General features: G+C 52.5%; 99 protein-coding genes (2 of these 99 only partly in view). 51 read left to right on the forward strand and 48 right to left on the reverse strand.

The window, feature by feature from the left end; translation table 11 throughout:
- The 7 genes from Q4E40_RS08225 to Q4E40_RS08255 all read left to right on the forward strand — a co-directional run.
- A protein-coding gene (locus Q4E40_RS08225) for a FecR family protein (RefSeq protein WP_303411335.1) crosses the window boundary here: on the forward strand, positions 1-939 show its 3' portion. Its footprint begins 117 nt before the window's first position; 939 of the gene's 1056 nt are visible here — the last part of the coding sequence; its start codon lies beyond the left edge, outside the window; its stop codon occupies positions 937-939.
- Positions 940-1030: 91 nt separating this feature from the next.
- Positions 1031-4153, forward strand: a complete 3123-nt coding sequence (locus Q4E40_RS08230; protein WP_303411337.1) for a SusC/RagA family TonB-linked outer membrane protein — start codon at positions 1031-1033, stop codon at positions 4151-4153.
- Positions 4154-4171: 18 nt separating this feature from the next.
- Positions 4172-5500 (forward strand): RagB/SusD family nutrient uptake outer membrane protein, encoded by a 1329-nt coding sequence (locus Q4E40_RS08235; RefSeq protein WP_303411339.1) that lies wholly within the window; start codon positions 4172-4174, stop codon positions 5498-5500.
- Between the two features lie 83 nt (positions 5501-5583).
- Positions 5584-6576 (forward strand): phosphodiester glycosidase family protein, encoded by a 993-nt coding sequence (locus Q4E40_RS08240; protein WP_303411340.1) that lies wholly within the window; start codon positions 5584-5586, stop codon positions 6574-6576.
- A 23-nt stretch (positions 6577-6599) separates the two neighbouring features.
- Positions 6600-7790, forward strand: a complete 1191-nt coding sequence (locus Q4E40_RS08245) for an Sb-PDE family phosphodiesterase (RefSeq protein WP_303411342.1) — start codon at positions 6600-6602, stop codon at positions 7788-7790.
- A gap of 36 nt (positions 7791-7826) precedes the next feature.
- Positions 7827-8771, forward strand: a complete 945-nt coding sequence (locus Q4E40_RS08250; RefSeq protein WP_303411343.1) for a sugar phosphate isomerase/epimerase family protein — start codon at positions 7827-7829, stop codon at positions 8769-8771.
- A gap of 625 nt (positions 8772-9396) precedes the next feature.
- Positions 9397-9663, forward strand: coding sequence for a hypothetical protein (locus Q4E40_RS08255; protein WP_303411344.1), 267 nt, complete (start codon positions 9397-9399; stop codon positions 9661-9663).
- 321 nt (positions 9664-9984) lie between these two features.
- Here the strand turns inward: Q4E40_RS08255 and Q4E40_RS08260 are convergent, their stop codons facing one another.
- From Q4E40_RS08260 to Q4E40_RS08270, 3 genes are read right to left on the reverse strand one after another with little or no spacing between them, the layout of a single operon-like run.
- Complete coding sequence (locus Q4E40_RS08260) at positions 9985-11382, reverse strand: GH1 family beta-glucosidase (RefSeq protein ID WP_303411345.1); 1398 nt, start codon at positions 11380-11382, stop codon at positions 9985-9987.
- A 36-nt stretch (positions 11383-11418) separates the two neighbouring features.
- Positions 11419-12426, reverse strand: a complete 1008-nt coding sequence (locus Q4E40_RS08265) for a glycosyltransferase family protein (RefSeq protein WP_303411346.1) — start codon at positions 12424-12426, stop codon at positions 11419-11421.
- On the reverse strand, positions 12423-13265 hold the full coding sequence (locus Q4E40_RS08270) for a UDP-2,3-diacylglucosamine diphosphatase (protein WP_303411347.1): 843 nt from the start codon (positions 13263-13265) through the stop codon (positions 12423-12425). Before Q4E40_RS08270 ends, Q4E40_RS08265 begins: the two co-directional genes overlap by 4 nt.
- A gap of 582 nt (positions 13266-13847) precedes the next feature.
- Here Q4E40_RS08270 and Q4E40_RS08275 point away from each other — a divergent pair.
- The 12 genes from Q4E40_RS08275 to Q4E40_RS08330 all read left to right on the forward strand — a co-directional run bounded on the left by Q4E40_RS08275 (position 13848) and on the right by Q4E40_RS08330 (position 35462).
- A complete protein-coding gene (locus tag Q4E40_RS08275) occupies positions 13848-15512 on the forward strand; it encodes a peptide MFS transporter (protein ID WP_303411348.1) in 1665 nt (554 codons plus the stop codon).
- Between the two features lie 249 nt (positions 15513-15761).
- Complete coding sequence (locus tag Q4E40_RS08280; protein ID WP_303411350.1) at positions 15762-16484, forward strand: SGNH/GDSL hydrolase family protein; 723 nt, start codon at positions 15762-15764, stop codon at positions 16482-16484.
- A 57-nt stretch (positions 16485-16541) separates the two neighbouring features.
- Positions 16542-17573 (forward strand): LacI family DNA-binding transcriptional regulator, encoded by a 1032-nt coding sequence (locus Q4E40_RS08285; RefSeq protein WP_303411351.1) that lies wholly within the window; start codon positions 16542-16544, stop codon positions 17571-17573.
- A 176-nt stretch (positions 17574-17749) separates the two neighbouring features.
- A complete protein-coding gene (locus tag Q4E40_RS08290) occupies positions 17750-20005 on the forward strand; it encodes a GH92 family glycosyl hydrolase (RefSeq protein WP_303411352.1) in 2256 nt (751 codons plus the stop codon).
- A complete protein-coding gene (locus Q4E40_RS08295) occupies positions 20002-22278 on the forward strand; it encodes a GH92 family glycosyl hydrolase (protein WP_303411353.1) in 2277 nt (758 codons plus the stop codon). The genes Q4E40_RS08290 and Q4E40_RS08295 overlap by 4 nt, the downstream gene beginning before the upstream one ends.
- Positions 22279-22379: 101 nt before the next feature.
- Positions 22380-23816, forward strand: a complete 1437-nt coding sequence (locus tag Q4E40_RS08300; protein WP_303411354.1) for a glycoside hydrolase family 125 protein — start codon at positions 22380-22382, stop codon at positions 23814-23816.
- A 53-nt stretch (positions 23817-23869) separates the two neighbouring features.
- Entirely contained in the window at positions 23870-24814 is a 945-nt protein-coding gene (locus Q4E40_RS08305; RefSeq protein WP_303411355.1) for an ROK family protein, read from the forward strand.
- Positions 24815-25456: 642 nt separating this feature from the next.
- On the forward strand, positions 25457-28612 hold the full coding sequence (locus Q4E40_RS08310; protein ID WP_303411356.1) for a SusC/RagA family TonB-linked outer membrane protein: 3156 nt from the start codon (positions 25457-25459) through the stop codon (positions 28610-28612).
- Between the two features lie 11 nt (positions 28613-28623).
- The gene (locus Q4E40_RS08315; protein WP_303411357.1) at positions 28624-30510 is read left to right on the forward strand and encodes a RagB/SusD family nutrient uptake outer membrane protein; all 1887 of its coding nucleotides are present in this window, start codon (positions 28624-28626) and stop codon (positions 30508-30510) included.
- Positions 30511-30521: 11 nt separating this feature from the next.
- Positions 30522-31220, forward strand: coding sequence for a DUF3823 domain-containing protein (locus tag Q4E40_RS08320; RefSeq protein WP_303411359.1), 699 nt, complete (start codon positions 30522-30524; stop codon positions 31218-31220).
- A gap of 89 nt (positions 31221-31309) precedes the next feature.
- Complete coding sequence (locus Q4E40_RS08325; protein ID WP_303411360.1) at positions 31310-33046, forward strand: DUF4886 domain-containing protein; 1737 nt, start codon at positions 31310-31312, stop codon at positions 33044-33046.
- 124 nt (positions 33047-33170) lie between these two features.
- The gene (locus tag Q4E40_RS08330) at positions 33171-35462 is read left to right on the forward strand and encodes a GH92 family glycosyl hydrolase (RefSeq protein WP_303411361.1); all 2292 of its coding nucleotides are present in this window, start codon (positions 33171-33173) and stop codon (positions 35460-35462) included.
- 148 nt (positions 35463-35610) lie between these two features.
- Here Q4E40_RS08330 and xrtN read toward each other — a convergent pair whose 3' ends face one another.
- From xrtN to Q4E40_RS08355, 5 genes are all read right to left on the reverse strand, one after another.
- Positions 35611-36948 (reverse strand): exosortase N, encoded by a 1338-nt coding sequence (xrtN, locus tag Q4E40_RS08335; protein WP_303411362.1) that lies wholly within the window; start codon positions 36946-36948, stop codon positions 35611-35613.
- Entirely contained in the window at positions 36945-39458 is a 2514-nt protein-coding gene (locus tag Q4E40_RS08340; RefSeq protein ID WP_303411363.1) for an XrtN system VIT domain-containing protein, read from the reverse strand. The genes xrtN and Q4E40_RS08340 overlap by 4 nt, the downstream gene beginning before the upstream one ends.
- A gap of 37 nt (positions 39459-39495) precedes the next feature.
- Entirely contained in the window at positions 39496-39744 is a 249-nt protein-coding gene (locus Q4E40_RS08345; protein ID WP_425475172.1) for a winged helix-turn-helix domain-containing protein, read from the reverse strand.
- A 65-nt stretch (positions 39745-39809) separates the two neighbouring features.
- The gene (locus tag Q4E40_RS08350) at positions 39810-40433 is read right to left on the reverse strand and encodes a hypothetical protein (RefSeq protein ID WP_303411366.1); all 624 of its coding nucleotides are present in this window, start codon (positions 40431-40433) and stop codon (positions 39810-39812) included.
- A gap of 158 nt (positions 40434-40591) precedes the next feature.
- Positions 40592-40936, reverse strand: a complete 345-nt coding sequence (locus tag Q4E40_RS08355; RefSeq protein WP_303411367.1) for a hypothetical protein — start codon at positions 40934-40936, stop codon at positions 40592-40594.
- A 381-nt stretch (positions 40937-41317) separates the two neighbouring features.
- Between Q4E40_RS08355 and Q4E40_RS08360 the strand changes: the two genes are divergently transcribed.
- Complete coding sequence (locus Q4E40_RS08360) at positions 41318-41506, forward strand: hypothetical protein (protein ID WP_303411368.1); 189 nt, start codon at positions 41318-41320, stop codon at positions 41504-41506.
- Positions 41507-41674: 168 nt separating this feature from the next.
- Here Q4E40_RS08360 and Q4E40_RS08365 read toward each other — a convergent pair whose 3' ends face one another.
- The 4 genes from Q4E40_RS08365 to Q4E40_RS08380 all read right to left on the reverse strand — a co-directional run bounded on the left by Q4E40_RS08365 (position 41675) and on the right by Q4E40_RS08380 (position 43542).
- Entirely contained in the window at positions 41675-42283 is a 609-nt protein-coding gene (locus Q4E40_RS08365) for a TetR/AcrR family transcriptional regulator (protein WP_303411370.1), read from the reverse strand.
- A 196-nt stretch (positions 42284-42479) separates the two neighbouring features.
- A complete protein-coding gene (locus Q4E40_RS08370) occupies positions 42480-42935 on the reverse strand; it encodes a cold-shock protein (protein ID WP_303411372.1) in 456 nt (151 codons plus the stop codon).
- Positions 42936-42985: 50 nt separating this feature from the next.
- On the reverse strand, positions 42986-43213 hold the full coding sequence (locus Q4E40_RS08375) for a hypothetical protein (RefSeq protein WP_188502380.1): 228 nt from the start codon (positions 43211-43213) through the stop codon (positions 42986-42988).
- Between the two features lie 137 nt (positions 43214-43350).
- The gene (locus tag Q4E40_RS08380) at positions 43351-43542 is read right to left on the reverse strand and encodes a cold-shock protein (protein WP_188502381.1); all 192 of its coding nucleotides are present in this window, start codon (positions 43540-43542) and stop codon (positions 43351-43353) included.
- 587 nt (positions 43543-44129) lie between these two features.
- Between Q4E40_RS08380 and Q4E40_RS08385 the strand changes: the two genes are divergently transcribed.
- Positions 44130-44948 (forward strand): prephenate dehydratase, encoded by an 819-nt coding sequence (locus Q4E40_RS08385; RefSeq protein WP_303411375.1) that lies wholly within the window; start codon positions 44130-44132, stop codon positions 44946-44948.
- A 94-nt stretch (positions 44949-45042) separates the two neighbouring features.
- Positions 45043-46095, forward strand: a complete 1053-nt coding sequence (locus Q4E40_RS08390; RefSeq protein WP_303411376.1) for a bifunctional 3-deoxy-7-phosphoheptulonate synthase/chorismate mutase type II — start codon at positions 45043-45045, stop codon at positions 46093-46095.
- A 73-nt stretch (positions 46096-46168) separates the two neighbouring features.
- Here the strand turns inward: Q4E40_RS08390 and Q4E40_RS08395 are convergent, their stop codons facing one another.
- Complete coding sequence (locus Q4E40_RS08395; protein ID WP_303411378.1) at positions 46169-47713, reverse strand: hypothetical protein; 1545 nt, start codon at positions 47711-47713, stop codon at positions 46169-46171.
- 167 nt (positions 47714-47880) lie between these two features.
- On the opposite strand from Q4E40_RS08395, the gene Q4E40_RS08400 reads away from it, so the two are divergent.
- From Q4E40_RS08400 to ilvA, 10 genes are all read left to right on the forward strand, one after another.
- Positions 47881-49047: a 2-isopropylmalate synthase gene (locus Q4E40_RS08400; protein ID WP_303411380.1), complete on the forward strand. Its 1167-nt coding sequence runs from the start codon at positions 47881-47883 to the stop codon at positions 49045-49047.
- A 4-nt stretch (positions 49048-49051) separates the two neighbouring features.
- A complete protein-coding gene (gene leuC, locus Q4E40_RS08405) occupies positions 49052-50446 on the forward strand; it encodes a 3-isopropylmalate dehydratase large subunit (protein WP_303411382.1) in 1395 nt (464 codons plus the stop codon).
- Positions 50446-51042, forward strand: coding sequence for a 3-isopropylmalate dehydratase small subunit (gene leuD, locus Q4E40_RS08410; RefSeq protein WP_303411383.1), 597 nt, complete (start codon positions 50446-50448; stop codon positions 51040-51042). The genes leuC and leuD overlap by 1 nt, the downstream gene beginning before the upstream one ends.
- On the forward strand, positions 51030-52148 hold the full coding sequence (gene leuB, locus Q4E40_RS08415) for a 3-isopropylmalate dehydrogenase (RefSeq protein ID WP_303411385.1): 1119 nt from the start codon (positions 51030-51032) through the stop codon (positions 52146-52148). Before leuD ends, leuB begins: the two co-directional genes overlap by 13 nt.
- Positions 52149-52694: 546 nt before the next feature.
- Positions 52695-53588, forward strand: a complete 894-nt coding sequence (locus Q4E40_RS08420) for a branched-chain amino acid transaminase (RefSeq protein WP_303411387.1) — start codon at positions 52695-52697, stop codon at positions 53586-53588.
- A gap of 343 nt (positions 53589-53931) precedes the next feature.
- The gene (gene ilvD, locus Q4E40_RS08425; RefSeq protein WP_303411389.1) at positions 53932-55650 is read left to right on the forward strand and encodes a dihydroxy-acid dehydratase; all 1719 of its coding nucleotides are present in this window, start codon (positions 53932-53934) and stop codon (positions 55648-55650) included.
- Positions 55613-57346 carry a biosynthetic-type acetolactate synthase large subunit gene (gene ilvB, locus Q4E40_RS08430; protein ID WP_303411390.1) on the forward strand — a complete coding sequence of 578 codons (1734 nt, stop codon included), beginning with the start codon at positions 55613-55615 and terminating at the stop codon, positions 57344-57346. Before ilvD ends, ilvB begins: the two co-directional genes overlap by 38 nt.
- An 87-nt stretch (positions 57347-57433) precedes the next feature.
- On the forward strand, positions 57434-57760 hold the full coding sequence (locus Q4E40_RS08435) for an ACT domain-containing protein (RefSeq protein ID WP_303411391.1): 327 nt from the start codon (positions 57434-57436) through the stop codon (positions 57758-57760).
- A 46-nt stretch (positions 57761-57806) separates the two neighbouring features.
- Positions 57807-58853 carry a ketol-acid reductoisomerase gene (gene ilvC / locus Q4E40_RS08440; RefSeq protein WP_303411392.1) on the forward strand — a complete coding sequence of 349 codons (1047 nt, stop codon included), beginning with the start codon at positions 57807-57809 and terminating at the stop codon, positions 58851-58853.
- Between the two features lie 6 nt (positions 58854-58859).
- On the forward strand, positions 58860-60131 hold the full coding sequence (ilvA, locus tag Q4E40_RS08445; protein WP_303411393.1) for a threonine ammonia-lyase IlvA: 1272 nt from the start codon (positions 58860-58862) through the stop codon (positions 60129-60131).
- Positions 60132-60138: 7 nt separating this feature from the next.
- On the opposite strand, the gene Q4E40_RS08450 is transcribed toward ilvA, so the two are convergent.
- From Q4E40_RS08450 to Q4E40_RS08465, 4 genes are all read right to left on the reverse strand, one after another.
- Positions 60139-61398 (reverse strand): MgtC/SapB family protein, encoded by a 1260-nt coding sequence (locus tag Q4E40_RS08450; RefSeq protein ID WP_303411394.1) that lies wholly within the window; start codon positions 61396-61398, stop codon positions 60139-60141.
- Between the two features lie 112 nt (positions 61399-61510).
- Entirely contained in the window at positions 61511-62848 is a 1338-nt protein-coding gene (locus Q4E40_RS08455; protein ID WP_303411395.1) for a TolC family protein, read from the reverse strand.
- Between the two features lie 53 nt (positions 62849-62901).
- Positions 62902-66018, reverse strand: coding sequence for an efflux RND transporter permease subunit (locus tag Q4E40_RS08460; RefSeq protein WP_303411396.1), 3117 nt, complete (start codon positions 66016-66018; stop codon positions 62902-62904).
- Positions 66019-66101: 83 nt separating this feature from the next.
- The gene (locus Q4E40_RS08465; protein WP_303411398.1) at positions 66102-67190 is read right to left on the reverse strand and encodes an efflux RND transporter periplasmic adaptor subunit; all 1089 of its coding nucleotides are present in this window, start codon (positions 67188-67190) and stop codon (positions 66102-66104) included.
- Positions 67191-67405: 215 nt separating this feature from the next.
- Between Q4E40_RS08465 and Q4E40_RS08470 the strand changes: the two genes are divergently transcribed.
- The gene (locus tag Q4E40_RS08470; protein ID WP_303411399.1) at positions 67406-67741 is read left to right on the forward strand and encodes an MGMT family protein; all 336 of its coding nucleotides are present in this window, start codon (positions 67406-67408) and stop codon (positions 67739-67741) included.
- A gap of 140 nt (positions 67742-67881) precedes the next feature.
- Here the strand turns inward: Q4E40_RS08470 and Q4E40_RS08475 are convergent, their stop codons facing one another.
- From Q4E40_RS08475 to Q4E40_RS08495, 5 genes are all read right to left on the reverse strand, one after another.
- The gene (locus Q4E40_RS08475; RefSeq protein WP_303411401.1) at positions 67882-68445 is read right to left on the reverse strand and encodes a glycosyl-4,4'-diaponeurosporenoate acyltransferase CrtO family protein; all 564 of its coding nucleotides are present in this window, start codon (positions 68443-68445) and stop codon (positions 67882-67884) included.
- A 17-nt stretch (positions 68446-68462) separates the two neighbouring features.
- Complete coding sequence (locus Q4E40_RS08480; protein WP_303411402.1) at positions 68463-68894, reverse strand: hypothetical protein; 432 nt, start codon at positions 68892-68894, stop codon at positions 68463-68465.
- Positions 68895-69107: 213 nt separating this feature from the next.
- On the reverse strand, positions 69108-69575 hold the full coding sequence (locus Q4E40_RS08485; protein ID WP_303411403.1) for a hypothetical protein: 468 nt from the start codon (positions 69573-69575) through the stop codon (positions 69108-69110).
- Positions 69576-69762: 187 nt separating this feature from the next.
- Positions 69763-70344 carry a hypothetical protein gene (locus tag Q4E40_RS08490; protein WP_303411404.1) on the reverse strand — a complete coding sequence of 194 codons (582 nt, stop codon included), beginning with the start codon at positions 70342-70344 and terminating at the stop codon, positions 69763-69765.
- A 77-nt stretch (positions 70345-70421) separates the two neighbouring features.
- Entirely contained in the window at positions 70422-71138 is a 717-nt protein-coding gene (locus Q4E40_RS08495) for a hypothetical protein (protein WP_303411406.1), read from the reverse strand.
- A 496-nt stretch (positions 71139-71634) separates the two neighbouring features.
- Here Q4E40_RS08495 and Q4E40_RS08500 point away from each other — a divergent pair, with 496 nt between their 5' ends.
- From Q4E40_RS08500 to Q4E40_RS08510, 3 genes are all read left to right on the forward strand, one after another.
- Complete coding sequence (locus Q4E40_RS08500) at positions 71635-72744, forward strand: sensor histidine kinase (RefSeq protein ID WP_303411408.1); 1110 nt, start codon at positions 71635-71637, stop codon at positions 72742-72744.
- Between the two features lie 535 nt (positions 72745-73279).
- The gene (locus Q4E40_RS08505; RefSeq protein WP_303411410.1) at positions 73280-74017 is read left to right on the forward strand and encodes a LytR/AlgR family response regulator transcription factor; all 738 of its coding nucleotides are present in this window, start codon (positions 73280-73282) and stop codon (positions 74015-74017) included.
- A gap of 176 nt (positions 74018-74193) precedes the next feature.
- Positions 74194-75228: a hypothetical protein gene (locus Q4E40_RS08510; RefSeq protein ID WP_303411411.1), complete on the forward strand. Its 1035-nt coding sequence runs from the start codon at positions 74194-74196 to the stop codon at positions 75226-75228.
- Between the two features lie 14 nt (positions 75229-75242).
- On the opposite strand, the gene Q4E40_RS08515 is transcribed toward Q4E40_RS08510, so the two are convergent.
- Positions 75243-75617: a cupin domain-containing protein gene (locus Q4E40_RS08515; protein WP_303411412.1), complete on the reverse strand. Its 375-nt coding sequence runs from the start codon at positions 75615-75617 to the stop codon at positions 75243-75245.
- An 85-nt stretch (positions 75618-75702) separates the two neighbouring features.
- Between Q4E40_RS08515 and Q4E40_RS08520 the strand changes: the two genes are divergently transcribed.
- Together Q4E40_RS08520 and Q4E40_RS08525 are read left to right on the forward strand one after the other, a co-directional pair.
- On the forward strand, positions 75703-76110 hold the full coding sequence (locus Q4E40_RS08520) for a hypothetical protein (protein ID WP_303411413.1): 408 nt from the start codon (positions 75703-75705) through the stop codon (positions 76108-76110).
- A gap of 187 nt (positions 76111-76297) precedes the next feature.
- Entirely contained in the window at positions 76298-76828 is a 531-nt protein-coding gene (locus Q4E40_RS08525; protein ID WP_303411414.1) for a ferritin, read from the forward strand.
- A gap of 152 nt (positions 76829-76980) precedes the next feature.
- Here Q4E40_RS08525 and Q4E40_RS08530 read toward each other — a convergent pair whose 3' ends face one another.
- From Q4E40_RS08530 to Q4E40_RS08540, 3 genes are all read right to left on the reverse strand, one after another.
- Positions 76981-77277, reverse strand: a complete 297-nt coding sequence (locus tag Q4E40_RS08530; RefSeq protein WP_303411415.1) for a (2Fe-2S) ferredoxin domain-containing protein — start codon at positions 77275-77277, stop codon at positions 76981-76983.
- A gap of 78 nt (positions 77278-77355) precedes the next feature.
- Positions 77356-77772: an STAS/SEC14 domain-containing protein gene (locus Q4E40_RS08535; protein ID WP_303411416.1), complete on the reverse strand. Its 417-nt coding sequence runs from the start codon at positions 77770-77772 to the stop codon at positions 77356-77358.
- Positions 77773-77938: 166 nt separating this feature from the next.
- The gene (locus Q4E40_RS08540) at positions 77939-78745 is read right to left on the reverse strand and encodes a hypothetical protein (protein WP_303411417.1); all 807 of its coding nucleotides are present in this window, start codon (positions 78743-78745) and stop codon (positions 77939-77941) included.
- A gap of 168 nt (positions 78746-78913) precedes the next feature.
- Here Q4E40_RS08540 and Q4E40_RS08545 point away from each other — a divergent pair, with 168 nt between their 5' ends.
- Complete coding sequence (locus Q4E40_RS08545) at positions 78914-81385, forward strand: S9 family peptidase (protein ID WP_303411419.1); 2472 nt, start codon at positions 78914-78916, stop codon at positions 81383-81385.
- A gap of 86 nt (positions 81386-81471) precedes the next feature.
- Here Q4E40_RS08545 and Q4E40_RS08550 read toward each other — a convergent pair whose 3' ends face one another.
- Positions 81472-82239 (reverse strand): peptidylprolyl isomerase, encoded by a 768-nt coding sequence (locus tag Q4E40_RS08550; RefSeq protein WP_303411420.1) that lies wholly within the window; start codon positions 82237-82239, stop codon positions 81472-81474.
- Positions 82240-82657: 418 nt separating this feature from the next.
- Here Q4E40_RS08550 and Q4E40_RS08555 point away from each other — a divergent pair, with 418 nt between their 5' ends.
- Complete coding sequence (locus Q4E40_RS08555) at positions 82658-83878, forward strand: S8 family peptidase (protein WP_303411422.1); 1221 nt, start codon at positions 82658-82660, stop codon at positions 83876-83878.
- Positions 83879-83933: 55 nt separating this feature from the next.
- On the opposite strand, the gene Q4E40_RS08560 is transcribed toward Q4E40_RS08555, so the two are convergent.
- Entirely contained in the window at positions 83934-84437 is a 504-nt protein-coding gene (locus Q4E40_RS08560; RefSeq protein ID WP_303411423.1) for a GNAT family N-acetyltransferase, read from the reverse strand.
- A gap of 130 nt (positions 84438-84567) precedes the next feature.
- Between Q4E40_RS08560 and Q4E40_RS08565 the strand changes: the two genes are divergently transcribed.
- Positions 84568-85566, forward strand: coding sequence for a zinc-binding dehydrogenase (locus tag Q4E40_RS08565; protein WP_303411425.1), 999 nt, complete (start codon positions 84568-84570; stop codon positions 85564-85566).
- Between the two features lie 239 nt (positions 85567-85805).
- Here Q4E40_RS08565 and Q4E40_RS08570 read toward each other — a convergent pair whose 3' ends face one another.
- Positions 85806-88013, reverse strand: coding sequence for a S9 family peptidase (locus Q4E40_RS08570; RefSeq protein WP_303411426.1), 2208 nt, complete (start codon positions 88011-88013; stop codon positions 85806-85808).
- Between the two features lie 130 nt (positions 88014-88143).
- Between Q4E40_RS08570 and Q4E40_RS08575 the strand changes: the two genes are divergently transcribed.
- Positions 88144-88395 carry an acyl-CoA-binding protein gene (locus tag Q4E40_RS08575; RefSeq protein ID WP_303411428.1) on the forward strand — a complete coding sequence of 84 codons (252 nt, stop codon included), beginning with the start codon at positions 88144-88146 and terminating at the stop codon, positions 88393-88395.
- A 54-nt stretch (positions 88396-88449) separates the two neighbouring features.
- On the opposite strand, the gene Q4E40_RS08580 is transcribed toward Q4E40_RS08575, so the two are convergent.
- The 4 genes from Q4E40_RS08580 to Q4E40_RS08595 form a co-directional block, all read right to left on the reverse strand.
- Positions 88450-88872: a putative signal transducing protein gene (locus Q4E40_RS08580; RefSeq protein WP_303411429.1), complete on the reverse strand. Its 423-nt coding sequence runs from the start codon at positions 88870-88872 to the stop codon at positions 88450-88452.
- Between the two features lie 21 nt (positions 88873-88893).
- Complete coding sequence (locus Q4E40_RS08585) at positions 88894-89118, reverse strand: CDGSH iron-sulfur domain-containing protein (protein ID WP_303411430.1); 225 nt, start codon at positions 89116-89118, stop codon at positions 88894-88896.
- 142 nt (positions 89119-89260) lie between these two features.
- Positions 89261-90061, reverse strand: a complete 801-nt coding sequence (locus Q4E40_RS08590) for a hypothetical protein (RefSeq protein WP_303411431.1) — start codon at positions 90059-90061, stop codon at positions 89261-89263.
- Positions 90062-90294: 233 nt separating this feature from the next.
- Positions 90295-92733, reverse strand: coding sequence for a GAF domain-containing protein (locus Q4E40_RS08595; RefSeq protein WP_303411432.1), 2439 nt, complete (start codon positions 92731-92733; stop codon positions 90295-90297).
- A 242-nt stretch (positions 92734-92975) separates the two neighbouring features.
- On the opposite strand from Q4E40_RS08595, the gene Q4E40_RS08600 reads away from it, so the two are divergent.
- Complete coding sequence (locus Q4E40_RS08600; protein ID WP_303411433.1) at positions 92976-93608, forward strand: DUF6565 domain-containing protein; 633 nt, start codon at positions 92976-92978, stop codon at positions 93606-93608.
- Positions 93609-93707: 99 nt separating this feature from the next.
- On the opposite strand, the gene Q4E40_RS08605 is transcribed toward Q4E40_RS08600, so the two are convergent.
- On the reverse strand, positions 93708-93884 hold the full coding sequence (locus Q4E40_RS08605; protein WP_303411434.1) for a hypothetical protein: 177 nt from the start codon (positions 93882-93884) through the stop codon (positions 93708-93710).
- 261 nt (positions 93885-94145) lie between these two features.
- On the opposite strand from Q4E40_RS08605, the gene Q4E40_RS08610 reads away from it, so the two are divergent.
- The 4 genes from Q4E40_RS08610 to Q4E40_RS08625 all read left to right on the forward strand — a co-directional run bounded on the left by Q4E40_RS08610 (position 94146) and on the right by Q4E40_RS08625 (position 97466).
- Positions 94146-94760 carry a deoxynucleoside kinase gene (locus tag Q4E40_RS08610; RefSeq protein ID WP_303411435.1) on the forward strand — a complete coding sequence of 205 codons (615 nt, stop codon included), beginning with the start codon at positions 94146-94148 and terminating at the stop codon, positions 94758-94760.
- Between the two features lie 117 nt (positions 94761-94877).
- The gene (locus tag Q4E40_RS08615) at positions 94878-96545 is read left to right on the forward strand and encodes a dipeptidyl-peptidase 3 family protein (protein ID WP_303411437.1); all 1668 of its coding nucleotides are present in this window, start codon (positions 94878-94880) and stop codon (positions 96543-96545) included.
- A 4-nt stretch (positions 96546-96549) separates the two neighbouring features.
- Positions 96550-97005, forward strand: coding sequence for a hypothetical protein (locus Q4E40_RS08620; RefSeq protein WP_303411439.1), 456 nt, complete (start codon positions 96550-96552; stop codon positions 97003-97005).
- Positions 97006-97244: 239 nt separating this feature from the next.
- Positions 97245-97466, forward strand: a complete 222-nt coding sequence (locus Q4E40_RS08625; protein WP_303411440.1) for a hypothetical protein — start codon at positions 97245-97247, stop codon at positions 97464-97466.
- A gap of 85 nt (positions 97467-97551) precedes the next feature.
- On the opposite strand, the gene Q4E40_RS08630 is transcribed toward Q4E40_RS08625, so the two are convergent.
- The 6 genes from Q4E40_RS08630 to Q4E40_RS08655 form a co-directional block, all read right to left on the reverse strand.
- Positions 97552-97944, reverse strand: a complete 393-nt coding sequence (locus tag Q4E40_RS08630; RefSeq protein ID WP_303411441.1) for a hypothetical protein — start codon at positions 97942-97944, stop codon at positions 97552-97554.
- A 20-nt stretch (positions 97945-97964) separates the two neighbouring features.
- A complete protein-coding gene (locus Q4E40_RS08635; protein WP_303411442.1) occupies positions 97965-99104 on the reverse strand; it encodes an NAD(P)/FAD-dependent oxidoreductase in 1140 nt (379 codons plus the stop codon).
- Between the two features lie 2 nt (positions 99105-99106).
- The gene (locus Q4E40_RS08640) at positions 99107-99361 is read right to left on the reverse strand and encodes a hypothetical protein (RefSeq protein ID WP_303411444.1); all 255 of its coding nucleotides are present in this window, start codon (positions 99359-99361) and stop codon (positions 99107-99109) included.
- Positions 99358-100011 (reverse strand): alpha/beta hydrolase, encoded by a 654-nt coding sequence (locus Q4E40_RS08645; protein ID WP_303411446.1) that lies wholly within the window; start codon positions 100009-100011, stop codon positions 99358-99360. Before Q4E40_RS08645 ends, Q4E40_RS08640 begins: the two co-directional genes overlap by 4 nt.
- Positions 100012-100068: 57 nt before the next feature.
- Positions 100069-101019 carry an alpha/beta fold hydrolase gene (locus Q4E40_RS08650; RefSeq protein WP_303411447.1) on the reverse strand — a complete coding sequence of 317 codons (951 nt, stop codon included), beginning with the start codon at positions 101017-101019 and terminating at the stop codon, positions 100069-100071.
- A gap of 165 nt (positions 101020-101184) precedes the next feature.
- Entirely contained in the window at positions 101185-102672 is a 1488-nt protein-coding gene (locus Q4E40_RS08655) for an APC family permease (protein WP_303411449.1), read from the reverse strand.
- A 342-nt stretch (positions 102673-103014) separates the two neighbouring features.
- Here Q4E40_RS08655 and Q4E40_RS08660 point away from each other — a divergent pair, with 342 nt between their 5' ends.
- Positions 103015-103212: a hypothetical protein gene (locus Q4E40_RS08660; protein WP_303411450.1), complete on the forward strand. Its 198-nt coding sequence runs from the start codon at positions 103015-103017 to the stop codon at positions 103210-103212.
- Here Q4E40_RS08660 and Q4E40_RS08665 read toward each other — a convergent pair.
- The 4 genes from Q4E40_RS08665 to Q4E40_RS08680 all read right to left on the reverse strand — a co-directional run bounded on the left by Q4E40_RS08665 (position 103209) and on the right by Q4E40_RS08680 (position 105325).
- On the reverse strand, positions 103209-103682 hold the full coding sequence (locus tag Q4E40_RS08665; RefSeq protein WP_303411452.1) for a hypothetical protein: 474 nt from the start codon (positions 103680-103682) through the stop codon (positions 103209-103211). The two genes, Q4E40_RS08660 and Q4E40_RS08665, sit on opposite strands and share 4 nt — an antisense overlap.
- Before the next feature lie 111 nt (positions 103683-103793).
- Positions 103794-104156 carry a Rieske (2Fe-2S) protein gene (locus tag Q4E40_RS08670; protein ID WP_303411454.1) on the reverse strand — a complete coding sequence of 121 codons (363 nt, stop codon included), beginning with the start codon at positions 104154-104156 and terminating at the stop codon, positions 103794-103796.
- Between the two features lie 8 nt (positions 104157-104164).
- The gene (locus tag Q4E40_RS08675) at positions 104165-104536 is read right to left on the reverse strand and encodes a DUF3221 domain-containing protein (RefSeq protein ID WP_303411455.1); all 372 of its coding nucleotides are present in this window, start codon (positions 104534-104536) and stop codon (positions 104165-104167) included.
- A gap of 105 nt (positions 104537-104641) precedes the next feature.
- Entirely contained in the window at positions 104642-105325 is a 684-nt protein-coding gene (locus tag Q4E40_RS08680; protein WP_303411457.1) for a hypothetical protein, read from the reverse strand.
- A 412-nt stretch (positions 105326-105737) separates the two neighbouring features.
- On the opposite strand from Q4E40_RS08680, the gene Q4E40_RS08685 reads away from it, so the two are divergent.
- The 3 genes from Q4E40_RS08685 to Q4E40_RS08695 all read left to right on the forward strand — a co-directional run bounded on the left by Q4E40_RS08685 (position 105738) and on the right by Q4E40_RS08695 (position 110180).
- Positions 105738-108272, forward strand: a complete 2535-nt coding sequence (locus Q4E40_RS08685; protein WP_303411458.1) for a PIG-L family deacetylase — start codon at positions 105738-105740, stop codon at positions 108270-108272.
- A 64-nt stretch (positions 108273-108336) separates the two neighbouring features.
- On the forward strand, positions 108337-108480 hold the full coding sequence (locus Q4E40_RS08690; RefSeq protein WP_303411459.1) for a hypothetical protein: 144 nt from the start codon (positions 108337-108339) through the stop codon (positions 108478-108480).
- Complete coding sequence (locus Q4E40_RS08695) at positions 108477-110180, forward strand: sodium:solute symporter family protein (protein WP_303411460.1); 1704 nt, start codon at positions 108477-108479, stop codon at positions 110178-110180. Before Q4E40_RS08690 ends, Q4E40_RS08695 begins: the two co-directional genes overlap by 4 nt.
- A gap of 42 nt (positions 110181-110222) precedes the next feature.
- Here the strand turns inward: Q4E40_RS08695 and Q4E40_RS08700 are convergent, their stop codons facing one another.
- The 4 genes from Q4E40_RS08700 to Q4E40_RS08715 form a co-directional block, all read right to left on the reverse strand.
- Positions 110223-111140, reverse strand: coding sequence for a class I SAM-dependent methyltransferase (locus Q4E40_RS08700; protein ID WP_303411461.1), 918 nt, complete (start codon positions 111138-111140; stop codon positions 110223-110225).
- A 270-nt stretch (positions 111141-111410) separates the two neighbouring features.
- Entirely contained in the window at positions 111411-112289 is an 879-nt protein-coding gene (locus Q4E40_RS08705) for a DUF2911 domain-containing protein (protein WP_303411463.1), read from the reverse strand.
- A gap of 103 nt (positions 112290-112392) precedes the next feature.
- Positions 112393-112875 carry a hypothetical protein gene (locus tag Q4E40_RS08710; RefSeq protein WP_303411464.1) on the reverse strand — a complete coding sequence of 161 codons (483 nt, stop codon included), beginning with the start codon at positions 112873-112875 and terminating at the stop codon, positions 112393-112395.
- Between the two features lie 750 nt (positions 112876-113625).
- Positions 113626-115343 carry the 3' portion of an ABC transporter ATP-binding protein gene (locus Q4E40_RS08715; RefSeq protein ID WP_303411466.1) on the reverse strand. Its footprint extends 103 nt past the window's final position, so only the last 1718 of its 1821 coding nucleotides appear in the window; the start codon falls outside the window, past its right edge; it ends in the stop codon at positions 113626-113628.

Raw genomic sequence — 115343 nt, forward strand, 5'->3', positions numbered from 1 at the left:
TCAGAATGGGAGCAAACCAACAGCAGGCTGTGGCTAAAAGAAAAGGCGTCGCGGCGTATGCTGCGGCACATACAGCGCGAAGTAGGTGTGCATGGCAAAAGCTACTGGAACCTGCGCATAACTGCCGCTGCCGCTTCCATTGTGCTGGGCCTTTTCCTGATTGGGCAGCTATACCTTAACCGCACACCTGACAGCACCTCAGTCGCGGCGGCAAGCGATATAACAAAGGGTGTATTTGCTGTAAAGGTGAACAATTCCCTTCGGTCGGTAGCCTTTATGCTGGAAGACGGCTCGGCAGTGGAGTTGCTTCCCGGGGCGGAGGTCACCTACCCGCAGCCTTTTGTACAGGGAGACCGGCGCATGCTATACCTCAGAGGCGAGGCCGTATTCAACGTAGCCAAAGACAGCTTACGTCCCTTCACCGTGCAGGCTGGCGGACTGGCAACCACTGCGCTCGGCACTTCCTTTAAAGTAAAGGCACCCGGCGGCGGCAAACCGGTGCTAATACAACTCTATACCGGCAAGGTGGTCATAAAAGCGGCCTCCGAAGCCCTTAAGCAAAAGGTGAAAGAAGTATACCTGACACCCGGCCAGCAACTCGAGCTGGATACAAAGAATCTGGTAGGGCGGGTCAGCCATATAGTGACGGCGAACAAAAAACCTGAAAGGGGAACTTCCCTGCCCACTGATGAAGAAGGCAGCATGACCATCAACGGTGACGTGATTGATTTTAGTAAGTGCCCATTGCCTGAGGTGCTGGATAAGCTTTCCAAATTATACGCACATGACATCCGGTATAGGCAGGCCGACATTGCCAAGATCAACTTTACCGGTAAAATAAGCACTAGCGATTCACTGGAACGGGTGTTAAAGACCATCGCGGTGCTCAACGAGCTTCAACTGAAAAAGGGGCAGAACAGCTACCGCATCAGGAAATAAATCAGACACATAAAAATTGCTCCGTCAGTCGACGGATGAAGCGTTCTGGCAACAGGACGTAAGGGGAAATCTTTATCCAAACACATACACTATGAGCGTAAAGTTTACCAGGAAAGGCAGGCCGATCTGGCCCAAAGTCCTATTGTTTTTCATGCTGACTGCCCTGTACGGGCACAGCAGTTACGGCCAAAGCGCGCCCGAGCAGGTAGTAGGGGTGGTGCAGGATGCGGGCGGTGACGCACTCATCGGCGTGTCGGTACTGGCCAAAAATGAAAGTACCGGCCAGACCAGCGGCACCACCTCCAATGCAGCAGGCATGTTCTCGTTCAGCAGGCTGCCGCTCGGCGGTCCGTATACCTTCTCCTTCAGCTACATCGGTTTCGAGCCGCAGGCGCTTACCGGATATACCTTAGCGGAAGGGGAGAAGGTATCGCTTATGGTTAAGCTGAAAGTAGCCGAGTCGAAACTCAACGAGGTGGTGGTGATCGGCTATGGTCAGAACACGCGCCGCAACATCACCACGGCCATCTCCAGCGTCAACCCGGCCGATGTGGCTGATCGCAACGTGCCGAGTGCCAACCAGTTGCTGCAGGGCCAGGTAGCGGGCGTGAACCTGACAGTGAGCAATGGGACGCCCGGTGGCGCTTCCCGCGTCAACATCCGTGGCGTGAGCTCGATCAACGGCGACAACGAACCGCTGTACGTGGTGGACGGTATTCCGATCTCCAAAGCGCGGGCCAGCTATAACTATACCGGGGAGTTCATCCAGGACCCGCTCTCGCTGATTAACCCATCCGACATTGAGTCCATTGAGGTACTGAAAGATGCCGCTTCGGCCGCCATTTACGGTAGCCGCGCTGCCAACGGCGTCATCCTGATCACGACTAAACAGGGGCGCAAAGGCGAGCCGAAGATCTCGGTTTCGCAGGTGTCGGGTATCCAAATGATGCCTAAAAAACTGAACCTGCTCAACCCGCAGGAATACATTAGCCTGCAGCAGGAGGCCGTAGGTAACTACAACCGCGACCTGAACCTGAGCCCGGGCAAAAGCGGCTACATCGACATCAACAAAGTGCTGGGCAACGTGCCTGCCGATCCGTATGATGTGAACTGGCAGGATCTGATCATCAACGAGGGCGCAGCAACGCACCAAACGGATTTTTCCTTCAGTGGCTCCAGCAACACTGTGAAATACTATACCTCGGTAGGCTATCAGAACCTGGAAGGCCTGTTGAAGAACAGCGCCCTGGAACGCTACTCGCTGCGCACCAACCTGGATTTCACCCCGAACAAAGTCCTCAATTTTGGCCTCCGGTTCGGCGGTAACTATACCAACAGCTCCTCGGCCCCCAACGGCGACCAGGGTACGGCGCTCTTCCAGCGCTCGCTCGAGCAGCGCCCCTACGACCGTATTTACAAAGACGACGGCACGTTCAACATCGGCGGGAAAGACATCCTGCGTCACAACGGGGTGCAAGTGTTGGAAAACGACCTGATCGAAGACAAAAACTACCAGGCGCTGATCAACCTGTATGGTAACGTCAACTTCCTCCAATACTTTACCTGGCACACGGCCTACAACGCCGAGCTTCGCTTTGGCCGCGGTTTCCGCCACCAGACGCGCCTGCACCCCTACGCTTCCGGCAAAGGCCTGACCATCGATACGCGCGGCAACCGGGTGTCGCAGAACATTGACAACACACTGACCTTCTTCAAGAGCTGGGGCGGAGACCTGAACACCGAAGCCATGATGGGCTATACCTACTACCAGGACGCCTATGATTTCAACAACGCGCAGGGCACCGAGTTTCCGTCGGATGACTTCAGGCACATTACCTCTGCCACGGTCACGACGGCAAGCGGCGACGCCAACAAGTATGCGATGGAGTCTTACCTCGGGCGGGTACAGCTGGATTACAAAGGCCGTTACTTCCTGTCGTCTTCGCTGCGCTACGATGGTTCTTCCAAGTTCCACAAAGACAACCGCTACGCCTATTTCCCTTCCGTGTCTGCAGGCTGGGTGTTCACGAGCGAGAATTTCTTCCCGACAGCAGAATGGCTGGAGTTTGGCAAGCTGCGTGCCAGCTGGGGCAAGACCGGCAACCAGGACGGCATCGGGATTTACAGCTACATGCCGCTGGCCTCCGGCGGGTATAACTACGGTGCCGAGACAGGCCTTTCGGTTACCTCGCTGGGCAACCTAAACCTGAAGTGGGAGACCACCCGGCAGACAAACTTCGGTCTGGATCTCTCATTCCTGAACGGCCGACTGGCGCTTACCTATGACTACTTCATTAAGAATACCGACGATCTGCTCTACAACGTGCCGACGCTGGCTACGAGCGGTTTTACGCACCGCACCACCAACATCGGCTCCATGGAAAACAAGGGTCATGAGTTTACCCTTACCAGCGTCAACATTGAGCAGGAGGGCTTCCGCTGGAGTACCAGTCTGAACATGGCCTCTATCCGCAACAAAGTAACCAGCCTGATCGGAAACGAGCCGATCCAGGTGGGTGGCTGGAACGCCATTATCCCGGGCAAGCCGCTGGGCGTGTTCTACGGGTATAAGCAGCAGGGTATTTACCAGCACATTGAAGAAATTCCCGAAGCCTTGCAGAAGCAGGGGGTACGCCCGGGCGATATGATCTTTGAAGATCGGGACGGCAACAACCTGATCAACTCGGCGGACCTGTCGGTGATCGGCAGCGCGCAGCCCGACCTGTACGGCGGCCTGACCAACAATGTGGAGGTTGGCAACTTTGACATCTCGCTCTTTGCCACCTTCTCCCTTGGCAACGAGATTGCCGCCGCCTGGCGCTCCGGCCTGGACCACATGGGTGGCCGCGATTACAACCAGGTGCGGGACACTTACGAAAACCGCTGGACCGGACCGGGCACCAGCAACGACGTGCCGCGTGCCACCAAAAGCGCCTATAACATGAAGAACAGCAGCTACTTCGTGGAAGATGCATCCTACCTGCGCATCAAGAACCTGACCATCGGCTACAAGCTGCCTGCTTCTATGCTGCAAAAGCTGGCTGTACAGCAGGCGCGGGTATACTTATCCGGCACTAACCTCTATACCTTCACCGGTTACAGCGGCTACGATCCGGAGGCTTCCAGCTCGCTCGACGCCCGCTCGTTTGGTATCGACAACCTGGTGACGCCACAGCCACGCGCCTTTATGGCCGGGATCAATGTAAGTTTCTAATTTTTAACAGTGTATAACATGTTTCGAACATATAGACTAGTAACATTCAGCATGGCCCTGGGCGCAAGTGTCCTTTTCGCCTCGTGCAGCAAAGAACTGGATGTGACACCTGAAAGTGCCGTATCGCCTGACCAGATCACCGAAAGCAACGTCGGCTTCTTCCTCAACGGCCTGTACCGCGCCGCTACCCCCGAGCGGGACAATTACCTGATCAACGACATCCGGGGCGGCAACTATACCTGGACGCCGCTTTCGGGCAACAACAGCGCCTACGGCCGCCTGATCACGGGCAATGGGGTAGACGACGGGCTGAGCTACTCCTCGTCGCTCTGGAAAAATACCTACCGGACCATTTACAGCGCCAACAACGTGATCCAGGCCTGCGACAAGCTGGGTGCACAGGGTAGTGTGAAAGTGGTGAAAGCCGAAGCGAGCTACCTCAGGGCCTACCTGTATTACCAGTTGGTAACCGCTTTTGGCGGCGTACCGTTGATCGTGGAGAACACTACCGAGAACCTGACCCGCAACACGGCCGACCAGGTATGGGAGCAGATCATCAAGGATTTGGACTTTGCTATCGCAGAGGCCAAGCCGCTGAAAGAAGCCACCAACAAACGCGTGTCCAAAGAGGCGGCCATGGGATTAAAGGCACGGGTGCTCCTGGCAAGGGGCAACAAAGCGGAGGCCGCCCAGCTGGCGCAAAGCGTGATTCAGAGCAGCGGCCTGGGTCTGGTAGCCGATTACGGCAGCATCTTCCGTAACACGGCTGCTTCCCGCGAGGTGCTCTTTGCTTTCGCTAACCTCAAAACCGAAACCAACTTGCGCTTCTCCAGTTTGTTCTGGCCTTACGGCACCACCTGGGCCGGTTCCTACTTCGTGCAGCCTTCCACTGAAGTGCTGGAGTCGCTCTATACCCCTGACGATGTGCGCGGCACCGTGAACATCGACACCATTTACAATGCCGACAAAACCTATAACGTGATCGTGAGCAAGTACTGGGATGTGCAGCCGGTGATCGTGAGCCGCTTGTCGGAAATGTACCTGATCAGCGCCGAAGGACTGCCAATGGAGCAGGGCCTGGTATACCTGAATGCGCTTCGCAAGATCCGGGGCGTGGCGGAGTATACTGTAGCCGATTTTGCTTCGCCGGAAGCCTACCTGAACGCGGTATTGGAAGAGCGCAGAAGAGAGCTCTACAGCGAAGGTTTTCTGTTCTTTGACCTGGTGCGCACGGGCAATGCGATCGACCTGCCCAATATTCAGAATACGAACCAGTATGTGCTGCCCCTACCCGGCGACCAGATCAACCTGTCGAACGGGGTGCTGACGCAAAACCAGGGCTATTAAGCACAGTGATTAAAGTAGATTGATTGACTGAGGAGGGAGTCAACCGCAGGGGCGGCTCCTTTCTTTTTAACTTCCCAAACCACATGCAGATTAACCCAAACATGGTATTCAGAAAACTCAGCTTCCTGGCGCTTGCGGCATGTATACTAACGGCCTGCCAGCCCACAAGACCGGAAGCCAGCCTCGGCGCTGCCACCACAGTGAAACCAGTGCTTCAGGATACAGCAGGCTGGAAGATCGACACCCTCTCCACGGGCTTTATCAGGTATAACTACACACGGTATTACGAGCCTTATACCTCGGCGCAGATCGTAAATGTGCTGGAGGTAGACCTGGCATCCGGCAGGTATGATCTGGTGCTGGACAACGTGTTCCCGGAAGATTCTCTGTCGTCTGTGGCGGAAGCGCACCAGCCGGCGCTGGCGGCTGTTAACGGCACCTATTATGAACTTGTCGAAAACGGACAGTCTTCCTCTTTTTTCAAGGCGGATAACGAGATCAAAACCTCGGTGACCCTACCGACCGAACACAAGCTCTTCTGGAAGCACGAAGGCGCGTTTTATTACGATGGGGCAAAGAAACAAATGGGCATTGCCTACGGCGATAACGCTTCCTACACGCAGATGCCTTATGCCAACATCATCTCGGGTTCACCGATGCTCATCTACGAGTACAAGCCGGTGGGCGAGACGTTTGCCAAGTCAGAGGACAAGCCCCTGGAGCAGCTCGACTACGAGCACCCTGACCGGCACCAGGGGGTGCGGCATCCGCGCACGGCCATCGCCACCGTGGGAAAGAACCGGGTCCTGCTCATCACCGTTGATGGCCGCCACGCCGGCCAGTCCGCGGGTATGTCGGCTAAGGAGCTGACGCAGTTCATCCAAAAGTACTTCAACCCGGCCTATGCGCTTAACCTGGACGGCGGTGGCTCCACTACCATGTGGATCAGAGGAGAAGGCGTGATCAATTACCCAACCGACAACAAGCGCTTCGACCACTACGGCCAGCGCCGGATCCGCAATTACATCATGGTAACAGAAAAGTCCGCGAACGCAGCTTCGGAGACAGAGAAGTAGCAGGTATCGATAAGAAAAAATGTATGAAGCTACAGAAATTAACCCCACTACTATTGGCCTGCTTGCTGGGATTCGGCGCAGAACTGCAGGCCCAGTCCGTGACAAAAGTTGAGGAGAAGGTGAAGCTGCCGGACATCCCCGGCTACCAGACACTGAAATGCGATTTCCACATGCACACAGTCTTCTCGGACGGGCACGTTTGGCCGTCTTTCCGGCTGTACGAGGCTGACCGCGATGGGCTGGACGCCATCTCCATCACCGAGCACATCGATTACGAAGGCTATCCGGACGAAATCAAGAAGGATTACAACAAGTCGCACCAGATCGCCACCGAGTCGGCCGCCAAAACCAACGTGCTGGTGATACAGGGGGTGGAAATCTCTCCCCGCGTGACGCCTTACCACCACAATGCCCTGTTTGTGAAGGACGCCAACAAACTCCCCGCCGACTACATGAAAGACGGGAAAAAGAAGTTTGTGATGAAGGACAACCCGACCGAAAAACAGCTGCTGGCCCCGTTCCGAGAGGCTAAAAAGCAGGGTGCCTTTATCTTTTACAACCATCCCAATTACCGGTGGTGGGACAAAGACAAGTATGGGCTGGACCTATTTTCAGACCTGCATCGGAAAATGCTTGCAGAAGGCTTGCTGCATGGCGTGGAGGTGGTGAACTCGGGCATTTACAACCTGGAGGCCCACCGCATGGCTGAAAAGTATAACCTGACCATGCTGGCCAACTCAGATGAGCACCGGGACATCAGCTATACCTACCGTCACTCGCACCGGCCCATGACGCTGGTCTTTGCCAAAGAACGCTCGGAGGAAGGAATCCGGGAAGCGCTGCAGGCGCGCCGCACGGCGGTATACTTCGACGATTACCTGGTGGGCCGTGAACCGGAACTGGACGCCTTTTTCAAAGCGTCCCTGGTTATAAAGGCCGAGAGAAGCACCCAACGCAACGTCGAGCCAGTCATCCGGATCCGCATTCAAAACAACTCGGACATCCCCTACGAAGTGACCTGCCAAAGCGATTATGACTTCGAAAATCTGCCGCTGGGTCGCGTCATGCTGAAGCCACATGAGACTACCACGCTGACATTGAAAACGCTGTGGCAGGAGGTGCAGGAAGTACCATTACGTTTTGAGGTGCAGAACGTGCTGGTGTCTCCGGAAAAAGCGCTTACTTCGGAGCTTCGGGTAAAGGTTAGTGAGTAGTAAGTAAGGTATAGCTACACTCTAAATTTTAAACGTGTGAAAAAGACGTTCAACAGTTATCTGCTGGTTTTCCTTCTATACCTGATGACGGTTCCATTTGCCGCCGCCGCTCTTCCTGAAAAAGCACCCAAACCTCTTAAAATTGGCTATGCGCTGGGCCTTACCAAAGTATCGGCTGAGCAAATGAAGTATGCCAAATCGGTTGGAATAGATTATGTGGAAATTTCCTTCGGAGGCCTGATCGATGGGAACCGGAATTTCAAGGTGAGTGACGAGGAGATGACCGCGCTCATGCACAAGGCCAAAAAAGCGGCGGACGATGCCGGTATCCAGGTCTGGTCCATCCACATGCCCTTTGGCAAGCGCATCGATCTCTCCATGACAGACGAAACGGAGCGCCAGCAGGTGGTAGCCTTGCACCGGAAAGTGCTCGGGTACTGCAAAATCCTGCAGCCACAGATCATCCTCTTCCACCCAAGCTACTACCTGGGCCTGAACGAACGGGAGGCGCGCAAGAAACAACTGGTCAAATCGGCCACCGAACTAAACAAAACGGTACGCAGCATGAACGCGACGATGGTGATCGAAAACATGCTGGGACCGGAGCTGTTGGTAGATGCGGAGCGGGAGCGGCCGCTGTGCCGCACGGTGGACGAGACTATGGAAATCATGAACCGCCTGCCCAAAAGCATTTACGCCGCCGTGGACATGAACCACATCAAAAACCCGGAAAACCTGATCCGGGCCTTAGGCAAACGCCTGAAGTCGGTGCACATCGCGGACGGAACCGGGGAGGCAGAAAACCACTACTTCCCCTGCTCGGGGCAAGGCAATAATAACTGGACCGAAATACTGGCCGCGCTGCACGAAGCCCGTTATACCGGCCCGTTCCTGTACGAGAGTGCTTTCGAAGATGCCCGGGATCTGAAAGCATGCTATGAATCGCTGTACAGCACCTTTGTAGAGGAGAAACAGTTGTAACAACGAAAGGAAGCAGGTAGCGGGATCAGAGCGGTTGACGTGCAGGAACACGTTAGCCGCTCTTTCCTTTTCCATGATGTGGAAGACTTTTTACCCTGTGAAAGGGAAGGCAGCAGACGCTTAGCGGAACACCCTATGACAAAATCTTTACTTCTTTTGCTGCTTATCCTGAATCCCTAGGTGTCTGCTGGCGCAGCAAAAACCGCTATCAATTTTGTAGAAGCCAAAAGCCTTCCCCCGACCGGGCAAGGGAGCAGCAATCCGGGAATGTATCATAGGCTGGACACAGCTGAATTGACCAGCCTGCCTGGAAGACTGCAGGAACTCGCACCCAGTGCAGCCGGGCTTCAGTTGCTTTTTCAGACAGACTTGGGAAACAATTCTCCCCATCGGGAAACACACTTTTTGTCAACATCCAATGGCCTGGTCTGACCCTGGCAATCACAGGTCCGTGGAGGAACTGATCGGCTGACGATTCTGACCTAATTGGCCGTTGCCTGCATAGTGCCTTATGATAGGAGTTTATACAAACGTTATAATAGGGTAACATTCTGGCAATACTCGTTGTTTACCTTGCAGCAGCTAGATATAAAGTTCTTATGCTTAATCATTCTCTAAAACACAAATGGCTGTAAAAACGAAAATCAACTTTGAGCGCCTGAGTGCTGGCACAGAGTTGGAAACCCCAGAAGGAACAGGAAGATTCAGATTGTATAAGGAAGGAAATTTTAAAGATCAGAATGTGCTGGTGGAGCATCCGAAAGGAAGGATGAAATGGTACGCGGCGCAGGAACTACAGTTGCACGTTTCAGGCAACAGGGCCGAACAGGAGGGTGCCCGCATCCGGCCGTTTACCACCCGTGTGCCTGAGCTACTTTATTACGCCATATAAATGTCAGGATCCTTTTCTTCTCAAACCTGATTTAAGCAAATCCCTTTTTATGCGTTACTTCTTGCGGCAGCCGGTTAACCGGCTAACGTTTTTTGGGGACGCTCCCGCTGAGGTCTTTTATGCAGATGCATGCTTTAGATTCCGAATGAAAAGCAAAAGGCGCTTTCCCAAGCGGGAAGCGCCTTTTTACTAACCTTACTAACAATCTAATCTTTCACCTTGTACCAAAGATACAGCGGTTTTTGCAGGTATGCTACAGCCTTCAGCAGGCTTAACAGTTATATAACCTGGGCTTGAACCAGGCGTAACCTATGGCTGACTTTACCCCCGCTCTCCGCCTGAATCTGCCTTTTCGTTTAGGAAGTCACGGTACCACAGGCCCGAATTTTTAACGGTGCGCTGTTGCGTTTCATAGTCCACGTGCACCAAGCCAAAACGCGGCGTATAGCCCTCAGCCCATTCGAAGTTATCGAGGAACGACCACACAAAATACCCGTCTACTTTCACCCCTTCCTGTTTTGCGCGCAGCACCTGCTGCAGGTAACGCTGCAGAAAGTCCAGACGTCGTTGGTCATTGACCTCCCCATCTACCAGTTCATCAGCAAAAGCGGCACCGTTCTCTGTGACAACGAGCTTCTTAATATCACTGTACTGGCTATAGTGATGTAGCATGTGATAAATGCTTTCCGGGTATACTTCCCAGTTCATTACGGTATAGGGCACGCCTCGTTTTTGAGCCGAAACAAGATTGGCCCGCAGGAAAGGCGTCCAGAAAGAGTGCCTGACAATCTCGCGGGTATAGTTCTGTATGCCAATGAAGTCAAAATCAAAAGGCATCTTGTTCTCATCGCCTGGCATGATGTACTTTTCAATCCGGCGCATAAACTTCAGGTCGTCCAGCGGATAGCCCAGGCCGAGCGCAGGCTCCAGAAACAGCCTGTTAAGCAGTGCATCAACCCGTCGGGCCGCTTGGAAGTCCTGCTCGCGTTGGCGCAGGGGTTCTATGTGAGAGCAGGAGAAAGTGGTGCCAACTTCCGCAGAAGTGTCTATACTTTTTAAAATGCGCCCCCCTTCGGCCTGGCAGAGCACCGCATGGTGAACCGCTGGAATGAAAGAGCTAAATCCCCTGCGGCCAGGCGCGTGGACTCCCAGAAAGTAGCCGGCACCGGTAAACACCATCGGCTCATTGAGTACCATCCAGTGTTTTACCCGGTCCCCAAAGGCATGGCCACACAGAGCGGTGTACTCAGCGAACCAGTCAACGATGTCACGGTTTGCCCAGCCCCCTTTTTTCTCCAGCGACTGCGGCAGGTCCCAATGGTATAGGGTCACCCAGGGAGTTATACCCAACTCCAGGCAGTTGTCTACCAGGCGGTCATAATGCCCGATGCCTTGCCGGCTCACATTGCCTGTCCCGTTCGGCAGCAGGCGGGACCAGGAGAGGGAGAAACGGAAATCAGGGATACCCATCGACTGCATCAACAACAGGTCACCAGGGTAACAGTTAAAAAAATCACAGGCAAAGTTTCCGTTGTGGTTCTGCTTTACCTTGCCTTTCCTGCTGGTGAACACGTCCCAGATGGAGGGCCCTTTATCTGCTGTGTCATGAGCGCCTTCTATCTGGTATGCCGCTGTGGCTACGCCCCAGGCAAAGTCTTCTCCGAATGCAGTTTTATTAAGCACAGGCTGATCCTGTACTGGTGTGGTGGTATCTATCATAAAAAAGCAGTGGCCAAATCGCTGCTGCGTTACTAACTATACTTTAAAAATTTTAGGTGACGTGTTTTCCTGTACGATGCGTTGCACCAGGGCATCCGTCTCATCGGGGTAGTGCACTTCCAGGGGCTGGCCATGCTCCAGCCAGTCCTGAATCCTGGGCAGGTGTTTTTTCTTGAGGTTCTTCAGGGTGGGTACACCAAGATAATGTAAAGCTGCTGCGTTACAAGCCTGCTCAAACTGGTTTTTCATCGGCACCACCAACAGCTTCTTCTGCAGGTACAGCACTTCGGACGGGGTTCCGAAACCGGCCGCGCACAGCACGCCCGCCGATGAAGCCATGCTTTGCAGGAAACGATCGTTCTGAATGGGCTGTACAGAAACATTCTCGTGTCGGAGAGGCTGTTTGTTGTGCTTGGAGAATACCTGCCATTCGATCTTTTTAAACCGCGTGAGTTTGTTGATGATTTTGTGGTCGTCGTAGGCGGGGAGGTAAACCGTATAGTGTCCCTGGTTGCTGACTTCAAGTTCCCGGACCTGCTTGCGAATGATGGGCGTGAAGATGGAGTCATCGAACCTGGCGAAATGGAAACCATACTGTGCAGTAGTTGGAGCATAGTTTTTTAATATAAACTTCCCCATAGGATCCACCTCTTTCGGTTTGGGCACATGGGGGTTAAGCACCGCCACCTGGTTGCTCAGGCCAACACAGTGTTTTTTGGCCAGCAGACAGGCCCAAGAGGAGATCGGCTCGAAGTCAGAAACAACCAGATCGTAGTCTTTTACGGGCAGCTGCCGTATTTCCCTGTAGAAGCTGCGGGAGTTCGCCTGGGCGACGGTCTTGTAAAAGTCCACGCCGCCATTCTTTCCGAAGATGAAACTCATCCCGTTCAGCCGGTACTTCACAGGATAGGGCAGGGGCAGGTCTACCTGGCAGCCGCTCACCAGCAGGTCGACCTCACCATGCTGTTGCAAAGCAGGTATAATGTCCAGCGCTCTTGTCAGGTGGCCGTTACCGGTGCCCTGAATGGCATACAGTATTCTCAAGCGGACTTCAGGTTAAATTCAACCATCATGCTCTGAAACAGTTGTAGGTTGGTCGGTACCCGCTCCTCCTCATCTTCCATCACCACCACATCCAGGTCTTCCCTGAACTTGTAGAGGCTCCAGTCGCCGTTGCGGTATTCCAGCGCCGTCAGGTTTTCGATCCAGTCGCCGGAGTTGAGGTAAGTGACCCGGCCTTCTATGTTGGTGATGTCACGTTTTTCGGGCTGGTGAATGTGGCCGCACACCACATAGTCGTAGCTGTTGGCAATGGCAATGTCGGCAGCCGTCTTTTCGAAGTTGTTGATGAACTTGACAGCGCTCTTGACGCGGTTCTTGATGTTGCGGGAAAGGTATACCTTGTCGCGGTTGAGTTTGAGGCAGCAGAAGTTGACCATACGGTTGAGCAGGATGAGCATGTCGTAGCCCTGGGCTCCCAGCCTGGCCAGCCACTTCGAGTGCTGCATGGTCACGTCGAACACATCGCCGTGGAAGAACCAGGCTTTCTTCCCGTCGAGCTCCAGCACCAGCTTGTTTGCGATCTGGAACGAGTTCATCTGAAAGCCGTCGAACTTGCGCAGCATCTCATCGTGGTTGCCCGTGATGTAATAGACGCTGGTGCCTTTGGTTATCAGGCCCATCAGGTACTTGACCACCTTCATGTGGCTGGCTGGCCAGTAGTTCTTGCTGAACTGCCAGATGTCGATGATGTCACCGTTCAGGATGAGGACGTCAGGATGGATGCTCTTCAGGTAGGCCAGGAGCTCTTTTGCATGGCACCCGTAGGTGCCCAGGTGCACGTCGGATATAACGGCTACCTCGACTTTTCTTTTTCTTGCCATATAGCAGGCGTGGGTGAGATTGGATTAACTTTAGTAAACTTGAAAGGGGAGTAGAAGGAATGCAGGTGGTATAGGGAAACATCGAGAAGCTTTTGCGCTATGATGCGAAGGGGGTTGTTGATTGCACGTGTCATTGTTTTCTTTTTTAATGGTTTAGAAAAATCCTTGACTACAGTCTTTTTCCACTTTCCAAAAGTATGAATATGGTATTAAGTGCAGGTTAAGAGAGGGTTATGCTTGTGTTATTTCAGGGAGGTGAGGGCGAAAGACTTCGGACGGGCTGATCGCATCACTCTCTGCAAAGCCTGCAAACGATAAGTTTGCAGGCTTTTTGTTTTACAGGACACCTGAGTTTTACACTTCCTCTCCTTCCCGAGGTAGCAGATCCCGCTACCCAAATCATCCTGATTCTGGCACAGGGAGGCTGTGGATTTTGCTGCTTATCTCAACGATCTATAGCAAAAGGCATAAACCAAGCATATAATAAATAGTACCCAGCCTTGATTTTGAATTTGCAAGCGGTTACACATTTTGCAGGCTGACAAAGTATATTTACTTTCAAACAAATTTTGAGAATATACAATGTCCACTACCACTACTAGTTCTAAGACAAAACACCCGAAAGGTCTCTATTACCTTTTCTTCTCCGAGATGTGGGAGCGGTTCGGCTTCTACCTGATGCTGGCCATCTTCTTCCTGTACATGATCGATGCCCAGAACGGCGGCCTTGGAATTTCTAAAGAAAGCGCATCCGACATCTTCGGGACGTTCATCGCTTTTGTATACCTGACTCCCTTCCTGGGCGGCCTGCTGGCGGACCGGGTACTGGGGTATAGGCTATCGATCTCCATCGGTGGTATCCTGATGGCCATCGGCTATATCGGGCTGGCCTTGCAGGGCGACCTGGCAATGGTTGCTGCGCTTGGCCTGATCATCATCGGCAACGGTTTCTTCAAACCAAATATCTCTACCCTTTTAGGGGGACTATACTCTGCACCCGAATATCAGGACAAGAAAGACACGGGCTATAACATCTTCTACATGGGGATCAACCTGGGAGCCTTTATTGCGCCTTTCGTGGCTTCTTACCTGCGCAATAACTATGGCTGGGGCTATGCCTTTGCTGCTGCAGGTATAGGTATGTTCCTGGGTGTTATCATTTTCTGGCTGGGCAATAAGCATTACAAAGATGCGGATGTGCGCAAGCCGGCCGCGGCCAACGACATGTCGCTTACCCGTATTTTTAGCGTGGTGATATTGCCTGCCGTTGTTGCCGGTGTGCTAGGCTGGGTGCTTATACCTGGGGATATCTTCGGCTCGAACTCGACAGACGCCTTTATATTCGGTGCTATCCCGATCATGGTATTCTATGGTTCGCTTTGGGCCCGTGCCTCTGCCGAAGACAAACGACCAATCGCGGCCCTGCTCTCTATTTTTGCGGTGGTGATCGTTTTCTGGGCCATCTTCAAGCAGAACGGCACAGCACTCACCACCTGGGCAGAATATTACACAGACCGTGAAATGGTAGATAAACTGACCGGACCTGCCGGCGCGATCGGTATGGTGCAGGAAGTGGATCAGAGCCTGGCAACCGTGCCGGATTACGATGAGAATTTCCGATCGCGTACCGATGCCAATGGCAAAGTAGTGACCAAAGAGGGAATGGCACCCTACTTCAACAACCTGCCCAGGGAGCAGTGGCCGGCCGAGGGCCAACCGCTGAAGCTGATCTCGACGGAGCTTTTCCAGTCCATCAACCCTTTGTTTGTTATTCTGCTCACGCCACTGGTCGTATGGTTCTTCGGCTTCCTTCGGCAGCGGGGCAAAGAGCCGTCCACGCCTGCCAAGATCATGTGGGGCCTGATCATCACGGCCATGAGCACGCTGGTGATGGTAGGCGCCGTGTTTGCCGGTATGAACGGTGCAGAAAAGAGCTCCGCAATGTGGCTGGTCGGGTCTTATGCCGTGATCACGATCGGGGAGCTGTTTTTGAGCCCGATGGGCCTTTCTTTGGTGTCAAAGCTGAGCCCGCCTCGCCTGACCGCCCTGATGATGGGTGGCTGGTTCCTGGCTACCTCCATCGGAAACAAATTATCTGGGGTACTGGCAAGTATGTGGGACAAGTATGACCACAAAGCCTGGTTCTTCGTGGTAAACTGCATCGGGTCCCTGCTGGCTGCCTTCGCGATATTCCTGATGCTCAGATGGCTGCGGGAGATCGTGAAGACTCATACCGGTAAACAATAGAGCTATACCTTGTGACTTTGCTTGAAATCAGCCTAGGTGAAAGCCCGGGCTGATTTTTTTTCGTGCAATCCCGAGGTATAGCCTGGAGGCGTCAATTACTAGCGTCACAGCAGCCTGCTTTTGGAAGGAACTTGCTAATCAGATTAAAAATAATAGTTTTACGAGAGGATAGGGTTTTCGCCCGGCCTATGGCATAAGACGTACATCCTATCCAGGTTTTATCTTGCATTTGAAGCGAAAAATATAATTATGAAGAAACTGCTATCCCTCCTTGCACTCCTCTTTACGACTGCCAGCACTCAAGCCCAGGATTGGCCTAACCTGAAAAAATACGAGGCCTCCAATCAGGAGATCATCGCCTCATCCAAATACCCGAAAGCTGTCTTTATGGGCAACTCGATCACAGAGGGGTGGTGGCAACAGCGTCCGGAGTTCTTTGAGAAGCATGGTTTTGCAGGAAGAGGAATCGGTGGGCAAACGACGCCGCAGATGCTAATACGATTTACCCCTGATGTGATCAACCTGAAGCCTGAGGTGGTGGTGATTCTGGCTGGAACCAATGACATTGCGGGAAACACAGGGCCTTCCTCCGTGAAAATGATCACAGATAACCTGGCGGCCATGGCGCAGCTGGCAAAAGCCAATGGAATCAAGGTCGTGCTGAGTTCGATATTGCCCGTGAAGGAGTATCCCTGGAGCAAGGATGCTGACGCGGTAGGCATGATCGCGCAGGTGAATACCTGGATGAAGCGTTATGCAGCCGAGCAGGGCTTTGTTTACCTGGATTATTTCGCTGCGATGGCAGATGAGGAGCAGGGATTGAAGAAGGAGTACTCAGGCGACGGTGTACATCCGGATCTGAAGGGATATGCTGTGATGGAGCCACTGGTGCTGAAAGCAGTTGAGGATGCCCTGAAACAGGGGAAGAAGGATCCTAAGAAAACTAAATCCTCCAGGACCAAAAGCCTTTAAGTTTATTTTCTCTTCCTGAAGGAAGCATCATCTTAACCGCTACTGCTATACCTTAAATTGAAATCCAAGCGACCCTCCATCAAAGACATTGCATCATACATCAATGTCTCCGTAACCACTGTATCTTTCGTCTTGAACGGCAAGGGGCCGGAGATGCGTATTTCTGAGGAAGTTATCCAGAAGATACTCAATTACGCCAAAGAGATCAATTACACTCCCAACCAGCTTGCACAAAGCCTGCGCACCGGCAAGTCGAACGTGATCGTTTTCATGGTGGAGGACATCTCCAACCCCTTCTTTGCACGGCTAGCCCGCATCATTGAAGTCACTGCCTATAAGAAAGGCTACAAGGTTATTTTCTGCAGCAACGAGAACGATGACCGGCATACCGAAGAGCTCCTCCAGGTTTTCAGGGACCAGAAAGTAACCGGTTATATTATTATACCTTCGGCAGGGGCCAAAAAGCAGATCATGGCCTTGTTGGAGGAAGACGTTCCGATGATCCTCTTCGACCGCTATTTCCCTGAGCTGGAAACGAATTATGTCGTGATCGACAATGGAAATGCTACTTACAAGGCCACCAGGCATCTTATTGGGAATGGTTACAGGAACATTGGCTTTGTAACGATTGCGTCGAAACAGACCCAGATGATGGACCGCCTGAAGGGGTATAACAAGGCGGTGAAAGAGGCGAAGCTCCAAAGCCGTGTGCTCGAACTGCCGTTTGTAAAGGCTTCGGAAGGAGAGGGGTTGATGCGGCACTTCTTTGAGGCGAATCCGGAACTGGATGCCGTTTTCTTTGCAACCAACTATTTGACCCAACGTGGCTTGCTGGTGATGCGGGAGTATTTGCCCGGCAAGCTTAATGAGTGGGGCATTATGACATTTGATGATAACGAGTTCTTCCGGATCCATACACCTTCTATTTCTGCGGTGGCCCAGCCGCTGGAAGAAATCGGTAACAAACTGATGGAAATCATGCTGGAGCTGCTGAAGCATAATGAGAAGAGAACCGTGCATCAGGTGGTGCTGAAGTCAGAATTGAAAGTGCGGGATTCCTCTAAGGCGAAAGACGCCAACAGCATTTAATAACATCTGCTTATTCTATTCGGGCCCCCGTGCATCAAAAATGTAAGGGCTCCTGCTAAGGGAATTACCTGTGTGTCCGACCCTTTTTCCTTTCTAATCTTCGGACAAAGGGAACATCTTTTTTGCAAATCAGGGATATTTTCGCTTTTTTGCTAAAACGATTTAGGAATCACGTCATGAACAAGTATACACTCAAGGTCTTAGGAGTTCTATGCGGATTAGTATTGGGTAGCTGCTCTACGGTTCAGAAAGCTGTTGTAGAGCCCGTAGACTATGTTAATCCCTATATGGGGAATATAAGTCACCTGCTGGTGCCGACGTACCCGACCATGCACCTGCCGAACGGGATGCTCCGCGTTTACCCCGAGCGGGACGACTACACAGGAGTCCGCCTTCGGGGCCTTCCCGTAGCAGTTACCAGTCACAGGGGGAGCTCTGCTTTTAGTCTGAGCCCCTATCAGGGTCCTGCGTCAGGGTTGCAGTCTGTTATCAGGTATAGCTACGATCGGGAAAAGATCACCCCCTATTCCTACTATGTCTACCTCGACGAGCAGGAAATGGACGTGCATTACGGGCTTTCCTCGCAAGCTGCCCTTTATGAGATCAACTTTGGGCGTCAGGAAGACACTTACCTGGTAGTCAGTTCCAGGCAGGGGCAACTGGATTGGGACGGAAAGGCCCTCTCCGGCTACCAGGAACTGGCAAACAACACGCGCATCTATGTTTATATCGAACCTGAAACGCAGCCCACAGAGGTTTCTGTGTTACACGAAGGAAAGCTTTCAGCCGGGACTTCTGCCACTGGCCGGGAAGCGAGCCTGGTCATCGAATATCCTGCTTCGCAGCAGTCGGTAAGGCTGCGCTACGGTATCTCCTTTATTGATGCCGCTCAGGCCAGGCAGAATATGCTTCGTGAAGTAGCTGGAAAGAGCATAGCAGATCTACAAACTGTGGCTCGCAAGCAGTGGAACGAAGCGCTGGGGAAGATAAACATCGCCGGTGGTTCCCCGGATGAACGTACTGTCTTCTATACCTCCCTGTACCGCACCTTCGAGCGGCCGGTTAACATCACGGAAGATGGCCGGTACTTCAGTGCCTTCGACGGGAAAGTGCACAAAGCAGATCGTAATTTCTATACCGACGATTGGATCTGGGATTCTTACCGGGCGCACCACCCGCTGAACGTGCTGATCGATCCGGCCAAGGAAGAAGACATCCTGAACTCCTTCGTGCTGATGGCCCAGCAAATGGACGAGTTCTGGCTGCCGACTTTCCCTGAGATCACGGGCGACAGCAGGCGAATGAACTCCAATCATGGCGTACCCACGCTGCTGGATGCCTGGCGCAAAGGCCTTCGCAACTTCGATTTGAAAGCTGGCTATGAGGCTGCAAAAAATGCCATTACAGAGAAAACACTGGCTCCCTGGTCGGCAGCCCCTGCCGGAGAGCTCGATCGTTTTTACAAGGAGAAAGGCTATATCCCAGCGTTAAGGCCAGGAGAAAAAGAATACATCCCGGAGGTGCATTCATTTGAGCGACGTCAGGCAATTGCCGTTACGTTGGGAACTGCCTACGACCAATGGGCGCTGGCCGGGATTGCCGATGAACTCGGCTACCGCGAGGATGCGAAATTCTTTCAGGAAAAGTCTTACAACTACAGGCACCTGTTTAATCCCAAGACCGGGTTCTTCCATCCGAAAGATTCTACCGGAAACTTCATCGAGCCATTCGATTACAAATTCGCAGGTGGCATGGGTGCCCGGGATTACTACGGCGAGAACAATGCCTGGACCTACCAGTGGGATGTGCAGCATAACGTGGCCGATCTGATCTCCCTGATGGGGGGGCGGGAGGCCTTCCTGAAAAACCTGGACCAGTTGTTCGAGGAGCCGCTCGGCAGAAGCAAGTTTGACTTTTATGCCCAGCTACCGGACCAGACGGGCAACGTAGGCCAATTCTCCATGGCCAATGAGCCCTCTCTCCACATTCCATACCTGTACAACTACGCAGGGCAGCCTTGGAAGACCCAGAAGATGATCCGCTTTTTGGTGGACACTTGGTTCCGGAATGACTTGATGGGAGTGCCCGGTGATGAAGACGGCGGTGGCATGTCTGCTTTTGTTGTCTTCTCCCAGCTGGGTTTCTATCCGGTAACGCCCGGTATGCCGGTTTACAACATCGGCAGCCCGGTGTTTGAGAAGGCGGTGCTGGATCTTGGAAACGGAAAACATTTCACGATCATCGCCAAAAACTACGACCCGGCGCATAAATACATCCAATCGGCGCGCCTGAACGGGAAAGAGTGGAACAAGGCGTGGTTCTCGCATGAAGACATCAGCAACGGCGGGGAACTGGAACTGACCATGGGTCTGAAGCCTAATAAAAACTGGGGAACTGCCGTAGAAGCGGCTCCGCCTTCCTTGCAGAAATGAAGTGTTGGGGTTTCCATATCACGGTAGCAATTCTCCTGCTAGGCATGGGCTTTTCGGCCTACGCCCGGCAGGAGCAGGACCTGGTGCAATATGTAAACACCCTGCAGGGCACTAACTCTTCCTTCGAGCTAACCTACGGCAATACCTATCCTACTACGGCTTTGCCTTTCGGCATGCATACCTGGACCCCGCAGACCGGGAAAAACGGCGATGGCTGGAAATACCAGTATGCCAAGGATTCGATCAGAGGTTTTCAGCAGGCACACCAGTGCAGTTCCTGGAGCGGCGACTACGCTGTGTTTTCACTGATGCCGGTGGTGGGGGAGCTGAAACTGCACGAAGACCAACGCGCCTCCAAGTTCAGCCACGCTAATGAAGTAGGCAAACCCCACTACTACAAAGTCACCTTCGACAACCAGATCACCACCGAGATTTCTCCTACCGAAAGGGGTGCACACCTGCGCTTCAGTTTTCCAAAAGGGGAGAGCTCATACCTGGTGCTGGATGGCTACAACGGCCTCAGTTCCGTAACGATCGATCCGGACAATAATCGCATCACCGGCACTGTTTCCAACGGCCGTCTTGTCGGGAAGCTGATCAACTACTTTATCGTTGAGTTTGACCAGCCCTTCAAAGCTTACGGAACCTGGGAGAACCGCAAAGGCAAACAAGGACCTGGAGAAACATTTGCAGAAGGCAGGGGAGTAGGCGCCTATATCGAATTTTCATCCGGGCAGCAGGTACAAGCCCGAACTGCCTCCTCTTATGTGAGTCCGCAGCAAGCCAAGCTTACCCTGGAGCAGGAACTTGGACAGCATGCTACCCTCGAGGATACCAAAGAGGCGGCTCGACAGGTATGGAACAAGCAACTGGGGAAGATCATCGTGGAAGGCGGCACGGAAGAACAAATGCGGACCTTTTACTCCACGCTGTTCCGGGCTAACCTGTTTTCGCGAAAATTCTATGAGGTGAATGCGGCTGGAGAACCTTATTATTTCAGCCCCTATGACCTTAAGCTTCACGCCGGTTACCTCTTTACCGACACCGGATTTTGGGACACGTTCCGGGCGCAGTTTCCGCTGAATACGATTTTACACCCCACCCAGCACGGGCGCTACGTGGCAGCCTTGCTGGATGTGCAAGACCAGAGCGGCTGGTTGCCGAGCTGGTCCTTTCCCCATGAAAATGGCGGCATGATCGGCAATCACGCCATCACATTGCTTACCGATGCCTGGGTGAAGGGCATCCGCACTTTCGATCCGCAAAAGGCACTGGAAGCCTACCATCATACGGCTACCAACAAAGGCCCTTGGGGACCATCGAACGGGCGTGACGGGTGGAAGGAGTATTATACGTTGGGCTATGTGCCCTACCCGCAGTATGAGGAAGGAACCGCCAAGACCCTGGAATATGCTTATGACGATTTTGCCGGTTACCAGCTGGCCAAAGCGACGGGGAATAACTTTTACAAAGGGACTTTTGAACGGCAGATGTTCAATTACCGGAATGTTTTCGATCCGGCTACCGGCTTTATGCGTGGGCGCCAAGCTAATGGGCAATGGAACCCGGACTTTGACCCCTTTGAATGGGGCGGGCCTTATACCGAGGCCAATGCCTGGCATTACCTGTGGTCGGTCTTCCATGATGTACAGGGGCTTATTGACCTGCTTGGCGGGGGAGAGCGGTTTGTGAGCAAACTGGATTCCGTGTTCTCCTCTCCGAATACCGTGAACACGGGCTCTTACGGCTACATGATACACGAGATGACAGAAATGCAGCTGGCAAAGATGGGGCAGTACGCCCACGGCAATCAGCCGATCCAGCACATGATCTACCTCTATAACTATGCCGGCCAGCCCTGGAAGGCGCAGTACTGGGCACGGGAGGTGATGGAGCGCCTGTACAACTCTACAGAAAATGGATACCCTGGAGATGAGGACCAAGGACAGACTTCTTCCTGGTATGTGCTGAGTGCCCTGGGGTTTTACAGCGTAACGCCAGGTACGGATGAATATGTGCTGGGGAGCCCGGTTTTCAAGAAAGCGACCATCAACCTGGAGAACGGAAAGCAGTTTGTCATCGAGGCGGAAGGCAACAGCAAGGAGAATGTGTACATCCGGTCGGCCAGATTAAATGGGAAAGCCTATTCAAAGAATTTTATCCGACATCAGGATATCGTGAACGGAGGGCTGCTGAAGTTTAAAATGGGCAGTAAGCCTAACAAGTCGAGAGGGACCAAAGAAAGCGATAAGCCATACTCGGTATCCCGTTGAGCTTACTCTCGGGAAAGTTTAAGTCTCTGCACATTATCATGTATAGCGGTATGGAAAGAGCAGAGGCCGCAGTGGTAGAAGAAAGCGAAATAAGGTAATATATGAAAAGAAGAAATTTTATACAGAATGTAGCCCTTGCCGGGGGATTCGTCATGCTGGACCCCTTGTCCGCGGTAGGAGCGCCGTCACTGACGGATACGTTGTTCAAGCGTTTTCCGGAGGTGAGAACCCCCGAGACCAAGCGCCATTTCAGCAGCAAGGTGATTGAGAAAGCCATCAGGGAGTTCGGAAAAAAGGTAAAGGACGAAGAGCTCGCCTGGTTGTTCAATAACTGTTTCCCTAATACCTTGGACACCACCGTTACCTATTCCGAAAAGGACGGTCGCCCGGATACCTACGTGATCACCGGCGACATTGACGCGATGTGGTTGCGCGACAGCTCGGCACAGGTATGGCCATACCTGCCTTTCACTGAGAAAGACAAAAACCTCAAGAAACTGATCGCAGGCGTTATCAACCGGCAGACCAGCTATATCCTGAAGGATCCCTATGCGAATGCCTTCTACAACGACCCGACCCAGACAGGCCACTGGGTAAAAGACATCACCGCCATGCAACCGGGCGTGCACGAGCGCAAGTGGGAGATCGATTCCCTGTGCTACCCGATCCGCCTGGGTTACGGCTACTGGAAGACCACTGGCGATACTTCGCCCTTCAACGCAGACTGGCAAAACGCCATCAAGCTGATCCTGCATACCTTTAAAAATCAGCAGTTGAAAGACGGGAAAGGCGACTATACCTTCCAGCGGGAAACAGCTGCAGGTACCGATACCCGGGCGCTGCAAGGCTATGGGTATCCTGTGAAGCCTGTGGGACTGATCGCTTCGGCTTTCCGCCCAAGCGACGATGCGACTGTGTTTTCCTTCCTGGTACCTTCCAACTTCTTTGCAGTAGTTAGTCTGCAGCAGGCAGCCGAGATGATGACGGAGCTTGCCAAAGACAAAGCAACTGCTGACGCGTTAACACAGCTGAGTGAAGAGGTAAAGGCAGCCTTGCAAAAGCATGCGGTGGTAAACCACCCCAACCACGGGAAAATCTACGCCTTTGAAGTGGACGGCTATGGAAACCATCTGATGATGGATGACGCCAATGTTCCGAGCTTGCTGTCCCTGCCATACCTGGACGCTGTGAATGATGGGGATCAAATTTACAAGAATACCCGTAGCTTTATACTTTCACTGGACAACCCTTTCTTCTTTAAGGGTACTGCGGCGGAAGGTGTCGGTGGGCCTCATATTGCGGTAGACACGATCTGGCACATGTCCATCATCATGCAGGCGTTGACCAGTCAGGATGATGCTGAGATCCAGAAATGTATCGGGATGCTGAAGTCGACGCACGCGGGCACCGGGTTTATGCACGAGGCCTTTCACAAGGATGATGCGTCCCAGTTTACCCGTAAGTGGTTTGCATGGGCGAACACCTTATTTGGGGAGTTGCTCTGGAAGACGTATCAGGAAAAACCGCAATTGCTATAGGGAAATTGGCTGTGGTCGAGGTAAAGAAACTACAGCTAAATCAGATTAGATGAATGACAAAAGATAGGAAGATTGCCCTGGGAGTGGATATCGGGGGAAGCCATATTACGGCAGCGGCAGTGCGTTTGGACCAGTTTGAGATCATTCCCGGGACCAGTGTAAACAGAAAGATAGATAACAAGGCTACGAAAGAAGCTGTTTTAGAGGCCTGGGGAGGCACTATCCGGGAGGTGCTGGAAACCCGCATCCCGCCGTTGGGGCTGGGGAGAGCCGGGATAACAGGTATAGGTATAGCCATGCCTGGCCCGTTCGATTACCCCAATGGGATTGCGATGTTTGAGGGAAACAACAAGTACGAATGCCTCTATGAGGTGGATGTCCGCAAGCCCCTGAGTGAGCTGGTAAACATGCCGGTAGAGAAGCTTCATTTCTTCAACGACGCCTCCTCCTTTGTAGTGGGCGCAGCAATACAGCAGAAAGTGCTTCATAAAAGAACCCTGGGGCTCACCCTGGGCACCGGTTTTGGTGCAGCATTCCTGGTCGATTCCCTGCCTGCGATAAAGGGGGCTCACATTCCGGAGAATGGCTGCCTGTGGGATAAAGGCTTTAAAGATGGCATTGCCGACGATTTTTTCTCTACCCGCTGGTTTGTGCGGAAGTATGAGGAGGCGACGGGAAAAACCTGTAGTGGCGTGCGGGAGATGGTTGCATCAGGCCATGCGTCGACGCACCGTATTTTTGAGGAATTTGTTGAAAACCTGGCAGCGTTCCTGACGCCATATCTGGAGAAATTTGAGGCGCAAGCGCTCCTGGTCGGCGGCAATATCTCCAGATCGCACCACCTTTTCGTAGAGGCCCTGAGAGCCTCGCTAGGAGTGCCTCAAGGGCTGCAAATTGAGATTGTGGAGGATACGGAGAACTGTAACATGCTGGGAGCATCACATTTGATGAAACTCGATTACTGGAAGCAACAGTCAGCCTTGAAAGCCTTCTTCTAAGGCTGCATTCTTTTCATATTGTAGCTGGTCTGTAGCAATTCAGACCAATCAAATAAAAGGGCCTGCCCGGTTTTTCTTCAGGAGGAAAGCCGGGCAGGCCCTTTTACTTTAATCTCCTCTATATTATATACCCTATAACCTGATACTGGTTAAACTTATACCTTATACCTCAGTCTATACCTGCTTCTTCAGGCTTTCTATAGTCAAGGCTATAACGCCCCCTTTAATTGCGAAATCCTATGTGAGTGAGTACTCTCTATTAATACAACCAATTAATTATCATGTTGTTAACTGTGGTGCCTCAACGCAAGCCTATACTTTTCCTCCCATTACCTCCTCTGCAAGGTTGCTTTGGCCCCTATAGGGCACTTGTATACCTTAGTTTCCTGTTTGTTTTCCTATGTCTTTTAGCGAAAGTCAGGTATAGTGTTATCGCTATGTTATCCCCGGATTAAGGCTCTGTTAACGAATAAGGCCTTTTCGCAGAACAAGCCAAATTATTATTAGGGATTTTCTATTAGTGCTATTGTATTTTACTAAAACGTTTTAGTATATTTGATAACGTTGTGGAGCGATGCATTTCAGCCGTTCAGGGTGATGCAAAACCATAAGAAGTTCAAAGTTCAACTAACATCAAAAGTTATGACAAATAGATACTCTAACAGGTATTTGCGTAAGGGATGGGGGCTGGTGTCTTTCGCTGCTTTCCTGTCGTACTTTCCTTCTCAGGCAGGTGCCTCGCTTTACAATGTGCCCGAAAACAACATGGCGTTTGCGTTCATGCAGGATCAGGCCACAATCAAGGGCAAGGTGGTAGACGATCAGGGGATGCCGCTTCCGGGTGCCAGCATCGTGGAGAAGGGGACGACCAATGGTGTAACCTCCGATGCCGACGGAAACTTCTCCATTAAAGCACGACTGAACACCGTGCTTGTTGTTTCATACTTGGGCTATAAGTCTCAGGAAGTGGAAGTCGCCGGGCAGACGAATCTGACTGTTGGCCTGGAAATAGATGCAACAGGCCTCGGAGAAGTGGTTGTGGTTGGCTACGGTACCCAGAAAAAGGAAAACCTTACTTCTGCCATTTCCACTATCAGAGCCAAAGACATCGTCACTACGACCAGCTCCAGCCTGGCCCAAAGCCTGCAGGGCAAGGTTCCCGGACTGCAGATTCGTCAGCAAGACGGCGAGCCTGGCAGCTTTTCATCTTCCATCAATATCCGTGGGTTCGGGGAACCTCTTTATGTCATCGACGGGATCGTGCGGGATGGAGGAGTCGAGTTTCAACAGCTTAACCCAAACGACATTGAGAGTATCACCATCCTGAAGGACGCTTCTGCGGCCATCTACGGCCTGAATGCCGCCAACGGCGTTATCCTGGTGACCACCAAGAAGGGTAAATTAGGAAAACCTTCCTTCAATTACACTGGTACGGTAGGCTTCCAAACGCCTACTGATGTGCCGGTGATGTCGAATGCAGCCCAGTATCTTGAAATGTACAACGATGCTGTTTTCTATCGCGACAAAAACCACTACATATCAGCCGATGAACTGCAGCGCTGGCGCGAGGGAGGTCCCGGCTATACGAGCACGAACTGGTTCGACGAAACCTTTAAGGACTATGCTACGCAACACCAGCACAACTTCTCCGTGCGTGGAGGTACCGAGAAGGCCGACTACTTCGTGAGCCTTGGCACCTTCTCTGAGGGTGGATTATTCAAGAGCAACGACATCAATTACAACCGGTATAACTTCCGCTCCAACCTCGGCCTGCAGCTTACCAACAACCTGAGGGCAGAAGTGATGCTCTCCGGAAGGTATAGCGAACGGGAATACCCGGGCGGCGACGGGTTCATGTGGATCTACAAAGGCACCATCATCAGCCACCCGCACGAACGTCCCTTCATCAACGACAATCCGGACTACCCTGCCAACATCCACAACCAACAGAACCCGGTGTTGATGGCTCAGAAACGCTATGCAGGCTATACCACGAACGAGAACAAGGACTTTACCTCCTCTGCTTCCCTTGCCTGGAGTGTACCTTTTCTGGAAGGACTGGAGGCAAGGGCAACTGCTTCCTATGACAGCCGGAACATGTTCAACAAGAATGTCTGGAAAAACTATACCGTCTACTCACCGGATCTAACACCGCAGGTGATCAACCCGCCACGAATTGCGAACGCCATTGATGATGCGAACCGCCTGGTGTTCCAGGGGCAGTTAGCGTATGAGAACACTTTTTTTGACCGGCACAACGTCAGTGCAACGGCAGTTTTTGAACAGAAATACTACGAGAAGAAATACTCATTCCTGAAACGGGAATACGACTTCTTTACCACGGATGTGGTGGACTTCGCGGGCGGGCTTCAGACCAACGCGGGCAGTGAGGTAGAAGAGGCCACCATGTCCTATATCGGGCGCGTGAACTACGACTTCTCATCAAAGTACCTGGCAAGTTTTGCCTTCCGTTACGACGGGTCCTACCGCTACGCACCGGGCAATCGCTGGGCGTTTTTTCCGACTGTTTCCGCAGGATGGAGAATTTCAGAGGAGAATTTTATCAAAGACAACTTAAACTTTATCAACGATCTGAAGATCAGAGCCTCTTATGGGCAGATCGGTGAAAACGTGGGCGCTCCCTTTCAGCACGTGCTAGGGTTTAGCCCATCGCCCAACCAGGGCGCAGAATTCACCAACGGTATAGTGACGGGTGGCATGGTGGCCCCAGGCGTGATCAACCCGAACTTCACCTGGGTGGAGTCAACAATTGCCGACATCGGTATAGAAGGCAGCTTCTTTAACAACAAGCTGAGCTTTGAGGCCGACTACTACGAACGGGAGAAAACAGGGAAGCTGAAAACCCGTGAAGGGGGCCTGCCGAACACTTTTGGAGGGGAGATGCCCATCGAGAACCTGGAAAGTGAATTAACGAGAGGTTTTGACTTCATTGTTTCGCACCAGCATAACATCAACGATTTCAACTATGGGATAAGTGTCAACATGAACCTTGCCCGTACGATGCACAAGGTGGTAGACAAGCCGGACCCTACCAGCAGCTATGACCGCTGGAGACACGGCTTCCCGAACAGGTGGAACGATTTCGTGTGGGGTCATGACCGGACGGGTCAGTTCCAGAATCAGGAGGACATCAACAACGGCCCGATTCATGGTGGCAACCAGGGGAACTCACAAATCCTGCCGGGAGACTTTATCTATGATGACGTGAACGGAGATGGAATCATCGATGGCAAGGACGTGATGCCTATCTTCAGAAACGGTACTCCGAAGCTGTTCTATGGTCTTACGCTTACCGCTGGCTACAAGAACTTCGACATGACGGCCGTATTCCAGGGAGCATCCTTGTACACCATCCGATTCAATGAGGTATACAGCCAGATGTTCTTCAATGGCGGTAACATCCCTTCCTACTTCTACGACAGATGGCACCTGGCAAATCCTTACGATCCGAACTCAGAGTGGGTACCGGGAAGATGGCCTGCCAACCGCTTTGCAGAGTACATGCAGTCTTCCTACAGAGATAGTGATGCCTGGAGAATGAATGCCAGCTACCTGCGCATGAAGAGCATCGAGATTGGCTATACCATCCCGTCGCAAATCACGGGCAGGACTTTCGTCAACCAGGTGCGGATCTACGCCAACGCACATAACCTGCTGACATTCTCTGATTCCTTCCTGAAACAATTCGACCCTGAAAAACATGAAGGTCAATACCAGGGTGGTTACAACTACCCGCTGATGCAGAGCTTTAACTTCGGAGTGAATGTTTCTTTTTAACTAGCAAAATCATGAAAAATAGAAGCTTAAAATATTTGTTTATAGCGCTCCTGGTAGGATCCTTCAGCTCCTGTAATGATTCCCTGGACGTTGAACCGAAGAACAAAGTGCCTGCAGAGGCGGTGCTTTCCGACCCGAACGGGATTCGCAGCTACCTGGCGAATATGTATTATGAATTGCCGGTTGAGGATTTCGTGTATTTTCCACGTGCCGGGTTCAACGCCCGCGGTAACACAGGTTCCCTCTCCCTGGCCCAATACGGACTGGAAGCCATTCACTCAGAGTGGCCTAACTGGAATGAGTTCAACAACCAGTGGTGGACGCGTGGATACCAGCTCAACCGGGATATCAACCTGCTGGAGGAGTCAGTGGGCAAAGTTAATTTCTCGGAAGCGGAGAGGACCACGATTGAAGGGGAAATCGCTTTTCTTCGTGCCTATACCTACTATGGTTTTGTGAAAAGGTATGGCGGGGTGCCCATCATCACCGAGAATCAGAGCTACTCTACCGATTGGGAGAGCCTTCGGGTGCCGCGTAAAACCGAGAAAGAGACCTGGGATTTTGTGCTGACCCAATTAGACATTGCTTTTGATAAACTTCCGGAGAACAGGAATAGCCAGGACGAAACAAAGCGAAGAGCCACGAAATGGGCTGCGGCCGGCTTGAAATCACGCGTTGCCCTGCATGCCGCCTCCGTGGCCAAATACTGGAACCGCGCCCCGCTTTCAGGGCAGGCTGTCGACGCCGGGTTGGTTGGGATGCCAGAGTCTGAAGCGAACCGCTACTACCAGGAGGCCATCAAAGCTTCTGAAGCCGTGATCAATTCCGGTCGGTTTGGCCTGTACATGGCGAACCCATCCAGTCCGCAGGAGGCAGCCAAAAACTACCAGAAACTGTTTATGCAGCCAAACGACGCCCTGACAGAAGTGCTCTTTATGAAAGGGTACGGCCATGCTGGCGGTCCACTGGCCCACGACTATGATGGCTGGAATAACCCCAACCAGACAGGCGAAGGCTTCCCGCACGTAGGGCGCACCAACCCGGTACTGGAGTTGGTTGACCGGTACGAGAATTATGAGAAACCGGGAGAAGCTTCTCCGATCGTCACGACCGCCAACGGACAGGTACAGGTAGGGGATTTCAACCCTTCTGCCGATTACATCCGGTTCTCTTCTCCGGAAGATATCTTCCAGGGGAAAGATGCCCGTTTCTTTGCTTCCGTTATCCATCCCGGCGCGGTATGGAAAGGCACGGAGATCGTGATCCAGGGTGGTGTCATTCGTCCGGATGGCAGTGTCCTGAGCACAAAGGGATCGGTTGAGCACAAGGGTACAACCTATCACGCCTACGGGGCAGCGACCAGCAACCAATACTCCGGTTTTGATGGAACACCCAACATGACGCGTACAGGTTTCCTGTTGAAGAAGTTTTTGGATGAAGGAGCCAGCATCAATACCTGGTTACAATCAACCACCGACTTTATTGACATCCGCTACGCGGAAGTCTTGCTGAACCATGCCGAAGCGGTAGCCGAGAGCGGACAAGGGAATGCAGACCTGGCCAGCCAGGGGCTGAACGCCATCAGAAGAAGGGCAGGTCACACGGTTAATATTCCGCTGACGCTGGAAAATGTGCTGCGCGAGCGTGCTGTGGAACTGGCCTTTGAGAACAAAGAGTACTGGGACCTGATCAGAAGACGCACCTACCACCAGATCTTTAACAATTACGTGAAGACTGCGCTGGTGCCTATGTTAGACCTGCGCGGAGAGGAGCCAGCCTATATCTACATCAGGAAGAGGGTGCCGGGAGCACAGCCCAATACCTTCCCCGAGAGAGATTACTACAGCAGCATCCCGGGTGTAAACAACAACGGAGTCATCCAGAATCCTCAGCATTAAGAAAGACAGTTATGAAAAGTATCAAGACATTAAGCATTGCCCTGCTAAGCGTGTTTCTGCTGGGTGGTTGCGAATTGAACGAACTCGACAATTATGAAGGTCCGAATGCAACCATTAATGGCGGAATTTATGACAAGGAGACTGGGGAGCTCATTCAGCAGGACATCATCAACGGGATGCAGATCGAATACATCGAACACGGGTTTGAGAAACCCCAGACCCAGTATGTGGTGGTGAAGAACGACGGTACCTACCGCAATAACCTGATGTTCGCAGGAGACTACACCATCAAGCCGGTACGGGGCAACTTCGTGCCAGTGGAGGCTGAGGAGATCGTGGTGAAGGGAAATACCGTGAAGAATTTTGAGGTGCAGCCCTACATCCGTGTCCGAAATGCCAAAATCGAGCGGCAGGAAAACAAGATCGTAGCCACTTTCAATCTGGACCAGACGGTGACAAACAAGGTCAGCCGGATCGGGTTGTTTGCCCACCAGGAGCCTAACGTAGGCGCTCCCCTGAATAAGGTGGCGTCAGTTGTGAACCTCAATGAGGTTACCAACGATGTAACGCAGTACAGATTGGAAATTAACCTGGAAGCCAACAGCAGCAGCCTGACACCCGGCAGTAAGTACTATTTCAGGGTAGGGGCCTTGGTTGACGCTCCCGAGGCAAAGTATAACTATGCACCGCCAGTGCTTATTGAATTATAATATCCGGGGAACCCTCGTGCAAGCCTCCCCCGAAAGCGCCTGCACGAGGCTCCCTATACCTGATATCAATCAACTAATCATCTGAAAATATGAGACCTTTTCTACAAGGACAAATGAAAGTGCTCCTCTATGTAATGCTGAGCCTTTTCTCCCTGACTGCCATCTCTTGTGATAAAGACGATGAAGTACCGGGCATGGAGCAGTCGGTGGTGCTGGATACCAGCAACAAGACGCTTCCGGTTGGGGGCGAATTGGTGGTAAAGCCCACCTTTACACCTGGTGTGAAACCGCAGCGGACCTACAGCTGGGTGACCAGCAATCCGGAGGTGGCGGGTGTCAGCATGAAGGACGACTACTCTGCCGTGGTTGTTGCCAGAAGAAGCGGGGTTGCCAGCATCACGTTCATCTCTTCCGACAGGAAGGTGAGCGCTGCCTTTGACGTGACTGTCACTGGTCCGGAAGATGATGGCGTGATCAAGGTACTGGCCATCGGAAACAGCTTTTCGGAGGATGCGGTAGAAAGTTATTTATACGAACTGGCAGCAGCCAAAAATATTCCGATCGTGATCGGCAACCTGTACATCGGGGGAGCTTCGCTGGAACAGCACTGGAGCAATGCGCAGGGCAACGCTCCTGCCTATGACTACAGAAAGATCGAGAAAGGCGAAAAGACGAACAAGTCGCAAACGACAATTGAGTACGCTGTGAAGGACGAAAACTGGGATTATGTCAGCTTCCAGCAGGTGAGCGGTAGCTCCGGAAAATACGAAACCTTTACTACGCCACTGCCCGCCCTCGTGAAGTATGTGAAAGAGCGCACGACCAATCCGGAGACGCGGTATGTCCTGCACCAGACCTGGGCTTACTCCGAAAACTCCACCCACTCCGATTTTCCTAACTACGGCAATGACCAGAAGGCGATGTATGCCTCTATTGTGGAGACTTACCGGAAAGCGAAGATTGCCTACGACATGGACTACGTGATTCCGGCAGGCACCGCCATCCAGAACGGGCGCAACACCCTGATCGGCGATAACTTTACCCGCGACGGCTACCACCTGGATTTCGGAATCGGCAGGTATACGGCAGCGAGCACCTGGTTTGAGGCACTTACCGGCATCAGTGTGGTGGGCAACCCCTACAAACCAGCCGGTCTGACGCAACTTGATGCTGAAATAGCGCAGCATGCTGCCCACGCGGCGGTAGTAAATCCGGATAAAATCACCATTCTGGCCGATTATCAGGCAGGAAAGGCAGCGCCGCTGACGGCGCCAGTCTATGTGAACTTCGGACACAAAATCGCTCCGAAATGGAACACACTGGGCGACCATCACGAAGGCGCTTCCATCGGAAACCTGAAAGACGAGAGCGATGCCTATACCAATATTGCACTGGTCGTGACGCAGCGCTTCAATGCGATGAACGAGGTAGGTGAGAGCGTGACGAACACGGACTTCAACATGCCTGCAGAGGTGTCGACCCAATCTTACTACGGTAACACCCGTGGCGTATGGCAGAACCTGGAGATCAGGCAGAGTCAGTTCACGTTGTCGGGTCTGGATAAGAACACCACGTATAACCTGTGTTTTTTTGGGTCTAGGGCTGGCGTTGGCGATAACCGCGAAACGAAGTTCATCGTCTCCGGAGAAAACGCGAAGACGGTATACGTTCAGACCTCGGGCAACAAGGATAAAACAGCTTGCGCTGACGGCATACAGCCCGACTTCAATGGTACGATTACGGTTACCGTAACTGCGGGCGAGAATAATAACAACGGGTCCGGCTTCTATTATCTGAATGCGATGCGACTGGCTCCGGGAAAATAAAATTGGTTGTTTGTTAATAGATTAGGTTAATTGAGCCAGAGTTCACTTCACTGTGGACTTTGGTTCTTTTTTATAGGCGGTACTAAGTCTGCTGCCATAACCGATGAAAATTAATGCGTTGCGTATGAGATTTGTTTATTGCTTCCTTGTACTTCTTGCCTTAAGCGTTTCTGCCAAGGCACAGAATCATCTTGTAGAAAAAGTAGAGCACCCGGTCGATTGGGTGAATCCGTTGATGGGAACCGACTCGAAGCGCGAATTATCGAACGGAAACGTGTACCCTGTCATTGCCCGCCCCTGGGGCATGAACTTCTGGACCCCGCAGACGGGTAAGATGGGCGACGGCTGGATCTACATGTACAGCGCCGACAAGATCCGGGGCTTTAAACAAACGCACCAGCCCTCTCCCTGGATGAACGACTACGGTCAGTTTGCCATCATGCCGATTACCGGCAAGCTAAGGGTGCGCGAAGATGAACGCGCCAGCTGGTTTTCGCACAAAGCCGAAATCGTGAAACCCTATTACTACAGCGTATACCTGGCCGACCACGACGTAACCACAGAATTTACCCCTACTACCCGGGCGGCTTTCTTCCGCTTCACTTTCCCTGAGGCCGAGCAGGCCCACATCATACTGGATGCGCTGGATATGGGATCCCATGTGAAAATTCTTCCGAAGGAAAGAAAGATCGTGGGTTATACCACCAAGAACAGCGGGGGCGTGCCGGACAACTTCCGGAATTACTTTGTGATTGAATTCGATAAGGATTTCGAGGCAGCGCATACCTTCAGCAACTATGAGCTTTCCGATAAGCCGGAGGTAGAGGCAAACCATGTAGGGGCAGCCATCTCTTTCAAAACTAAAAAAGGGGAAGTGGTGCACGCCAAAGTGGCCTCCTCATTTATCAGTCCTGAACAGGCACTCCTGAACCTGCAGGAGCTGGGAAATAGGAACTTTGATGCTGTAAAAGCAGACGGAAGAGCGGAGTGGGACAAGGAGCTGGGGCGGATAAAAGTGGCCGGCGGTACCTACGACCAGACCAAAACCTTTTACTCGAGCTTATACCGCAGCCTGCTTTTCCCGAGGAAGTTCTATGAGATCGACAAAGACAATAAAGTCGTGCATTACAGTCCTTATAACGGGAAAGTGTTGCCCGGCTACATGTTCACCGATACAGGCTTCTGGGATACCTTCCGTTCGCTTTTCCCTTTCCTGAACCTGATGTACCCCGAACTGAACGCCCAAATGCAGGAGGGCCTTGTAAACGCCTATAAGGAGAGCGGCTGGCTTCCGGAATGGGCAAGCCCCGGCCTGCGAAACGTGATGGTGGGCAACAACTCTGCCTCTGTGGTGTCAGATGCCTACCTCAAGCTCGGAAAAAATCACAGGTATGACATTGAAACACTCTGGGATGCCCTGATGAATGGGGCCAACAACGCGGGCCCGTTGACTGCAGTAGGGCGTGCCGGCGCAACGTATTACAACGAACTGGGCTACGTGCCTTACGATGTGGGGATCAATGAGAATGCTGCCCGTACCCTGGAGTATGCCTATGATGATTTTGCTATTTACCAGCTGGCAAAAGCCCTGAAAAAGCCGGCTGATGTGGTGGAACTGTATAAGCAACGCAGCCTGAATTACAAGCACCTGTACGACCCGGAGCACAAGCTGATGCGCGGGAAGAACAAGAACGGGGAGTTCCAATCGCCGTTCAACCCGTTTAAATGGGGAGACGCTTTCACGGAAGGCAACAGCTGGCACTACTCATGGTCAGTGTTTCACGATACGCAGGGGCTTATTGACCTGATGGGAGGGAACGGGGAATTCGTGGCCCAGTTGGACAAGGTGTTCAGCCTTCCGCCTGTTTTCGAGGAAAGCTATTACGGCCAGGTCATCCACGAGATCCGTGAAATGCAGATCGCCAACATGGGCCAGTACGCGCACGGTAACCAGCCCATTCAGCACATGATCTACCTGTACAACTACGCCGGAGAACCCTGGAAAGCGCAGTATTGGGTGCGCGAAACAATGGACCGGATGTACAAACCTACACCGGACGGCTACTGCGGCGACGAAGACAACGGGCAGACCTCCGCCTGGTATGTGTTCTCCGCGATGGGATTCTATCCGGTAACGCCTGCCACAGATCAGTATGTGCTGGGTGCGCCGCTTTTCCAGAAGATCACAGTAGAACTCTCGAATGGCAAGCAGATCGTTATCAATGCACCCAAGAATAGCTCTGAAAACAGGTATGTCGAAAGCCTGCGCGTGAATGGCAAGGCGCATACCCGTAACTGGTTGAGCCATTCGGATTTGATGAAAGGGGCAAAGCTGAACTTTAAGATGACTGACAAGCCCAATGAGAGCCGTGGTACTTCTAAAGCAGATGCGCCTTATTCTTTGTCTAACGAATAGCTTACCGGTAGTTTTCCTGTTGCCGACCTTTTCCAGGTGCTCCTGATGCCTCTCGGGATCAGGAGGCGCAATAGGAGGCCCACTCTCTGTTGATAACGATACCAAATAGCAAAGCCCATCAATCGCTGATTGATGGGCTTTGTGCTTGCTAATGCTTTGCATACCGCTTGCCTGCTGCCTGCTCCATTACAACCTGCGCCGCTTGAGCCAACTCCTCCTGATGGGCTACGGTTACGTTTACCAGTCGGAAACCTGCTTCGCCTTTCAACATGCGCCAGCGCCAGTCCCACTGTTCAATGGTCTGGTGCTGGCCATTGTCCATCCACCAGGCGGTGTAAAGCTTCTCGTTCCCCTTCTCCAGTTCACCGACATAGATGGTTCGGCTGCCCACCTGCCGCTGCTGTACCCGCCTGAATTTGTAGCCGCTGCCCTCCCAGCAAATGAGGGGATGGTGCTCAGTGGAGTAGAATGCCTGCACAGGCTTCAGGTATACCAATGTTTCCTGATTGCTGTATTGGGTCACCCCGTTGGGCATCAGCTGACTTTCGAAGCCGGCCAATTGCGGAGTCACCGCCATAGCTTTTGATTTGTTCTCACCTTTTATACCTGCCCCAGTCCCGACCAGCATCAGAAGCATCAGGTAGTTCAGCAATAAAGAACCCCGCAGGCTGACCGTAGGCTGTACCTCTTTGGTTGGAATGGCTTTCCCGAAACGGCGGTGCAGGAATTGTGCAACCAGGTAAAAGGGGACCAGTGCGTATAGAGCAAGGCAGAGGAGGCCGAGTACGTCATGCATCGGGTTGTCGGGAAGCACCTTGAACCAGACAAGCAGCAGAATACGCAGCAGGTTCGAGACCAGATTGAGTAGTAGCATCAAGCCCAGCAGTGCCCCTAACAACCAGAGTGGCCAAACCAGTTGTTTGCTGTGCTGCAGGCGGGCCAGCAGAAACACCGCCAGAATGAAGGTCAGCGACAGCATGGAAAGTCCTGCGCAAGCCGGATCCACAGCAAACTCCTCCCCATTGACCAGTATCAGATTGCCGGCCGCCTCTGCTTCTGTGCCCATGGCCTGCAGCGCGGCAACGGCCCAACTGGTCAGTTGCAGACGCAGCGGGAAACTGACGATGTTGGCCACATACTGGAAAATAGGGGAGGCCACCAGCACCAACAGCAAAGGGTAGAGCGAGATACGGCCATACAGGAGTTGTGCTCCGCACCAAATGGTGAGCAAAAAACCAAAGAAGTAAAAAGTGCTGTTTTGCAGGATGCAGGCCAGTATAACCAAGGCGGCACCAATAAGCAGCAGCCAAGGCGACAGCGATCTCTCGGGCCGGCCCTGGGCAATCAATGGCACCAGCAAAAGCGCAAGCAACCACTGGCCGTTCCAAAGCAGGTAATCTTTCAGGTAAAATCCTCCGATGGCAAGGTATAGCCCGAGCACTCCCAGTATCAGGAGTAGGTCGGCGCGTGAAGCTGTTATTTTCATCGCAGGAAATAGGGCTTCAGTGTCACAAAGGCAACCGCTAAAAGGGCAATAATGATCAGAGCCCATTCTTCCGGCTCTGGCACCGCACCTGAGGCGTTCATGCTGGCATTGCCGAGGCTATCCTTGCTTTTCTGTATATCGAAGCGTTCATAATCCGCCTGTGTTTCCAATACAATCAGGCTGGAGACCGGACTCACAATGTTGGCCTGGGCTGCTTCCTGGATCAGCTCGTCTTCTATGTCGCCCTGGCAGAAGTAACGGGGACCGATCTGTTGCAGGATGTGGTTGTAGGCGAAGAGGCGCAGCAGGTGGTCGGGCGCGCTGCCGCCGGTGCCGCTGGCGGCTTTGGCTATACCTATACCTGAAGTGCCCAATCGGACAACGTCTTTTTCAGGTGTTACCCGGATAAACTGCTGCTGCTGAAGGAGCCCTGCCATTTGCTCTACATCCCCCTGCATGGCGGCGATCACCCGGAGTTCTTTCAAACCTCTCAGGTATGGGGAGAGCTGCTCCCCCAAGGTATAGACCCGGATAGGGCCTTGCAATGGCAGCTTTTCAGTCATCTCTTCTGCAAAGCCCGTGTTCTTTAAGTCACTGAGGTTAGGAGAGTTGCCGCTGCTCTTGCTGATGACGAGTGCCTGCTCAGTATCTTTTATCTTGTGCAGCGGAAACAGCGAGTACTGTTGCTGCGTCAGGTGGCTGAACACCTGTGCTTTGTTCGCTGTCGTTAGCTTTCGCATCCGGTCCTGCCATACGTATACCTGCCTGTCTTTTATCAAGTCCCATACCTGATCCAACTCCCGGGCTGACCAACTGGCATTGATGTCAAGGTATACCTGCGTGGGAGTGAAGGCCTCCAACTGCTGAGGCAGCTCCTGCAGCTGGTAGCTGCTGCCGCCAAAAGTGAAGCTGTCACTTGCTAGTTTAGTTACCGGCAGGCGCAGACTCCAGTCCTGTTGGTAGCTGCTCTGTCGTTTGTAGGCACCAAGTTTCGTCTCTTTATACCCAGCTGGGAGGTGGAGCGGCAGCGCTTCGCCTTCCACATAGACCATGGAAGTTTCGGTGGCACCTGCTGCAGATGGGCCTGTGAAGTACACATTGTCATAAACCAGTTCCTGACCATCCTGCCGCAAGGGGGAGGTCACGCCGATCTTGAATTGCCGGTTCTCGTCAGGCGTGCAGGGGAAGACACGAACAGACACCCTGTTCCCTTCCTGCCAGTGTATGACCGATGGGTCCCGACGCTCCCTGCCGACAATGGTGTTATAGGCCGTCTGTGCCTTGCCCTTGGTGGTGAGGTAGCCCTTTTCTTCACGGCCTTCTATCCACAGCGAGAGTGACGATACCACGCTTCCCTCCGGCAAAAAGAAGGTATAGATGGCCTCCTGTTGGTTCCAGCTGTTGGGCATGCTGTTGTGGATGCTGAGCACCTTCTCGGTATAGGCAAGCCGGTGAGCAGGGTGAATCCTGACCTGCGACACCACACTGACCGTGCTCAGGTTATTGCCAGACCAGAGCCGCTGCTCTGCCTGGTGCCGGGCATTGTACATGCTTTCTAGAATTTTGATTTTCTCCTGCCGGTCTACATTCGGCCTGCCCAGCAGAAAGAGCGAAAGGATCACAAGCGGATCGTGTCGTTTGATTTCGCTAAAGCTGCCTTCAGGCAACTCCCACATGCTGAACTCCTCTGCCGGAGCCTGGTAGACCAGATCCGTTTTCATGATTCGCTCCGTGATGTAGTCGGCGGGCAGCTGCTGGCTCAGGCTTACCCAGCGCGGCAGCGTGTCATTCTCTTTTATGACTTCTTCGTTTGCCAGAAAGTTGATCTGCTGGTTGCGCTGGTGCCACTGTACCAGAAAGAAAGCGGCGAAGACTACCGGAAAGGCCGCACCCGCCAGAAAGCTACGCCCATACTGCTGGTCAGCGGCTATTGCTTTTTTTACTGCGAAAGCCAAGCAGAGCACCACCCACAAGGGCACGAAGGTATGCAGCGAAAGGCCCAGCACGAATGAAAGCAGGAAACTGGGCGCGTAGAGCGGGAACAGGTAGAGCGCGTAGTATACCCAAAGCACAGCACCTATACCTAGCAAAAAGAGCAGCACCTGGTTTGCAAGGCGGGGCAGAAGGGAATGGTAACTATACGCGATCAGCGCGATACAGAACATACAGACCAGTGCCTCCAGCCACGGAACCGAGTCCTGAAAAATGCTCATCTGGCGGTTGAGCGAATAGCAGCTGATAATGGCCAACACTAGCAGGGGATAAAGGTGCTCCAGCTCCTGAAAAGGTTTTTTGAGGCTATACCTGCCATCCAAAAGCAATAGTACAAAATAGAGGATTGCCAGGCCGTAGTTAACCCAAAAGATAGCAAAGGCCGCCCCGTCTCTCGCCGCAATTCCCCACTCGGGCAGCAGGAAGATCAGAAAGGAAAAGAGCGTCAGACCGGTGCCCACCTGTAGGAGGGAAAGCTCGTTTTGAGTACGTTTTCTGGTGATAAGTTTTGTGTTCATAAAGTACTTTGTTTTTCAAAGTGAAACAATAAAAAAATTAGTCGTCTTTTCTGTTGTCCAGAATCAACTGTTCAAGCGCATCCAAGTGATTGGTGAAAGCCTCTCGGCCCAAGTCAGTGGCATGATACGTTGTATTGGGTTTGCGCCCGACAAATTGTTTTTCTACCCTGAGGTACTGCGCCTCCTCCAGCGCACGCAGGTGGCTGGCCAGGTTTCCGTCTGTCAGTTGCAGGGTTTCTTTCAGGGTGCTGAAATCCACGCTGTCCTCCACCATCAGCACAGACATAATCCCGAGCCGGGCTCTGCTTTCAAAAGCTTTGTTGATATTTTCCAGATACGCTCTCACGCTGACTACCTTTCGTATTTGTAGTACATGAGTGTGCCATACACGATGTGCAGCACACCAAACCCGATTGCCCAGGAGAGTAGACCATAGCCAATGAACACAGCGGCGAACAAGCCAAGAATAACCTCACTTATACCCAGGTAGCGTATGTCGCTGAGCGTATACTTGCTTCCGTTTACCAAAGCCAAACCGTAGAAAACCAGCATGGCAGGAGCCACCAGGTAGATGATGCCATGATAAATCAACACGGCGCAAAACAAGCCCCCTACTGCTAAAGGTATAGCTAGGTTGATGAGCAGTCGCCGTGATTTGCTGTCCCACATGCGTTGTCTGTTTTTGCTGGCCTTGCGATAAGTAAAGTACAGCGCCGACCCAATGGCGAGTACAAAAACCAGCGCCGCCACTGTGAACAGGAAGACAATCGTGTCCCAGTTTAGGTTAATCGTGTAGGTATCGCGGTACACAATGTTGTGCTCACTCAGGTGCCACTTCACCAGCCCAGCGCCTGCTAGTGCAAATAGTCCGGCAAATATTCCCGATAGTCCGCTCAGCGAAATAAAGCGGGATGAGCGATCCATGATGCTGCGGATCTCTTGCAGAGTGGCGAGTTGGTCTTGCTGCTGGTTCATGTTAAAGTACTTTGTGTTTCAAAGTTACTATTGCAGTACGTAAATCCAAGAGAGAAAGTATATATTTTTTTAAATGTTAAAGCTGGTGGAGGCAAACAGCAGCAGGAAACAATCTTAAAACACCGGATACGCTCCTCACGCTTTGGCTTGTACCGTATTTATTTTGTAACTCCCAAACCGGCTTCTGCCACCGCTGGCTTTCCGATGGAAGCCTTGTACACGATGTACCCTTCCTGTTCCAGTCCATCCAGCATGGTTCTTTTGAGCTTGGTAGGATAGCCATCGCGGTTGTAGGTATAGTGGCAGGTATAGGAGAGGTCTTTTCTGATGTTGCCGTCCCGGTCGCGCACCGTATACCTGGTGATGTTATGATTGCGGTAAGGCAGCTCCAGCGGCATGAACCGGGCTTCGAGGGGAAGGCTCCGCAGATAGCCGGGCTTGTCGTCGTACTCCAGTTCGATGGTGAGGTAGGGTGCAGGAGCGGCGGGGGCAAAGTGCTCCATTTTTTGCAGTTTACCTAGCTTGTAGGTGTACTTCACCTGCTTGTATAAATAGCGCGGATCGTCTTTTGCTATATTTAAATTGTACGCAGATTCAATCTCATAATAATAGTTTGTCTCAGTTAATTGATCATCGGAATTATACCGATGCATGAGATTATATCTGTTATTATTCCTTATATAACCGTCTTGGTGGTTTTTTGCCGAGTAAAGAAAATAGGTTTCACGCGCTAAAAGCCTTGTTTCATCAGATCTGATAAGCCATTCCCTCTTGCTGAGAACAGAGTCGCTTCTATCCCAGCCAATAGTACCAGCATCGGGCTCCCAATCTATTTGAAAAATTTTATCCTTATGTAAATTATCCGGCTCCTTGAAGTGTTCATCATGGTATCGATAAGTTACCGCTTCATAATAATTGGGGCGGGTGGTCGTCACGCTGTAAACCCTGCCCTGATCGTATTGGAACTCATGGGTTGTGCTGCCGATCACCGCCTTTTTGGGGTAAAGCTGCTTGATTTCTTCTTCGCCTTTGGAGCAGGCGGCCAGCATGGCCAGAAGGGGGAGGAGGAGTAAAGTTCTTGCTCTCATGATTTGTCAGTTTAGTGAGATTGGGAAAAACTTTACTAAATATAGTTATATTTTAATTTAAAGCAATGAAAATGTGCTGTTGCTCAGTTGTTTAGTTTGTCGGTTAAGGTATAGCAGTAAGTTTTGTCGGTGCTGATCGAAGCTGGCTATGACTTATTTCTTCTCCAGCAGACCGTGGAAAATCAGATTAGCCAAGCCCTCGTACACGGCCGAAGGTGTATAATCGATATCCTTCATCAGTTCTGGTGGCACCTGGCTGATAAACTCCGGGTCCAGGATTTTCTCCAGCGCACTGGCGTACAACAGCACTGCCAATGAGATATTGGCGTCTTTTCGGATATACCCCTTCTGGCTGCCCTCTTCCAGCAGCGTTCGGAATCGCTTAAAAGCGGCTTCGGTGCGGTACTGCTGCAGCAGTTGCCAGGTCTTGGGAGTGTGCTTCCTGATGTCGGTGAGCAGTTGCCCATTGATGCGGGCGAAGCGCTGCCCAACGGTCCGGAAGACCTCTTCTGCCTTGCGGGTGAAATCAGCTTCTTCCTGCTGGAGCAGGTTTTCCACTTCCCGCTGCAAGGCTTCCAGGTAATGCTTGATCACAGCATGGAGCAATTCCTCTTTTCCTCTAAAGTACTGGTATAGCGTTTTTTTGCTCATACCCAGCTGCTTGGCCAGGTCAGCCATTAATACTTTGCTGTAACCTTGGTTGAAAAACTGTTGTTGAGCCTCTTGCAAAATCAAGGCCTTCGGGGTGTTTGTCGTTTCCATATAAGTAGGGTGCGTTTCATCATCACCGGTCCGGCCGCAAAGGTACGAGCAGCTATGACCAGAAAGCTTATACGACAAAAAAATCTCCTGCAGTCAGTATTATTACTGACATTAGCAGGAGATTTTAGATTTATAATCACCTAAGTTAGACTGGAAGGCTCAGAGCTGTGGTTTCAAGCTTTTGAACCAGAGGGGATTACGCCAGTTTAACGTTTACAGCATTCAATCCTTTAGGGCCTTTCTCGACCTCAAAAGTTACACGATCATTTTCCTTGATCGCATTTACCAGAGCATTCTGGTGAACAAAGACACGCTCCTGGGTCACATGATCCTGGATAAAGCCGTAGCCTTTCGAATCATTGAAAAAAGAAACGGTTCCTTTTCGGATCAGGTCAGCCGGGTCGATTTCAGCCTGCTTGGCCACACCGATCTGAATGTCTTCCTGCTTAATGTCTTTTCTCTTCTTCGTTGGGTCTGGCGGCGTGTCGGTAATATTGCCGTCTTCGTCTACATAGGCCAGCATTTCATCTAAGCCTTTGCCTTTGTCAGAGTTGGCGATGCGATCTTCTTTCTTCGCTTCTTTGTCTTGACGCTTCTTAAGTCTTTTCTTCTCTTTTTCTTTTTTACTGAAGGTTTCTTGTGATCTACCCATATTGCTGTTAAATGATCTATATATTTACGGTAAGCGGGGGTTCAGGTTTGTTAGTACCTGAACAGGAAATTTGTGCCATTGCGAATCCACTTTTCAAAAAATGAATTGTCGTTATACTCGCCGGTTACAAGTTCAAAGTCGGGTTGGTCTTTGTTTTTACGAGAGTTCATGAACTTTGGGAGGGAATCCTGATTGTTTGGGGTCCAATCCTGTCCTTTTTGGAGGGCTACGCAGATGTACTCGCGTGTGGTAGTGTCTACCAGGTATCTTCTATTCATCGTAAGGAGGGGTTAGGTGAAACATTGCCAGGGCGGCATTATACAAACGGGGAGTAGTGCAAAAACATGCACATCAAACTTAAAAAAAAGCCTCACCCGCAGGCAAGGCTTTTTTCGAAATGACTTATATTTAAAAACTAAGCACGCTTAACGTTAATCGCGTTTAGTCCTTTTCTGCCTTCCTGCAGTTCAAAAGTCACTTTGTCGTTTTCCTGGATTTCATGTACCAGGCCAGTCACGTGTACAAAGTACTCCTGATCTGTGTTGTCTTCTTTAATAAAACCAAAACCTTTCAGGTCATTAAAGAATTTTACTGTTCCGTTATTCATTCTGTGTTGTTTAATTATATACTAACTACATTATAGCTGGTATATAGGTTCATTTATTTTTTTACAATATACGATAAAAATTTTACAATTGCGAGGCGCAGTCCGTTTTATTATCGCCTCTATATATTCCCTGCGTACAACCGCACCAGGCAAAGTGCGTCAGGGCGCTTTAAAGCAGGATGCCTGGATCAGGAGCGAGAATTAATACTGAAATATATTTTCATAGGTTGATCTTCTCAGATGTCATAAAAATGGAAAATAAATTGGGTTTTCATAAAAAGTCTCTATCTTGGCGACTGAAATGAACAAGCAGCAGACATCTTATACCTTCTTTTTTTACTTTTTTCCTTCACGGGACTAAAGCGGGAAAAGGTATATGTCATCATATAGAGGCCCCGCACCAAGCGGGGCCTTTTTTGTTTTAAATCAGTAATACAAATGCGTCTTACACAGCAGAATTTTTACTACGGCTTTGGTTTTAGCTTTTACTTTTTTGGTAAACGCCCGGGGCTGTATTGATTATACTTTAACCTAAAGTTATCACCAGCGCCCCGGAGTCTTACTTCGGGGCGTTTTTTTTGATCCATATGAAAATAGCAATTCAAGGTATAGCGGGAGCATTCCACGAAGAGGCCGCCCGACTCCGGTTCGGCGACCGGCCCATGGAGATAGTGCCCTGCCTCACTTTTCGGGAACTGGCTGCGGCTGTTGCCACCGGGCTGGCCGACAAGGGCATCATGGCCATCGAGAATACCATTTCGGGCACCATGCAGCCGAACCTGGAACTGATACGGGAGCACCAACTGTGGATCAGCGGCGAAGTGATCATGCGAATCCGCCAGCACCTGGGCGGTGTGCCCGGGTCGTCGCTTCAGAGCATCCGCACGGTACACTCCCACTACATGGCCCTGAACCAATGCCGCCCCTTCTTCGAGGCCTACCCCGATGTGGAACTGATCGAGTCGGAAGACACGGCGCTGAGCATCCGGGACGTAGCCCGAGCCGGCTCCAAAGAGCGGGCAGCTATCGGCAGCGCGCTGGCCATTGCACAAAACGGCCTGATCGTGCTCGGGGAGGGGATTGAAGCAAGTAAGCAGAACTATACCCGCTTTCTGCTGCTGGACAGGCAGCCGCAACAGGTTGCTGCCTGCAACAAGGCCACCCTCAGCCTGGTGCTGCCACCCCACCCGGAGGCTTTCACACAGGCCATGTCACTGCTGCAGGAGAGGCACATACAGGTTTCCAAAATTGAATCGGTGGTTATACCTGACCGGCCCTGGCACTACCGCTATTACCTGGATCTACGCTTCGAGGCAGAAGAGCAGCTGCATGAGCTACAGGCTGCACTCCATACCTTGGCTGAATCGGTCGATCTGCTTGGGAAATACACAGCTTACACACTTTAAGGAAACCATGATGAACAGTTCAACACCACACACCAAAGGCTCAGAAAAGAGCACTATAAAAGATACCATCACAACCGCTCAAACAAAAAGTAACATGACATCAGTAAGCAAACTAAGCTCCCAGGAGCATCCTCTCATCATTGCAGGCCCTTGCAGCGCTGAAACAGAAGAGCAGGTAATGGCAATTGCCCATCAGCTGAAAACAACGGGCACCAGCATTTACAGGGCAGGCATCTGGAAGCCGCGTACACGTCCCGGGATGTTCGAGGGGGTAGGTGCCGAAGGGTTGAAGTGGCTGCAGCGGGTAAAGGAAGAAACAGGTCTGCGGGTGGCAACAGAGGTTGCCAATAAAGACCACGTGAAGGCGTGCCTGAAGCATGGAATCGATGTGCTGTGGATTGGTGCCCGCACCACCGCCAATCCGTTTGCCGTTCAGGAAATTGCGGACGAGCTGCAGGGTGTGGATGTGCCGGTACTGGTAAAGAATCCGGTGAACCCAGACGTAAACCTGTGGCTTGGGGCCATTGAGCGACTGGAGAAAGCAGGCATCAAACAGGTTGGCGCCATACACAGGGGCATCTCGCCGCTGGGCAAGTCCGTGTACCGGAACAACCCGGAGTGGAACATGCCCATGACCCTGAAGGAGCTGCGGCCTGACCTTTTGCTGATCAATGACCCTAGCCATATTGCCGGTAACCGCCAGTTGCTGGCAGGTATAGCCGAGACTGCACTGGCACTCGGCATGGATGGGCTGATGATCGAAACGCACACCAATCCCGATGCTGCCTGGAGTGATGCCGCCCAGCAGATCACGCCACAGGCACTGACAGTGCTATTGGCTAAAATGAAGTCAGCTACCGGTACTGGAACTGTTATGGACACGGCTGATCTGAGTAATATGCGCAGCTCCATCGATTACATTGATGAGCAGTTAATCGACTTGTTGAGCTACAGAATGCAGGTAGCGGCGGAAATTGGTCAGTACAAAAAGCAGCATGGGATGGCCGTGGTACAGGAGGAAAGATGGGCAGAACTGCTGACGAAAAATGTAAGCCAGGCCGCTGGCAGAAACCTGGATGGGGAGTTCGTAACGCAGCTCTTCAACAGCATTCACCGCGAGTCTGTAAACAGGCAGAACCTGGTTTAAAGAGCGCTTGGAGAAGCAGGAGATGCTGCGCCTTGCATCTCTGCTGCTTTCTTTTTAGGTATAATCCAATCTGTTATTTGAGCGTTACGAACTTGCGTTTAATTACCTCCTGCACTGGTATATTTTCAATTTTACTTTCGAGCCAGGAAATAATGTCCAGGTAGAGGAATGGTCTTCGTTCAAACGGATCTGCTGCTATGTGCTCCAGTTTGGTCTTGAGCGAAATAAAGGCGTCCCGTAGCTCGTGCGGTGCAATATCCCCTAGCTTGCGCAGGAACCGGAAAATCTCCACCTGCATCTGCTGCTGGTTGTTCATCTTGCCCAGAAAGTGGTAGACCGACTTGATCTGGTATTCCAGCGCCTCGTCCTCACCGGCCTCGTAGTGGGCGATCAGGTTCAGGATGCGTGCAAAGCACTGCAGGTCTTCCCGCAGGCTCAGGTCCTTGAAGCGGATGATTTTAGTGAGGTACTCGATCGCCTTGTAGTTGTCTCCGCTGCCAAAGTACAGGCTGGCGATCTTGAAGTAAAAGGTCAGCTTGCGGTGCGGGTCGAGCTGCGCCCTAAAATATTCCAGCTTGTCCAGTATATCGGGCACCAGTTCCAGCCCTTCCGTAAACCGGCCCTCCATAAAATGCAGGTTGATCCGGTTTGTCTCAATGTACAGGAACAGGAGCATTTCGGTGTTGGGGCTGATGCGCCTGTTTCCGTCTGCAGAAAAGTCCTCGAGTTGCTGCAGTACCTCTTTAAACTTGCTGTGGTACTGCAAGTTGAACAAGGCGGCCAGCAGGTTGTGGAGGCCTTTGATGTACAATAGTGTTTGCTTCTCCTGTATGGCGGGGCTGTCCTTAAACAGATCCACCCACTTTTGGGCGTACCGGTAGGCCGCTCTGAAATCCTGCACAATGTAGTAGTACCATACATGCGCCTGGTAAAAATGAAGCCTTTCGAAAAAGCCGGCACTGCTTAGCTCGATTTCGGGCAGGTGGGCTTTAAAGTAGGCTGTGATGCGTTCATAATCCTCATCATTCCTGGCGTGGCCGACTTTTATATAGAGGCCATACATGCGAAGTCCCAGGTTGGAAAGCTGGTGGAGCTGCGATATATGGTCCGCGGTGCGCACAGCCTCCTCTGACAAAGCATCGGCCCTCCCGGCCAGGCTCCGGGTAATGTACTGCGACTCGATCATCTTCTCAAAGTCAAGGGCCTCGAGTGCAATGTGATGCATTTCTGCCTGCTGCGCCTGTGCTTTCACCTTTTCCAGCATTTTCAGACTCTGCTGATACAGGCCCCTGTTATAGAGCACACGGGCATAGTCCAGTTGCTCGCGCAGCTGTATGTCCATGTTCTGACTGGCGTGGTAGAGGCGCAGGCTGGAGAGCATGTTTTTGTACAGATTCGCTTTCATGTTGGCGAGCTGCGCTTTCTTGAGAGCCGGCGCCAGTGCCAGCACCTTCTCCTCGTCGTAGGAAGCCAGGTTGTCAAAGGCGTCAAACAGCTGCAGAAATTTTAACCCCTCCGTGGCTCCCTGTCGCTTGGCAAAGAGACGAAAATGCCTCTTCTCAGATTTGGTCAGCGATTTAACCAATTGAAAAACCGGATCAGTGGTTTCGGTAGCCATTGTATTTTAAGGTAAATTAATTTGTTGACTTTCAGATGGTTGTGTTCTAATATGCCAGTCTTGGAAATAGTAGCCTTATCTGGAAATTGTTTTTGGAGATGCCGGTTTTGGCCTTAATTGCCCTCCAAAGTAGAGACTTTTTCAGCAATACAGAAATCAAATTAATTATGTCGGTCCAGAAAATACAAATCTTTGACACCACGCTGCGGGATGGCGAACAAGTGCCCGGCTGTAAGCTGAACATGGATGAGAAGCTCGTGATTGCAAGGCAGTTAGAGCTCCTTGGGGTGGATGTGATCGAAGCTGGCTTCCCAGTTTCGAGTCCCGGAGACTTTGCGGCGGTGAAAGCAATTGCCTCACAAACGAAAGAAATTACCGTCTGCGGCCTTTCCAGGGCAGTGGAGCAGGATATTATAACAGCGGCGGAGGCCCTGAAGCCAGCCCGACGCCCGCGCATCCATACAGGTATAGGCACCTCTGAATCCCACATCGCCCACAAATTGCGCACTACCCAGGATAAAGTGCTGGAGCGTGCAGTGGAGGCCGTGCGACTGGCCAAGAAGTTTGTAGAAGATGTGGAGTTTTATGCCGAAGACGCCGGCAGAACGGATAACGTGTTTCTGGCCAGGGTATGCGAAGCGGCCATCAAAGCAGGTGCCACTGTGCTCAATATACCGGATACGACTGGCTACTGCCTTCCGGATGAGTATGGAGTCAAGATCAAATACCTGGTGGAGCATGTGAAAGGTATAGAAAGAGTAACCCTTTCCACCCACTGCCACAACGATCTGGGACTGGCCACAGCCAACTCCATTGCCGGAGCCATCCATGGCGCACGCCAGATCGAGTGTACCATTAACGGGGTGGGAGAACGTGCCGGAAACACGGCTTTGGAAGAAGTAGTGATGATCATGCGCCAGCACCCTTACCTGAACCTGCAGACCAACATCAACAGCAAGCTGCTTTCGGAGACGTCTGCCATGGTATCGCACATGATGCGCATGCCGGTGCAGCCCAACAAGGCCATCGTGGGAGCCAATGCTTTCTCGCATTCCAGTGGCATTCATCAGGACGGCGTGATCAAGCACCGCGAAACTTATGAGATCATCGACCCGCGTGATGTCGGTGTGCCGGACTCTTCTATCGTGCTGACGGCACGGTCTGGACGCGCTGCACTGGCTTTCCGACTGCAGAAGATCGGGTACAACTTCGACAAAGAAACCCTTGACAGAGCCTATGCCTCTTTCCTGCAGGTGGCAGACCGGGCAAAAGAAGTGCATGACAAGGACCTGCACGTGTTGGTGGAAAAGGAAAACCTGTTAGTGGCAAACTAAATTCATGAAGAAGACATTATTTGATAAGATCTGGGAGGCCCATGTGGTGCGTTCCATCGCAGGTGGCCTGGATGTGTTTTACATCGACAGGCACCTGATACATGAGGTAACCAGTCCGCAGGCTTTTGATGAACTGGAGGCCCGCAACCTGCCCTTGTACAATCCGGCGCAGATCGTTGCCACCGCAGACCACAACGTGCCGACCCGCAACCAGCACCTGCCCATTCAGGATCAGTTGTCACGGTTCCAGGTAGATAAGCTGACTTCCAACTGTGAAAAGTATGGGGTAGAGCTTTTTGGCCTGGGCCACCCGAACCAGGGCATCGTGCACGTGATCGGCCCGGAGCTGGGCATCACGCAGCCGGGCATGACCATCGTATGCGGCGATAGCCATACCTCCACCCATGGCGCTTTCGGAGCCATTGCCTTCGGTATCGGCACCAGCCAGGTGGCGCAGGTGATGGCCACACAGTGTCTGCTGCTCAGCCGTCCCCGCAAGATGCGCATCTCTGTGGAGGGGGAGCTGCGCAAAGGCGTTACGGCCAAAGACCTGATCCTGTACGTGATCGCCAAACTGGGCACCGGTGGTGCCACCGGGTATTTTGTAGAGTACGCCGGCAGCGCCATCCGCTCGCTGAGCATGGAGGGACGCATGACAGTGTGCAACATGAGCATCGAGATGGGTGCCCGTGGCGGCATGATCGCGCCCGACGAGACCACCTATACCTACCTGAAGGGGCGTCCGCATGCGCCGCAGGGAGAGCGCTGGGAGCAGGCGCTGGCTTATTGGAGCACCCTTTATACCGAGGAAGGGGCAGAATTTGATGCGGAGCTTCACTTCGATGCAGCCGACATTGCCCCCATGATCACCTATGGCACCAACCCGGGTATGGGCATCGCCATCAATTCCACTATACCTGCCAGTGTGCCTGCCAGTGAGGCCGCCAGCTTCGACAAATCGCTGCAGTACATGGGCTTTGTGCCGGGCGAGTCGCTGCTGGGCAAAGAGGTGAATTATGTGTTCATCGGCAGCTGCACCAACTCCCGCATCGAGGACCTGCGCCAGGTAGCGGAGTACGTGAAAGGCAAGCAGAAAGCCGGTCATGTGGAGGCGATCATTGTACCAGGCTCGAAGCAGGTAGAACTACAGGCCCGCCAAGAAGGACTGGACAGGCTGTTGGCCGATGCCGGTTTTGAGCTTCGTGAACCCGGCTGCAGTGCCTGCCTGGCCATGAACGAAGACAAGATACCGGCTGGCGCTTACTGTGTATCTACCTCCAACCGGAACTTTGAAGGACGGCAGGGGCCGGGTTCCCGCACACTGCTGGCCAGTCCGCTGGTAGCGGCCATCACGGCTGTGGAGGGAAAGATCGTGGACATAACCCAATACCTGAACTAATGGAAAAGTTTGAAATCATTCGCACGGGAGCTGTTCCCATGCCGATCGAGAATATTGATACCGACCAAATCATACCTGCCCGCTTTCTGAAGGCCACTTCCAGGGAAGGCTTCGGTGAGAACCTTTTCCGGGACTGGCGCTACGACAGCAAAGGGGAACCTAAACAGGACTTTGTGCTGAACAACAGCCGCTACAGAGGGCAGGTGCTCCTGGCCGGCAAGAACTTTGGCTGCGGATCAAGCCGTGAGCACGCCGCCTGGGCCATTTATGATGCCGGTTTCCGGGTCGTGGTCTCCAGCTATTTCGCCGACATCTTCCGGGGCAATGCCCTCAACAACGGCCTCCTGCCCTTGCAGGTGACGGATGAGGTGTTGCAGCGCCTGTTTGCACTGGTAGCGGCAGACCCGCAGACCGAGTTTGTGGTCAACCTGCCGGAGCAGGAACTCTGCCTGCCGGCAAGCGGTGAGCGCATCCCTTTTGAGATAGATCCCTACAAGAAGGAGTGCCTGATCAAAGGCTATGATGACATTGATTTTTTAGTGAGCCAGAAAGAGGCTATAACAGCATACGAAAGCACAAGAGCATGGACATATTAAATAAGAAGATCGTTGTACTGCCCGGCGACGGCATCGGACCTGAGGTCTGTGACGAAGCCATCAAGGTATTGGAGGCAGTAGCTGAAAGGTTTGGCCACCGGTTCACCTTTGAAAAGCACCTGATGGGGGCCTGCGCCATTGATGCCACAGGAAGTCCGCTGCCGGAAGAAACGCTGGAGGCCTGCTATTATGCTGATGCGGTGCTGCTGGGTGCCATCGGCGATCCGAAGTATGACAACAATCCTGCGGCCAAGGTACGGCCGGAGCAGGGCCTGTTGCAGCTCCGCAAATCGCTGGGGCTGTATGCCAACATACGCCCGGTGACAGCCTACGATGTGCTGCTGGACCACTCACCGCTAAAGAACGACCGTATTGCCGGAGCCGACATGCTTATTTTCAGGGAACTTACCGGAGGTATTTACTTCGGTGAAAAAGGCCGTACTGCCGATGAGGCTTATGACCACTGTACCTACAACCGGGAGGAGATCACCCGCATTGCGCACCTTGCCTTCCAGGCTGTGGGCAACAGACGCAACAAACTGACGTTGGTAGATAAAGCCAATGTGCTGGAGACGTCCCGGCTATGGCGCGAGGTCGTGCAAGGTATAGCCGCTGAGTATCCCAGCGTAGCAGTCGATTACCTGTTTGTGGACAATGCCGCCATGCAGCTGATCCTCAACCCCCGGCAGTTTGACGTGATGCTGACCGAGAACATGTTCGGGGATATCCTTTCGGACGAAGCTTCTGTCATTGCCGGTTCACTGGGGCTGTTGCCTTCAGCCTCGGTAGGAAATATCGTGTCGCTGTTTGAACCGATCCATGGCTCTTACCCGCAGGCAAAAGGTAAAGGTATAGCCAACCCGATCGCAGCCATCCTGTCCGGCGCCATGTTGCTGGAGCACTTTGGCCTGCAGCGCGAAGCTGACGCTGTGAAGGAAGCCGTGCAGCATGCGCTGAAGAATGAAGTGCTGACGCCTGAACTGAACACGATCTCTCCATACACTACGGAGCAAGTAGGTAGTTTTATTGCTTACTGTGTGCTGGAGAACGTAGAGAGCGTGCCCCAGAAAGAGAATATTGAAGTAGGCTTGAGCACGATCATCTAATTAATATACTGTTGCCCGTACCCTGTGGAGGTATATACCAGGGACGTCTGGCTGGGGAAAGCGTTTTGCTGCAGATTTCTCGTTGGGCAGCCTCTGGTTTTTTGCAATACATTGAAGAACAAGGGGTATCAAAGCATATTTTTTTAAAAAAACTGTTGACAAGTATGACTCCTATCAAAAATGCGTTACTTTTGCCAACACTGTATGAAAAACCAAATCACAGCCATCGTCATTATTAGCATTATTAACCTCGTGGTAATTACACGAGGCATGGAGATGGTCTGCTGAAACTGAAAGTAAAATTATACATATACTTTGGCAGCCGTCTCCCGCAGGAGACGGCTGTTTTTGTTTATACCACTATAGAAAATCACGATTCATGCACACGATAGCTGCAGTCATTATTGTCATCATTATTCTTATTTCTCAGCCACCGGGTTGAAGAAACGGAGTTCTGTTGCCTATAGAAAGCCTTTCTGACTACCCGGTCAGAAAGGCTTTTTTGTTTCCCCTAATCAAACCTTAACCTTTTAATAATTAGCTACGATGTATTTTAATAACAACACGCTTGTTTTCCTGGACGGCCATTTTGTAAAAGCCGACCAGGCCAGTTGTAGTGCCTATGCTCAGTCGCTGCACTATGGTTATGCTGCTTTCGAAGGCCTCAGGTCTTACAACACACCGGCAGGCACGCGCATTTTCAAGGCAAAAGAGCACTACGAGCGCCTCCGCTATTCCTGCCAGGCAGTTGGTTTACCCTTGTCCCATTCAGTGGAGGAGCTGACAGAAATCACCTACAAACTGCTCGAAAAGAACAACTTTACGGATGCCTACATTCGTCCGCTGGTGTATGCCGGTGAACCCAACATGGGTATAAAGGCCCCTGCGACGAGCAATCTGTTCATAGCCGCCTGGGAGTGGGGCAAGTACCTCGGCGACCAGTGCCTGCGCCTGATGATTTCTCCCTACGAGCGGCCTAATCCCAAGTCTGTACCTATTGAGGCCAAGATCTCCGGGCATTATGCCAATTCTATTGTCGCCAGTTCCGATGCCAAAAACAAAGGGTACGACGAGGCGCTCCTGCTCGATATGAACGGCTTTGTGGCGGAGGGGCCGGGCTCAAACTTCTTCTTTGAAAAGGGCGGAGAACTGTATACCGCCCCAGCGGGCAGCATCCTCAAAGGCATCACACGCGCAACGGTGATAGAACTTGCCCGGGAGGCAGGCATCAAGGTGCACGAGCAATTCTTCAGACCCGAAGCGCTAAAGGAGGCAGAGGGCGCATTTCTGACAGGCACCGCCGCTGAAGTGGTGGGCGTTTCCTCCATAGGGGAACACGTTTTCCAGAAGCCTTTCGCAGACACCATCGGAGCACGGCTGGCCAGGCAGTATACAGCGCTGGTTACCGGCCAGGCTGCCGGTCATTTGCTAACGGTTTAGCAGGTGTCGCAACTTCCAGAATGCTTCTGTCGCCTATAGCAAAACAACTAAAACCAACTGATTTTCTATGCTTAGAAAATGTATTTATATCTGTTTAATTAATTGATTTACATGTGTTTGTGTTTAGGCTAAGGGTGATTAGAAATAGTAAGGAGGTAGAGGCATTGTTTTCTGAAGCTGTGATAAAGAGCTGAAATTGCACCCGGTAAGATAATAGAGATTGCTTTCCGGAAGGGTGGTATGACCTGGTTATCAAGAGAAAAAGCAACCGCGTTGACTTACAGCTTTTGGAGCTGCAGCCAGCGCCAGGCATGCTGATAAAATAAAAAACTACGTGAATAAAATGGCACTGAATAAATACAGCCGCATCTATACCCAGGACGACAGCCTACCTGCATCACAGGCCATGCTGATTGGAGCTGGCCTCTCAGAGGAAGACCTGCGCAAACCTTTCGTGGGCATCTGCTCAACGGGTTTTGATGGCAACACCTGCAACATGCACCTCAACGGCCTGGCCGACGAAGTGAAATTGGGGGTGAACGAACGAGGTATGGTGGGGCTCCGGTTTAACACGATCGGTGTGAGCGATGGCATCACCAACGGTACCCAGGGGATGAATTACTCCCTGGTGTCGCGGGAGGTTATTGCAGACTCTATCGAAACCATAACCGGTGCGCACAATTACGATGCGTTGGCCTGCGTGGTGGGCTGCGATAAAAACATGCCGGGTTCGCTCATGGCCATGGCCCGCCTGAACCGCCCTGCCCTGATGGTGTATGGTGGCACGATAAAAGGAGGGGAGTTCAAAGGGGAAAAGCTCAACATCGTTTCCTGCTTTGAGGCCTACGGCAAAAAACTGAACGGGCAGCTGTCGGAAGAAGACTACAGAGGGATCATCCGGAATGCCTGTCCGGGGCCGGGCGCCTGCGGCGGCATGTATACGGCCAACACCATGGCCTCCGCTGCGGAAGCCCTGGGCATGTCGGTTCCATTTTCCTCATCCTCGCCTGCTGCCAGCCAATCCAAAAAAGAGGAATGCCTGAGCACAGGGGAGTACCTGCTGCGCCTGCTGGAAATGGACCTGAAACCCCGGGACATTCTGGTACGTGAGGCCTTCGAGAATGCCCTCGTGCTGATCACGGTGCTTGGAGGCTCCACGAATGCCGTGCTGCATTTGATCGCCATTGCACATGCGGCGGGGGTCAGACTGACGCTCAGGGATTTTCAGGTGGTGAGTGACCGGGTACCGGTGCTGGCAGACCTGAAGCCGAGTGGCAAATACCTGATGGAGGACCTTTCGGCGTTGGGCGGTGTGCCAGCCGTGATGAAGTCGCTGCTGAATGAGGGGCTGATCACAGGTGACCTGCTGACAGTAACGGGAAGGACCGTGGCTGAGAACCTGGCGGATGTAAAGCCGCTGGGTCAGGAACAGGACCTGCTCCGGCCACTGTCCAACCCGATCAAGGCGGACGGGCATATCCAGACCTTGTATGGCAATCTGGCGCCAAAGGGGGCCGTGGCTAAAATCTCAGGCAAGGAAGGGCTGACCTTCGAGGGCCCTGCGATCGTGTTCAACTCAGAAGAAGAGCTCAACAAAGGTATAGCCATGGGCAGGATCGAGGCCGGACAGGTCGTCGTCATCCGCTATGTCGGGCCCAAAGGCGGACCGGGCATGCCGGAAATGCTGAAGCCGACCTCTGCCATCATGGGAGCCGGGCTGGGAGACAAAGTAGCCCTGATCACCGATGGCCGTTTCTCCGGCGGCACGCACGGCTTCGTGATAGGCCACGTCTGTCCGGAGGCGTATGACGGCGGCACGCTGGCCCTGGTAGAAGACGGTGACTGGATCACGCTGGATGCCAACACCAATTCGATCCACCTGCATGTGGAGGAAGCCCTGCTGAGCCTGCGCCGCGACAAGTGGGAGCGACCAGCCCCAAAAGTAAAAAAAGGCGTGCTGCTCAAATATATCAGAACCGTGAGCGACGCCAGCAATGGATGTATAACCGATTTAGAAGAAGCCCATGTTAACGAAAGAGAACCCAGCCCACGCAGCGCCTGACGAGGCGACAACAGTATCAGGTGCCGAAGCGGTCATACTTTCCCTGCTGGCCGAAAAAACGGATACGATCTTCGGATACCCGGGTGGTGCGATCATGCCGGTGTATGACGCGCTGTACGACTACGCCGGTCAGGTCAACCACATCCTGGTGCGCCACGAGCAGGGGGCCATTCATGCCGCCCAGGGCTATGCCCGGGTAAGCGGAAAAGTGGGCGTATGCCTGGCCACCTCCGGCCCCGGGGCTACCAACCTGATCACGGGACTGGCGGATGCCAAGGCAGACTCTACTCCGGTAGTCTGTATAACGGGCCAGGTTGCTTCCGGCCTGCTGGGGACCGATGCCTTTCAGGAGGCGGACGTTATCAGCATAACGAGCGCTGTCACCAAATGGAACATACAGGTAACCCAAGCCGCCGATATTCCGGCCGCTATCAGCAAGGCCTTCTACCTGGCGCAGAGCGGCAGGCCCGGACCGGTACTGATCGATATTACCAAAGACGCACAGTTTGCCAAAGTGCCTTTCAGGTATGAGAAGTGTGAGCAGGTGGCGTATTATACCCCCAAGCCCCCGCTCGACCAGCAGGCGGCAGAGCAGGCGGCAGCCCTGATCAACCGTTCCCGCAAGCCGCTCATCCTGGCCGGGCAGGGCGTACACCTGGCCGGTGCGCATGCGGAGCTGCTGGCCCTGGCTGCGAAAGCCGATATTCCAGTGGCTACTACCTTGCTGGGCCTCTCCGCTATACCTTCTGAACATCCCTTGTATGTGGGTTTGCTGGGTATGCACGGCAACTATGCCCCGAACATCAAAACCAATGAGGCGGACCTGATCATCGCCGTAGGGATGCGCTTCGATGACCGGGTAACCGGCCGGACAGACACCTACGCCAAACAGGCGAGCATCATCCACATTGACCTCGATCCGGCTGAGATCAACAAGATTATCAAAGCCGATGTGGCCCTGGTGGCAGATGCCAGGGAAGCATTGGCGGCACTGGCCCGGCTTGTGAAAGAGAGCGAACACCAGGCATGGCTACAGGAGTTCAGAGCCTGCATGGACCAGGAGTATGAAAAAGTGGTCCGCCATGACCTGTTCCCTGTTGATAACCGCATACTAACCATGGGAGAAGTGTTGCGCATGGTGAACGAACTCGCCGAGGAGGACAGCATGCTGGTAACCGATGTGGGGCAACACCAGATGGTGGCCTCCCGCTACTTTAACTTCCGCAGTCTGAACAGCAACCTTACCTCCGGCGGACTCGGCACCATGGGCTTTGCCCTTCCGGCAGCCATCGGTGCCAAGGCCGGACGGCCAGGGGCGCAGGTAATAGCGGTGATCGGGGATGGCGGTTTTCAGATGAACATCCAGGAACTGGGCACCATGATGCAAACAGGACTTGCGGTGAAGGTGATCATTCTGAACAACAACTTCCTGGGCATGGTGCGGCAATGGCAGCAGCTCTTTTTTGAAAAACGCTATTCCTCTGTGGAAATGGACAACCCGGACTTTGTGAAAATAGCAGAAGGCTATGGCATCAGCGCCAGGAAAGTGGAGCAGCGGGCAGAACTGGCCGACACCCTGCGTGCCGTGTTGAGCAGCCCGCATGCCGAAGTGCTGGAAGTAGTGGTGGGCAGGGAAGACAATGTCTTTCCGATGATCCCGACAGGGGCCTGTGTGTCGGAAGTGAGGCTGGAGTAGCTACCCTGAACCGGAAAATGTATCAATTAAGTTGTATGGAAGTGCCTGCTGTGCTTCCGCTTTTAAGTCAGATAAATCAAAAAGATCATGCAAGAGTCATTCATATTCACCATCAGTGCAGCCGGAGATAAGAGCATCCTGAGCCGTGTCCTGATGCTTTTTACACGGCGTAATATCGCTTTCGAAAACCTGACGGCCTCCAGGCCGGACGACAGGTCACACTATAGCTTTCGCATTGAGGCGAACACTACCCGGCATTGGGCGGAGCAGATCACCAAAGAACTGCGCAGGATCATTGGTGTAAGGTATGCGACTATGCTGCCACAGGAGGAGGTGATGCAGCAGTTTCCAAAGCAAAGTGCCCTGGCAATGCCCCAGGCAGTAACCAGATCAAAACAGGCTGTAAGCGCCTGATCATAAATTCAGAAAAGCAAAACCATTTATATAACGAACAAAACTTATGGCAACTATCAAATTCGGAGGAGTAGACGAAACCGTCATAACACGTGAAGAATTTCCATTGGCAAAAGCACGGGAAGTGCTGCAAAATGAACTGATCGCAGTGATCGGGTATGGGGTACAGGGCCCTGGGCAGGCGCTCAACCTGCGCGACAATGGCTTTAACGTGATCGTAGGGCAGCGCAAGGATTCTGCTTCCTGGCAAAAGGCACTGGCAGACGGCTGGGTAGAAGGCGAAACGCTCTTCACCATTGAGGAAGCAGCAGAACGCGGCACCATCATCGCCAATCTACTTTCAGACGCCGGACAGATCGCCGTATGGCCTACCCTCAAAGAAAGACTCACAGCCGGTAAGGCCTTGTACTTCTCCCACGGTTTTGGCATCACTTTTCACGAGCATACCAGCATTGTACCGCCTGCTGATGTAGACGTTATACTGGCGGCTCCTAAAGGAAGCGGCACCAGCCTGCGCCGGCTATACCTGCAGGGGGGGGGCCTCAATTCCTCTTTCGCCGTGTACCAGGACGCAACAGGTAAAGCTTATGAAAAGGCGGTGGCCATGGGGATCGGCATCGGCTCAGGTTATTTATTCGAGACAGACTTCCGGAAAGAGGTATACAGCGATCTGACCGGAGAGCGTGGCGTGCTGATGGGGGCATTGGCTGGTGTCATTGAGGCACAGTACCAGGTGCTGCGGCAGCGTGGGCACTCGCCTTCCGAGGCTTTCAACGAAACCGTGGAGGAGCTCACGCAGAGTCTGGTGCCGCTGGTAGGCGAAAATGGCATGGACTGGATGTTCTCTAACTGCTCGGTAACGGCACAGCGCGGCGCACTCGACTGGAAAGGCAGATTCAGGGAAGCGACCCTGCCTGTGCTGAATGAGCTATACGACAGTGTGGCATCAGGCGCCGAGGCGCAACGCACCATCCAAAGAGGCTCCACACCAGGTTACCGCAAGGAGTTGGAAGCGGAACTACAGGAACTGCGGGAATCAGAGTTATGGCAGACAGGGGCGCGTGTAAGAGAACTACGCTCCCTTAGTAAATAAGACAAGGTGGATAAAACACTAACAGACACAGATTATCTTGTTTCGCTGCAAAAGGTGGAGCAGGCTGCACAAAGACTAAGGGGCGTTATCACCAAAACGCCCCTTCTGCAAAACCTTTGGTTATCGCAGAATTATGGGGCAAACATCTACCTGAAGCGGGAAGACCTGCAGGTGGTGCGCTCTTACAAAATCAGGGGAGCATACAACATGATGGCCACGCTGCCGCAAGTCCGGCGGGAGGGAGAAATTGTGTGCGCCAGCGCCGGGAACCATGCACAGGGAGTGGCCTATGCCTGTCAACTCCTGGGCATCAAAGGATATATTTTTATGCCAGCCATTACGCCCGCACAGAAAGTGAACAAGGTGCGGCTTTTTGGGAAAGACATGGTGGAGATCATACTGACCGGCGCCACCTATGACGACTCTTTTCAGGCTGCCAAAGCGTTTTGCGACAGCCGGTGCAGCACCTTTATACCGCCTTTCGATGATCTGGCGATTGTAGAAGGACAGGCCACGGTAGGTATGGAAGTGCTGACAGAGGCTGCATTTCAGATCGATTACCTGTTTATGCCCATCGGTGGCGGTGGGCTGGCGTCCGGGGTGTCGAGTGTGTTCCGGCAGCTGAGCCCGCAAACGAAGCTGATCGGCGTACAGCCGCTGGGAGCGCCTTCCATGTACAACTCCATCCGGGAGCAAGAGCGCCTGACACTGGATACGATCGACAGTTTCGTGGATGGGGCCGCCGTCAAGTGCCCGGGGGAACTGACTTTTGCGATCTGCAGGGAGTTGCTGGATGAGATTGCGCTGGTACCGGAGGGGCAGGTATGCGAGGACATCCTGAAGATGTATAACGAAGAAGGCGTGGTACTCGAACCTGCCGGAACGCTGAGCATATCGGCACTCAAATCATATGCCGACCAGATAGCTGGTAAAAACGTGGTCTGTGTCATCAGCGGCAGCAACAACGACATCACCCGCATGGAGGATATCAAAGAGCGGGCCATGCGACACCAGGGCTTGAAGCACTACTTTATGGTCACCTTCAACCAACAGCCCGGTGCCCTGCGAACTTTTGTGAACCAGGTGCTGCATCCGGGAGATGACATTATCCACTTTCAGTACATCAAAAAGAACAACAAGGAAAAAGGACCTGTATTTATAGGTATAGAAGTAAAGCATCCGCACGATGTGGAGGCAATCAAAGCCCGGATGCATGCGGAAGGCTTCGACTATGAGTACCTGAACGGGAAACAGGATTTCCTGAGTTTGTTGGTGTAAGGAAAAGCTATGAAAACAACTTAAAATCCGCCGGCCACCACCAGAGTACCAGAAGCCCGCCGAGCAGCACAATGCCAAACAACAGCGAAATCTTAGCGAATAGCTTGCTGTTTCCCAAAAAGCCGGCCAGTGCACCTTTAAAAGCAACATTGGAAAGTGCCGCCACCAGGATGATGCGCCAGCCACTGTCAGGCGACAGGTTACCCATACTCATCAACCGGGAAGTGGAGAGCGTAATGGCATCCACGTCGGTCAGACCGGAGATGATGGCCACGATATAAAGGCCGCTGTCGCCGAGGTAGTCTTCTGCAGCAGCTGTCGCCAGGATCACGAGACCGTAAATAGCACCGAAGACGAGGGCCGCTTTCAACTGGGCGGGGTTTTCCTGCTCAGGCATGTGGTTACCTTCTTCTTTGTTGGTAAAGTAAGCGATCAGGCCGGTCACGACCATCAACCCCACTACCACCAGCAGGGGAGGAGCCACCTGGGGCATCACACCCGGCGCCACGATCAGTATCTCGGTCAGTATCCGAAAAAAAGCTACCGTAGAGGCGATGAAGATCACAATAGCGGCCAGCTGGCTGCTTCCTTTGGACTCTTTGGCACGGCGGGCATAGCTCACCGTGGTAGCTGTGCTTGAGATCAATCCACCTAAAACGCCGCCCAGGAAAGTGCCTGCCTTGTTGCCGAATATCTTATACACAAAATAACCCAGCAGCCCTATCCCTACGATCAGCACCACCATCAGCCAGATGTTGTAGGGGTTGAGTACCTCGTAAGGGCCGAAGGCTTCGTTGGGCAGAATGGGCAGGATAACGAAGGAGATGACCACAAACTGCATGATGGCCGTCAGGTCCTGCTGCCCGATGCGAGCTACCATGTGGTGCAGGGTTTCTTTGAGGTGGAGGAGAACTGCCACCGTGGCGCCCAAAGCCACCGCCACCGTCTTGCTGCCGAACACCAGGTAAGCGCCTACCGCGAACATGAGCAAAAGGGCTGCTTCTGTCGTTTGGCCGACATCAGGTGAAGGCTCCTTCTTTTTCATCAGGTTGGCCGTTACTACAAGGGAGGCAGTGGCCAGTAAGCCGGCTGCCACGACCCATCCGCCCATTTCGCGGGCCATCAGGGCGGTGAGGGTGCCAAACAGTGTGATGATCGGGAAGGTGCGGATGCCGGCAATCTGGGCATTGTCGTGCTGTCGTTGCAGACCAACCAACAGGCCGAGCCCCAGTGAAATGGCAAGTATCTGGAAGAGTTCCTGTTCCATGCAGGCAGTGTAAGGCTTTAGGTATGTTGCTAAGATAAGCCCTAAAAGACAAAAGTATAGCACATGTGCTATACTTTTGTCAGACAATTACATGCTATACCTGAAGGTATGCCTATTCAGCTCCCTCCTGCAGCAGCGTGCTGCTGATGCGCTTGAGCTCCGTTTCAGCAGCCTTGGCCTGGAATTGGATGTCAATCAGGCGGTTTTCCGCTACCAGTTGGTTACGCTGTGCCTCCCGCAACTCAATGGCTGTTAAAAGACCCAAACGATAGCGTTCCAGGGCAATGGCGGCATTTTCCTGGGCCAGGGTCAGGTTGGTTTCTTCCAGTTGAAGCAGCTGCAGGCGGTTGGTGTACTGGCTGTACGCCCGGGCCAGTGCGGCATCCAGCAGGTTCTGCTGGCGCTGATACTCCAGGTTGGCAGACTCCAGGTTGATGCGGGCATTTTGAGCCAGGCGATTTGTGTTAAACCCCCTAAAAAGAGGCAGACTCACACTCAGGCCATAGTTATAGCCCCGGTTCTGGTTAAAGAGCGGCGAGAATTCGTTTAGCGGTTCGTTTTCCGAACGGTTGAAGTTGTAGGCGCTCACCACCCCGATCACAGGGAAACGGCTGGCACGAACGGATTTAATATCCAGGCTGGCTATCTCTTGATTGAGCTTAAGGCGACCCAGGAGCGGGTTGTTAGCTAACATACCTGCATCTGCATTGCCGTAGTTAAGACTAGGGTCTACCACAATGGAGTCTACGGCGACAAAGTCTATGTTCGGGTCGCGGCTCAGGAGTTGGTTCAGGTTGATCTTGGCGTTCTGCAGCGCCTCCTGCTGCACCAGCAGCTCCGAGCGGTCGGTGTTAAAGTCCACCTGCGCACGCAGAATCTCCACCTTGGCACTTACACCTACTTCGTACTGCGCCTGGGCTATGTCCACCCGCGCCTGCGATATGGCAATGGCGTCTTCAATGGCCTGCATCTTCTTGGACTGGCGCACCACCTCAAAATAGTTGTCGAAAATGTTGGCAAGCGTGTTCTGCACGGTTTCGCGGGTAAACAGGGCGCCGGATTTTTCGAGTGCCTTCAGGCGTTCGTAGTTGATGAACATGCCCATACCGTCAAATATGGTCCAGTTCAGGTTGATACTTCCATTGAGGTTGTTGGAGCTGGCGCCGTTACGGGTACGGTCCGGGCCTGTCTGAAACTGCTGGCGGGAGTTGTTCTCACTAAAGGTACGGCCCCCGCGTGCGTCTACATTCGGAAGAAAACCGGCATTGCCACGGGTGACGTTGTTCTCGGCAATGGCCTCCTGCCGACCGGCGATCTGGATGTCGTAATTGTTTTGAAGCCCTATGCGGATGGCATCCTGCAGCGAAAGTTGTTCCTGTGCGGCAAGTTTGTTGGGGAAGAGCAGCACTACTCCCAGGAGGAACAGTGCTGCAACTTTGAGTGGGGACATTATATTAAAATGCAAAGCTTTAAATCTTAGCGTCAGAGATTCGATTTCAGATATTATTTACTCAGAGCGTGCTCTCTTTCCTGCTTGCGCTCGTTCCGGCGTTCCTGCTCTGCCTCCCTGTCTTTGTCGTCCATCAGGTCCAGGTTTGCCTCGGCAGTGGAGAAGTAGGAATAGATAGCCGGGATGATGTACAGCGTCAGGCCGGTTGAGAAGATAAGCCCGCCCACTACCGCTATACCCATTGACACACGGCTTTCGGAGCCGGCACCAAGCGCGAGGGCGATCGGCAGGGTTCCCAGAATCGTAGCCAAACTCGTCATCAGGATGGGGCGGAAACGCGACACAGCGGAGTCGATGGCGGCGCTGTACTTGCTCAGGCCCTCCTGCTTGCGCTGGTTTGCAAATTCCACCAGCAGGATACCGTTCTTGGTTACCAGACCCACCAGCATGATCATACCGATCTGGCTGAAGATGTTCAGCGTCTGGCCGAAGTACCACAAGCTGAACAAGGCGCCTGCCAACGCCAGTGGAACAGTAAACATAATGATGATCGGGTCACGGAAGCTTTCGAACTGCGCTGCCAGTGCCAGGTAGATAAGGCCTAGCGCGAGTAAGAACGCGAACATCAAGCTGCCGGAGCTTTCCTGAAAATCCCGCGACTGTCCTGTCAGGGATGTCTGGTATGTTTCGTCCAGGGTCTTGGCGGCGATGGCGTCCATGGCCGCTATACCGTCTCCAATGGTTTTGCCTTTGGCCAGCGAGGCGCTGAAAGTAGCGGCAGCGAAACGGTTGAAGCGGTAGATCTGTGGCATGGCACTCTCTTCCTTCAACTCAATCAGGTTATCCAATTGAATCAGTTCGCCGGAATTGTTCTTCACATAGAGGCTGCGCAGGTCCAGGGGCTCACTGCGGTTAGCCCGCTCCACCTGACCGATGATCTGGTACTGCTTGCCGCCTCGCACAAAGTATCCGAAGCGGGAGCCGCTCAGGCCAAGTTGTAGCGTCTGGGCCACGTCCCGGATGTCCACACCCAGCGAAAGTGCTTTCTCGCGGTCAATCTCCACGCGCAGCTCGGGTTTGTTGAATTTCACGTTCACGTCCACGAAGCTGAAAGTAGGGTCCTGACGGGCTGCCTCCAGGAACTGGGGAACCACATCGCGCAGCTTGGCCACACTCTGCGACTGTACCACATACTGCACCGGCTGTCCGGAGCCACGGCCACCGCCCAGGCCTTTGTCACCAGAAGCGAAGGCGCGCGCGCCCGGAATCTGGTTGATCAGGCCGGGGAGCTTGTCCACGATTTCCTGCTGGGTCAGTTCGCGTTCAGATGGGTCTACCAGGCGCAGGCGTATAAAGCCACTGTTGGCGTTACGGGTCATACTCGTCATGCTGCCTATACCTGGCACCGAGTCGTTGACCAGCGCAGTTAGTTCGCGCATGTAGTTGTCCATGAACTCGAAGGAAGCACCCTCGGGGCCGGTGGCGTTGATGCGCAGGCCACTGCGGTCTTCATCTGGCGTCAGCTCCGATGGCATGGTTTTCATGAGTCCCCAGATGATGCCGGCAGAAGCGATAATCAGGATGAAGGCGACCCAGCGGAACTTCATGAAGCTCTCGAGGCTGCTGCGATACCCATTGGTGAGGGAGGTGAAGAACGGCTCTGTTTTGCGGTAGAACCAGTTGGGTTTCTCCTGGTGGCGCAACATGCGCGACGACATCATCGGCGTCATGGTAAGTGACACGAAGGCGGAGATGATCACCGAACTGGCTACCACGATGCCAAACTCTTTGAAGAGGCGGCCGGTGGTATCTTCCAGGAAGGCCACAGGCATGAACACGGCGGCCAGCGCCACCGTGGTGGAGATGATAGCAAAGTATATTTCCTCAGAGCCTTTCTTGGCGGCCTTCTTTGGTTCCTGCCCGTCTTCTATACGGGCATAAATGTTCTCAAGCACCACAATGGCATCGTCCACCACCAGGCCAATCGCAAGCACGATACCGAGCAGCGTAAGCACATTAATGGAGAAATCCATCAGGTACATGATGAAGAAGGTGCCGACGAGCGAGACAGGTATAGCCACGACCGGAATGAGAGTGGAGCGCCAGTCGCGCAGGAACAGGAAGATGATAACGACTACCAGGCCAAAGGCGATGAAGAACGTTTCCTGCACCTCAAATAGTGAGGCTTTGATGTACTGTGAGTTGTCGAAGCCGATAACCAGCTCGATGTCTTTAGGGATGTCTTTCTTGATGTGCTCGAGGCGTCGGTAGAACTCATCGGCGATCTCTACCTGGTTGGAGCCCGGTTGCGGGATGATCACCACGCCCAGCATCGGGATGCCGTTGAAGCGAAGCACCGTCTTCTCGTTCTCGGGGGCCAGTTCGGCAAACCCGATGTCGCGGAAGCGGATCAGGCGGTCGGAGTCCTGGCGCACCACCAGGTTGTTGAATTCCTCGGGGGTAGAGATACGGCCCATCGTGCGCACTGAAAGCTCGGTGCTGGCACCCTCTATACTGCCGGAGGGCAGCTCCACGTTTTGCCTGGTCAGCGCCTGTTGCACCTCAACCGGGGTTACGCTGAGGGCGGAGAGTTTGTCCGGGTCCATGCGCAGTCGCATGGAGTAGCGCTTGTCACCCCAGATGTTAATGGCACTCACACCCGGAATTGTTTGCAGCTGCTCCTTGAACACGTTGGTGGCCAAGTCCGAAAGGTCGAGCAGGGAACGCGTCTCGCTCTTGATGCCGAGCATCAGGATCGGGTTCGCATCGGCATCGGCCTTAGCAATGGTGGGTGGGTCGGCATCGTCCGGCAGCAGGCGTTGCGCCCGCGACACACGGTCGCGCACGTCGTTGGCGGCCGCCTCCAGGTCCACGCCCAGGTTGAACTCCACCGTAATGTTGCTGCTGCCCTCGCTGCTGGAGGAGGTAAGCGTGCGTATACCGGCTATACCGTTGATGGACTCCTCGAGGGGTTCGGTAATTTCCGACTCGATGGTCTCGGCGTTGGCCCCGGTATAGGAAGTGGACACGTTCACGATCGGAGGGTCCACGCTCGGGTACTCGCGCACGCCCAGGAAGTTCACCCCGATGATGCCGAATACGATGATGGTGATACTCATCACGATGGCGAGTACCGGGCGCTTTATACTTATGTTTGATAAACTTGCCATACTTCTTAATTACTTATTCCTTCTCTTCGGGAGTATAGGTTAGTCTATACCTCCTTAGGCTCCATAAAGCACTTGACGAGGTGCTACTCCTTCACTTCAGATGATGTCACTCTTCTGATATTCAAATCAGAACCGGGGCGTGCCTGCAATATACCCGAGCTGATGATGGTGTCGCCGGGTTCTACTCCTTCAATAATCTGAATCATGGTTTCGGAGCGCTGCCCGATCTTTACCATCTGGGGCTGTGCTTTTCCGCCTTTCGCCAGGAACACTTTGTGCCCGGTCGCTTCCGGAATAATCGCCTCAGTAGGTATAAGGATGGCTTCCTCCACATCCTTCAGGCCAAGCTCCACTTTCACAAAGGCGCCAGGCTTTATTTCCTGGTTCTTGTTCTCGTATAGGGCGCGCAGTTGCAGGGTGCGTGTGGCGGGGTCGATGTTGGGCTGTATGGCATAGATGGTAGCCGCATACTGCTCGGCGCTTCCTTCGGAAGAGAAGGTGATCTTGTCGCCTACTTTTACGGATTGGCTGTAACGGCCGGGTATGGAAAAGTCGATCTTAACGGGGCTGATATCGACGACGCGGGCAACAGGGGTGGTCGGTGTTACGTAACTGCCTTCACTCACCTGGCGCAGGCCGATCACGCCGTCAAACGGCGCGCGCACATAAGCTTTTGATAAGGTTGCCTTCAGTGCCTGGATGTCGGCTGTGGCGGTGGCCAGTTGGTTGCTCACCTGGTCATACTCCTGGCGGCTGATGTATTCTTTCTCGAGCAGGGTGCGCTGGCGCTCTTCCATGTCCTGGTACAGCTTCTGGTTAGACTGTAGCTTGGCCAGCTGGGCGCGCAGGTCTGCATCGTTCACTGTCATCAGGAGTTGTCCTTTCTTTACCTGGCTGCCTTCTTTGAAGTTGATAGCCGTTACGCGGCCGGATATTTCGCTACGCAGCTCCACGTCCTCGTTCGGCATAACAGAACCGGTAGAAGTGATTCTGTTCTGGAAAGCGGTGGGAGAAACCACAAACACGTCCACGGCTACTTTCTGAGCCATAGGACCGCCTGTAGGCCCGGCCGCTTTTGCTTCTTCGTTACCAGAAAACACTTTGCTGTACAGCAGGTAACCCACAACGGCGGCAACTACCAGGAGAAGGATGGTTTTGACAGTTTTGTTCATTTAGGTTTAAACTTCGATTTAAGGTGCTTGACCTCAAAGGTATAAAAATTCTGGTTTGTATTTAATGTATAGACAACAGCAAAAAACGACTAAATTTACATGCTTAGGATGGTTAAATAAAGCATGCGGCAGGTGAACTCTACCAACTGATGCTTTTATAAGACAAACGGTAGCTCCAGAGGTTTAAAAACAGTTAAAAGAAATTGTATAGTGGTATGAGTGACAGCAAAAAAAACTTTTTTGAGGATGTGTATGAGGTGGTTAAGCTGATTCCTGAAGGGCGGGTCACTTCGTACGGCGCCATCGCCAGCTACCTGGGCTCGAAAGGTTCGGCCCGGATGGTCGGCTGGGCGTTGATCGCTTCGCAGCCCTTTACCGCCATACCTGCGCACCGTGTTGTGAACCGGGTAGGTATGCTCACGGGCAAGCAGCACTTCGAAGCCTCCAACGCCATGCAGGAACGGCTGGAGCAGGAGGGCGTCAAGGTCGTAAATGACCAGGTGGTGGAGTTTGAGAAGCTGTTCTGGGACCCGGCAAAGGAGCTGCTGTAAGGTATAGGAGTTGGGGAGTTTGAAAGTGGGGGAAGTTGCAGTGACGTTACACCGTACCGTTGCTTCGCCAGAGCGGTGCTAAAGTCATTGTTTTGTCACGACTCAGGTGGATACATGCCTTAACGCTGACTGTATTTTGGCTAGCGTAGCGCCTTTTGTGGGTGGGACGGCAACTTCTCCCATACCTGAATTGCCCTTTGCAGCCGGGGACGATTGTAGCGCTGCACCAGAATAGGGTAAAGGTTCAGGAGCACGTTCAAAAAAATCAACCAAAGCGACTGGCCTATACCTTCGCGCAGGGCTACCCCGACGAAGAATGCTAGGACGATGAAGAAGATGACCAGGTGCCCGAATTCAGACTGCTGGGTGTTGTACTCCAGCTTATTTAATGCCTGAAGATCTTTTTTAACCGGGTTGACCGCTTTATGTAGCTTTTCCCAGCCAATCCATACCAGCAGTTTCCGGAAAGCGTGGACACCCAACCACTTGTATACCTTGCCGTCGGTTTCCCATCCCTTTACATCAAAGTACTTCGCGTTTAGGCCGGGCTTGAACGTTTGCATGATGGACGAGACGCCCATCATCAGCATGAAATTCAGTACCCAGGCAAAAGTAAAGGAGGTAAAACCCTGCATGTAAGCGATCGCCGCGATCATGCTCACCGCGAAAAGGAAGATAAGGAAAGTGCTAAGGTACTTGAGCATGGTTGCAATTGGAGAGCTTACCTCAGCAGTGTGATCACCCAGCTTTCTTGCGTTGGGGCTTGGTTATTTACCGTAAGGTCCGCTACCTTTTGGGTTCGCGGGCAACACTCCGAAGGACCTGTGCTGGAAATGGCAAGCCTAATCGTGTCTGTCTGGTCTAGTGCGACAATAAAATATTCTGTTACATCTGGTGATAAAGCAACTACCACGTAGTTAGCCTCGAATTTAAACTGAGCAGTCTTCTTCGCGCCGTTCTGCAGGTAGTACACCCCCACATCGTCCGGCTCCAACTGCTTAGTACTGCCAAACAGCAGATCTTCTTTGGTTTCAGCTGACTTGATGGTGAAGGCAAATGCTTCATCCGACAGGCAGTCTATACCTTCGCAGTCATCTTTGCAAGAATATAGAAAAGGGAGTAGTAGCAGGAGTAGGATGCTAAGTTTGTTCATGTTTAGGGCTTTCAGGAGGTATAGCGGTTTTGATGAGGCTGGGTTTTTGTTGTGCTTTTAGGTTGTGACGGCCTCGTGCATAAGGTGGGAGAGGCCGTTGGCCGAAGCAAGGCTTATGCACTTTTTTTATACACAACAGACCGCTTGGTTTCTTCAGTGCCTCTAGATTGAAGAAATTCTGCACCAGTAATCGCTTTAGAAGATGGTGGATATCTATTTTCGAATGAAGGTGTGTTTTTGTACTCCAGGAAATGGCTTGTTATCTTCATCATAAAGAATGACTTCATAATTTAATTTTAGGGAGTCTGCAGTAACCTCTTCAATCAATAAATTCATTTCGCCTCCTGGTTGACCATAATTTATTTCCTTCCACACGATTTTGAGAAACTTTCCATTCTCGATTCTCCAGGAGCCAGCATGTACATATTGGTGAGGGTTGCAGGCTTCCTCTTCCTTAAAACTGAAATATCCGGTGTCTTCAAAACTCCAAATTTTCAACCTTGAACAATCATCTAGAGTTTGGTTGAGTCTGAACTGTGATGGCTCTGTAATTTTAACAGAATGAAGCTGCCAGTCCTTTGACAATGCTAATTTTGTTTTCATTAACCTTTCCTCCTCGTTATCTTTTTCACATCCAAAAAGGGCAATGATTATAAGAGATAATAAGAAGAGGTTTTTCATGGTTTTAGTTTGTAAAGTGTTAATTAAGGAAATTAAAATTACTGCCAACGGTTTAGCGTTTGGATTGTGGCGATTTAGAACCATTTTCCTGTCTGCCCTCGACATAGTTGGCTAAAAGTTGATGAACTTGTTTTGGTATTTTCCCGCCATAATCTAAATGCCGTGTTGGCACACGTGCTTTTTGTTTTCATAAATTCATTTTTCGTCGTTCCTCTTCCACTTTGTCCCATAATTCTTGGTTGTCCGATTCTGCCATAGCTTTTTTAACTGCTTTAACATATTCTGGGTGATTTCGGTACCTGAATTCTAACCAGGCCTCTTTTGGAAGGAGTAACATAATTAGTCCAAGTCCACCGTAAACAGCGATGCGCTTAAATATTTTTGTGTAGTAGTCCGATTTTGACTTAGAGTACTTCACTGCTCCCACTATTAAGGCAATCACGAGCCCAAACAGTCCAACACCTAAATTTATGGTTGCACCAGGCCAATCCTGGAATTTGAAAAGTAGTCCAATGAGTGTTATTGAAAGAGCAAGTCCTGTCAGTACAGCGCCTATAATTCGCATGGTGCTAATACCTTTATAGGAGTTTTTCTTGAAAATGTGGCGTAGGCGTACGCCGTTGAAGAGTGCAAAACTCAAGTACATGTAAAGTACCGAAATTGCTGATAAGGATAATACTGTCAGGATGCTACTGCCTGGAACGAATAGTAAATTGAGTATTAGAGCTACCACAGCAATTGCTCCAAGTACTATTTCTGTTTTCTTCATTTTTATCTAGTGTGTATGTATGCCAACGGACTTGGCCATAAGGCGGCGCAGCTGGCTTATGGGTGTGGTTAGAGCCTTTATTTTTTTATTCCTAGGAGTTGTCCTGATTCATTAGCAACCAGCACCATATCCTTCTTTCCAGAATGATGCTCTGAAAAGAATATTACTGTGTCCTTTCCTACATAAATTGAATCAAAGCTATTGAAAGAAGAATGTTCATTGCTGTAAAGGTTATCGAATTTCCAATCGTAATTACCTGTCCTAAGGTCAACTTTGCCTACAAATCCGAAAGCTGTTATAAAAGTCTCGCCGTCAACAATAATTGGTTGTCCAAGATTGAAACCATTCACCCTACTTGAGTATTTAATTTTTCCAGTCTCCCGATTGATTAACTCTACAGCACTTCCAGCATTTTCTCCATCAGTATCGGTGTAATATATCAACAAGTCGCCATCAAGATGATGTAAGTATGCATTTTCTACAAACAACTCCGTTTGAAGCTGGAACTTCTTCAATGAATTATCATGGATATTCTTCTCAATAACTGCGCCTTTACCAAAAATATAGTATTTATAACCATTAAAGGTAACTAACAAACTATCTTCATTTTCTGACATATCAGCCAGTTTGGGATAAGCATAATCTGTATTTGGTTTATAACGAAGTGGGTCCAGCTCAGCTGCTACTTGAGTGCTGCTTGGCTGTTTTTTAATATCCTGAGAATCAGGCAAGGAAGAGTCTCTGCCACAACCACAAATGACTAACAGAAAGCATACAGGAATAAATCTATTCATTCTTTTATTTGCTCTAACTATTGTATAGCAGGAGTAGCTACTCCCACTATCTGCACTATATGTGGAGGGCTGATCTGCCACCTACCTCCATATAGCATCATACTAATATACAGAAAATTGCTATATCTTAAATAACCCCAAAAAGAAAAAGGCACCACCTTGCGGGCAGCGCCTTTAACCACTCTAACAAATCACTGTCGGCGCGAGTCCGGGGACTACGCTGCTGACAACGGCCTTATGACAGCCTACAGAAAAAAATGTCTATGCAGCACCAAAGGGGCTCTGTCTTCCCCGATAGTGATACAAGTATAGGCAGTCTGGAACTGGCGATTTTAACTTTTAGACAAGCGACCGTTTTGCGTGCCCTTACAGCAGGTATAGCACCCCGCAGGCTGTACGCGGCACGATGGCTGCACTTCGGGTGGCAGGTATAGCCGCTCGTCTAAAAGCACCTGTCGGCTAGGGACTTGATGCGCAGAAAACGTAACTTTGCAGGATGGAAGTAAAACTGAACGCGGCACGTGAGCTGGAGGTAAAGAGTTGGAGTCTGCCGGACGTGCGTAACATCACCCAGAACAGGCTGCTGCTGCACCTGCTCTTCTGGGCGGTATACGTGTGTTTTTTCGGCCTGCTCTACGGCAGCTACATCGACGACTACTACAACGCCTTCATGATCGAGCTCATCGAGCTGCCGTTCAAGATGCTGCTCGTATACTTCAACATGTACTTCCTGATGCCGCAATACCTGCTGCAGCAGCGCTACATGGAGTTTGCCGTATACCTGCTGCTCATGATGGGGGCCATCGGCATTCTGATGCAGTTTGTGCTCATGCCGCTACTCATTCACCCGCTCATCTGCCCCACCACCTGCACCAACGACAACCTGACGCTCTACCGCTTTGTGCGTAACATCGTCAACCTGGGTTACCTCGTGTCGATGTCAGCGGCCATTTACCTGCTCAAGAACTGGTACCGCGACCAGCAGTCCACGCAGTCGCTGGCAAAGGACAAGTTGGAGGCTGAGCTCAAGTTCCTGAAAGGCCAGATCCACCCGCACTTCCTCTTCAACACGCTCAATAGCCTGTACTCGCTCACGCTCCGCAAATCGGAGAACGCGCCGGAGGTGGTGCTCAAGCTGTCGGGTTTGATGGACTACATGCTCTATGATGCCGCCGCTGCCAAGGTGGCGTTGGAAAAAGAGCTAAGCTACATCCAGAACTACATCGCCCTGGAGCGCATCCGCTACGGCGACCGCGTGGACATTGCCTATACCGAGTCGGGAGGTATAGCCGGCAAGCAGATTGCGCCCATGATGCTGCTGCCCTTTGTGGAGAATGCCTTTAAGCACGGCGTAAGCACCGAAACCAAAAACGCCTGGATACGGATAGATGTGAAGGTGCAGGGCGATACCCTGGTGGTGCTGGTCGAAAACTGCAAATGCCTGGAGAAAGCAAGCGACAGCAACCGGGATTTTGCCTCGGGCATCGGCCTCAAAAACGTGCGCCGCCGCCTGGAACTGCTCTACGAAAACAGGTATAGCCTGGAGGTAGAGGACGAGCCTGAAAGTTATGCCGTGCGCCTGGAGCTTGATTTGGTGCAGCGGTAGAATTTAGTTGAAGGATTCCTCGTTTAGCCACCAATGCTGTTGACTATTTCAATTTTTTTAAAGCTGATTCGGATATATTTATCCGAATCCTAACTGTTGCGGGTCTCCATACCCGCGTATATCGGGATACGGGGATTAAGAAATCCCCAGCAGTTAAATTTCGGATTGATAAATCCGAAAGAGCGATTAAGGTGGGTTTTTTCCTGGGAAGCATACAGGAGAGTTTACGCCTGCCCTTCTAAGAAGGAAACGTTGCTCTTCGGGATTTGCAATCCCGAAGCACTATACTGCCAGGATTTGTAATCCGACTTTTGCTTTTTTCCGTCCGAGCAGCAGCCTGGCGAAGTCTGATACGGATTACAAATTCTGATAATAAATACTTTCGGATTGCAAATCCGAAAGAGCGACTAACAGGCTATACCTGTGTTCTGATCGTAATTCGGGAGGACAGAGGTAGAGTAACGTATACCTCGAACATCAGCCAAGATTAACGCACAGCCCATTACGTATACCTTGTGCCATACCTGAATAGAACATGAAACTACGCTGCCTGATAGTAGACGATGAGCCCCTGGCACTGGATGTGCTGGAGACTTTTGTGGAACGCCTCGACAACCTGGAGCTGGTCTGTCGTTGCAACAACGCCGTGGAGGCCTACAACTGCCTGCAGAACGAGCACATCGACCTGATGTTCCTCGACATTCAAATGCCCAAGCTCACAGGTATAGATTTCCTCAAGTCCATACCCAACCCGCCCAGGGTCATCTTCACCACCGCCTACCGCGACTATGCCCTCGACAGCTACGAGCTCAACGCCGTGGACTACCTGCTCAAGCCCATCGCCTTCGACCGCTTCCTGAAAGCTGTGGCCAAGGTGACGCCTGCCGAACCCAGAGGTATAGCTGCTATACCTGCGCCCGTGGCCCAGGCCGAGCCAGACTACAAGGATGCCTTCATCTACCTGAAAGCCGACAAGAAAATGGTGAAGGTGATGCTGGCCGATATTCTCTACATCGAGAGCCTGAAGGATTATATCCGGGTGAAGACCGATACGAAGGAGATCATTTCGTACCAGAAAATATCCTTTCTGGAAGAAAAGCTGCCCACCGATAAGTTTTTGCGCATCCATCGCAGCTTCATCATTTCTCTCGACAAGGTACAGGCCTTCTCTGCCACCGCCGTTGACGTAGGCAAAGTCGAGATCCCGATCGGCCGCCTCTACAAAAACGACGTGCTGCAAGTGCTCGGGCAGAACAACCTGCTGGAATCATAGATTCTGGTAATGAATAATCAGGAATGAATAATGAATAATTAGAAGGTATGATGAAGAAGAAAATTTATTCCTGCTTTGCAGCATAAACTTGAATGGCAGGTTTAAGGTATAAGTCTCCAAGGTATAACTGCCCTCTCCCCAATTATTCATTACTCACTATTCTTTACTCATTCATCTTGAACTCCATCTCTAAAAAGAAGCTGTTTTACCCGATAGCGACTTGCCTGCGCAGCTACCTGCACGAATACGACCGGGAGACGAAACTGCCCGTGCACTACGAAGACCTGGTCCACTATACCGACGCTTTCCCCTACTACGACAAAAAAGGGCATGACACGCTTTGGGAGACCATCATGTTCGATCAGCAGGCGCAGGGTGAGCTCAATAAGGGACTGACCCAGATCTACGCCCTGCTTAAAACAGACGGCGATATGTCGGTGATGGAGCACCTGTACGTGTCCAGGGTCGACTACTGTACCTTTGGCAACTCCAACCCCTTCCGGGTGCAGATCATGAATCAGCTCAACGACAACTACGACTACTTCTATGTGAAGCGGGCCGATGCTTCGCGCATCTACGGACTGGAGCTGGAGTACATTCTGTCGCCCAACCGCATCAACTACCTCGTGGATGGCGATACCCTCATTGAGGAGCACATTGCCGGTATACCGGGCGACCTATTTATCAAAGAGTACCTCAACCGGCCAGCCTCTAACAAGGTGCGCATCGCCAAGGAGTTTGTGAAGTTTAACGAGCGCTGCTTCGTGCGCCTGCTCGGTGACATGCGCTCCTATAACTATGTGGTGGACATCACCCCCGACTTTGAGGACGAGCAGTACCGCGTGCGGCCCATTGACTTCGACCAGCAGTCCTACGAGGGGCGCAAGAGCATGTACCTGCCGCAGTTTTTCAAAGACAACAATACGATTGTGGACCTAGTGCTTAAGCTGCTGAAACCCGATGTGGTGCGGCAATACCAGAATGAGGAGCGCACGCTTATTTTCAGGCGCCTGCGTACGGCCCGCTACCGTCTCCGCGACCTGATCGACTGCATGCGCAGAGACACCATCTCCACGCCCGAAAAAATAGCGCAGCTAAAGCAGGAACTGGCCCAGCACCACAATTCAGACGAGTTTCTCAAATGCCGCGGCATGGGTGACCTGGTGCGCCTCAACCTCAAGACCGTGATGAAAAAGGCCAAAATCAAGTAGGGCTATACCTGCTGCTACAGTCGTTCCAGGTTAGTGCGGGTGCGCTCGCTGTCGGTCAGGTTGCCGGTGTTCACAGTAGTGGCGGGCTCGAATAGCAGCACTTCGGCCTCTTCGTGCGCCACCGGCCGGTGCTCCACGCCGCGGGGCACAACCAGAAACTCGCCGGGGTGCAGCGTAATCGTCTTGTCCCGGAACTCCATCTCAAAGCTGCCCTTTACAACCAGAAACAGTTCGTCTTCGTGCGCGTGGTGGTGCCAGTCGAAAGCACCTTTGAACTTAGCAAGCTTTACCTGCTGCCCGTTCAGTTCGCCCGCGATGCGCGGATTCCAGTGGTCAGGTATAAGGGCAAACTTCTCGGCCAGGTTCACTTTTTCTATTTTGTGGGTCATGGGCTACTCGTTTTTCGTGAGGTGATGAATATCATTTAAATTTATTTGGACTGATTCTAAATAGACCTTACCTTTGTGACGTTAGATGATAGAGACAAGCGCCACCACCATGATAGCAGCTATAGCGAAGCCCGGAGAGACGATGACAGCAGCCCCCGAACTGGTTGAGATTTATGCAAACGAAGCTGGAGCCGTGTTCCAGTGCGATCGCAGAAACCGCCTGATGCTATACTTTGCCGGAATGCTGAACGTGCTCAAGGTAGATACTTTTCTGCGTTTGAAGCAAGCCGTTGCGAGCATTGACCTGGAGCAGATGGCCGCCAACCCGTCCCGCTCCTCTGATTACGAAATCGTGTCGGTATGTGGCTGTGACCGCTGCTTTATCCTGTCGCTGACCGAGCTAAACGCCCTGCGTGACCTGTTGGCCGGAGCTAAGTTTGGCCTGGAACTGAACCGCCTGCTGCACGAGTGCCTGACCCCGCTCGAAGCCTAGCCCCGCAACACCAGCTATACCTGCCAGCACAACGTTAAAGTTGTGCTTTTTTTATTTAGACTTCTTCTATATTTCGCCCCATCTATCCATTTCCAAAACATTATACTTATCTTAATGGTAAGAATAAGAGACGCATGCTCTACCTGGAGCAAGCCCTGAATTTAGAACGAAAAACATCCCTATACCTATGAAGGATTTACTAAGGCTAAGAACTTCGCTTACCGAAGAAATAGAAAGAGTACTCAACGATCAGATCAAAATGGAGGCTGAAGCTTCGTCCATGTACCTGGCCATGTCGGCCTGGTGCGACCGCAACGGCTTCGACTTCAGCGCAGGCTATTTCAAGAAGCAGTCGGACGAGGAGCGCGAGCACATGCTGCGTTTGTTCAAGTACGTGTCTGATATGGGCGGCCGTGCCGTGTCGCCGGACATCTCGGGCATTCAGATCGAATTCGAATCTTTCAGAGGCGTGTTTGAGCAGGCGCTGCAGCAGGAGATTGCTGTGACGCAGTCGTTCAATCGCATGGCTGACAAGTGCATGAAAACCAAAGACTTTGTGACCTTCACGTTCCTGCAGTGGTTCCTGAAAGAGCAGATCGAAGAAGAATATGTGGCCCGCCGTGCGCTCGAGCTTTTCGACGTAATAGGCGAGGAGGGAACAGGTCAGTACGAGATCGACAAGCGTGTGCCGAAGATCACCTACGAGGACACTTACTAAGCATAAGCGAACCCGACGAAAACGAAAAAGCCTTTGGAGCAATCCAAAGGCTTTTCTGTTTATGTGGTCTATACCTGGGCAGTGACCAAAGGGTGCAAGTTGTTTCTGCTATACCTGTTTTAGAAGTCTTTTCTCCTTCGCCAAACAGTCCGTTATCCTTCCGCTATTACCTGTTCGTCCGATTTCAGGATATGCTCTTGGAAAGCCTGTTTGGCCTGCTCCTCGGTGGTATGGTGCAGCCATGCATTGTCCGGTTGAAAGCTCATAACGGGGGCGAAGTCACAACGGTCAGTGCACTCCGTCTTCACGACTTCCACTTTGCCCTTCAGGCCCATGTCCTTGATCATGTTGCGAAGCGTCTTGCCGATGTCCTTGCCGCCCTTTTTCTTGCATTTGCTACCCGTGCAGACGTAAATCACTTTGTCTGGTACCTCGAATCCTTTGCTCATGTATTAGTTTGAAAGTGCTACCCTTTAAAGGGGAAAATAGGTGAATTAGTTCATGTACGTATAGTGGTCACCCACAGCTTAACTTTGCTGGCAGGCCGTGAGCCAATCGCGTGCCCCGTCCATGTCCTTAAAGATGCGCATCTCGAAGCGGCCCCGTACCCGGTTTAGCATATCCGCTGAGGAGGCGGCCGCAAACGCGTTTTCGTTCGCAACGTGGGCATAGTACTTCAGCCCGGCTTCTGCTGCCAGGGGTATCCATACCTGCTCAATCCATTCCACCGACTCATCCCAGCGCCCCACCAGGCTGCGGTTATCATTCAGTCCACAGGCTGTCTTATGCTGCTTAATGGCTTCCAACACGGCGAGGCTGCCCTGCTTTACGTTTTCGGGGGATACATAGCCGATCCAGTCGTTGTACACCCACCTGTTGTGCTCATCGTAGTGGATGGTCAGAAAAGTCTTGCCTGTAGAAGATGTAAGCTCATGTACTTTCATCCGGATAATTTTTGCTCTGGTTTATGCACGAAGGGCAGCATTCAGCACTGCCTCCCACTGACTTGCGGGAGTAAATGTAGCGAATTAGGTTTGTTAATGCCTTGTACGATTATCATAGGGCTGTAGCCGCAACTTGGACCTGCAAAAGAGATTGGTAAAAGATAGCTTATTGGGCATTGGCGTTCACCAGTTTGAGCTGACCGGCCTGCTTTTGCACATGTGCTTTAGAGACCGGCCCCCCTGTAATAACTGCTGTTCCGGGTTCATTCATGCCTACATATGAATTTCCGTCTTTCCCTGCCAGGCCGGCTTTTCCTGCCTGATAAAAAACTTCTACCAGGCCGGTTGCCTTCTGTGCAGTTCGGGGGTTATGATTGAAATTCAGAACGAAGTTGCTGGTGCTATAGGTGAAGGTTAGGTCGCCGCCATTCCCTCCTGCACCTCCGGGTGTGCCTGCTTCCCCTTTGGAGCCTGTACTGGTGATCTCGGGACGATAAACCGTTACAACCTGCCCCTTGCTATCAATGGCAGTGGAGCGGGTCTGCTTCGTTTTCGGTTTGGCCCCATTCTTTCCTTTATACCCATTCCCACCGTCTCCGCCACGTGTATCGATGGCCAGGCTGCCAAGTTTAATAAAATGAATGGCAATTTCGAGACTTCCGCCATCCTCTCCATTTGTGCCGGCAGTTCCGGGTTTTCCATGTTTGCCATTCAATCCTTTCGAGGTAATGGTACAGGCGTCTCCAACATAGGCTACTTTTGCATCTAGCCGGCCTTTGCTACCTGGGGTAAACCGGATGCTTGACTTGTCGTGCAGGATAAGGGTGTCTACTTGCAGCATGTTGCCTGAGCCAACCACATAGGTAGTGCCTTTGGTAATTTCCAGTTTGGGTAAGAAGGCATGCTGCGCCAGGGAGGAATAGGAACTAAGGAAACCCAGCATGAAAGCGAGTAAGCGAAGTGATTTTTCCATAACAGTATTAAGTTAAGCATATAATTAGATATATTAACCTTGCAGTCAGAATTGTCGGCCCAAAGGAGGCAGGCTTGGTTTCCTGAAATGCTGCTTATGCCAGCTTAAACCTTCCCCTTCACTTACTGTCTAACCCCACATCTAACCTATCTTAACCTTAAAAGAAACATGCACATCAAGACTCTGAGAACCCCGAAGCGATTGGCTGCTTCGTTGCTGGGCCTGTTGCTACTGGCAGGCTCACCGGCTACTGTCGCTGTGGCGCAGGGCGGCAAACAGGCCGCCACCGGCTACCAGCGCCCACCCGAGGCCATCGCCTCCATCATCGACGCACCTTCTACGCCGGGTGTCAGCATCAACTCCAAAGGCGACTGGATGCTGCTGCTGGAGCGGGCAGGCTACCCCAGCATTGAGGAGCTGGCGCAACCCGAAAGCCGCCTGGCCGGTCTTCGCATCAACCCCGCCACAAACGGGCAGAGCCGCGCTTCGTTCATCAACAACATCAAGTTAAAGCAGGTAAATGGCGGGCAGGAGTTTGAGCTGGCAGGTATACCGAAGAACGCGCAGATCTCCTACGTGACCTGGTCACCGGACGAAAAGCAGATCGCCTTCACCATCACCAAAGCAAACGGCATCGAGCTGTGGGTGGCAGGTATAGCCGACCGCCAGGCCCGCAAGCTGACCGAAGCCACGCTCAACGATGCGTATAGCGGTCGTCCGTTTTCGTGGCTGCCGGATAGCAAGTCGCTGCTGGTGAAGTTCGTAGACGAGAAGCGTGGCGAAATGCCGAAAGCCAACCTCGTACCGACGGGCCCGAACATCCAGGAGAACATCGGCAAGGCCAATCCTTCGCGCACCTACCAGGACCTGCTCAAGAACAGAAACGACGAGCAGCTCTTTGACTACTACATGCAAACCCAGCTCACACTGGTGAGCCTCGACGGCAAGCAGCAGCCCGTTGGCCAGGCCGGTATCATCAAGAGCGCCGACGTGTCGCCGGACGGACAGTACCTGCTCGTGGAGACCATTCAGAAGCCTTACTCATACCTGGTGCCGCACTATTACTTCCCTTACAGCGTGGAGGTATGGGGCCGCGATGGCAAAGTGGTGAAGCAACTGGCTCAGCTGCCACTTGCCGAGGATATTCCAATCGGTTTTGATAACGTGGCCAAAGGTCCGCGCGGCTACAGCTGGCGCCCCGACAAACCTGCCACGCTCTACTGGGCTGAAGCGCAGGACGGCGGTGATGCCAGCAAAGAAGTAGCAGAGCGCGATGTGGTGTTCATGCTGGATGCTCCTTTCTCCGGAAAACCTGCCAAGCTGGCCGGTACCAAGTTCCGTTACCGCGGCGTACAGTGGGGCAACAACGATCTGGCGCTTGTAAACGAGCGCCTCTGGAAGACCCGCACAGAGCGTGTAGTGCGTGTGAATCCATCGAAGCCTGCCCAGGCTGGCACGGTGCTGATCGAGCGCTCTTACGAAGATGGCTACAGTGACCCGGGCAGCCCGGTGTTTACCAAAAATCAGTATGGCCAAAGTGTGCTGCTGACTGACAAGAAAGGCGATAACATCTACATGATCAGCGAAGGCGGCTCTCCGGAAGGCAACCGTCCGTTCTTGAGCGAGTTCAATCTCAAGTCTAAGAAGGCAAAGATCCTGTTCCGTTCTGAAGCGCCTTATTACGAGCGTCCGGTGGACATCATTGACCTGAACAGCAAGCGCATCATCACCCGCCGCGAGTCGGAGCAGGAGGTGCCGAATTACTTTGTGCGCGACCTGAACAAGAAAAAACTGACGCAAGTAACCAAGTTCCCGCATCCGTACCCGCAGCTGCAAGGCGTGCAGAAAGAGATGCTGCAGTACGAGCGCAACGATGGGGTGAAACTGACGGCCGTGCTATACCTGCCGAAAGACTATAAGAAAGGAAGTGGCCCGCTGCCGATGCTGATGTGGGCGTATCCCCGTGAGTTTAAGAACGCCGCCGCTGCCGGCCAGGTGAAGAGCTCGCCTTACGAGTTTACCCGCATCAGCTCTGGTTCGCCGCTGTTCTGGGTAACGCAGGGCTATGCCGTGCTCGACCGCACCGACTTCCCGATTGTGGGGGAGGGCGATGCACAGCCGAACGACACGTATGTGGAGCAACTGGTTGCCAGCGCTAAAGCCGCCATCGACAAAACCGTGAGCATGGGCGTGGCCGATCCGAAGCGCATTGCCGTGGGCGGACACTCATACGGTGCTTTCATGACCGGTAACCTGCTGGCGCATTCTGATCTGTTTGCCGCAGGTATAGCCCGCAGCGGCGCCTATAACCGTACGCTCACACCGTTTGGTTTCCAGCAGGAGGAGCGCACGTACTGGCAGGCGCCGGAGGTATACAACCGCATGTCGCCGTTCTCAGCTGCCCATAAAGTGAAGACGCCGATTTTGCTGATCCACGGAGAGGCTGATAATAACTCGGGTACTTTCCCGGTGCAGAGCGAGCGTTTCTACAACGCCCTGAAGGGCCACGGAGCCACGACGCGACTGGTGTTCCTGCCGCACGAGAGCCACGGCTACGCAGCCCGTGAGTCGATCCTGCACATGCTCTGGGAGATGGATACCTGGCTGAACACCTACGTGAAGAACCGTCAGGTGCAGTAAGGTATAGCGACACGTTCTTTAATAATGCAAAATGCCCCGGCCATATAGGTCGGGGCATTTTGTTTATACCTGGTGTCGGGTACTGCTTATTGCTTAATTGTTTTGATGGTGTGCGGTACAATATTGCGTGGCCAGCTCTGTCCGTCTACCGGCTCTTCCGAGATCTTATCCACTACCTCCATCCCTTCTATAACTTCCCCGAACACGGTATACTCCTGGTCCAGCGAGGGCTCACCTCCGATGGAGGTATAGAGCTGGATCTGCTGCGGGGTGTACTTCATGTTGTGTTTGGCTTCGAAAGCCCTCAGCTCCTGAACTGTTTTCGGCTCACCCTGCACAATGTAAAAGTTGTGCGAAGAGGACTCCTTCTCGGGGTTGCGTTCGTCGCCGTAGCGGGCCATGGCCAGGGCACCACGCTTGTGGATGTATTTTGGGTTGAACTCCTGCGGAATTTTATACGCTCCGTTTTTCATCGTCCGGGTATCGGAGTCGCCCCCCTGTACAGCAAATCCTTTTACGACGCGGTAAAACTCACCCTGATCATAAAAGCCTGCTTTGGTGAGGCGCACGAAATTGGCGCGGTGCAAAGGCGTTTCAGGGTATAGCCGCAGCTTGATATCACCGTGGCGTGTGCTGATGAGGATCAGGCTATCGGGGTGCTCTTTTTCATAGGCGGTCAGCACTGCGACTGCGCTCTCCGAAGTGAGCGGTTCCAGCTTTTCTTCTGTATCGGTCTCGCGATTCTCGGATTTGGCCTGTTCCTCTGTGTTGGGTTGGCAGCCTGTCAGGCTGATGAAGAAAGCGACCACCCAGAGCAGATGCCGGGAAGCGCGTGTTTTTTTCGAATAGTTCATAACGGTGAGTTTAGTGCATCTGTTAATATAGTGAACTGTAGGTATAGGGTGCAAATAAAATTGCACCGGCAAGCTGTTAAAATAGAATTAAAATTAGACTTTTCGAGGATAGTGTTCCGCTAATGCAAACTTTGTTTTGCGAACATCGTATAAAGCCGCCTCTATATATTCTGATCCCTGCATACACCTTTAAAAGGGCCCTTGCTGCTGTATAAACAAGAATTTATACCCTGATTTCAGTGCAATTTAAATGTTGTAACAATGTATGGCTTCCTGCTAGTGTCAGGCGCATTTCAAAAAAATATATTCAAAAAAATTATACTTTTATTTGGATATATAAATCTCATTCAATAGTTTGGCTTTCACTATCCTTATAATAAACCTTAAAACTTTAACTAACCTAACATTTTTTACAAGTATGAAAAACACCTTACGCATTAAGAACGTTCTGCGTTCTGTACTATTTGGCGCAGCCCTCTCTACTGCAGCCGTATCGTTTACCTCTTGCGACTCTGAGGCGCCTGAAGCCACTGAAGTAGCAGAGAATTTACAGACTTCCACCCAAAATGGAGCTGTTATCAAAGGCCAGTACATTGTAGTATTTAAGAAGGATGCCAACCAGCGTCTGGATGGTACTGCTACCTATGCCGAGCGTGTAGGCGCGGTGCGTGAAATGGGACAGGAATTACTCTATTCTAAAGGTATTGCCAATGCAACAATTGAGCAGGCCTATGGTCAGGCGTTAGTCGGCGTGGCAGTAAAACTGTCGGATGACCAGGTGGATGCGCTCCGTAGCGACAGCCGTGTGGATTATATCGAGCCAGACAGAATCGTGATGCTGGCGAAGCCAGGAACAGGTGGTGGCGGTTCTACAGGCCAGACAGTACCTTACGGCATTGCCCGTGTAGGTTATGGTGACGGTACCGGCAAAACCGCCTGGGTGATTGACTCAGGTATAGACCTGACGCACCCTGACCTGAATGTGGATGTAAACCGCAGCAGAACTTTCTTTACCTCAGGTAGAGATGCCAGCGATGCGAACGATGGCAATGGCCATGGTACACACGTAGCTGGTACGATCGCTGCTAAAAACAACTCGATCGGTGTGATCGGTGTAGCCCACGACGCAACCGTAGTTGCTGTGAAAGTGCTTGACTCACGCGGAAGCGGTTCTTACTCTGGCGTAATCGCTGGTGTTGACTATGTGGCTTCGGCTGCTCAGTCTGGTGACGTGGCAAACATGAGCTTGGGCGGTCCAACTTCCCAGGCACTGGATGATGCAGTGATTGCTGCTGCCAGCAAAGGTATTAAGTTTGCCCTGGCTGCCGGTAACGAGTCGACGCATGCCAATAGCTCGTCTCCAGCGCGCGCTAACCACGCCAACATCTACACAGTGTCTGCCATGAACTCTTCTGACTCATGGGCCAGCTTCTCAAACTATGGCAACCCGCCAGTAGACGTGTGCGCACCTGGTGTGAGCATCAACTCTACCTGGAAAGGTGGTGGTTATAACACGATCAGCGGCACGTCTATGGCGTCTCCGCACGTAGCGGGCCTCTTGCTGCACGGTCCTCTTAGAACAAGCGGCACTGTGAAGAACGATCCGGACGGAAACCCGGATCCGATTGCAGTGAAGTAATCCTAACGACAAGGGATAGTACAGAAACGGGCAGCTGCGAAGCTGCCCGTTTTTTTTATGCCAACCCTTTGCGCATCACATAATCGTTCATCCAGTAAGGCCCGATCGGGATGTCCTCTTCCAGCAGCACCTGGTAGCCTGCGCGCTCATAAAATGCTTTCGCCTTGTTATACTTGTTCACATTCAGGTCCAGGTAGCGGGCACCCGCCTCACGTACACGTTTTTCCACCGCTTCGAGCAACAGCTTGCCCAGCCCTTCGCCCTGCCGGCTGGGGAGCAGGTATATTTTGTTCAGTTTGTATACGGCGCCTGCTGGTTCTTTTGTGGAATAAGCCGCAAAACCGATCGGCTCCGCACCATCGTACAGCAGAATGAACTTCTGGCCTTCCATCATTTGTCGTTTCAGGGCGTCGTAGGTATAGATCACCTCAAACATATAATCGATCTGCTCCCGCGAAAGAATGGGACGGTAAGTAGGTTCCCAGATGGCCTCGGCCAGTGGATGGATGGTAGGTATGTCAGTGATCGTTGCTTCCCGGATGCTATACTTGGTGTTCATGTGCGCTCATGTTGCTGTGCTGGCAACGAAGATAGGGGCTCCCGTATAAAAAGCCAATGCCTACCCCGATAGGTTTTCAGCTTAGGGCAGAAGTTATACCTTTGTATACCTATACCTTCATCCAACAACTATGAGAGCCATCTACCTGGAAGCCATCAACAGCCCTTTTGTGCTGATCGAGAAAGAGAAACCTGCTGCCGGAGCCGGAGAAGCCATTGTGCAGGTAAAAGCTGCCGCCCTGAACCACCGCGACGTCTGGATACAGTACGGCCGCTACTTCACCAAAGACTACCCGGCCATACTGGGGTCTGACGGAGCAGGTATCGTAACCGAAGTAGGCGAGGGGGTGGACGAGCGCTGGGTAGGGCAGGAAGTGGTGATTGACCCTTCCACCGACTGGGGCGATAATCCGCAGGCGCACAGTAAGGCGTATAAGGTGCTGGGCATGCCCGAGGACGGCACGTTTGCAGACTACGTGAAAGTAAAAGCCACTAACCTGCACCGCAAACCTGCGCATCTGAGTTTTGAAGAAGCGGCTGCCCTGCCGCTGGCCAGCGTTACGGCCTACCGCGCCATGTTCACGAAGTGCGGCTTGAAAGCCGGTGAGCGGGTACTGATAACAGGTGCCGGTGGCGGCGTGGCTTTGTTTGCCGTGCAATTTGCGGTAGCAGCCGGAGCGGAGGTATGGGTGACATCCGGGTCGGACGAGAAGATCGAAAAGGCCAAAGAACTGGGTGCAACAGGCGGCATTAATTACAGGAAAGAAAACTGGGGCAAAGAGTTGAAAGCTATGGTTGGTGGGTTTGATGTAGCCATAGATGGGGCAGCGGGCGAAGGTTTTGTCCAGCTGGTGAAACTGGCCAACCCAGGCGGACGCATTGGGATTTATGGCGGCACCACCGGTATGATCGGCCAGATCAATCCGGCTGAGATTTTCTGGAAGCAACTCGCCATACACGGCAGCACGATGGGCACCAACCAGGATTTCGCCGAAATGATCGCCTTTGTAGCAGAGAAGCAAGTAAAGCCCGTGGTAGACATCGTTTTCCCGCTCGAAGAAACCGAACAAGCCATGCGCTACATGGAAGCCGGCAAGCAGTTTGGTAAAATTGTAGTGAAGGTGAGTTAAGTTCTTTTATCTACACTCACATTGTCATCTCGACGAAAGGAGAGATCTGAATTTTTCCAAAACCGGAACCCTATTCAGGATTTCTCCCTAAGGGTCGAAATGACAGTATAGGGTAATAACAAGCAACCCCGCCGCAAAATCATTTGCGGCGGGGTTGCTTGTTTTCGGGGATAATGAAGACAACCTCTATTGATTGATCATTATTGTCTCATTAATCATTCTTCATTACCCATTAATCATCACTCCTTGATCCCTGCCAGCTTCAAAAAGAAAGCATACTGCAGGGCAGTTTCGCGGTAGGGCTGGAAGCGGCCGGAGGCACCGCCGTGGCCTGCTTCCATGTTGGTCTGGAAGAGGAGCAGGTTGTCGTCGGTCTTTAGCTCACGCAGCTTGGCCACCCACTTGGCTGGCTCGAAATACTGTACCTGCGAGTCGTGGAGACCGGTGGTGACGAGCATGTTCGGGTATTCCTTGGCCTCTACGTTGTCATAGGGCGAGTAGGAGAGCATGTAGTCATAAGCGTCTTTGTTGGCCGGGTTGCCCCACTCGTCAAACTCACCGGTGGTGAGCGGAATGCTGGTATCGAGCATGGTGGTGACTACATCCACAAACGGTACGGCGGCGTGCATGCCTTTGTACAAGTCTGGGCGCATGTTGGCAACAGCACCTATCAACAAGCCACCGGCGCTACCGCCTTGTGCAAACAGCTTGTCCGGATTGGTATAGCCCTGCTTGATCAGGTATTCCGATACATCGATAAAGTCCGTGAAGGTGTTTTTCTTCTTCATCAGTTTACCGTCCTCATACCACTGGCGGCCCATCTCCTGTCCACCCCGGATATGGGCAATGGCGTACACAAAGCCGCGGTCCAGGAGGCTCAGGCGAACGGAGCTAAAACCAGGGTTCATACTGATGCCGTAGGAGCCGTAAGCGTACTGCAGTGTCGGGTTGTTGCCGTCGAGCTTGAGGCCTTTGCGGTATACCAGCGACACCGGAATTTTGGTGCCGTCTTTAGCCGTGGCGTAGATGCGCTTGGATTCGTAGTTGTTCTTATCGAAATCGCCTACCACTTCCTGTTCTTTCAGCAGCGTTTTCTGCTTCGTTTGCATGTTGTAGTCAAACGTGGAGCTTGGTGTGGTGAGGGAACTGTACACATAGCGCAGCACCTTGCTGTCGAAGTCGGGGTTGATGCTGATGCCGGCGGTATACGCCTCTTCCCCAAAATCTACATAGTAATCGGTCTTCGGATCGTTCCACTTCTTCACGCGCAATTCCGTCAGGCCGTTCTTACGCTCCTGCAGCACCAGGTAATCCTGAAATATTTCAGCCTCTTCCAAGTACGTGTCAGCGCGATGCGGAATTACATCCTTCCAGTTTTGCTTGGTGGTTTTGCCTACCGGTGTTTTCATCAGCTTAAAGTTGGTCGCGCCGTCCTTGTTGGTGCGGATGTAGAAGCTGTCCCCGAAGTGGTCGACGCTATACTCCAGGCCGCGCTCGCGGGGCTGAATCACTTTAGGCGTGGCTGTTGGGTTAGCGGCATCCAGGAAACGGAATTCCTGTGAGAGCGTGCTGCTGGAGCCGATGATGATGTACTTGTCTGACTTGGTCTTATATACAAACGTGTTGAAAGTCTCATCAGCCTCGTGGTATACCTCTTTGTCCTGTGCGGTGGGAGTGCCCAGGGTATGGCGGAAGATCTTGAAAGAGCGCAAAGCCGGGTCTTTCATGGTATAGAAGACGTTCTTGTTGTCGTTTGCCCACACTGCCCCGCCCGTGGTGTTGGGTATACGGTCAGGCAGCAGCTCGCCGGTCTGCAGGTCCTTGAAGCGGAGGGTGTACTGGCGGCGGCTCACGGTGTCTTCCCCGAAAGCCACCAGCCGGTTATTGGGGCTCACGTTCATGCCGGCGGCGGCATAGTAGCTCTTGCCCTCGGCGCGCTCGTTGGCGTTCACCATCACCTCTTCCTTGGCATCCAGGCTGCCTTTCTTACGGGCATAGATCGGGTACTCTTTGCCGGCCTCAAAGCGGGTGTAGTAGAAATAGCCGTTCTTCTTATAAGGCACCGACTCATCAGTTTGCTTGATGCGGCCCACAATCTCGTTAAAGAGCTTTTCCTGCAGCTGCTCTGTATCGGCCATTACCTGCTTGGTATATTCGTTTTCGGCGTTCAGGTAGGCGATCACTTCCGGGTTGTCGCGCTCGTTCATCCAGTAGTAATTGTCGGTGCGGGTATCGCCGTGCGCTGTGAGTTCTTTCGGTTTCTTGGCAGCCACAGGCGGTTGAGGCAGAGCGGCCTCCGCCTTTACCGTGGTGTCGGCCGTTTGATCGGTCGTGGCCGTCTCGGTTGTGGTGGGTTGTTGCGTCGTCGTGCTGCAGGCTGTCCCTGTCAGCAGGCAGGCCGAAAGCAGTAGGGCCGGAGCAGAATTGCTGTAGTGTGCTTTTTTCATAGTGTGTATCTTTTATACAGAATATAAAAATAAGGAAAATAATGAGAAGTTAATTATAAATTAAAGTTATGCATGCAGCGTATTTTTTTATACCTTGTCCTCACTAAAAAAACAATTTATCCGACACACTATGGCAACACAAGAAGAATTTGAGCAGGCAGTGGCTCAGTCGAAGGAGCTAACGGAACGCCCGTCGAATACTATTCTGCTGCAACTTTACAGCTTATTCAAGCAGGCTACGGAAGGGGATGTGAACACGGAGCGTCCGGGTGGTTTTGATTTTAAAAACATCGCCAAGTGGGATGCGTGGAAAAGCCTGCAAGGAACGAGTCCGGAAGATGCCCGCGCACAGTATGTGCAGCTGGTAAACAGTTTGAAGTAAGACCGGCGGACAGCATTTGGCAGGCATAAAAAAAGCGCCCCACGGGGCGCTTTTTTAGTTTTCTTTCCAAGTATAGTGGCAGTCGTGGCAACCGTAACGCCTGCTGACGAAGGGTAGGGTGATACCCAGCACTCCTCCAAAAAATCCACGGGCAGAGATGTTTTTTGACTCGCATATCGGGCATGCCTCAGCATCCAGGTATACCTGAGCGGGCGGTGCCAGCTCAATGTTGTCGTCAATGATGTACTCACTGGTGCCGCGCTCAATACGGCCCAATAACTCGAGGGCCTCTTCTACATCGCCTTCTGTCACCTGCAGTTTCACGCCACCCACCGCCAGCGAGTACAGTGGCTGTGCCGCAATGATCTGCTCGTCACCCAAAAAGCACAGGATTCCCTCTGCTTCCAGGCGGCCTTTCAGGATGTGGGCCTCAGTGGGTTGGCTGAAGGTGGCAACGGTGATCAGGCGCTCGGCCATGGTGAACGGGTTGTGTTAGGGTTACTGTTTTTTGGGAGGAAGATCAAAGGCCTCGGCATCATGCTCGAAGTGGCCTTTGTGCGAGCCGTCGCAGAAGGGTTTGTTCTGCGACATGCCGCAGCGGCAGATCGAAACCAGTTCGCGGCCACCGAGCCCGTATACGTTGCCGTGCTTGTCCACGATCTCAAACTCACCCTCTACACGCAGGGAGCCATTGCTGTTCACTGTTATTTTCGTCTTCGACATTGTCTTTTGTTTAGTACAATAACAAATATAGCTTTTTTACGGCACAATTACCAGCCGTCTGCCTGCAACAGGAAAGGGCCAGAAACACCACAGCCCCCGGACGTGGACGGCCGGGGGCTGTGACTCTGACGGCGTACCGGCATTAGTTGCTGTACACGTAGTTGAATGTTTGGGACTTACCGTTTGGCAGTGTCACCGTCTGGCTGATCGGCATGCCGCTGTCGTCGTACTTGTACGAGTAAGAGCGTGTGAAAGCCTTTTGGCTGTTGTGTACTTCCATAGAAGAGCGCACCAGGTTGTTTGGGCTGCTGGCCGAACCTGGCTCTGCAAATGCGTGCAGTGGGTTCGGGTTAGCATCGTAAGAGTTGGTTGTGGTCGCGTAAAGCTTCGCATCTCCAGTACCATCAATCACAAACTGCTTTTCCTGGGCGTAGTTACCGTTTGGCATCACTTCATATGTCGTGAATGACTTCAGTTTGCCTTTCTCCTCGGTGCCTTCGTACACTGACTTCTTGCTCAGCTTGTTGGCGGCATCATAAGAATATGTGCTGTAGGTCTGGTACTCCGGCTTGCCACCTGTAAAGTAAGTGGAAACCGATTTGCTCAACTCGCCTTTGTCATTGTAGGTGTAGTGCTGCTCTGTCAGAAGCGCCTGGTTTTTGCCGGCGTAGGTAGTGCTCTTGATCAGGCGGCCCTTGTTGTCACGCTCATACTTGTCGAAACTATCCACCTCGCCTGTCTCCTGGTTGTAGTGGTTTACCTGGCTAAGCTGCTTGCCCACCACTTTGTAAGAAGTAACCTCGGCGGAATCCAGCATCACATGTGACAGGGCACCCTGGTCAAAAGTAGGCTCTGCAGACTCGTTGTCATTTTTTTCGCAAGACGAAAGTGCTACCACGCCAAACACGAGCATGGCAGGTAAAAAACGGTTTTTCAATTTCATTTGGCTAAAAGTTGAAAAGTGAAAATAAATAAACAGCACAGGGCGCTTCCCCGGCAGTCTCAGGTAAAACGCCCTTTCCTTTAAAATAATTGCACTGTGGCAGAGAAAATTACAGCAATGCCTGTAGTTGGTAGAATCTTACAAGCGTCATTGTACTGTAAATAGCTTATTTATAGCCAATTGGAATTTGAATTTATTTTTAAAAAAGTTGCGCTTTGCGAAAAAGTGCAATTTTAATTGAGTGTGGCCGCCCGTGCGATCTGAAGCAGCTCGTCGCCGGCATCAATGTCGTGGCGCAGTTGCTCCTGGAAATTGATCGAAATGCGGAGCGCCTTCAGTCCCTGCACGCCCTGTAGCTCTTCTATCTCCAGGTCCTCTACTCCCTGCTCAATATACCCTTCCGCCTGCAGAAAGTCGATGTAGCGGCGGTACTCCTGCGCCTCGCGTGGCTGTGTGTACACAATGGCCACCTTGCCGGGCTGGGTGAGGCGCTCCTCGGTACCGCGCAGCGTGGCCTTGTCTATTCGCTTCTTGATGATCTCGTAGCGGATGTTGTCGGCGCCTTCCACATCAAACTTTTTCTCGTCGAGCCGGAAGCGGATGCAGATCGGGTTGCTGTGCACCAGGATCAGCTGGGTGATCTCGAGCGGCAGTTTCAGGTTAGCGCGCAGTTTATGTATGCGGCGGGCTATCTCGCAGGTGAGCATCAGTTGCCACAGGCGCATGTTCTTCAGGTATAGCTCCTCAAAATGACCGCTGTTCAGTAGCGATGCCCCGATGTAGATGTTGTACTCCAGCCCATCCGTCTTATACTTCTCAAAGTAGTGCGGAAAGATCTGCTGCGCCTTTTCCTCCTCCCGGTCCAGGAAGCTGGAAATGGTGTCGTTGATCAGGTATAGGCTCTCTTCGTAGGCGCGCCGCTTGTTGTACACCACGCCGTTTGGATTGTTGGTGGCTTTGCGATAGGCTTCGATGGCCTTTTGGGTAGAAGGGTACTTCTGGGTGAAGTGATTGAAGAGCGGTTCGATCTCGCTGCGCAGAAACTCCAGCACCACAGCCTCGTCGCCCGAGCCCAGTTCCTGCACGATGTTTTGCGAGTACTTGTCTATCTTATAGATCAACTCATCCAGAATGGAGAGCGGCAGCTTGTCTTTGGCGGCCAGAATCACCTCTTTGGCCAGTACCAACTGGTCTATCAGGTCGCCTTGTATGGCCCTATTGCGCTCCGAAGCCGAACTGCGAACGTCCGATACCCCGTAAAGTGGGAAAATGTCGCGGAACACGATCGGTTCGATCTCGGCCGGCACATTGCGCTCCATCTTATCGAGCAGGTTGATGGCTGCCTGCGTAAAGCGCCACTCCACGATGGGGTGAATGGCCGTGTACTTCTCCTTGATGATGTTTTGGATGCTGCTGCGCAACTCATCGAGCATGCGGTTGAGGGCCAGCGCAAAAAGTGGCAGTATCTCCTTGAGCTTGATGGTGGAGAGGGCATTCAGCTCGCCAGGTATAGGCGAGGCCAGTTCCAGCATACCGATCGTTTTGCCCTCGTAGTGAAGCGGCGCGATGATCAGGTTTCGAACACCGGACTTAATCAACTCCTGCTCCAGTCTGTTGGTCTCATCCAGCTGCTCCAGGTCGTCTACTATAATGGTGTTGCCCTTGATGAGCACGGGGGCGTAGATGGACTCCGTCAGATCTTCCAGTTTGATGTGGGAGTCTTTCTGAAGCACCAGCCCGTTCCAGGTTTTGCGGGTAAAGTTAGTGTCGAACTCATGCAGTTCAGGCAGGGAGGCCAGACCTAGCCGCAGCCCCGGCAGCCCGAAGAGCACGCGCAGCTTCTGCTGCAGGCTCTCAAACCCCTCCGGTGTGGTCACTGAGTCCTGGTCGAGGAGGTCGTAGCGCAACGAGGAGATGGTCGCCTCGTTGGTCACGTCCGTGAAATCGTAGATGGCAAAGCCGCTGAACTCGAAGTTCTCTGGCGGAATCTTCTGCATCCAGAGGTCCAGGTCGTTGTAGCGGTTGATCAGAAAGTTTATCTCCTGCGTGCTGAGTTTCTTGATCGGACCCTTGGCCTTCACTTTCATGAACTTCAGGTCCGTGATCAGCTTGTAGTGCCGGTCCAGCTTGGTGAACTTGTCTTTGATACTGAAGATAAAGGGCTCGTCCACAAAGAAGTTGGCGTTGTAGAACTTCTCCAGGATCAGGGTATAGGCCGAGAGCGTCTGGCGGAAGAGCAGTGTCTTGAGGTCGAGGTTGAGCTTTTGGGTATAGTTGCCGCCTCCCAGCAGGTCGAGCTCCTCCAGGCGTGGCGTGGCGTAGAAACTGTCGAAGTGAAAGGGCAGCACCGTAGCACGCAGGTCGTTCTCCCAGAGGGCGCTCGGGAAAATATCCTCCATCAGGATATCGACCGTGTCGATGTATTTATTGATAATGGACACATCCTCGATAGGCTCCAGCAGCTCGGGGTTTTGGCGCAGCAGACCGGCCAGCTCGTTCACACGGGACACATTGCAGTTCGGGTCGGTCTTGATCTTGTTCTCCCAGTAAGTCACCAGCGGTGACAGGCTGAGGGTCGCCTTGAACGGAAAGCGTTCGGCGCTCAGGATGATCTCGTCCCGGTTAGGTATGGAAACAACGGTTTCGTGGAAGTTGTCCCTCGTTTTGCGCATATAAGTTTATTTGGTTGATGGGGGAAGAACGTGTATGGCACAATCCCAAGTGCGGCGCAGGCAAAATGCCTATCTTTGCATTAAACGTAAGCAACCGCAAAAGGATAGCAAACGGCATGTTATAGTGGGAGCAGGTATAGTGGCAGGATTAAAAAAATATAGCGCCATCAGAATATTCTGGCATAATATTTAATAGGAATGCTGTGTTAAAAGAGTATGCTGTAACATTATAAAACCAACCTATGAAGAAGCTATTTGTTTACGCCCTCATGCTTTTTATGGCCCTAAGCACGCTCGGCGCCCAGGCCCAGACCAAATCGAAACTGGAGCAGGACCTGGAGGATTTCAGAACCTGGATGAACAAAAGAGTAAACCAGGGCGATAGTATAACAAAGGCTGAATGGCCGGTAGTCAAGCAGGAGTTCAGGGCCCGCACCCAAAGTCTGGACCGCAGCAGCAGCCAGATGAACGAAGCCTCGAAGCAGGAGTATGGCGAACTGAAAAACCAGTACCAGGCGTGGGAGGCTGAGAAGGAAGAACGCTACGGACAGCCGCTTAGCCGCGAGACAGCCGTTACCTGGGAGCGCCGCCTGGCCGGCACCAACAAGATCGGACAGCTAAAGGCCAGTCAGTTGCGCGGCACTTTTGTCAGGTTCATGGAAAACGTGCGGGCGCAGCGCGCCGACTGGAGCCTCCGCGACTGGGACTATGCCGAGCACGTATACCTGCAGCTCAACGACCGCAGGCAGCAGGTACTCAGCCAGATGACCAACAGCGACAAGATGAAAGTGGCCGCGCTGCAAGTAGAGTTCAACACCCTGCGCAAAAGCCGTGACGCCAAGGACAGGTATAACCAGATGCGGGAGCAACGCTAGGGATACCCGTCTTACAGCGGGAGAATCCCATACCTAACAAAACAGCCGGGACTTGCAGTGATTGCTGCACGTCCCGGCTGTTTTCGGTTATAGTGTTAACTAGATGGCGTTCTGGCCTTTGGTGCCGCCAGACTGGTCGCCTTTGTTGCGGCCCTGGTTCGGGCTCTTGTCCTTCTTCTGGTCAGGCATGTTGCGGTTTCCTTCCTGGCCGCCCTGCTTTTTAGCCTCAGGCTGTTGCTGCGACTTGTTTTTGTCCTGGTTATGTCCCTTTGTCATAGCTTTATTTAAGTTTGGTTTCACTTACTGTTTACGCAGCCTGCTCTGATGGGTTGATGGCAACCAGAACAGCATTGGAGTCTAACTGGGCCGCTACACCCGTCGGTTTATTCCTCTGAGGTAGAGTACAGAGCGGGCTGGGGTGCATACTTCGACAGGCAGTGTGCATAACCACGTTGGTAAGTTTCAGGAAGAGAGACAAACAGGCACGAAAAAAAGCTTTAATTTGCAGCCGGTTTCTTCATCCATTATACCATTACCATGCACATTGCGATCGTCGGCAACATTGGCGCCGGCAAAACTACCCTGGCCACCAAACTTTCCCAGCACTTTAAGTGGGAGCTATACCTGGAGGCAGTCGAGAATAACCCCTACCTGAAGGATTTTTACGAGGACATGGAGCGCTGGGCTTTCCACCTCCAGGTGTACTTTCTGAACAGTCGCTTCGGACAGGTGCAGCAGATCCAGTCCAAGGACGGGCATGTGATCCAGGACCGCACGATTTACGAAGACGCTTTCATCTTCGCTAAAAACCTGCACGATTCCGGGCTAATGAGCACGCGCGATTACGAGAACTACTTTGCGCTTTTTCAGTCGATGATCAGCATGGTGAAGGCGCCTGACCTGATGATTTACCTGAAGGCCGACCTGCCGAAACTGATCGGACAGATCGAGAAGCGCAACCGCGAGTACGAAAACAACATCAGCATCAACTACCTGCGCAACCTCAACGAGCACTACAACACCTGGATGAGCAGTTACGACCAGGGCAAACTGCTGGTGATCGATGTGAACAACATGGACTTTGTGGCCAACCCCGAGGATCTGGGAAGCATTATTGAGCGGATTAACAGCGAACTGTTCGGTCTGTTTTAAGCAAGTGAAAAGCATCACATAGGTATAAGCCGCTGCTCTGATAAAGAGTGGCGGCTTTTTCTTTTACCCCAAATCCTGTATCTTTCTCTTGAAAAATAAAACTAACCTGATACCTACATGAAATCACGCCACCTGATACTAGCCTCCGCTGTAGCCGCCATGACGGCCGCCTGCACCGGCAGCACCACCGACGAAACTCAAACCACCGAGACTGAGCAGACCGGTGCCGCCACCACCGACCTGCAGCAGAAGTTGGGCATGTACACCACCGTGCGCCTCACCGCTGACCTGAACGGCCTGAGCGAAAAAGAGCGCCAAATGATTCCCTTGTTGATCGAAGCAAGCGACATCATGGACGAGCTGTTCTGGTATGAGGCCTATGGCAAGAAAGACTCCTTGCTCAGTGCCCTGACCGACGATGCCGCCAAACAGTTTGTGAAAATCAACTACGGCCCCTGGGATCGCCTCAACAACAACGAGCCCTTTATACCTGGCGTGGGACCAAAGCCGGACGCAGCCAACTTCTACCCGCACGACATGACGAAGGAGGAGTTTGAGAAGGCGAACCTGAAAGACAAAGCCAGTCAGTATACCTTGCTGCGACGCGACGCCAAGGGTAACCTGATCACGGTTCCTTACCACGAGCAGTTCAAGGAGCAGGTAAAACGCGCTTCTAACCTGTTGCGCCAGGCAGCGAACCTGGCCGAGGAGCCAGGCCTGAAAAAATACCTGACCCTGCGTGCTGATGCGCTGCTCAACGATAACTACCAGCCAAGCGACCTGGCCTGGATGGACATGAAGAACAACCGCATCGACGTAGTGATCGGCCCGATCGAAACTTACGAAGACAAGGTATTCGGCTACAAAGCGGCGCACGAAGCCTATGTGCTGATCAAGGACATGGACTGGAGCAAGCGCCTCGAGAAGTATGCGGCCTTCCTGCCCGAACTACAGCGTGGCTTGCCGGTAGCAGCCAACCTTAAAAAAGAAACCCCGGGCACCGATTCGGACCTGAACGCCTATGACGTGGTTTATTACGCCGGCGACTGCAACGCGGGCAGCAAAACCATCGCCATCAACCTGCCCAATGACGAAGAGGTGCAGCTGAAGAAAGGCACACGCCGGCTGCAGCTCAAGAACGCCATGCAGGCCAAGTTCGACAAGATCATGCTGCCGATTGCTGATGAGCTGATCGCCGATGACCAGAAGCAGCACATCACCTTCGATGCTTTCTTTGCCAATACCATGTTCCACGAAGTGGCGCACGGTCTGGGCATCAAGAACACCATCAACGGCAAAGGCACCGTACGGGAAGCTTTAAAAGAACACGCCTCAGCGCTGGAAGAAGGCAAAGCCGACATCCTGGGCCTGTACATGATCACGCAACTGCACAAGAAAGGCGAAGTGAGCGGCAGCCTCGAGGACTACTACACCACTTTCATGGCGGGCATTTTCCGCTCGGTACGTTTTGGCGCGGCCAGTGCGCACGGCAAGGCCAACATGGTACGCTTCAACTTCTTTAAGGAGAACGGCGCCTTCGAGCGTGACGCGCAGACGGGCAAGTACCGCGTGAACTACGTGAAAATGGGGGAGGCCATGGACAAGTTATCTGAACTGATCCTGACGCTGCAGGGCAACGGCGACTACGCCGGTGTAGGCAAATTGCTGAATGAGCAGGGGCAGATCAGCGCCGAACTACAAGCTGACCTTGACCGCCTGAGCCAAAAGAACATACCCGTGGACGTGGTGTTTGAGCAGGGCGTAGACGTGCTGGGCTTAAAGTAAAATCATGGCGTTGCTGCATTGGAAACAGGAAAATCTGACGTCCAGGAGGTATACTGTCAACGACGAAAACGGCGTGGTTGGCGAGCTCACCTTCAGGGGCTGGACAAGCAACGACGCCGATTTCAGCTCCGAGCGGATCAACCTTTATTTTCAGCGGAAGGGCTGGCTTGAGCATGATGTTACGATTCACTTCAAAGAGGAGGTGATCGGTATGAGCAAATCGTCAGGCTTTGGCCAAAGCACCACTACCTTGGTCACGGGCGAGCAGTTTACTTTCAAGGGAAAAGCATTGGACAGCAGCAGAGACTTACAGGACGAAGCGGGCAATAACCTGATGCGCTTTGAGCAGGGAAACTTTTCCATCGCAAGCGGGCAGATTTCCATTATCAGGGAAATTTCGGAGCTTACCAGGCTGCTGCTCGTGGCCACCGGACTCTACTTTAAGCATCTTAGTCAGTAACAGAGTGGCCCTCCTTGTGACAAATTTTACCAGACCGAACTACACAAGTAGTTGATACTTTGGCTTAAAGCCCCTGCCAAACGGCAGAGGCTTTTTAATTGTTAGCCTCAGGGGTAGTCTTTTGTTGGTTTGCAGGCATTCAGGGCAAATTGTGGAAAATTGCTCTTAAATATAGACAACCTAAAAGTGATCAGGGAGTAAAACTGTTTTCCAACTCACTTTAAATCAACTATTTAATTATGAAAAATTTTGTGAAATCCTTTTACGATTTTAACAGAGACAGCCCGCAGGAGCGCCAGGAACGCAACCAACTATACCCTGAACTGGCCAAATTCCACATTGCCCTTCGCGAAGAAATGAGCGAGGAAGAGTATCAGGAATTTTACAGAGCGGAGAAGGAAGCCGCCAAAAACCTGATGATCCCTAAACCTAACCCCACGTCTCAATGGATACGGATGTAACTCGTACTGACGATAGAAACTGAAAAAGGTAAACCGCTAGTGGTTTACCTTTTTTGTTTATGCACTTCCCCAAAACTATCGGTGGCTATACCTCCAGGATATTTCCATTCGATTCAGTTAACCGGATATACCTGCCCGAGCCTTTGTATAAGTAGAACCCAACCAAAGGCATAATAACCAGGAGCGGAATATATTTCCAGATCATACCCATCCCATAGAGCAGTCCTAATGCAACGGCTGGCAATAGTGCAAAAAGAGATGGAGCTAAAAGCACGATGGCCCCTATCTTTACGGCTTGCTTCAGGTATAGACTTTTGGTAAAATAGCAGAAGAGGATAGCCGAATTAATAGCCAGGCTACCCAGGGAGATCAAATCAAAATCCATGGTCAGTATATAAAGCCCCGCCACGATGTTGAGCGTTACCCAGGCCAACAGGATAATCCTGAAGGTAGTGTTGGTGATGATTGCTGTAGTCATTCAGATAGTGGCCAGAGTCATTAAAGTCTTTCTAATAGCAAGGCTGCCCCTTCTTCCCCCACCAGCGAACCAATGGCCACCCCCATGCCCCCCATGCGCACGGCACAGCATACGTGCTCCGATACCGGCTGCACGATGGTCGTCTTGCCGGGGCCTACCCCCATGATGCCGCTCCAACGCTGCTCTACTTCATACGGTGTGCCCGGTAAGATCACTTCGCGCAACAGTTCGTCCAGTTTGTTCTGCACCAATTCCGTTAGGCCCATCTCGGTTGTTTCTTCGGTTTTGAAATCGAGGTTGCGGCCGCCGCCGAAGAGTACCCGGTTGCCGATGTTGCGGAAATAGTAAAAGCCTTTGTCGTAGTGGAAAGTGCCTTTGAAGCGAAGGTCAGGTATAGGCTTGGTGATGAGCACCTGCGCCCGGGCCGGCACCACCTGCAGCTGTGGCAGCAGCTGGCGGGCAAAGCCGTTGGTGGCGACCAGGGCAGCGCGGGCAGGTATGGCGATGCCTTGTTTGGTGAGGGCGGTGATGCCGGCGCTTTCTTCCTGCAGACTCTCGATCTCCAGTCCGTTCAGCACGAGCACGCCCAGGGCCTGCACCTTCTGCGTGAGCGCCAGTATCATCTTGCCTGTGTCAATCTGCCCTTCGGCCGTGCTCTCGATCAGGTGTGCCAGTTGCTTAAATCCAAAATCACTGATCTTGTGGTCAGCCGGGCGGTACACATCCTGCTCGCCTATAACCTGCTGCAGCTGTTGGTTGAGGTAGGGCAGTTGCGCAAGACAGGCTTCGTACAGTGGCTTTTGGCTTTCCTCAAACAGTTCGTAGCCGCCCCAGCGGTGATAATCGATGGCCTGGTCGCCAAGGTTCCGGCGCAGGCGCTGCAGCCCGCGCCAGCGGCGCTCCACCAGCGCAAACACCTCTTCTTCGCTGTGGTGGCTCAGGTCGTCGAGCAGCTCGGAGGGACTTCCGAAGCAGGCGAAGCCGGCATTTCGGGTGCTGGCCCCAGTGGGCAACAGGCCGCGCTCCACGACCATCACTTTCAAGGCAGGCTGCTGTGTCTTCAGGTATAGCGCCGCGTTCAGCCCCACGATGCCGCCGCCCACGATGAGCACATCCACGTGGCTGAAATACGATTCCTTTTCCCAGAAACTCAACTCCATCACTACTCGTCTTCGCGGGTGTAGGTATGGGTATAGCCGCGGGCCGTCGCCTCGTCGATGATCTCAAAGCCGGTCAGCATGATCTCGCGCTCGCCGCTGTTGTAGCCGCGCACAAATACGCCTTCCGGACTTTCATAGATAGAGTAGTTGTGACGGCCGAAAGGGTAGAGGTTATTGCTTCTAAGCGTAGTCGCGTTGGTGAGGTCGGCGGTGCGGCCATCTGGTGTTTTGATGATGAATTTCTTTTTATCTGTCATGTTTCGCAATCTTCTAAAATCTTATCCAAGATAGCACTTATCTCGGAAGCGTGGCTCAAAACCATCAGGTGGCCACCCCTTTTTACTTGGATGATGCCCGGGTAGGAACCCATCGGCAGGATGCGGTCGGCCGTGCCGTGTATCATCACCGCACTCTCGTAGTGGTCGGGTTGGTGCCAGTTGAGCAACTGCCCGATGGCCCAGCGCAAAAAGTTGGGGTCGGTTTCGAGGATCACCTGCTTGAGCAAGGCTTTTTCGGCTTTGGTGCTGGCGCCGAACAGCAGCGGGCCTACAAAATGAAAGCGCTTGAGCCAGGACGCCGGTATAAGACGGTGGAGCCGAAGGAAGCCCATCAGGCGGTAGTACCATGGGAGGATCTTGCTGCTGGCGATGCTTGAGATCAGGATGGTTTTGCGCGGGCTTAGAAACCTGGAGAGCTCAATGGCCACCACCCCGCCGAAAGACATGCCCACCAGCACCGGGTTGGGTTCGGTGATCTGCTCGGCCAGCCGCAACGCATAAGCATGCAGGGGCTCATCGTCATAAGGCTGAATCCAGCGCACGTATACCTTGTTCCTGCATTTGATGTGCAGAAACTGAAACATGCGCTCGTCCGCCCCAAGTCCGCTGATAAAATAAACGGTGCTCATACAGCTTTGCCTCTACGGCTTTTGGCCAGGTAGGGCAGCAAAGCTACGGTTTTTCTGCTAATCGAGCTGGGCCACTTCCTGGCTGAGGAAGGACAGCACGTCCTGTACGGTTTCGTGTGCCTGCTCCTCCATCGGGATATGGCCCGCACCCGCATACAGCTTCAGTTGGGCACCTTTTATACCTTGCTGAAAGCGGCTGGCATCGGCAACCGGCACCCAGGCATCGGCCTTGCCCCACAGGACCAGGGTGGGTGCTCTCACATGCTCCAGCATGTGCAAGTTGTCAGTGTCCACCGTGTTGAGGCGATCTATCAAAGCGCGCCGGTTTCCCTCATGTAGCAGCAAGTCATGGCTCAGACTGATCGTTTCGGGTTTCAGTTTGTTATCATCGCCATATACCTCTCTGAGGCTCTGCTCTACAATAAAGCGCGGTGTTATGTACTTCAAAGTGTGCTTAAGCAAAGGCGTCTGGGCCAACCGGAAGGGGAGGGTAATGCGCTTGTCATTGGCGTTGGTGAAGCCAGTAGGGGAGACGAGAATCAGTTTACGCACGCGCTCCGGATGCGTAGCTGCAAAGTCGAAGGCGATCTGGCCGCCCAGGGAGCTGCCCCCAATATGCGCCCGCTCGATGCCCAGACTGTCCATAAAATGCATGAGCAGGTCACGGTAGTAGTCGATCGAGTACGAGCCGGATGCATTGGGACCGGTCAGGCCGAAGCCGGGCAGGTCGAGCCGCAGCACCCGGTACTGCTTGCTGAGTTCGGCAGACCAGCCGTCCCAGGTCTGGAGCGAGGCTGCCGTGCCGTGCAGCAGGATGATCGGTATACCCTGCCCTTCGTCGCGGTAGTGCAGGTCGGCGCCAGCGATGTTCATAAAACGGGAGGAGGGTGTCGTATACCTGTCTTTCAGCTCCTCGGCAGGTATATCCGCTCTGATCATCAGCGCAAAAGCAACAGGTATGGCCAGCGCAGCAACGACAGCTAGATGTTTTACCTTGATACGCATCATGGCCTTCGGATTGTAAATGTGAAATTCCTTTGTACTAATATATGAAATTATCTCCTGGCTGTTCTCTTCCCTGATACTCCTTTACTCCTAAAGTATTTGCGCGAAACAAAAAAGCAGCCTGCCATACCCGACAGACTGCTTTTTAGCTATTGTATAGGGAGGTGCTTACGAACCGGCATCTTCCTTGAACTTGTTTCCGAAGAAATAATAAACCGGAATGCCCAGCGCCACGATGATCAGGCCCGGCCAGGTATAGACTGGCTTGTAGATAAGCAGGATGATGCAGATGCCTGAGGCAATGAGTACGTACAGGGCCGGCAGGATCGGGTAGCCGAACGCTTTGTAAGGGCGGTTGAGATCCGGACGGCGCACGCGCAGCACAAATACCCCGATGATGGTGAGGATGTAAAAGAGCATCACCGCAAAGATCACGTAGTCGAGGAGGTCGTTGAAAGTGCCGGAGAGGCAAAGCAGGCAGGCCCAGGCGCACTGCATCCACAGCGCGGCGGCAGGCACGCCGTTTTTATTCAGATGCCCCATCTTCTCGAAGAACAGGCCGTCTTTGGCAATGGCGTAGTATACCCGAGCTCCGGACAGAATGGCGCCGTTGTTGCAGCCAAACGTGGAGATCATGATCAGGATGGCGATGCCTACGGTAGCCGGATAACCGCCGATCACCTCTGCCACAGCCGTTGCCACCCGGTCATTGGAGGCATATTTTATACCTTGCCCTATCACGTCCGTTGCGTTCGGGTCGCCGTTTAGCGGGAGCACGAGCAGGTATACCAGGTTGATGATCAGGTATAGGCCCATCACAATCGCGCTTCCGATCACCATGCTCAGCACGATGGTGCGCTTTGGGTTCACGATCTCATCGCCCGAGAAGCCGATGTTGTTCCAGGAGTCAGCTGAAAACAAGGCACCCACCATGGCAATGCCGATGGCCGTGATCAGCGCCATACCCACCGGAGGCGCTTCGCTGGTTCCCGCTGCGGCGGCGGCAGAACCCCAGAAATCAGAGAAGTTGGCCTGCACCGCTGTTTCGTTAATGCCGAAAAGCAGCCCGAAGAGAATCAGGCCGAACAGGGCGATGAGCTTGGTGCTGCCAAAAATGTTCTGGATCAGCTTGCCACTCTTTACGCCCCTGGAGTTGATGTACGTCAGGTATAGGATGCTGGCAATGGCCAGCAGCTGCACCGAGCTGAATTGGAAACTGCCCAAAGAAAACAGCACATTGCTTTCGCTGAACCAAGGTATAAGCACCCCTGTAAAGCGGGCAAAAGCGACGCCCACCGCTGCGATCACCCCCGTTTGGATCACGAGAAAGAGCGTCCAGCCATAGAGGAAGGCTACCATCTTGTTATAGGCCTCTTTCAGGTACACGTACTGGCCGCCCACTTTCGGAAACATAGAAGACAGTTCGCCATAGCTGATGGCGCCCACCATGGTCAGGAAGCCTGAGAGCACCCATACCAGCAGCATATTGCCCGGACTTACGACCGCCCTGGATATATCGGCGGTCACGATAAAGATGCCTGAGCCGATCATGCCGCCGGTCACGATCATGATGGCATCGAAAAGGGTGATCTCGCGCTTAAATTCGCCTTCTTTTTCTTCTTGCTGTATGCTCTTTACTTCTTCAATTTCCTGCATAGGAGCTGTCTTATACCTGCTTAAGCAGCCGCAAACCCACAAAGTGGGCAATGGCTGAGAGGCAAAATTAAAGCTAATTTTTTGGGAAAGGACAACTACAGGGGCATTATCTGTTAGAAAGCCTACAGTCAAGAAAATATATATAACTATACCTGTTAAAAATTGATTTTTTTGGCTTTAAAAAGGGATGGATGTTCGTCTGGTTTTTTGGGTACTTCACGGATGATTCCGGGCCCTTGGTATAAAATAGTAGTAATTAGTGCAACAGTACCTTGCATAACAAAGTACTATAGAATAACTTTGTCACAGTAATAAATTGATAACCATTTAAATATTAAAGCCATGAAAGTATTATTCGTAATCGCCGCCTCAGTATCTTGCTTCGGTCTTGCATTGCAACCAGCTACAAAAAACGCTCAGACTGTTGATGCTGTTGTAGCCAACCATGTTGAAATAGCTGAACCTATGATGACTGTCCTGCTCGACACAGTCGTGATCACACCTGTTGCGCCACAAGCGGTAGCTGCCAACGTGCGCTAAGCCGTAGCAGCCCGCTGGCCGGCGGCAGTGTCATCCTGCTCCAGGAGCCACTCTACGGCCAGGCGCCGTTCATAAAAGTTTTTCATGGAGAGCTGAGGGGTAATGCGCTCTTCAAGCTCTCGGGCAGCGAGTTTGCTGAACATACTGAAGGAGTAAACGTGCGCCATGTAGCGCAAACCGGCTCCGAGTACTTGCGGCAACCACTCAAACTGAAGCCAGTCATTGGCTTCCTGCCAGTCGCCGGTTACCTCCGACTTGTCGTTGAGTAACTTCGGGCAAGGGTCTTTTCTCAGCAGTTCGAGAAAGGCCTGGGCTGCGCAAACCACGTTGTCAGCCGTTATGTGGCCCTGCCACTTGGCTTCTATGTAGTCCTGTTTTCGCTGAATGGTCACGTACAAATCACCCATCATGTGGCGCAGTTCTACCGGTGCAGCCGGCGGTATTTCCGTACGAATGATTTTGTTTGCCATAGTCATAACAACAGTTGGTTGCGCATCAATGTAAACAATTCGTGCACCTCACCCACAGATATCGCCCTATTTTAAGTGGAGTGCTCCCTAACAGGGGTAAAGGCCTCTTTTTCAGGTAGTAGCCTCCCTCTGTTCTATTCCCACAAACACACCCTCATCCCTTAGCTCTACCCGGTGGAGAACCGCCTTGCGGGTACGAAAGTCACACTCTCGCCCATCCTGTAGGCTAAACCTGTAGCTGTGCCAGGGGCATATCACTTCATTCAGGTAATTCGTAGTGCCTTTGCTGAGGGAGTAGCCCAGGTGCGGACAGCTGTCGTCGAGGGCAAAAAAGCCGGTGGCGGTATGCGCAAAGCAGATGGACCGGCCATCCAGCACCAGTTGCTTCAGTTTGCGCGGAGGCACCTGCTCGTGGGCTTCATTCACGCTGTCAAACACCTTGTACCAGGTATAGCGCACTTGTTTCTGTTCCATCTGTCCATTTAGTTGCTTACCCGCACGGCAGATGCATGGGCCTGCACCGGAAAGGATTCCATTGCCTGTTCATCAAACCAGGCCTCTACCAGCTGACCCTCGCGCAGGTGGTCCAGCCGGAGCGTGGCTCCCTGCACGTTTTCAATATAAGTTTTGGCATCTATGCGCAGGGTTGCCTGTGTATAGTTTGTTCGCACTCCTTCCACAGATTCGACCAGCACCACGGCCACGCCTTCCTTCTTCTTAGAGTTGGTTTTTTTGATGTTGGTGATACTGCCCCGCATGTCGGGTTGCGTGTTGGGGATCTGGAAGCCGTCCTGCGGCTGGCATCCGGCCAGGAGGAGCGCTGCCAGGGGCAGTATGTTCAGGAATCTACTCATGGCACAGGGTCGTGTCGAGCCCATACCTTCTGGTTGGGCCTGCTTTGACAATTGTACGCAGGAGGGAGAGGATTAGTAAAGGAGCAGGCGCATTTTATTTGCCGCTTACGCTACCCGCATGAACTGGTCTGACAGCTCTCTGCGCAGGCTTTCGCCCTGGGTATAGTAAGAAAGGAAATCGGTGCGGCGGCAAGTGGCCAGGCGCGGTTCCTGACGCAGGGTGAGTCGGGAGCGTTTTCCTATCGTGAGTAGGCCGACCCCTTTTCGTTCGCATAGTTTGGAGAGGTAGTCTGCCATGGCATTGCCGCGCCAGCACAGGCTGCTCACCTGTATACCGAGCCACTGATGGTCGCCGGGTTGCTGCTTGAGTTGGTCTACCGCCACTTTGAGTTGCTGCTGAATGTAGTGCTTACGAAATCTGGAATGAAGGACAAAGCCAGCCACGGCAAGTATAGCAGGTATAGCGGCCATTGCCAGCCAGCTGCCGACCAGGTAGCAAGCGTAGGATGCTGCCCCAAAAATAGAGGCCGCCGTTAAATAGCGAACCCTGCCCAGTCCCCTTTTCTTGTAGGAGGAGAGAACACGCGCAATCTTGTCAGAAGCAGAGGTACTGAGGGAAACGGCAAAAAAGCTGTTGTCATGTTTCTGGTAGGCAAACAGCGCATCAGCAAAGGTGCCTTGATGGGTGGACACCGTTCTGTTTACAAGTAAACCAGATTTTTTTTCATGTTTGGCATAATAGGATCCAAGAAATTCGATTGCCTGGTCTCCGATGCTGCTCTCTGCCATATGCGTCAGTAGTTGTTTGTAGCCTTCAAATGCATTGTTTCATAGTTGGGGCTACCCAGTAAAACTGATGAGCCTTAGGCAGGATGCGTTAAGTGTCTTCCACTTTTTTACAAATATAGCGAGGGTAAAATATAAAGCTAATAATTAGATTATTTTTTTTAAAAATTTACTTTAGCCTATACCATTCTTTGATAAGTCCAGACTAGTCATATTACTATTCTATACTACCTGATTGCGAATTGTTGAGCTATTGGCTGTTTTAAATACAAGAAAATTATATCAATAGTTATATGTCGGGTTGGAGCGGCTTTCTGTCCTATAAAACCTGAAAAACTGGGTTGGCTAACGCAAATTTTTTAGATTTACGCCTCAGTGATAATGGCTCACGCTCACTGCTCTTTTAACTAAAACCATGAAAAAAAGTTTTCCGCTCTTATTTGCCCTATTTGTGCTGCTGACCTGTGGTCGGCTAGAGGCGCAGGCGCCCGCCAAACCCAATGCTGCTGAGCTACTGCAGGATCTGAAAAAATTGAATGTGCTGGGTACTGCGCTGTATGTGGCAGCACACCCCGACGACGAGAATACCCGCTTTATCGCTTACCTGTCCAACGAGAGGCTTTACAATACCGGTTACCTGTCCGTGACTCGTGGCGATGGCGGTCAAAACCTGATCGGGCCGGAGATTCGGGAAGGACTGGGTATTATCCGCACGCAGGAGTTGCTGCAGGCACGCCGCATCGACGGGGGGCAGCAGTTCTTCACTCGTGCCAATGATTTTGGCTATTCCAAAAATCCGGAGGAGACCTTTGCCATCTGGGACAAAGAGAAAGTGCTGCACGACGTGGTCTGGGCGATTCGCAAGTTCAAACCAGACGTCATCGTTACCCGTTTCTCCCCGAAGCCTTCTGAAACGCACGGTCACCACACGGCCTCGGCCATGCTGGCAAACGAAGCCTTCGAAGCCGCTGCCAACCCGAAGCGTTTCCCGGAACAGCTCAAGCACGTGCAGGTATGGCAGGCCAAACGAGTGCTTTGGAACACAGGCGTGTGGTCTTTCCGCAACCAGAAAGAATTTGAGGATTATGGCTCCCAGCTTCTGAAAGTGGACGTTGGTGGCTATAACCCGCTGTTGGGCAAATCTTATCCGGAGATCGCCGCCCTGAGCCGCAGCATGCACAAGAGCCAGGGCTTTGGTGCCACGGGTACGCGCGGTGTTACCATCGAGTATTTAGAGCATACCAAAGGAGAACGTGCCAAAGAAGAGCTTTTTGAAGGTATAAACACCACCTGGAGCCGCGTGAAAGGGAGCGAGAAAGTAGCTGCCCTGCTGCAGCAGGCGGTGGCGGAGTTTAAGCCCGAGCAGCCGTCCGCCGTAGTGCCTACGCTGCTGGCGGCCCGAAAAGAGCTGGCCAAACTACCGGACAGCTACTGGAAGCGCCTCAAAACCGAGGAGCTGGAGCAGGTGGTGAAGCACAGCCTGGGGCTATACCTGGAGGCGGTGGCCACAGACTATGCCGTAACGCCGGGCGAACACCTGAACGTGCAGCTGGAAGCCATCAACCGCTCGCCTATACCTGTGCAACTGGTAAGCATGCGGCCTGCCTTTGCTTCGAAGGACAGCATCCTGAATAAAACCCTTGCGCCAAATGAGGAACATTTGATTTCTTTTAAATTGCCGATTCCGGCCTCGGCACAGTTGTCTCAGCCTTACTGGCTCCGGCAGGATGGAACGCTGGGGCTGTTCCGGGTGGATGAGCTGCAGGAAATCGGAGCGCCGGAAAATAAGGCAGCTGCTGAAGTACGTTTTGACTTGAAGATCAACGGGGAGCCGTTCAGCTATACCGTGCCGGTGGTGTACAAGCGCAACGACCCGGTAGAGGGGGAGCAGTACCGGCCGCTGGCCATTACGCCGCCCGTGTTTGTGAACATCTCGGAAAAAGTGCTGATGTTTGCCGCGCAGGAGCCCAAGCCGGTGCATGTGCTGGTGAAATCGGGCAAGGCAGGTATAAAAGGCCATGTCGCCCTGCAACTGCCGAAAGGCTGGCGGGCAGAGCCCACTCAGGTGGCTTTTGACCTGGAGCAGAATGGGGCAGAGCAGCTGGTGCGCTTTATGGTGCATCCGCCAAAAGGGCAGCAGGAAGTAGAACTGAAAGCCGTGGCTACTGTCGGGGGCAAGCCCTATACCCGCGGACTCAACCTGATCCAGTACAGCCACATCCCCACCCAGACCACTTTCCCTGAGGCCGTGACCAAAGCCGTGCGCCTCGACCTGAAGCGTAACGGGGAGCAGATCGCTTACCTGATGGGGGCCGGCGACGACATACCTGCCAGTCTGCAACAGATCGGGTACAATGTGACGTTGCTGAAAGACGAGGATATCACCGACCAGAACCTGAAGCGCTTTGATGCGGTGATACTGGGTGTGCGGGCCTACAACACAGTGGACCGCATGAACTTTTACCAGCCGCGTCTGCTCAACTACGTGCAGCAGGGCGGTACCGTCATCGTGCAGTATAACACCGGGCACAGCCTCAAAACCAATACCATCGCCCCATATCCTCTGAAGATTTCAAGCCAGCGGGTAACGGTAGAGGATGCTGACGTGCGTTTCCTGAAGCCAGATCACCGCGTGTTGAACAGCCCGAACAAGATCACCAAAAAAGATTTTGAAGGCTGGGTGCAGGAGCGGGGCTTATACTTCCCGAATGAGTGGGGCAGTGAGTTTGAGGCCATTCTCTCGAGCAACGACCCCGGCGAGCCGGCCCGTGACGGCGGCCTCCTGATCGCGCGCTACGGCAAGGGGCACTTCGTGTATACCGGCTACTCCTGGTTCAGACAACTGCCCGCCGGGGTGCCGGGTGCCTACCGCATCTTCACCAACCTGATCTCGCTCGGAAACGGACACAGCGGCGCGCAAGGCAGCAGCGCGGAGAGTACAGCGAAATAGGCATTTAGCCTGGAACGGCAGCGATCAGCGCCTTGTCACCAATACTTTTGTCTAAAAGAATACCATGAAGGAAACCGATAGCAAGCCTGCAGAAGAGCTTGACAAGCCACCCTTTTTTAAGAGCTGGAAAAGCATGTACTGGCTGGTACTGGGCAACCTGGCTTTTCTAATCACCCTGTTTTACATCATCACCCGCATCTATTCATGAGGTTACTCGACTGGATTGTACTGCTCGGCACACTGGGCTTTATTGTGATTTACGGCGTCTGGAAAACACGCGGCAGCAAAGACATAGAAGGCTACCTCAAAGGCGACAACAGCATGAAGTGGTGGACCATTGGCCTTTCCATCATGGCCACACAGGCCAGTGCCATCACCTTTCTCTCCACACCGGGCCAGGCCTACGAAGACGGTATGCGCTTTGTGCAGTTCTACTTTGGCCTTCCCATCGCCATGGTCATCATCTCGATCACGGTTATTCCAATTTTTTACCGCCTCAAGGTATACACGGCCTACGAATACCTCGAGAGCCGCTTCGACCTCAAAACGCGCTCGCTGGCTGCCCTGCTCTTTTTGATACAGCGCGGACTGGCGGCAGGCATCACCATCTATGCGCCGGCGATTATTCTCTCCACTATTCTGGGCTGGAACCTGACGCTCACCAACCTGTTCATCGGTGTTCTGGTGATTGTCTATACCGTGTCGGGAGGTACAAAGGCGGTGAGCGTGACGCAGAAACAGCAGATGGCCGTGATGATGGGCGGTATGCTGGTGGCCGGTTTCATGGTAGTGCACTACCTGCCTGAAAGCGTATCCTTTGGCGATGCCGTGGCCGTGGCCGGCAAAATGGGCAAAATGAACGTGGTGGACTTCTCCTTCGATTGGAACGACAGGTATAACTTCTGGTCAGGTATGACGGGAGGTCTGTTTCTGGCGCTCTCGTATTTTGGTACCGACCAAAGCCAGGTGGCCCGCTACCTGGGCGGAAAATCGGTGGCAGAAAGCAGGCTGGGTTTGCTTTTCAACGGGCTTCTCAAGATCCCGATGCAGTTTATTATCCTCTTCATCGGCGTGATGGTGTTTGTATTCTATCAATTCAACCAGCCGCCGCTCTTCTTCAACGAGGCCACCAAAGGCAAGGTATACGCCACGGATTTTGCGCCGGAGATGGAAGCCCTTGAAGAGCAGCACACCGCTTTGTTCAACCAGAAACAGGAAGCGATGCACGGCCTGGTTGCTGCCTTAAGGACCGATGATGAAACCGCCATTGCCGCTGCCCAGGCTGAGGTACAAGGTATAACTGATGCCTCCAAAGTGGTGCGTAACGATGTGAAGGCGCTGATCGCCAAGGCCACGCCCGATGCCGAGACAAAAGATACCGACTATGTCTTCATTTCTTTTGTGATGAAGTACTTGCCGGCCGGATTGGTGGGATTGCTGATCGCTGTGATTTTCTCGGCAGCCATGTCATCCACGGCCTCAGAACTCAATGCGCTGGCGTCCACCACGGTGGTGGATATCTACAGGCGATCCATTAAGAAGGATAAGGATAATTTCCACTACCTGCGGGCGTCCCGCGTTTTTACAGCTGCCTGGGGCGGGCTGGCCATTATCTTTGCCACCTACGCCTCCCTGCTCGACAACCTGATCCAGGCCGTCAACATCATTGGGTCCATTTTTTATGGCACCATCCTGGGCATTTTCCTGGTGGCCTTCTACGTGAAGTACATCAAAGGCAACGCGGTCTTTATCGCGGCGCTGCTGGCCGAGGCGGTGGTGCTGTACTGCCATTTCTACACCGACATCGCCTTCCTGTGGTTCAACGTGATCGGTTGCGCAGCCGTGGTGGTGTTCGGCGCAATCATTCAGTTCTTTATCGGGCAGAAGAAAGAGGAATTAGTGGCCTAGCGATTTCTATAGCGCGAGCGTGTACGCTCGCGCTATAGATACCTAATGCCGCGGCTTCTGCCCCGCCACGATGTAAACCAGACTACCGCCCGCCGACACATACTCCTCGTTCAGGAGCCTTTGCTTGAGGGCGATCTTGTTGTAGAGCAGCTTCTGCCAATAAGCGTCGAACTTGTCTTTGTCGCCGCCGCCGGCCATGAAATAGTTCAGGTTGTCTTGGTAGTCGTAGCCCATGGAGTCGGAATCGATCCACTGCAGCATCTGCTCCACGCGAAGCATTTTCTCCTGCGTATCGTAGGGCGGAATGATCGATAAGGCTTTGTCCGAGATCCATACCTTGATGTTTTCAAGGCCGGCCTTCAGGTATAGGTCCGGTATCACGTCGCCGAGTGAGTTGAAGCCTTCGCCGAGCCTTTTTTTGCCCTTCTCAATGCGCAGCTTAATCTCCAGCACTTCCAGGGTGCTTTCCACGTCAAAATCCGTTTCGCCATAGCGATCGAACATCAGGTTGGGCACGAGGTTGTTGGGCTCCAGCGCCAGCACCCAACCGCCAGGCTTTGTGATGCGGATCATCTCGTTTATGACCTGTTTCGGATCTTTCACATGGATCAGCAAGGTCTGGCAAAGTGTAATGTCGGCCAGGTTATCAGCCAGGGGGATGCTGGAGGCGTTGCCCACCCGGAAATCGTAGCTGATGTCGTTGTGCAGGTAGATGCTTTGCGCCTTTTGCCTTGCTTCTTCGATGTAACCGGGTTCAAAATCGACGCCGTATACCTTGGCGCCAGAGGGGAGGTGCTTCGAGAACATGAAGCCCATCATGCCCTTGCCGCAGCCAATATCCACGAGCGTGCCGGTATAGTTCAGGTGCAGGCGTTGGGCCAGCAACTCCAGGTAGTCCTCATTCCACCAATATTCGCGGGCGGGCCCGAGGTGGTCTTCCGAATGTTTCTTCTCTTCCAACAGGTATAGTGTATTAGGTAGGTTAAATCAGGGAGCATTCTTTTTCAGCGCTTCACTGGAAAAACAAGCTGTCAAAACTCAAATTGCCATCTGGATAGCATGGAAAGATCTGAATTGTTGTAGCACTCAGGCAATGGCTCAGACTTCTCCCGGAGCTCGGGATGATCAAATACTTAAGTTGACAGCACTGGTTGTACTCCTTGAAGTTTATTTAAAAAAGAAAGCCCCTGCCAGAGCAGAGGCTTTCGGTAAAAAGCGGGCGGGTATAGCCTACTTCATTTTCTTCCACTCGGCAATGGCCTTTTCATTCATACGCACATAGTCGTCATTGTTTGCCTTTTTTGCCAGCTCTATTGATTGCTCGGCAGTTTTTGTGGCGCCTTTGTAGTCTTTCAGTTTCGCCTGGATCTTGGCCTGCGCGTGGAGGTTCCAGAATTTAGGATCGTTGGCATTGGCTTTTTTTATCCACTCCAGCGCTTGCTTCAGGTCTTTGTTGTTGTCAGCGTAATAGTTGGCAGCGGCTGCGTAAAGCGCAGGAGACACCTCTTTGCCGTTTACCACGCGCTCCTGAATCTGTGCCATCACTTTGCCGTCTACTTCTGTCTCAATGGTGAAACTGGCGATGGTTTTGTCCCACAGAATCTCCAGATCAGCAGAGTTCGGCTTTAGGTTAGCGAAATTGATGGTGAAGGTTTCCACCGCTCTTGGGTTGGTCTGCGGCTTCACGGTGAAGCGGAGCTGGTCGTTTTCTTGCTTGTAGTCGGCCACGTTTCCACCCAGTTTGGTGTCTTTGTAGAGGATGATGGTCCACTCGTTCTGGTTCGGAATGGTCAGCAGGGCGTACTCCCCAGCAGGCACTTTTTTGCCTTGGATGGTTACTTCGTCGCTGAACTTAAGGGTAGTGGAGTTGTTAGCTCCTGTGCGCCATACCTTACCGAAAGGCACAACGTCGCCACCGAAAACCGAGCGTCCTTTCATGGATGGGCGGGAGTAGCTCACGGTTGCGTTCGTAAGGCCGATTTCCTGCGTTACCGTGGACAGTGGGCTGGCAGCAGGCATCGCTATACCTTGTTGCTGGGCCTGAACTGTTACGGCTGTGCCGCATAGCAGTGCTGCCGAAAGCATGATGCTGTAAAAAGTCTTTTTCATTGCTCTATATTTAAAAATTGTGGATGGTTTGCGACTCAAAAATACTCAAAAATGCTGACAATACCCCTTAACCGTTTCATTCGGAATAAGTTTTCGGGATATCTTAAAAACTTCGCCCCACGCTAAAACCAAAACGGGGAACGAAGGCGGGACCCGGTGACTTGGTATTGCTCTCGGTGGACAGGAAAGGCGTAAAGCCGACGCGCACCACCAGTCCGCCTGTCGGGTTCTGATACCGGAAACCGATGCGGCTGAAGTACATGTTTCGCAAGAGGTCGGGCTCGTTGGTGAAGCGGCGGGTATAGCCCAGCCCGAATTCGAAGTGCTTTTGAAATCGCCCGATCATACCCAGCGCCTCGACCGGCACAACCGGGTAGAAGCCTGGCTCCTCAGCAGAAAAAAACTGGTTGCTTGCTATACCTATCCTGAAAGCAGCCTTCACCATGGATTTCTGGTAGACGATTCGGTCGTAGTTCGCCGACAGTAAATCACCATTGCCTCCCAATTCGGCATATACCGCATTGCGCGCCCTGAACGAGTCGCGGTAATTCTGAGACGAAGCCGAAAAGCCAGTTACAAGCAGCAAGCTAAAAAGAAAGGCTCGGGTGAAAGCGCTGATTGTGTGCATAAAGTGATTCAGGGGCGAGGGTGCAGGTATCAATAGAATATCCCCTGCAAATTAGTGAATTATTAGGATATATTGATGTAGAAGTATGTAGGGGTGAGGTAAAGAGGATTGTCAGATTCAGGATTTACAGGTTTGTGGGATTGACTGGATTATCATGCATGATTAACATCTCCTCCCAACCTTCCTCTTTTATAGAGGGTCCATATTCTCAAAGCAAAGGAAGGAGTTTCGGGAACGATTGACATCCCCCTGCCCCCTTCGAAGGGGGACTTTCTGCCGTTACCAGTTCGCAAGTATAAGCGGTGTAGATTCCGCAATTCTTTTGCTACACCGGGTCCAACCACCCCTAGCCCCTCCTTGTCTAAGGCGGGGAATCTGTAATCGCCATTCCAAGTTATAGCTTCGTTATTTCTGTCATAAACCACTTGCACGCATAGAAAGAGTGACTTGCCCTGGAGCTATGAAGCAAATAGCTTTAGCCAGGTGCACCAGTGACGATTTTTTGTTTGAGCGGTCAGCGAGTTCAAAATCGTCTTGACTTTTTTGCTTACTTTTTGTGTCAAGACAAAAAGTGAGTGCTCGCCGCTCAGGCGAAGCTACAAAGCAATTCAAGTCGCTATACCCGGACTACAGCCACTGCTATACCTAAAACAAAAAAGCCCTGTCGGCTTAACACCAACAGGGCTCCTATACCTTATAATATCAAGTTTAACTCATCTCAAACTGCAGCCTGAGCAGGTTGGCATAAATACCGTTGTCATTAAGCGACAGCACTTCATGCGAGCCTTCCTCTACGATCTCACCGCCATCAATCACCAGGATTTTATCCACTTTGCGGATAGTGGCCAGGCGGTGCGCGATCACGATAGTCGTTCTGTTTTTCATCAGTTCATCCATGGCCTGCTGCACCAGGTGCTCCGACTCCGAGTCTAGGGAGCTGGTGGCTTCGTCTAGCACGAGGATGGCTGGGTTCTTCAGGATAGCACGGGCAATAGCGACCCGCTGGCGCTGACCGCCGGAGAGTTTGATGCCACGCTCGCCTACCAGGGTATCCAGCCCTTCCGGGAAAGACGAGATAAAGTCGTAGGCATTGGCCTTGCGGGCTGCTGCTATGATCTCTTCTTCGGATGCTTCCGGGCGACCATAGGCAATGTTCTCGCGGATGGAACCACCAAACAGCAGTACCTCCTGCGGCACGATGCCCACGTTGGCACGCAGATCCGTAAGACTCATCTGACGTATATCCTGCCCGTCGACAGTGATGCTGCCGTGGCTCACGTCATACAGACGAAGCAAAAGTTGCACAATAGTTGATTTACCGGCGCCACTTGGGCCCACCAGCGCAATCTTCTCCCCGTAGTTGATGCTGAAATTAATGTCGCGGAGCACCTGAATATCCGGGCGGGTAGGGTATGAGAAGGCCACCTGGTTATAACTGATATCGCCACGTACCCGTCTGATCTCGCTCAGTGGGCGCTGACTCTTGTCAGTTGGCTCTTCCGGCTCTGCCAGTATCTCCTGTATGCGTTCTGTTGCCCCTAGGGATGACTGAATTTTGCCGTAAAGCTCACCCAAACCGCCCACGGATGCACCGATGAACACAGTATAAATGATAAAGGAGATCAGCTCTCCAATGGTCAGGTCACCGTTCTGCACCAGCGTAGCGCCGTACCAGATCACCAGGATGATACCGCCAAACAAACCCACGATCACAAAGGAAATGAAAGCACCGCGGTAGTTGGCCGCTGAAAGCGCCGCCTTCACAGCTTTGCTGAGGGAGTGACGATAACGTCCGATCTCGAAGTTTTCGTTGGTATAGGCCTTCACCGTGTTAATGGCCTGCAGCGTTTCCTCCACAATCACGTTGGTATTGGCCAACTCATCCTGTGTTTTCTTGGAGAGGCTCTTGATCTTGCGACCGAAAACAAGCGTGAGGGCAACCAGCACCGGGAAGGTCGCCAGCATGAACATGGACAGCTTAATGGAGGTCCAAAGGATGATGATGATGCCCACCAAAAGGGTAGTGATCTGGCGGAATAGCTCGGCCAGCGTGATGGACATGGCATCCTGTACCTGGGCCACATCGGTGGTAATGCGGCTGGTGATCTCGCCTACGCGCCTTTTTTCATAAAAATGGATCGGCAGCATCATAAATTTGCTGTAGAGGTCACGACGGATGTCGGCGACGGCGTTTTCACTTACCTGCGCAAAGAAGTATACCCGGAAAAAAGAGAAAATACCCTGCGCCAGGATCACGGCAAACAGGCCAAGGGCGATCATGTCGATGTCTTCGAGAAACCAGTCGGCGTTGCCGGTAGAGGAATCGACCAGCTTGCCGGTGAGCAGCGGGAAGATCATGAAAGTCAGGCTGGAAAGTACCAGAAAGCCCAGGCCGACCAGAAATTTGAACTTGTAGGGTAGTACGT

The sequence above is a fragment of the Pontibacter coccineus genome, assembly GCF_030546575.1.
In the GTDB taxonomy this organism is placed as follows: Bacteria; Bacteroidota; Bacteroidia; order Cytophagales; family Hymenobacteraceae; genus Pontibacter; species Pontibacter coccineus.

Coding starts and splice junctions, on each gene's coding strand:
- Q4E40_RS08275 (WP_303411348.1), top strand. CDS start 13,848: ATGTCCACTACCACTACTAGTTCTAAGACAAAACACCCGAAAGGTCTC.
- Q4E40_RS08690 (WP_303411459.1), top strand. CDS start 108,337: ATGAAGGAAACCGATAGCAAGCCTGCAGAAGAGCTTGACAAGCCACCC.
- Q4E40_RS08645 (WP_303411446.1), bottom strand. CDS start 100,011: ATGAGCACCGTTTATTTTATCAGCGGACTTGGGGCGGACGAGCGCATG.
- Q4E40_RS08240 (WP_303411340.1), top strand. CDS start 5,584: ATGCAGATTAACCCAAACATGGTATTCAGAAAACTCAGCTTCCTGGCG.
- Q4E40_RS08685 (WP_303411458.1), top strand. CDS start 105,738: ATGAAAAAAAGTTTTCCGCTCTTATTTGCCCTATTTGTGCTGCTGACC.
- Q4E40_RS08485 (WP_303411403.1), bottom strand. CDS start 69,575: ATGAAAAACCTCTTCTTATTATCTCTTATAATCATTGCCCTTTTTGGA.
- Q4E40_RS08340 (WP_303411363.1), bottom strand. CDS start 39,458: ATGAACACAAAACTTATCACCAGAAAACGTACTCAAAACGAGCTTTCC.
- Q4E40_RS08280 (WP_303411350.1), top strand. CDS start 15,762: ATGAAGAAACTGCTATCCCTCCTTGCACTCCTCTTTACGACTGCCAGC.
- Q4E40_RS08505 (WP_303411410.1), top strand. CDS start 73,280: ATGAAACTACGCTGCCTGATAGTAGACGATGAGCCCCTGGCACTGGAT.
- Q4E40_RS08315 (WP_303411357.1), top strand. CDS start 28,624: ATGAAAAATAGAAGCTTAAAATATTTGTTTATAGCGCTCCTGGTAGGA.
- Q4E40_RS08350 (WP_303411366.1), bottom strand. CDS start 40,433: ATGAACCAGCAGCAAGACCAACTCGCCACTCTGCAAGAGATCCGCAGC.
- Q4E40_RS08595 (WP_303411432.1), bottom strand. CDS start 92,733: ATGCGCAAAACGAGGGACAACTTCCACGAAACCGTTGTTTCCATACCT.
- Q4E40_RS08495 (WP_303411406.1), bottom strand. CDS start 71,138: ATGAATAGATTTATTCCTGTATGCTTTCTGTTAGTCATTTGTGGTTGT.
- Q4E40_RS08260 (WP_303411345.1), bottom strand. CDS start 11,382: ATGATAGATACCACCACACCAGTACAGGATCAGCCTGTGCTTAATAAA.
- Q4E40_RS08475 (WP_303411401.1), bottom strand. CDS start 68,445: ATGCTCAAGTACCTTAGCACTTTCCTTATCTTCCTTTTCGCGGTGAGC.
- Q4E40_RS08370 (WP_303411372.1), bottom strand. CDS start 42,935: ATGGGTAGATCACAAGAAACCTTCAGTAAAAAAGAAAAAGAGAAGAAA.
- leuC (WP_303411382.1), top strand. CDS start 49,052: ATGAAGAAGACATTATTTGATAAGATCTGGGAGGCCCATGTGGTGCGT.
- Q4E40_RS08585 (WP_303411430.1), bottom strand. CDS start 89,118: ATGTCGAAGACGAAAATAACAGTGAACAGCAATGGCTCCCTGCGTGTA.
- Q4E40_RS08530 (WP_303411415.1), bottom strand. CDS start 77,277: ATGAGCAAAGGATTCGAGGTACCAGACAAAGTGATTTACGTCTGCACG.
- Q4E40_RS08270 (WP_303411347.1), bottom strand. CDS start 13,265: ATGGCAAGAAAAAGAAAAGTCGAGGTAGCCGTTATATCCGACGTGCAC.
- Q4E40_RS08420 (WP_303411387.1), top strand. CDS start 52,695: ATGTATTTTAATAACAACACGCTTGTTTTCCTGGACGGCCATTTTGTA.
- Q4E40_RS08705 (WP_303411463.1), bottom strand. CDS start 112,289: ATGAAAAAGACTTTTTACAGCATCATGCTTTCGGCAGCACTGCTATGC.
- Q4E40_RS08655 (WP_303411449.1), bottom strand. CDS start 102,672: ATGCAGGAAATTGAAGAAGTAAAGAGCATACAGCAAGAAGAAAAAGAA.
- Q4E40_RS08615 (WP_303411437.1), top strand. CDS start 94,878: ATGAAATCACGCCACCTGATACTAGCCTCCGCTGTAGCCGCCATGACG.
- Q4E40_RS08570 (WP_303411426.1), bottom strand. CDS start 88,013: ATGAAAAAAGCACACTACAGCAATTCTGCTCCGGCCCTACTGCTTTCG.
- Q4E40_RS08450 (WP_303411394.1), bottom strand. CDS start 61,398: ATGGAACAGGAACTCTTCCAGATACTTGCCATTTCACTGGGGCTCGGC.
- Q4E40_RS08610 (WP_303411435.1), top strand. CDS start 94,146: ATGCACATTGCGATCGTCGGCAACATTGGCGCCGGCAAAACTACCCTG.
- Q4E40_RS08380 (WP_188502381.1), bottom strand. CDS start 43,542: ATGAATAACGGAACAGTAAAATTCTTTAATGACCTGAAAGGTTTTGGT.
- Q4E40_RS08395 (WP_303411378.1), bottom strand. CDS start 47,713: ATGGCTACCGAAACCACTGATCCGGTTTTTCAATTGGTTAAATCGCTG.
- Q4E40_RS08540 (WP_303411417.1), bottom strand. CDS start 78,745: ATGGAAAAATCACTTCGCTTACTCGCTTTCATGCTGGGTTTCCTTAGT.
- ilvD (WP_303411389.1), top strand. CDS start 53,932: ATGGCACTGAATAAATACAGCCGCATCTATACCCAGGACGACAGCCTA.
- Q4E40_RS08400 (WP_303411380.1), top strand. CDS start 47,881: ATGTCGGTCCAGAAAATACAAATCTTTGACACCACGCTGCGGGATGGC.
- Q4E40_RS08375 (WP_188502380.1), bottom strand. CDS start 43,213: ATGAATAGAAGATACCTGGTAGACACTACCACACGCGAGTACATCTGC.
- Q4E40_RS08660 (WP_303411450.1), top strand. CDS start 103,015: ATGAAAGTATTATTCGTAATCGCCGCCTCAGTATCTTGCTTCGGTCTT.
- Q4E40_RS08500 (WP_303411408.1), top strand. CDS start 71,635: ATGGAAGTAAAACTGAACGCGGCACGTGAGCTGGAGGTAAAGAGTTGG.
- Q4E40_RS08665 (WP_303411452.1), bottom strand. CDS start 103,682: ATGGCAAACAAAATCATTCGTACGGAAATACCGCCGGCTGCACCGGTA.
- Q4E40_RS08310 (WP_303411356.1), top strand. CDS start 25,457: ATGACAAATAGATACTCTAACAGGTATTTGCGTAAGGGATGGGGGCTG.
- Q4E40_RS08385 (WP_303411375.1), top strand. CDS start 44,130: ATGAAAATAGCAATTCAAGGTATAGCGGGAGCATTCCACGAAGAGGCC.
- Q4E40_RS08670 (WP_303411454.1), bottom strand. CDS start 104,156: ATGGAACAGAAACAAGTGCGCTATACCTGGTACAAGGTGTTTGACAGC.
- Q4E40_RS08605 (WP_303411434.1), bottom strand. CDS start 93,884: ATGACAAAGGGACATAACCAGGACAAAAACAAGTCGCAGCAACAGCCT.
- Q4E40_RS08625 (WP_303411440.1), top strand. CDS start 97,245: ATGAAAAATTTTGTGAAATCCTTTTACGATTTTAACAGAGACAGCCCG.
- Q4E40_RS08525 (WP_303411414.1), top strand. CDS start 76,298: ATGAAGGATTTACTAAGGCTAAGAACTTCGCTTACCGAAGAAATAGAA.
- Q4E40_RS08490 (WP_303411404.1), bottom strand. CDS start 70,344: ATGAAGAAAACAGAAATAGTACTTGGAGCAATTGCTGTGGTAGCTCTA.
- Q4E40_RS08675 (WP_303411455.1), bottom strand. CDS start 104,536: ATGAGTAGATTCCTGAACATACTGCCCCTGGCAGCGCTCCTCCTGGCC.
- Q4E40_RS08600 (WP_303411433.1), top strand. CDS start 92,976: ATGAAGAAGCTATTTGTTTACGCCCTCATGCTTTTTATGGCCCTAAGC.
- Q4E40_RS08300 (WP_303411354.1), top strand. CDS start 22,380: ATGAAAAGAAGAAATTTTATACAGAATGTAGCCCTTGCCGGGGGATTC.
- Q4E40_RS08305 (WP_303411355.1), top strand. CDS start 23,870: ATGACAAAAGATAGGAAGATTGCCCTGGGAGTGGATATCGGGGGAAGC.
- Q4E40_RS08365 (WP_303411370.1), bottom strand. CDS start 42,283: ATGGAAACGACAAACACCCCGAAGGCCTTGATTTTGCAAGAGGCTCAA.
- Q4E40_RS08590 (WP_303411431.1), bottom strand. CDS start 90,061: ATGAAATTGAAAAACCGTTTTTTACCTGCCATGCTCGTGTTTGGCGTG.
- Q4E40_RS08255 (WP_303411344.1), top strand. CDS start 9,397: ATGGCTGTAAAAACGAAAATCAACTTTGAGCGCCTGAGTGCTGGCACA.
- leuD (WP_303411383.1), top strand. CDS start 50,446: ATGGAAAAGTTTGAAATCATTCGCACGGGAGCTGTTCCCATGCCGATC.
- Q4E40_RS08325 (WP_303411360.1), top strand. CDS start 31,310: ATGAGACCTTTTCTACAAGGACAAATGAAAGTGCTCCTCTATGTAATG.
- Q4E40_RS08555 (WP_303411422.1), top strand. CDS start 82,658: ATGAAAAACACCTTACGCATTAAGAACGTTCTGCGTTCTGTACTATTT.
- Q4E40_RS08355 (WP_303411367.1), bottom strand. CDS start 40,936: ATGGAGCACTTTGCCCCCGCCGCTCCTGCACCCTACCTCACCATCGAA.
- Q4E40_RS08545 (WP_303411419.1), top strand. CDS start 78,914: ATGCACATCAAGACTCTGAGAACCCCGAAGCGATTGGCTGCTTCGTTG.
- Q4E40_RS08230 (WP_303411337.1), top strand. CDS start 1,031: ATGAGCGTAAAGTTTACCAGGAAAGGCAGGCCGATCTGGCCCAAAGTC.
- Q4E40_RS08360 (WP_303411368.1), top strand. CDS start 41,318: ATGGTATCGATAAGTTACCGCTTCATAATAATTGGGGCGGGTGGTCGT.
- Q4E40_RS08565 (WP_303411425.1), top strand. CDS start 84,568: ATGAGAGCCATCTACCTGGAAGCCATCAACAGCCCTTTTGTGCTGATC.
- Q4E40_RS08295 (WP_303411353.1), top strand. CDS start 20,002: ATGAAGTGTTGGGGTTTCCATATCACGGTAGCAATTCTCCTGCTAGGC.
- Q4E40_RS08245 (WP_303411342.1), top strand. CDS start 6,600: ATGAAGCTACAGAAATTAACCCCACTACTATTGGCCTGCTTGCTGGGA.
- xrtN (WP_303411362.1), bottom strand. CDS start 36,948: ATGAAAATAACAGCTTCACGCGCCGACCTACTCCTGATACTGGGAGTG.
- ilvC (WP_303411392.1), top strand. CDS start 57,807: ATGGCAACTATCAAATTCGGAGGAGTAGACGAAACCGTCATAACACGT.
- Q4E40_RS08680 (WP_303411457.1), bottom strand. CDS start 105,325: ATGGCAGAGAGCAGCATCGGAGACCAGGCAATCGAATTTCTTGGATCC.
- Q4E40_RS08345 (WP_425475172.1), bottom strand. CDS start 39,744: ATGTCTGTGCTGATGGTGGAGGACAGCGTGGATTTCAGCACCCTGAAA.
- Q4E40_RS08635 (WP_303411442.1), bottom strand. CDS start 99,104: ATGGAGTTGAGTTTCTGGGAAAAGGAATCGTATTTCAGCCACGTGGAT.
- Q4E40_RS08630 (WP_303411441.1), bottom strand. CDS start 97,944: ATGACTACAGCAATCATCACCAACACTACCTTCAGGATTATCCTGTTG.
- Q4E40_RS08620 (WP_303411439.1), top strand. CDS start 96,550: ATGGCGTTGCTGCATTGGAAACAGGAAAATCTGACGTCCAGGAGGTAT.
- Q4E40_RS08520 (WP_303411413.1), top strand. CDS start 75,703: ATGATAGAGACAAGCGCCACCACCATGATAGCAGCTATAGCGAAGCCC.
- Q4E40_RS08580 (WP_303411429.1), bottom strand. CDS start 88,872: ATGGCCGAGCGCCTGATCACCGTTGCCACCTTCAGCCAACCCACTGAG.
- Q4E40_RS08460 (WP_303411396.1), bottom strand. CDS start 66,018: ATGGCAAGTTTATCAAACATAAGTATAAAGCGCCCGGTACTCGCCATC.
- Q4E40_RS08575 (WP_303411428.1), top strand. CDS start 88,144: ATGGCAACACAAGAAGAATTTGAGCAGGCAGTGGCTCAGTCGAAGGAG.
- Q4E40_RS08695 (WP_303411460.1), top strand. CDS start 108,477: ATGAGGTTACTCGACTGGATTGTACTGCTCGGCACACTGGGCTTTATT.
- Q4E40_RS08535 (WP_303411416.1), bottom strand. CDS start 77,772: ATGAAAGTACATGAGCTTACATCTTCTACAGGCAAGACTTTTCTGACC.
- Q4E40_RS08640 (WP_303411444.1), bottom strand. CDS start 99,361: ATGACAGATAAAAAGAAATTCATCATCAAAACACCAGATGGCCGCACC.
- Q4E40_RS08550 (WP_303411420.1), bottom strand. CDS start 82,239: ATGAACTATTCGAAAAAAACACGCGCTTCCCGGCATCTGCTCTGGGTG.
- Q4E40_RS08235 (WP_303411339.1), top strand. CDS start 4,172: ATGTTTCGAACATATAGACTAGTAACATTCAGCATGGCCCTGGGCGCA.
- Q4E40_RS08470 (WP_303411399.1), top strand. CDS start 67,406: ATGAGTGACAGCAAAAAAAACTTTTTTGAGGATGTGTATGAGGTGGTT.
- Q4E40_RS08560 (WP_303411423.1), bottom strand. CDS start 84,437: ATGAACACCAAGTATAGCATCCGGGAAGCAACGATCACTGACATACCT.
- Q4E40_RS08650 (WP_303411447.1), bottom strand. CDS start 101,019: ATGATGCGTATCAAGGTAAAACATCTAGCTGTCGTTGCTGCGCTGGCC.
- Q4E40_RS08455 (WP_303411395.1), bottom strand. CDS start 62,848: ATGTCCCCACTCAAAGTTGCAGCACTGTTCCTCCTGGGAGTAGTGCTG.
- Q4E40_RS08435 (WP_303411391.1), top strand. CDS start 57,434: ATGCAAGAGTCATTCATATTCACCATCAGTGCAGCCGGAGATAAGAGC.
- Q4E40_RS08480 (WP_303411402.1), bottom strand. CDS start 68,894: ATGAACAAACTTAGCATCCTACTCCTGCTACTACTCCCTTTTCTATAT.
- Q4E40_RS08390 (WP_303411376.1), top strand. CDS start 45,043: ATGACATCAGTAAGCAAACTAAGCTCCCAGGAGCATCCTCTCATCATT.
- Q4E40_RS08290 (WP_303411352.1), top strand. CDS start 17,750: ATGAACAAGTATACACTCAAGGTCTTAGGAGTTCTATGCGGATTAGTA.
- ilvB (WP_303411390.1), top strand. CDS start 55,613: ATGTTAACGAAAGAGAACCCAGCCCACGCAGCGCCTGACGAGGCGACA.
- Q4E40_RS08465 (WP_303411398.1), bottom strand. CDS start 67,190: ATGAACAAAACTGTCAAAACCATCCTTCTCCTGGTAGTTGCCGCCGTT.
- Q4E40_RS08515 (WP_303411412.1), bottom strand. CDS start 75,617: ATGACCCACAAAATAGAAAAAGTGAACCTGGCCGAGAAGTTTGCCCTT.
- leuB (WP_303411385.1), top strand. CDS start 51,030: ATGGACATATTAAATAAGAAGATCGTTGTACTGCCCGGCGACGGCATC.
- Q4E40_RS08320 (WP_303411359.1), top strand. CDS start 30,522: ATGAAAAGTATCAAGACATTAAGCATTGCCCTGCTAAGCGTGTTTCTG.
- Q4E40_RS08330 (WP_303411361.1), top strand. CDS start 33,171: ATGAGATTTGTTTATTGCTTCCTTGTACTTCTTGCCTTAAGCGTTTCT.